The 113,743-nt window shown below is 61.2% G+C and carries 104 protein-coding genes and 2 tRNA genes (1 of these 106 running past the window's edge); 68 read left to right on the top strand and 38 right to left on the bottom strand.

The features are described 5' to 3' along the window. Window positions 1–48 precede the first annotated feature (48 nt). The 14 genes from O6760_RS29160 (at window position 49) to dgoD (ending at window position 18,924) form a co-directional block, all read left to right on the top strand. The gene (locus O6760_RS29160; RefSeq protein WP_269583160.1) at window positions 49–1,065 is read left to right on the top strand and encodes a fumarylacetoacetate hydrolase family protein; all 1,017 of its coding nucleotides are present in this window, start codon (window positions 49–51) and stop codon (window positions 1,063–1,065) included. 298 nt (window positions 1,066–1,363) lie between these two features. Continuing rightward, on the top strand, window positions 1,364–2,323 hold the full coding sequence (locus tag O6760_RS29155; RefSeq protein ID WP_269583159.1) for an MBL fold metallo-hydrolase: 960 nt from the start codon (window positions 1,364–1,366) through the stop codon (window positions 2,321–2,323). A 3-nt stretch (window positions 2,324–2,326) separates the two neighbouring features. Further along, on the top strand, window positions 2,327–2,851 hold the full coding sequence (locus tag O6760_RS29150) for a DinB family protein (protein WP_269583158.1): 525 nt from the start codon (window positions 2,327–2,329) through the stop codon (window positions 2,849–2,851). Window positions 2,852–2,874: 23 nt separating this feature from the next. Then, entirely contained in the window at window positions 2,875–4,494 is a 1,620-nt protein-coding gene (locus tag O6760_RS29145; RefSeq protein WP_269583157.1) for an FAD-dependent oxidoreductase, read from the top strand. Next, entirely contained in the window at window positions 4,491–4,682 is a 192-nt protein-coding gene (locus O6760_RS29140; RefSeq protein ID WP_269583156.1) for a DUF2783 domain-containing protein, read from the top strand. The genes O6760_RS29145 and O6760_RS29140 overlap by 4 nt, the downstream gene beginning before the upstream one ends. A gap of 302 nt (window positions 4,683–4,984) precedes the next feature. Continuing rightward, window positions 4,985–7,429: a methyl-accepting chemotaxis protein gene (locus O6760_RS29135; protein WP_269583155.1), complete on the top strand. Its 2,445-nt coding sequence runs from the start codon at window positions 4,985–4,987 to the stop codon at window positions 7,427–7,429. Window positions 7,430–7,690: 261 nt separating this feature from the next. Next, on the top strand, window positions 7,691–8,908 hold the full coding sequence (locus O6760_RS29130; RefSeq protein ID WP_269583154.1) for a WD40 repeat domain-containing protein: 1,218 nt from the start codon (window positions 7,691–7,693) through the stop codon (window positions 8,906–8,908). Window positions 8,909–9,195: 287 nt separating this feature from the next. Beyond that, the gene (locus tag O6760_RS29125) at window positions 9,196–10,098 is read left to right on the top strand and encodes a metal ABC transporter substrate-binding protein (protein ID WP_269583153.1); all 903 of its coding nucleotides are present in this window, start codon (window positions 9,196–9,198) and stop codon (window positions 10,096–10,098) included. A gap of 382 nt (window positions 10,099–10,480) precedes the next feature. Next, on the top strand, window positions 10,481–11,395 hold the full coding sequence (locus O6760_RS29120) for a manganese/iron ABC transporter ATP-binding protein (RefSeq protein ID WP_442969945.1): 915 nt from the start codon (window positions 10,481–10,483) through the stop codon (window positions 11,393–11,395). Continuing rightward, window positions 11,395–12,273, top strand: coding sequence for a metal ABC transporter permease (locus O6760_RS29115; protein ID WP_269586375.1), 879 nt, complete (start codon window positions 11,395–11,397; stop codon window positions 12,271–12,273). The genes O6760_RS29120 and O6760_RS29115 overlap by 1 nt, the downstream gene beginning before the upstream one ends. Next, complete coding sequence (locus O6760_RS29110; RefSeq protein ID WP_269583151.1) at window positions 12,273–13,136, top strand: metal ABC transporter permease; 864 nt, start codon at window positions 12,273–12,275, stop codon at window positions 13,134–13,136. Before O6760_RS29115 ends, O6760_RS29110 begins: the two co-directional genes overlap by 1 nt. Before the next feature lie 170 nt (window positions 13,137–13,306). Further along, window positions 13,307–14,482, top strand: coding sequence for an efflux RND transporter periplasmic adaptor subunit (locus tag O6760_RS29105; RefSeq protein ID WP_269583150.1), 1,176 nt, complete (start codon window positions 13,307–13,309; stop codon window positions 14,480–14,482). A 16-nt stretch (window positions 14,483–14,498) separates the two neighbouring features. Continuing rightward, window positions 14,499–17,639 (top strand): efflux RND transporter permease subunit, encoded by a 3,141-nt coding sequence (locus O6760_RS29100; protein WP_269583149.1) that lies wholly within the window; start codon window positions 14,499–14,501, stop codon window positions 17,637–17,639. 136 nt (window positions 17,640–17,775) lie between these two features. Beyond that, complete coding sequence (dgoD, locus tag O6760_RS29095) at window positions 17,776–18,924, top strand: galactonate dehydratase (RefSeq protein ID WP_269583148.1); 1,149 nt, start codon at window positions 17,776–17,778, stop codon at window positions 18,922–18,924. A gap of 132 nt (window positions 18,925–19,056) precedes the next feature. On the opposite strand, the gene O6760_RS29090 is transcribed toward dgoD, so the two are convergent. From O6760_RS29090 to O6760_RS29075, 4 genes are all read right to left on the bottom strand, one after another. Further along, the gene (locus tag O6760_RS29090; RefSeq protein WP_269586374.1) at window positions 19,057–20,319 is read right to left on the bottom strand and encodes a TRAP transporter large permease; all 1,263 of its coding nucleotides are present in this window, start codon (window positions 20,317–20,319) and stop codon (window positions 19,057–19,059) included. Window positions 20,320–20,372: 53 nt separating this feature from the next. After that, window positions 20,373–20,924: a TRAP transporter small permease subunit gene (locus O6760_RS29085; RefSeq protein ID WP_269583147.1), complete on the bottom strand. Its 552-nt coding sequence runs from the start codon at window positions 20,922–20,924 to the stop codon at window positions 20,373–20,375. A 72-nt stretch (window positions 20,925–20,996) separates the two neighbouring features. After that, complete coding sequence (locus O6760_RS29080) at window positions 20,997–22,019, bottom strand: TRAP transporter substrate-binding protein (RefSeq protein ID WP_269583146.1); 1,023 nt, start codon at window positions 22,017–22,019, stop codon at window positions 20,997–20,999. Between the two features lie 33 nt (window positions 22,020–22,052). Beyond that, entirely contained in the window at window positions 22,053–22,610 is a 558-nt protein-coding gene (locus tag O6760_RS29075; protein WP_269583145.1) for a gluconokinase, read from the bottom strand. Window positions 22,611–22,789: 179 nt separating this feature from the next. Here O6760_RS29075 and O6760_RS29070 point away from each other — a divergent pair, with 179 nt between their 5' ends. Next, entirely contained in the window at window positions 22,790–23,746 is a 957-nt protein-coding gene (locus tag O6760_RS29070) for a LacI family DNA-binding transcriptional regulator (protein ID WP_269583144.1), read from the top strand. A gap of 21 nt (window positions 23,747–23,767) precedes the next feature. On the opposite strand, the gene O6760_RS29065 is transcribed toward O6760_RS29070, so the two are convergent. Further along, window positions 23,768–24,583, bottom strand: a complete 816-nt coding sequence (locus O6760_RS29065) for a hypothetical protein (protein WP_269583143.1) — start codon at window positions 24,581–24,583, stop codon at window positions 23,768–23,770. Between the two features lie 312 nt (window positions 24,584–24,895). On the opposite strand from O6760_RS29065, the gene O6760_RS29060 reads away from it, so the two are divergent. Next, on the top strand, window positions 24,896–26,074 hold the full coding sequence (locus O6760_RS29060) for an IS481 family transposase (RefSeq protein ID WP_269583142.1): 1,179 nt from the start codon (window positions 24,896–24,898) through the stop codon (window positions 26,072–26,074). Window positions 26,075–26,130: 56 nt separating this feature from the next. On the opposite strand, the gene O6760_RS29055 is transcribed toward O6760_RS29060, so the two are convergent. After that, window positions 26,131–26,207, bottom strand: a tRNA-Pro gene (locus O6760_RS29055). 363 nt (window positions 26,208–26,570) lie between these two features. On the opposite strand from O6760_RS29055, the gene O6760_RS29050 reads away from it, so the two are divergent. From O6760_RS29050 to O6760_RS29035, 4 genes are all read left to right on the top strand, one after another. Beyond that, a tRNA-Gln gene (locus O6760_RS29050) sits at window positions 26,571–26,645 on the top strand. Window positions 26,646–27,606: 961 nt separating this feature from the next. Continuing rightward, entirely contained in the window at window positions 27,607–28,701 is a 1,095-nt protein-coding gene (locus tag O6760_RS29045) for a hypothetical protein (protein ID WP_269583141.1), read from the top strand. 161 nt (window positions 28,702–28,862) lie between these two features. Then, complete coding sequence (locus O6760_RS29040) at window positions 28,863–29,756, top strand: DUF4238 domain-containing protein (RefSeq protein ID WP_269583140.1); 894 nt, start codon at window positions 28,863–28,865, stop codon at window positions 29,754–29,756. A 176-nt stretch (window positions 29,757–29,932) separates the two neighbouring features. Next, on the top strand, window positions 29,933–30,400 hold the full coding sequence (locus tag O6760_RS29035; RefSeq protein WP_269583139.1) for a GNAT family N-acetyltransferase: 468 nt from the start codon (window positions 29,933–29,935) through the stop codon (window positions 30,398–30,400). A 179-nt stretch (window positions 30,401–30,579) separates the two neighbouring features. On the opposite strand, the gene O6760_RS29030 is transcribed toward O6760_RS29035, so the two are convergent. The 3 genes from O6760_RS29030 to O6760_RS29020 all read right to left on the bottom strand — a co-directional run bounded on the left by O6760_RS29030 (window position 30,580) and on the right by O6760_RS29020 (window position 32,745). Continuing rightward, complete coding sequence (locus O6760_RS29030) at window positions 30,580–31,200, bottom strand: class I SAM-dependent methyltransferase (protein ID WP_269583138.1); 621 nt, start codon at window positions 31,198–31,200, stop codon at window positions 30,580–30,582. Window positions 31,201–31,402: 202 nt separating this feature from the next. Then, window positions 31,403–31,873 (bottom strand): MerR family transcriptional regulator, encoded by a 471-nt coding sequence (locus O6760_RS29025; RefSeq protein WP_269583137.1) that lies wholly within the window; start codon window positions 31,871–31,873, stop codon window positions 31,403–31,405. Window positions 31,874–31,980: 107 nt separating this feature from the next. Next, window positions 31,981–32,745: an SDR family NAD(P)-dependent oxidoreductase gene (locus O6760_RS29020; protein ID WP_269583136.1), complete on the bottom strand. Its 765-nt coding sequence runs from the start codon at window positions 32,743–32,745 to the stop codon at window positions 31,981–31,983. A 210-nt stretch (window positions 32,746–32,955) separates the two neighbouring features. Between O6760_RS29020 and O6760_RS29015 the strand changes: the two genes are divergently transcribed. Beyond that, on the top strand, window positions 32,956–33,357 hold the full coding sequence (locus tag O6760_RS29015; RefSeq protein ID WP_269583135.1) for an SRPBCC family protein: 402 nt from the start codon (window positions 32,956–32,958) through the stop codon (window positions 33,355–33,357). Window positions 33,358–34,110: 753 nt separating this feature from the next. On the opposite strand, the gene O6760_RS29010 is transcribed toward O6760_RS29015, so the two are convergent. Then, window positions 34,111–34,680, bottom strand: coding sequence for a TetR family transcriptional regulator (locus tag O6760_RS29010; protein ID WP_269583134.1), 570 nt, complete (start codon window positions 34,678–34,680; stop codon window positions 34,111–34,113). Window positions 34,681–34,729: 49 nt separating this feature from the next. On the opposite strand from O6760_RS29010, the gene O6760_RS29005 reads away from it, so the two are divergent. After that, window positions 34,730–35,272 (top strand): dihydrofolate reductase family protein, encoded by a 543-nt coding sequence (locus O6760_RS29005; protein ID WP_269583133.1) that lies wholly within the window; start codon window positions 34,730–34,732, stop codon window positions 35,270–35,272. A 48-nt stretch (window positions 35,273–35,320) separates the two neighbouring features. On the opposite strand, the gene O6760_RS29000 is transcribed toward O6760_RS29005, so the two are convergent. Next, window positions 35,321–36,001: a hypothetical protein gene (locus O6760_RS29000; protein ID WP_269583132.1), complete on the bottom strand. Its 681-nt coding sequence runs from the start codon at window positions 35,999–36,001 to the stop codon at window positions 35,321–35,323. 166 nt (window positions 36,002–36,167) lie between these two features. Continuing rightward, window positions 36,168–37,574 (bottom strand): phosphatidylserine decarboxylase, encoded by a 1,407-nt coding sequence (locus O6760_RS28995; protein ID WP_269583131.1) that lies wholly within the window; start codon window positions 37,572–37,574, stop codon window positions 36,168–36,170. A 284-nt stretch (window positions 37,575–37,858) separates the two neighbouring features. Between O6760_RS28995 and O6760_RS28990 the strand changes: the two genes are divergently transcribed. Beyond that, window positions 37,859–39,781: an acyl CoA:acetate/3-ketoacid CoA transferase gene (locus O6760_RS28990; RefSeq protein ID WP_269583130.1), complete on the top strand. Its 1,923-nt coding sequence runs from the start codon at window positions 37,859–37,861 to the stop codon at window positions 39,779–39,781. Window positions 39,782–39,862: 81 nt separating this feature from the next. Here the strand turns inward: O6760_RS28990 and O6760_RS28985 are convergent, their stop codons facing one another. After that, window positions 39,863–40,573 carry a helix-turn-helix transcriptional regulator gene (locus tag O6760_RS28985; RefSeq protein ID WP_269583129.1) on the bottom strand — a complete coding sequence of 237 codons (711 nt, stop codon included), beginning with the start codon at window positions 40,571–40,573 and terminating at the stop codon, window positions 39,863–39,865. A gap of 80 nt (window positions 40,574–40,653) precedes the next feature. Between O6760_RS28985 and O6760_RS28980 the strand changes: the two genes are divergently transcribed. Continuing rightward, on the top strand, window positions 40,654–41,250 hold the full coding sequence (locus O6760_RS28980) for a glutathione S-transferase family protein (RefSeq protein ID WP_269583128.1): 597 nt from the start codon (window positions 40,654–40,656) through the stop codon (window positions 41,248–41,250). Between the two features lie 89 nt (window positions 41,251–41,339). Here O6760_RS28980 and O6760_RS28975 read toward each other — a convergent pair whose 3' ends face one another. Then, window positions 41,340–41,840, bottom strand: coding sequence for a PilZ domain-containing protein (locus O6760_RS28975; RefSeq protein ID WP_269583127.1), 501 nt, complete (start codon window positions 41,838–41,840; stop codon window positions 41,340–41,342). A 274-nt stretch (window positions 41,841–42,114) separates the two neighbouring features. Here O6760_RS28975 and cysQ point away from each other — a divergent pair, with 274 nt between their 5' ends. The 3 genes from cysQ to cysN are packed head-to-tail and all read left to right on the top strand — an operon-like array spanning window position 42,115 to window position 45,907. Next, complete coding sequence (gene cysQ / locus O6760_RS28970) at window positions 42,115–42,984, top strand: 3'(2'),5'-bisphosphate nucleotidase CysQ (RefSeq protein WP_269583126.1); 870 nt, start codon at window positions 42,115–42,117, stop codon at window positions 42,982–42,984. Window positions 42,985–43,041: 57 nt separating this feature from the next. Further along, entirely contained in the window at window positions 43,042–43,971 is a 930-nt protein-coding gene (gene cysD, locus O6760_RS28965; protein WP_269583125.1) for a sulfate adenylyltransferase subunit CysD, read from the top strand. Between the two features lies 1 nt (window position 43,972). Continuing rightward, the gene (cysN, locus tag O6760_RS28960) at window positions 43,973–45,907 is read left to right on the top strand and encodes a sulfate adenylyltransferase subunit CysN (RefSeq protein ID WP_269583124.1); all 1,935 of its coding nucleotides are present in this window, start codon (window positions 43,973–43,975) and stop codon (window positions 45,905–45,907) included. 21 nt (window positions 45,908–45,928) lie between these two features. Here cysN and galE read toward each other — a convergent pair whose 3' ends face one another. Next, window positions 45,929–46,918: a UDP-glucose 4-epimerase GalE gene (galE, locus tag O6760_RS28955; RefSeq protein ID WP_269583123.1), complete on the bottom strand. Its 990-nt coding sequence runs from the start codon at window positions 46,916–46,918 to the stop codon at window positions 45,929–45,931. Between the two features lie 179 nt (window positions 46,919–47,097). Here galE and O6760_RS28950 point away from each other — a divergent pair, with 179 nt between their 5' ends. Further along, complete coding sequence (locus tag O6760_RS28950; RefSeq protein ID WP_269583122.1) at window positions 47,098–48,105, top strand: NAD-dependent epimerase/dehydratase family protein; 1,008 nt, start codon at window positions 47,098–47,100, stop codon at window positions 48,103–48,105. 15 nt (window positions 48,106–48,120) lie between these two features. Here O6760_RS28950 and O6760_RS28945 read toward each other — a convergent pair whose 3' ends face one another. Both O6760_RS28945 and O6760_RS28940 read right to left on the bottom strand, forming a co-directional pair. Beyond that, entirely contained in the window at window positions 48,121–48,597 is a 477-nt protein-coding gene (locus tag O6760_RS28945; RefSeq protein WP_269583121.1) for a YbaK/EbsC family protein, read from the bottom strand. Window positions 48,598–49,137: 540 nt separating this feature from the next. Beyond that, window positions 49,138–50,298, bottom strand: a complete 1,161-nt coding sequence (locus tag O6760_RS28940) for an NAD(P)/FAD-dependent oxidoreductase (protein ID WP_269583120.1) — start codon at window positions 50,296–50,298, stop codon at window positions 49,138–49,140. 122 nt (window positions 50,299–50,420) lie between these two features. Here O6760_RS28940 and mnmD point away from each other — a divergent pair, with 122 nt between their 5' ends. After that, the gene (mnmD, locus tag O6760_RS28935; RefSeq protein ID WP_269583119.1) at window positions 50,421–51,143 is read left to right on the top strand and encodes a tRNA (5-methylaminomethyl-2-thiouridine)(34)-methyltransferase MnmD; all 723 of its coding nucleotides are present in this window, start codon (window positions 50,421–50,423) and stop codon (window positions 51,141–51,143) included. Window positions 51,144–51,163: 20 nt separating this feature from the next. Here mnmD and O6760_RS28930 read toward each other — a convergent pair whose 3' ends face one another. Beyond that, a complete protein-coding gene (locus O6760_RS28930) occupies window positions 51,164–52,054 on the bottom strand; it encodes a LysR family transcriptional regulator (protein ID WP_269583118.1) in 891 nt (296 codons plus the stop codon). Between the two features lie 156 nt (window positions 52,055–52,210). On the opposite strand from O6760_RS28930, the gene bla reads away from it, so the two are divergent. The 3 genes from bla (at window position 52,211) to O6760_RS28915 (ending at window position 55,061) form a co-directional block, all read left to right on the top strand. Continuing rightward, complete coding sequence (bla, locus tag O6760_RS28925; protein WP_269583117.1) at window positions 52,211–53,098, top strand: class A beta-lactamase; 888 nt, start codon at window positions 52,211–52,213, stop codon at window positions 53,096–53,098. 167 nt (window positions 53,099–53,265) lie between these two features. Next, a complete protein-coding gene (locus tag O6760_RS28920) occupies window positions 53,266–54,591 on the top strand; it encodes an amidohydrolase family protein (protein ID WP_269583116.1) in 1,326 nt (441 codons plus the stop codon). A 161-nt stretch (window positions 54,592–54,752) separates the two neighbouring features. Further along, entirely contained in the window at window positions 54,753–55,061 is a 309-nt protein-coding gene (locus O6760_RS28915) for an EthD family reductase (RefSeq protein WP_269583115.1), read from the top strand. Between the two features lie 109 nt (window positions 55,062–55,170). Here the strand turns inward: O6760_RS28915 and O6760_RS28910 are convergent, their stop codons facing one another. The 4 genes from O6760_RS28910 to O6760_RS28895 all read right to left on the bottom strand — a co-directional run bounded on the left by O6760_RS28910 (window position 55,171) and on the right by O6760_RS28895 (window position 60,284). Continuing rightward, window positions 55,171–55,716 (bottom strand): fasciclin domain-containing protein, encoded by a 546-nt coding sequence (locus O6760_RS28910; protein ID WP_269583114.1) that lies wholly within the window; start codon window positions 55,714–55,716, stop codon window positions 55,171–55,173. Between the two features lie 647 nt (window positions 55,717–56,363). Beyond that, the gene (locus O6760_RS28905) at window positions 56,364–57,314 is read right to left on the bottom strand and encodes a 2-hydroxyacid dehydrogenase (protein ID WP_269583113.1); all 951 of its coding nucleotides are present in this window, start codon (window positions 57,312–57,314) and stop codon (window positions 56,364–56,366) included. A 348-nt stretch (window positions 57,315–57,662) separates the two neighbouring features. Continuing rightward, window positions 57,663–59,669: a sensor histidine kinase gene (locus tag O6760_RS28900; RefSeq protein WP_269583112.1), complete on the bottom strand. Its 2,007-nt coding sequence runs from the start codon at window positions 59,667–59,669 to the stop codon at window positions 57,663–57,665. Window positions 59,670–59,918: 249 nt separating this feature from the next. Next, on the bottom strand, window positions 59,919–60,284 hold the full coding sequence (locus O6760_RS28895) for a metalloregulator ArsR/SmtB family transcription factor (protein ID WP_269583111.1): 366 nt from the start codon (window positions 60,282–60,284) through the stop codon (window positions 59,919–59,921). 222 nt (window positions 60,285–60,506) lie between these two features. Here O6760_RS28895 and O6760_RS28890 point away from each other — a divergent pair, with 222 nt between their 5' ends. Together O6760_RS28890 and ettA are read left to right on the top strand one after the other, a co-directional pair. Next, window positions 60,507–61,484: a fatty acid desaturase gene (locus O6760_RS28890; protein ID WP_269583110.1), complete on the top strand. Its 978-nt coding sequence runs from the start codon at window positions 60,507–60,509 to the stop codon at window positions 61,482–61,484. A 117-nt stretch (window positions 61,485–61,601) separates the two neighbouring features. Next, entirely contained in the window at window positions 61,602–63,251 is a 1,650-nt protein-coding gene (ettA, locus tag O6760_RS28885; protein ID WP_269583109.1) for an energy-dependent translational throttle protein EttA, read from the top strand. Between the two features lie 158 nt (window positions 63,252–63,409). Here ettA and O6760_RS28880 read toward each other — a convergent pair whose 3' ends face one another. Further along, window positions 63,410–63,721 carry a DUF2834 domain-containing protein gene (locus O6760_RS28880; protein ID WP_269583108.1) on the bottom strand — a complete coding sequence of 104 codons (312 nt, stop codon included), beginning with the start codon at window positions 63,719–63,721 and terminating at the stop codon, window positions 63,410–63,412. Window positions 63,722–63,909: 188 nt separating this feature from the next. Between O6760_RS28880 and O6760_RS28875 the strand changes: the two genes are divergently transcribed. Further along, window positions 63,910–66,000: an FUSC family protein gene (locus O6760_RS28875; protein WP_269583107.1), complete on the top strand. Its 2,091-nt coding sequence runs from the start codon at window positions 63,910–63,912 to the stop codon at window positions 65,998–66,000. Between the two features lie 2 nt (window positions 66,001–66,002). Here O6760_RS28875 and O6760_RS28870 read toward each other — a convergent pair whose 3' ends face one another. Then, a complete protein-coding gene (locus tag O6760_RS28870; protein ID WP_269583106.1) occupies window positions 66,003–66,692 on the bottom strand; it encodes a type IV pili methyl-accepting chemotaxis transducer N-terminal domain-containing protein in 690 nt (229 codons plus the stop codon). A 253-nt stretch (window positions 66,693–66,945) separates the two neighbouring features. Here O6760_RS28870 and O6760_RS28865 point away from each other — a divergent pair, with 253 nt between their 5' ends. Both O6760_RS28865 and O6760_RS28860 read left to right on the top strand, forming a co-directional pair. Further along, window positions 66,946–67,560: an MOSC domain-containing protein gene (locus O6760_RS28865; RefSeq protein ID WP_269583105.1), complete on the top strand. Its 615-nt coding sequence runs from the start codon at window positions 66,946–66,948 to the stop codon at window positions 67,558–67,560. 43 nt (window positions 67,561–67,603) lie between these two features. Further along, the gene (locus tag O6760_RS28860; protein WP_269583104.1) at window positions 67,604–67,996 is read left to right on the top strand and encodes a RidA family protein; all 393 of its coding nucleotides are present in this window, start codon (window positions 67,604–67,606) and stop codon (window positions 67,994–67,996) included. A 56-nt stretch (window positions 67,997–68,052) separates the two neighbouring features. Here the strand turns inward: O6760_RS28860 and O6760_RS28855 are convergent, their stop codons facing one another. Both O6760_RS28855 and O6760_RS28850 read right to left on the bottom strand, forming a co-directional pair. Further along, window positions 68,053–68,364, bottom strand: coding sequence for a DUF2293 domain-containing protein (locus tag O6760_RS28855; RefSeq protein WP_269583103.1), 312 nt, complete (start codon window positions 68,362–68,364; stop codon window positions 68,053–68,055). A gap of 113 nt (window positions 68,365–68,477) precedes the next feature. Then, the gene (locus tag O6760_RS28850) at window positions 68,478–70,484 is read right to left on the bottom strand and encodes a putative bifunctional diguanylate cyclase/phosphodiesterase (RefSeq protein WP_269583102.1); all 2,007 of its coding nucleotides are present in this window, start codon (window positions 70,482–70,484) and stop codon (window positions 68,478–68,480) included. 509 nt (window positions 70,485–70,993) lie between these two features. Here O6760_RS28850 and O6760_RS28845 point away from each other — a divergent pair. From O6760_RS28845 to O6760_RS28810, 8 genes are all read left to right on the top strand, one after another. Continuing rightward, window positions 70,994–71,620 (top strand): helix-turn-helix transcriptional regulator, encoded by a 627-nt coding sequence (locus O6760_RS28845; protein WP_269583101.1) that lies wholly within the window; start codon window positions 70,994–70,996, stop codon window positions 71,618–71,620. Window positions 71,621–71,652: 32 nt separating this feature from the next. Beyond that, entirely contained in the window at window positions 71,653–73,536 is a 1,884-nt protein-coding gene (locus O6760_RS28840; RefSeq protein WP_269583100.1) for an ABC transporter ATP-binding protein, read from the top strand. A gap of 71 nt (window positions 73,537–73,607) precedes the next feature. Next, window positions 73,608–74,456: a helix-turn-helix domain-containing protein gene (locus tag O6760_RS28835; protein ID WP_269583099.1), complete on the top strand. Its 849-nt coding sequence runs from the start codon at window positions 73,608–73,610 to the stop codon at window positions 74,454–74,456. Between the two features lie 329 nt (window positions 74,457–74,785). Then, window positions 74,786–75,292: a hypothetical protein gene (locus tag O6760_RS28830; protein ID WP_269583098.1), complete on the top strand. Its 507-nt coding sequence runs from the start codon at window positions 74,786–74,788 to the stop codon at window positions 75,290–75,292. A gap of 83 nt (window positions 75,293–75,375) precedes the next feature. Then, window positions 75,376–76,059: a PspA/IM30 family protein gene (locus tag O6760_RS28825; RefSeq protein ID WP_269583097.1), complete on the top strand. Its 684-nt coding sequence runs from the start codon at window positions 75,376–75,378 to the stop codon at window positions 76,057–76,059. A 2-nt stretch (window positions 76,060–76,061) separates the two neighbouring features. Further along, window positions 76,062–76,787 (top strand): YqiJ family protein, encoded by a 726-nt coding sequence (locus tag O6760_RS28820; RefSeq protein WP_269583096.1) that lies wholly within the window; start codon window positions 76,062–76,064, stop codon window positions 76,785–76,787. Between the two features lie 68 nt (window positions 76,788–76,855). Next, window positions 76,856–78,730 carry a flotillin family protein gene (locus tag O6760_RS28815; protein WP_269583095.1) on the top strand — a complete coding sequence of 625 codons (1,875 nt, stop codon included), beginning with the start codon at window positions 76,856–76,858 and terminating at the stop codon, window positions 78,728–78,730. A 113-nt stretch (window positions 78,731–78,843) separates the two neighbouring features. Then, window positions 78,844–80,139: a hypothetical protein gene (locus O6760_RS28810; protein ID WP_269583094.1), complete on the top strand. Its 1,296-nt coding sequence runs from the start codon at window positions 78,844–78,846 to the stop codon at window positions 80,137–80,139. A gap of 251 nt (window positions 80,140–80,390) precedes the next feature. Here the strand turns inward: O6760_RS28810 and O6760_RS28805 are convergent, their stop codons facing one another. Beyond that, window positions 80,391–80,528 carry a hypothetical protein gene (locus O6760_RS28805; protein ID WP_269583093.1) on the bottom strand — a complete coding sequence of 46 codons (138 nt, stop codon included), beginning with the start codon at window positions 80,526–80,528 and terminating at the stop codon, window positions 80,391–80,393. Window positions 80,529–80,697: 169 nt separating this feature from the next. Here O6760_RS28805 and O6760_RS28800 point away from each other — a divergent pair, with 169 nt between their 5' ends. Both O6760_RS28800 and O6760_RS28795 read left to right on the top strand, forming a co-directional pair. Further along, a complete protein-coding gene (locus O6760_RS28800) occupies window positions 80,698–80,997 on the top strand; it encodes a hypothetical protein (protein WP_269583092.1) in 300 nt (99 codons plus the stop codon). A gap of 2 nt (window positions 80,998–80,999) precedes the next feature. Then, window positions 81,000–81,458, top strand: a complete 459-nt coding sequence (locus tag O6760_RS28795) for a hypothetical protein (RefSeq protein ID WP_269583091.1) — start codon at window positions 81,000–81,002, stop codon at window positions 81,456–81,458. A 188-nt stretch (window positions 81,459–81,646) separates the two neighbouring features. On the opposite strand, the gene O6760_RS28790 is transcribed toward O6760_RS28795, so the two are convergent. Together O6760_RS28790 and O6760_RS28785 are read right to left on the bottom strand one after the other, a co-directional pair. Continuing rightward, entirely contained in the window at window positions 81,647–83,296 is a 1,650-nt protein-coding gene (locus tag O6760_RS28790; RefSeq protein ID WP_269583090.1) for an FMN-binding glutamate synthase family protein, read from the bottom strand. A gap of 111 nt (window positions 83,297–83,407) precedes the next feature. Then, window positions 83,408–83,779 carry a VOC family protein gene (locus tag O6760_RS28785; protein WP_269583089.1) on the bottom strand — a complete coding sequence of 124 codons (372 nt, stop codon included), beginning with the start codon at window positions 83,777–83,779 and terminating at the stop codon, window positions 83,408–83,410. Window positions 83,780–83,889: 110 nt separating this feature from the next. Here O6760_RS28785 and O6760_RS28780 point away from each other — a divergent pair, with 110 nt between their 5' ends. Continuing rightward, window positions 83,890–84,768, top strand: coding sequence for a LysR family transcriptional regulator (locus O6760_RS28780; RefSeq protein ID WP_269583088.1), 879 nt, complete (start codon window positions 83,890–83,892; stop codon window positions 84,766–84,768). 2 nt (window positions 84,769–84,770) lie between these two features. On the opposite strand, the gene O6760_RS28775 is transcribed toward O6760_RS28780, so the two are convergent. Next, window positions 84,771–86,063 (bottom strand): glycosyltransferase, encoded by a 1,293-nt coding sequence (locus O6760_RS28775; RefSeq protein ID WP_269583087.1) that lies wholly within the window; start codon window positions 86,061–86,063, stop codon window positions 84,771–84,773. A 179-nt stretch (window positions 86,064–86,242) separates the two neighbouring features. On the opposite strand from O6760_RS28775, the gene O6760_RS28770 reads away from it, so the two are divergent. After that, window positions 86,243–86,662 carry a secondary thiamine-phosphate synthase enzyme YjbQ gene (locus O6760_RS28770; protein ID WP_269583086.1) on the top strand — a complete coding sequence of 140 codons (420 nt, stop codon included), beginning with the start codon at window positions 86,243–86,245 and terminating at the stop codon, window positions 86,660–86,662. Window positions 86,663–86,819: 157 nt separating this feature from the next. Further along, window positions 86,820–87,116 carry a hypothetical protein gene (locus O6760_RS28765; RefSeq protein WP_269583085.1) on the top strand — a complete coding sequence of 99 codons (297 nt, stop codon included), beginning with the start codon at window positions 86,820–86,822 and terminating at the stop codon, window positions 87,114–87,116. A gap of 326 nt (window positions 87,117–87,442) precedes the next feature. Here O6760_RS28765 and O6760_RS28760 read toward each other — a convergent pair whose 3' ends face one another. The 4 genes from O6760_RS28760 to O6760_RS28745 form a co-directional block, all read right to left on the bottom strand. Beyond that, a complete protein-coding gene (locus O6760_RS28760; protein WP_269583084.1) occupies window positions 87,443–88,195 on the bottom strand; it encodes an SDR family NAD(P)-dependent oxidoreductase in 753 nt (250 codons plus the stop codon). Window positions 88,196–88,254: 59 nt separating this feature from the next. Beyond that, on the bottom strand, window positions 88,255–88,695 hold the full coding sequence (locus O6760_RS28755; RefSeq protein WP_269583083.1) for a hypothetical protein: 441 nt from the start codon (window positions 88,693–88,695) through the stop codon (window positions 88,255–88,257). A 387-nt stretch (window positions 88,696–89,082) separates the two neighbouring features. Next, entirely contained in the window at window positions 89,083–89,337 is a 255-nt protein-coding gene (locus tag O6760_RS28750; protein WP_269583082.1) for a YdcH family protein, read from the bottom strand. A 135-nt stretch (window positions 89,338–89,472) separates the two neighbouring features. Continuing rightward, window positions 89,473–91,035, bottom strand: a complete 1,563-nt coding sequence (locus tag O6760_RS28745; RefSeq protein ID WP_269583081.1) for an EAL domain-containing protein — start codon at window positions 91,033–91,035, stop codon at window positions 89,473–89,475. 367 nt (window positions 91,036–91,402) lie between these two features. On the opposite strand from O6760_RS28745, the gene O6760_RS28740 reads away from it, so the two are divergent. Further along, on the top strand, window positions 91,403–91,777 hold the full coding sequence (locus O6760_RS28740; protein WP_269583080.1) for a VOC family protein: 375 nt from the start codon (window positions 91,403–91,405) through the stop codon (window positions 91,775–91,777). Between the two features lie 278 nt (window positions 91,778–92,055). Beyond that, the gene (locus O6760_RS28735) at window positions 92,056–92,757 is read left to right on the top strand and encodes a helix-turn-helix transcriptional regulator (protein ID WP_269583079.1); all 702 of its coding nucleotides are present in this window, start codon (window positions 92,056–92,058) and stop codon (window positions 92,755–92,757) included. Here the strand turns inward: O6760_RS28735 and O6760_RS28730 are convergent. Then, window positions 92,702–93,436 (bottom strand): DUF1194 domain-containing protein, encoded by a 735-nt coding sequence (locus tag O6760_RS28730; RefSeq protein WP_269583078.1) that lies wholly within the window; start codon window positions 93,434–93,436, stop codon window positions 92,702–92,704. The two genes, O6760_RS28735 and O6760_RS28730, sit on opposite strands and share 56 nt — an antisense overlap. 259 nt (window positions 93,437–93,695) lie before the next feature. Here O6760_RS28730 and O6760_RS28725 point away from each other — a divergent pair, with 259 nt between their 5' ends. The 14 genes from O6760_RS28725 to O6760_RS28660 all read left to right on the top strand — a co-directional run bounded on the left by O6760_RS28725 (window position 93,696) and on the right by O6760_RS28660 (window position 108,523). Then, a complete protein-coding gene (locus tag O6760_RS28725) occupies window positions 93,696–95,234 on the top strand; it encodes a glycosyl hydrolase (protein ID WP_269583077.1) in 1,539 nt (512 codons plus the stop codon). Continuing rightward, a complete protein-coding gene (locus tag O6760_RS28720) occupies window positions 95,231–95,974 on the top strand; it encodes an HAD-IIB family hydrolase (protein WP_269583076.1) in 744 nt (247 codons plus the stop codon). The genes O6760_RS28725 and O6760_RS28720 overlap by 4 nt, the downstream gene beginning before the upstream one ends. Window positions 95,975–96,073: 99 nt before the next feature. Further along, window positions 96,074–97,369 (top strand): glycosyltransferase, encoded by a 1,296-nt coding sequence (locus O6760_RS28715; protein WP_269583075.1) that lies wholly within the window; start codon window positions 96,074–96,076, stop codon window positions 97,367–97,369. A gap of 113 nt (window positions 97,370–97,482) precedes the next feature. Next, entirely contained in the window at window positions 97,483–97,737 is a 255-nt protein-coding gene (locus O6760_RS28710) for a PepSY domain-containing protein (RefSeq protein WP_269583074.1), read from the top strand. A gap of 75 nt (window positions 97,738–97,812) precedes the next feature. After that, window positions 97,813–98,481: a response regulator gene (locus O6760_RS28705; protein WP_269583073.1), complete on the top strand. Its 669-nt coding sequence runs from the start codon at window positions 97,813–97,815 to the stop codon at window positions 98,479–98,481. Then, window positions 98,471–99,901, top strand: a complete 1,431-nt coding sequence (locus tag O6760_RS28700) for an ATP-binding protein (RefSeq protein ID WP_269583072.1) — start codon at window positions 98,471–98,473, stop codon at window positions 99,899–99,901. The genes O6760_RS28705 and O6760_RS28700 overlap by 11 nt, the downstream gene beginning before the upstream one ends. Window positions 99,902–100,071: 170 nt before the next feature. Further along, window positions 100,072–100,509, top strand: coding sequence for an RT0821/Lpp0805 family surface protein (locus O6760_RS28695; RefSeq protein WP_269583071.1), 438 nt, complete (start codon window positions 100,072–100,074; stop codon window positions 100,507–100,509). A 103-nt stretch (window positions 100,510–100,612) separates the two neighbouring features. Continuing rightward, the gene (locus O6760_RS28690) at window positions 100,613–102,085 is read left to right on the top strand and encodes a hypothetical protein (protein ID WP_269583070.1); all 1,473 of its coding nucleotides are present in this window, start codon (window positions 100,613–100,615) and stop codon (window positions 102,083–102,085) included. 113 nt (window positions 102,086–102,198) lie between these two features. Next, on the top strand, window positions 102,199–103,332 hold the full coding sequence (gene ccmI, locus O6760_RS28685) for a c-type cytochrome biogenesis protein CcmI (RefSeq protein ID WP_269583069.1): 1,134 nt from the start codon (window positions 102,199–102,201) through the stop codon (window positions 103,330–103,332). A 62-nt stretch (window positions 103,333–103,394) separates the two neighbouring features. Continuing rightward, entirely contained in the window at window positions 103,395–103,844 is a 450-nt protein-coding gene (gene ccmE, locus O6760_RS28680; protein WP_269583068.1) for a cytochrome c maturation protein CcmE, read from the top strand. Window positions 103,845–103,882: 38 nt separating this feature from the next. Then, window positions 103,883–105,868, top strand: a complete 1,986-nt coding sequence (locus tag O6760_RS28675; RefSeq protein ID WP_269583067.1) for a heme lyase CcmF/NrfE family subunit — start codon at window positions 103,883–103,885, stop codon at window positions 105,866–105,868. Between the two features lie 2 nt (window positions 105,869–105,870). After that, window positions 105,871–106,356 carry a cytochrome c-type biogenesis protein gene (locus tag O6760_RS28670; protein WP_269583066.1) on the top strand — a complete coding sequence of 162 codons (486 nt, stop codon included), beginning with the start codon at window positions 105,871–105,873 and terminating at the stop codon, window positions 106,354–106,356. A 95-nt stretch (window positions 106,357–106,451) separates the two neighbouring features. Beyond that, window positions 106,452–107,135, top strand: coding sequence for a hypothetical protein (locus O6760_RS28665; RefSeq protein ID WP_269583065.1), 684 nt, complete (start codon window positions 106,452–106,454; stop codon window positions 107,133–107,135). A gap of 146 nt (window positions 107,136–107,281) precedes the next feature. Then, window positions 107,282–108,523 (top strand): bifunctional alpha/beta hydrolase/OsmC family protein, encoded by a 1,242-nt coding sequence (locus tag O6760_RS28660; RefSeq protein WP_269583064.1) that lies wholly within the window; start codon window positions 107,282–107,284, stop codon window positions 108,521–108,523. 13 nt (window positions 108,524–108,536) lie between these two features. On the opposite strand, the gene O6760_RS28655 is transcribed toward O6760_RS28660, so the two are convergent. From O6760_RS28655 to O6760_RS28645, 3 genes are all read right to left on the bottom strand, one after another. Beyond that, complete coding sequence (locus O6760_RS28655; RefSeq protein WP_269583063.1) at window positions 108,537–109,616, bottom strand: DUF2336 domain-containing protein; 1,080 nt, start codon at window positions 109,614–109,616, stop codon at window positions 108,537–108,539. Window positions 109,617–109,863: 247 nt separating this feature from the next. Continuing rightward, complete coding sequence (locus O6760_RS28650) at window positions 109,864–110,511, bottom strand: 5-formyltetrahydrofolate cyclo-ligase (RefSeq protein ID WP_269583062.1); 648 nt, start codon at window positions 110,509–110,511, stop codon at window positions 109,864–109,866. 24 nt (window positions 110,512–110,535) lie between these two features. Next, complete coding sequence (locus O6760_RS28645) at window positions 110,536–111,534, bottom strand: DUF2336 domain-containing protein (protein ID WP_269583061.1); 999 nt, start codon at window positions 111,532–111,534, stop codon at window positions 110,536–110,538. A 129-nt stretch (window positions 111,535–111,663) separates the two neighbouring features. Here O6760_RS28645 and O6760_RS28640 point away from each other — a divergent pair, with 129 nt between their 5' ends. Together O6760_RS28640 and O6760_RS28635 are read left to right on the top strand one after the other, a co-directional pair. Further along, a complete protein-coding gene (locus tag O6760_RS28640; RefSeq protein WP_269583060.1) occupies window positions 111,664–112,314 on the top strand; it encodes a glutathione S-transferase in 651 nt (216 codons plus the stop codon). 177 nt (window positions 112,315–112,491) lie between these two features. Then, a protein-coding gene (locus O6760_RS28635) for a Do family serine endopeptidase (protein WP_269583059.1) crosses the window boundary here: on the top strand, window positions 112,492–113,743 show its 5' portion. Its footprint extends 275 nt past the window's final position; only the first 1,252 of its 1,527 coding nucleotides appear in the window; the start codon lies at window positions 112,492–112,494; the stop codon falls past the right edge of the window.

Below are 113,743 nucleotides of genomic sequence, written 5' to 3'. Positions count from 1 at the left end.
CCATCGCCAGCCATGACGGTCTGGCGATCACAAGGAGCTGAGAACCCGATGAAACTGGCAACGCTCAAGGATGGCAGCCGCGATGGCAAGCTGGTGGTGGTCAACGACCGTCTGACCTATTGCACCGACGCGAGTCATATCGCGCCGACGCTGCAGGCCGCGCTCGACGACTGGGACCAATTGGCGCCGAAGTTGGAGCTCTTGGCTGAAAGTCTCTCCCATGAGGCGGTTCCGACGATACGTTTCCACGAACATGATGCCCTGTCGCCGCTGCCGCGTGCCTATCAGTGGGCCGACGGCTCGGCTTACGTCAATCACGTCGAACTGGTGCGCAAGGCCCGTGGCGCCAAGATGCCGGAAAGCTTCTGGACCGACCCGCTGATGTACCAGGGCGGCTCCGACACGTTCCTGGCACCACGCGATCCGATCACCATGCGCGACGAGGCCTGGGGCGTCGACATGGAAGGCGAGATTGCAGTCGTGACCGGCGATGTCCCGATGGGTGTCAGCGCCGAGGACGCGCGCGGCGCCATCCGGCTGGTGCTCCTGGTCAACGACGTCTCCCTGCGTGGTCTGATCCCGGCCGAACTCGGCAAGGGCTTCGGTTTCTTCCAGTCGAAGCCGTCCTCGGCCTTTTCGCCGGTGGCGGTCACACCGGCAGCGCTCGGTGATGCCTGGAAGGACGGCAAGCTGCATCTGCCGCTTCATGTCGACCTCAATGGTGACGCCTTCGGCCGTGCCGATGCCGGCATCGACATGACCTTCGACTTCGGCCAGCTGATCGCCCATGCGGCCAAGACGCGTCCGCTCGGCGCCGGCACCATCATCGGCTCGGGCACGGTCTCCAACAAACTGGACGGCGGCCCGGGCAAGCCGGTTTCCGAAGGCGGTGTCGGTTATTCCTGCATCGCCGAGATCCGCATGATCGAGACCATCAATTCCGGCGAGGCCAGGACCCCGTTCCTGAAATTCGGCGACACGGTCCGCATCGAGATGCTGGACGGCGAGGGCCATTCCATCTTCGGCGCCATCGAGCAGACGGTGGAGAAATACGAGGGCGCTTAAGGGTCGTTGTTTGGGGTCATCTTTGTTGGTTACCCCACCCCTCAAGGGGAAGGGGAAGGGGAAACAGGCAGTGCCACGATGAAGCGCCTTTGCCAGCTCCAACGCATCTTAAGGCCACGGGGCGAGAGACAAAATTCAGACCAGTCCCCCTCCCCCTTGTGGGGAGGGGTTAGGGGTGGGGGTACCACCCGACAGAGCGCAAGGGTGGGAGCACCACCCAACAGAACATAGGGTTGGTGACCAGCCCGGACATCGAACACATCAGTTTCAAGGGACCCTGCTTGGGCGGGGAGGCAGCATGAGCAAGCAATTCGCATCCGCCGGAGACATGAGCGAAAAGAAGATCTCCTTCACCGAGATCGGCAAGGACCTGTGGGCCTTTACCGCCGAGGGCGATCCGAACACCGGCGTCATCATCGGCGACGACAGTGTCATGATCGTCGAGGCGCAGGCGACACCCGAACTCGCCAACAAGGTGATCGAGAAGGTCCGTTCCGTCACCGACAAGCCGATCAGCCATCTCGTGCTGACCCACTATCATGCCGTGCGCGTGCTGGGGGCTGCCGCCTACAAGGCGCCGACCGTGATCATGAGCCAGAAGGCCCGTTCCATGGTCGTGGAACGCGGCGCGGAAGACCGGGAATCCGAATTCATGCGCTTCCCCCGTCTGTTCATGGGCTATGACAACGTCAACGACATTCCGCCGCTGACCTGGCCGACGACCACCTTCAACGACCGCATGACCGTCTATCTCGGCAAGCGCCGCGTGGACCTGCGCTTCCTCGGCCGCGCCCATACCGCCGGGGACATCGTCATCCACGTGCCGGACGAGAACGTCATGTTCACCGGCGACATCGTCGAATACCACTCGGCCTGTTATTGCGGCGACGGTCATTTCAACGACTGGCCGGCAACGCTCGAGGCGATCCGGTCCTTCGATGTGGAAGCCATCGCGCCGGGCCGCGGCGATGCTCTGGTCGGCAAGGACATGGTGGGCAAGGCGCTGACCAACACGGCCGATTTCGTGTCCTCGACCTACCGGCCGGTGGCCCGGGTGGCCCAGGGTGGCGGATCGCTGAAGGAAGCCTGGGACGCCTGCCGTGCCGAATGCGATCCGAAATTCAAGGACTACGCGATCTACGAACATTGCCTGCCGTTCAATGTCGGCCGGGCCTATGACGAGGCGCTCGGTATCGACACGCCGCGCATCTGGACCGCCGAACGCGACGCCGCCCTGTGGGCGGATCTGCAAGGCTGAACGATGAGCACCGCTCTCGACCATCTCCGCCTGATGGCCCGCAACAACGCCTATGCCAACGAACGTCTCTTTGATGTCTGCTGCGGGCTCTCGCAGGAGGCGTTCGCGGCGGAGCGGACCAACTTCTTTCCCTCGATCCGGGAAACCCTCAACCACAATTGCGAGGTCGACCGGTACTATCTCGATGCCTTGCGGGAGGAAGGCAGAGGCCTGTCGGTTTATGAGACGCCACACCTCAAGACAGCTGATGAGCTGCAGGCGGCTCAGCAGGGCCTGGACCGGATGCTGATTGCGTTCTGTGACGGGCTCACAACGGCAGACCTGGACCGCAAGGTGATCCAGGACCGGGGCGTGAAAGGCCGGTTCGAGGAAACCATCGCCAACACGCTGCTGCACCTGTTCCAGCACCAGGTCCATCACCGGGGGCAGGTGCATGCGATGCTGGCGGGAACGGATGTCGCCCCGCCGCAGCTCGACGAATTCTTTCTCGATTTCGACCGCCATCCGGCGGCCGAAAAGTTTCTTTGACGCAGGAGCCGGGAGGAGACCCTGTGACCAAACTCTTCGAAGCGCCGCTTTATCCCTACAAGTGGTCGCCCGATCAGGACGCGCCGTCGCCGGTGCGCCACCCCGTGGTGATCATCGGCGCCGGGCCCGTGGGGCTCGCCATGGCCATCGACCTGGCCCAGGCCGACGTGCCGGTGGTGGTGCTGGACGACAATGACAAGGTCAGCGTCGGCTCGCGGGCGATCTGTTTCTCCAAGCGGTCGCTGGAAATCTTCGACCGGCTCGGCTGCGGCGACGAGATGGAGGACAAGGGTGTCGTCTGGAATGTCGGCAAGGTCTTTTTCGGCGATCGCCAGGTCTACGACTTCAACCTGCTGCCCGAGGAAGGCCACAAGCGTCCGGCCTTCATCAATCTCCAGCAATATTACTGCGAGCTGTTCCTGGTCGAGCGTATCCGCGCCCTGCAGGCAAAGGGCAAGCCGGTGGAGATTCGCGGCGGCAACAAGGTCGCCAATCTCCATGCCTATGATGACCACACGCTGGTCACTGTGGAAACGCCGGAAGGCGCCTACAATCTGGAAGCCGACTGGCTGATTGCCTGCGACGGTGCCGGCTCGCCGACCCGCAAGATGCTGGATCTCGACTTTGTCGGACGGGTGTTTGAGGACAATTTCCTGATTGCCGACGTGATCATGAAGGCGGATTTCCCGACCGAGCGCTGGTTCTGGTTCGATCCGCCCTTCAACAAGGACCAGTCGGCGCTGCTTCACAAGCAGCCGGACGGCGTCTGGCGCATCGACCTGCAGCTTGGCTGGGACATCGACAAGGAAAAGGAAAAGAAGCCGGAAAACGTCATTCCGCGGCTCAAGGACATGCTCGGGCCCGATGTCGAATTCGACCTGGAATGGGTGTCGATCTACACCTTCCAGTGCCGGCGCATGGAAAAATTCCGTCACGGCCGGGTGATCTTTGCCGGCGACAGCGCCCACCAGGTGTCGCCCTTCGGCGCGCGGGGGGCCAATTCCGGCTTCCAGGATACCGACAATCTCGGCTGGAAACTGAAGCTTGTGCTCGACGGCAAGGCGCCGGACAGTCTGCTCGACAGCTATGCCTTCGAACGGGAAATGGCGGCCGACGAGAACATCCTGCAGAGCTCGCGTTCAACAGACTTCATCACCCCGAAATCGGAAATCAGCCGGATCTTCCGCGATGCGGTGTTGGATCTCTCCGAGCATTATGCCTTTGCCCGCCCCTTGGTGAATTCCGGTCGCTTGTCCGTGCCCTGCATCTATGACGGCTCACCGCTGAATGGCCCGGACACCGATGGACTTCCGGCGCGCACGCGGCCCGGCAGTCCGGTGGTCGATGCGCCATTGGCCGAAGGCTGGCTTTTGGATCAGGTTGGTGGTGACTTCCTGCTTCTCGGGATAGGGGCAAAGGTTCCTGACCAGAGCGAGATCGAGGGCATCCAGCTGAAAGGCCTGAATATTCCCGCGGATCGGATCAGCCGTGACCTCCGGCACCGCTATCTCGATGAGGCCGATGCGGCCGTCTACCTGATCCGGCCCGATCAGCATGTGGCCGCCCGTTGGACGGGATATGACGCGGCCGGCATCAAGGCGGCACTGAAGGTGGTGCTCGGCAAGAAGGAACAGGCAACATGACCGACAGCGTCCTCACACCCGGACTTGACAAGCCCGATGAATTCTATGCCCGGCTGCTGGCGGCCCACGAGGGTCTGTCCAAGGCGGAAAGCGATGCCTTCAACGCTCGGCTGATCCTGTTGTTGGCCAACCGGATCGGTAATCTGGCGGAGCTGGACGCGCTTCTCGAGGCGGCAAAACGCAAATGACACGTCTCGCCGGCGATCCCGAATGGGGTGATCCTGTCGGGAATCGACAAACGTTCAGGCAAGCGTGAGAGGGAATCGGCAAGCCTTTTTCGAGGAGAATTTGCCTCTGCCTACAACTTTGGCAGCGTGCCTGATTTTTTTCGGGCAAAAAAACCTCGGTAAAAATCAGGAAGTATCTATTTGCTGGTAAACACGAAAACGTCTTGGATTTATTTCGTGAATTAAAACAGCAAGCCGGCGCCGAAGTCTTCATCATTTCATTAACCCCCTGCACCTTCAATAAGAGAAAGTGCGGGGGAAACATGTCCAAGTTACTTACACCTTTGAAAAATGCGCGCTTTTCCGCGAAGGTCGGCGGCGGGTTCGTCACGATGATCCTGGTGGCCGCCGCGGTTGGCGCGGTCGGCACGGTTGCAATCCTGGGGCTCCGGTCCCAGTCGGATGTCAGCGCCAAGGCCACGACCGCCATGGCCAACCTGCAGCAGGTGTCCCAGGCCCAGGAAGCCTATCTTTCTGGCCGCAGTGCGGAACTGGCCGAGGCCGCAGAAGCGCAAATCGGCCAATTGGAACAATCGCTGGTCACGCTCGACGAAGTCTCGGGAACCGGTTCCGGCCATGACGTGACCGCTGAGGCAATTGACCTTGTCGGCAAGCTGAACACCGAATTCGAAGCTGTGGCACAGGCGATTGCCGAACAACAGTCCCAGGCGGACAAGTTGCTGCGTTCGGCGAACGGGCTCGAAGCGATTGCCGCCCAGATCAACGACAAGATGATCAAGATCCATCGCGACGCCGGCAAGGCCGCGCAATCGGCGTCCGGAACCCGGAACCGTGCCGACAAACTGGCCCGCCTGCTTTTGGGGATGGAAGAGGTTTCAGCGGATCTGGAGGGGCGCATTGAGGCGGCGGGCGAGGGCAACGACCTCACCCCGGAAATCGCCCTGGAATTGACTGAAGGTGCTCAAGACCTTGCAAGGTCCGCCAAGAAAGCGGGCAAGCTGAAGGTCGACGGACTGGAGGCCGACAAGGTCAAGGCGCTCGGAGACATTGCCGGGGCCCTGAAGGAAAAACTTCCGAAGCCTGACGGCGAGAACGCCGAGGCCAGCCAGGTTCCGGCAGCAGTCGCCGCGGCGATCTCTTCCGACCTGATGAATCTTCATGGCCAGACCGCAGCGTTGAGGAAGGTCGTCTATGCCGCGGCCGACGAGGCCAAGTCCGTTGCCGGCAAGGCTGAATCCAGGCTCGGTATCGTCGGTCTGGTAAATGTCAACGTGAACAAGTACCAGATGGCGTCCCTGGACATCCGCTCGGCCACAATGGAATTCTTTGCCGGGTTCGGGACCATGGAAGCCGATGCGGTCATTACCCGCATCGGGATCCTGAGGGATATCGCGAACAAGCTCAAAGCCGACAGCGCGGCGTTTCCGGAAATCACCGATGCGGTTGCCGCCATCGAAGCCGAAGTCGGAACCTTCGAAGCCGAATTCGCGGGCATGGTTGCGGCCAGGGACGTTTTCGATGCCAAGCGCGCGGAACTGGTCGCGATTTCAACGCAGGTACGCAGCGTGATCACCAACCTGACGGAGGCCCAGTCCAAAAGCGCATCGTCACGTGCCGACACGGCACTCGGCCTGATTGCCGCCGCTCTCGTGGCAGCGGTCGTGGTTGGCGCGCTTTTGGCCTTTGTCCTGTCACTGGTGATCACCAAGCCGACCCGGGCGCTGACCGAAGCCATGGGGCGTCTGGCGGAGGGCGATATCGATGTGACCGTCCCGTCCACAGACCAGCGTGACGAGATCGGCGACATGAGCCGCACGGTCCAGGTGTTCCAGGAGAACGCGCGCGAGCGTGTGCGTCTGGAAGGCGAAGCCAATGCGCATCGCGAGGCCCAGAATGCCCGCCAGGAAGAAATCGAGCGGCTGATCTTCGGCTTCCGCGAAGAGGTTCAGGGGCTCCTGGGCGCGCTCGACGAAACTGCGGCCAGCATGTCGCGCACCTCGTCGGCGCTGGGCGGTATTGCCGAAAGCAGCGCGGCCCAGGCGGGCGACACCGCCCGGGTCAGTGAAGACGCCAGCATGAGCGTTGAAAACGTCGCCGGCGCCGCGGAGGAACTGTCCGCTTCCATCGCCGAGATCGGCGACCAGGTGCAGCGGTCCTCCGACATCGTGACCTCGGCCACCAGCGCCGTGCACGAGACCAACGGCAAGGTCCAGGGGCTCGCGGAAGCCGCTTCCAAGATCGGCGAAGTCGTTACCCTGATCCAGGCGATTGCCGAACAGACCAACCTCTTGGCGCTGAACGCCACCATCGAGGCGGCGCGCGCCGGGGAAGCCGGCAAGGGCTTTGCGGTGGTCGCCGCCGAGGTCAAGGAACTGGCCACCCAGACGTCGAAGGCGACGGAAGAAATCTCCTCGCAGATCCAGACCATCCAGAACTCCACCAGCGAGGCTGTGGCGGCAATCGGGGCGATTTCCGACACGATGGAAGAGGTCAATGGCTACACCCAGGCGATCTCGGCCGCCGTCAGCCAGCAGGGCTCGGCCACCAACGAGATCTCCGGCAACGTCCAGCGGGCCGCGCAAAGCACCCAGGCGGTCCAGTCGAACATGACCCGCCTTGCGCAGGCTGTCGATGAGACCAAGGAAGCGTCAGGCGACGTGCTGAGCGCCTCCGGTGATCTCAGCAATCGCAGCGGAGCCCTGAAGCAGGGCATCGAGACGTTCCTCAACCGCGTTGCCGCTGCCTGATTACGCCAGGCGATAGAAACAAACAAAAAGCCTCCCGCGGCGACGCGGGAGGTTTTTTTGTTTTTTCTTCGCGGGCGTGCAGCTGACGGATTGATTGATTGTTTTGTCGAAAAATTAAAACTTATGATTGAAAATTGCCGCCGTGGCGATGCTTTCACCGGGAGTAGAGACAGGTGGCAATCGCCGATGGGGTCGAACCACCGGGGCAGGGGCCGCGGCTTAGCGAATGCGCGTTGGTTCACCCGCAGAGGAGAAAGAATCATGAGCATTTCGGAACGTCAGGATGCGCAAGACAAGACATCGGGTTACCCGGTCTTTGCGCCCTATGCACAGCTCGGCTCCAAGTGGATCGGCTCCGGCGCGGTAGGATCCAGCAACCAGGGGACTGTCGCGATCTCCGCGGACGGGTCGACGGCCGTCGTTGGAGGCAGCAACGACAGCGAGGGAACCGGTGCGATCTGGATTTTTGTCAGGAGCGGCGACAGCTGGACGCAGCAGGGCGCTAAGCTGACTGGAACCGATTGCATCGGCGCTACAGGCCTAGGGACCTCGGTTGCCATTTCGGAGGACGGCAACACGGTGATTGCGGGCGGCAGCGGTGACAACGGCCTTGTTGGCGCGGCCTGGGTCTTCACCCGGACCAGCGGGATCTGGACGCAGCAGGGCAACAAACTGGTCGGGTCGGGCTATTCCGACGGTCCGATGCAGGGCGCCGCCGTCGGCATTTCGGCCGATGGCAACACGGTCGCGATCGGCGGTGACGGCGATGGTGGTGCTGTCGGCGCAGTCTGGATCTTTATCCGGTCAGCCGGGGTGTGGTCTCAAGCCGGCAGCAAGCTCGTTGGATCCGGCTATGACGGCAACGTGAGCCAGGGCTCCGCGCTGGCCTTGTCGGGGGATGGGCAGACACTCGTCATCGGCAGTGCGCTGGAAGTACTGGGCACAGCGCCGGTCTGGGTCTTTGTAAATTCCGGGGGCTGGCAGCAGCAGGGCAACTACCTGACAGGCTCCGGCGGCGTACCGGACCCGTATGGACAGAACACATCGCTCGCCGTTTCCCATGACGGCAACACGTTTGTCCTTGGCGAGAACCAGGACAATGACCAGACCGGCGCGGTCTGGATCTTCACGCGTACCAGCGGGATCTGGTCCCAGGACGGCAGCAAGTTCGTTGGCAGCGGAGCGACCGGCAAGGCCGGGCAGGGCGGCGCGGTCGCCATATCCAAGGATGGCGGTACGATTGCCGTTGGCGGCGACGATGACAATTCGGACCAGGGTGCCGTCTGGGTCTTCCGGAACAATTCCGGCAACTGGCTGCAGGTCGGGGAAAAGCTGGTTGGAACCGGCGCCTCCGGCAGCGCCATTCAGGGAACGAGCGTTGCCCTGTCCGGCGACGGCCGCACGATCCTCTCCGGCGGTCCCGGCGACAACGGAATGAACGGCGCGACCTGGGTCTTCGCGGCGCAGTTCATCGACTGACGGGATCGCACGATCGACTTTGTGTCCGGCCTTCTTTCAGAGCGTGAAGGAAGGTCGGCCCCTGTAAGCCGGTACCGGGTACACCGTTTGATGCCTTCACCGACTGCATCTGCCGCAGGTCTTGCGGTGCCCGGGTTAGGAAGAACCGTCCGGCGGCGGTCGCCGGACGATGCAGCCGCCGGGCCGCAGATCGTTTTGTAACTGCAACTCATTCGCAACTGGCTTGACAGTTGCAAATGATTTGCAATATCACTTGCAGAAAGGTCTCCTCCAGCCGGGAAACGGTGATGCTCAAAAATCTGGTTCTGACAGCTTCTTTCGCCACGCTTGTCGCGGGGGTTTCCTGCACGGTGCAGGCCGAGGACAAGATGAAGGTGGTCACCACCTTCACTGTTCTGGCCGACATTGCCCGGAATGTGGCCGGTGAGGCGGCCGAAGTTGTTTCCATCACCAAGCCGGGCGCGGAGATCCACGGCTATCAGCCGACGCCGCAGGACATTGTCCGGGCCTCGGACGCGGATTTGATCCTGTGGAACGGCATGAACCTGGAACTCTGGTTCGAACAGTTCCTGTCGAACCTGGGCGACGTGCCTTCCGCAACATTGTCCGACGGCATCGACCCGATTCCGATCGCGTACGGTTCCTATGAAGGCAAGCCAAACCCGCATGCCTGGATGGGACTCGACAACGCCCTGATCTATATCGACAACATCGAAAAGGCTTTTGCCGGAAACGACCCGGACAATGCGGCCGTCTATGCGCGCAATGCCGAGGCCTACAAGGACAGGCTTCGCGAAACCATCGAGCCGCTGCGCCAGGCTGTGGCCGAAATTCCCGAGGACAGGCGCTGGCTGGTCACCTGTGAAGGCGCCTTCAGCTACCTGGCGCGCGATTTCGGCATGAAGGAACTGTACCTCTGGCCGATGAATGCCGACCAGGTCGGCACGCCTCAACAGGTCCGTTCCGTGATCGACGGCGTAAGAGAAAACGAGATCCCGGTGGTGTTCTGTGAAAGCACGGTCAACACGGCACCGGCCAAACAGGTCGCGCGGGAAACCGGCTCCAGCTACGGCGGCGAGCTCTATGTGGATTCCCTGAGCGAAGCCGGCGGCCCTGTTCCGACCTACCTGGATCTCCTGAAGGTGACCTCCGGAACGGTTGTGGAAGGTCTGAAGGCTAGGCTGGAGTGACAAATTAACGATTGGCAGCGCCGCCCGAGAATCGGGTCATTTCAAGGAGCATGGAGGACGGACATGCGGGACATATTCGACGACATGCGACGCAGAAATGACCCGATTTTCGGACGGCCCCTTCGGGGTTGGTCCAGGATCGCCCCTGAAGGCGTTGGAAATGCTCGAAAGTGCGCTGCACTTCCTTGCGCTTTCCGCCTGTTCAGGAACGATCCTGACCACAACGAGCCCAGTCGTAAATTTGTCACTACAGCCTGGCAACTGATTGAAGGCCGCGAATGGCCGGTGCGCAGGCGCTCGCACCACTTGGCCGCATTGTGAACGCGCGGATTGTGCATATTAATAGGCAAAACCCATGTTGCAGATTGTCAGGGACGCGGAAATGGACATGACCGCTCAGGCGGATGACGGCGGACTGTCTGCCGAAGACGTTACCGTGACCTATCGCAACGGTCACACGGCGCTGTGGAATGCCAGTTTTCACATTCCGCGTGGCACCGTGACGGCCCTGGTTGGCGTGAACGGGGCGGGCAAGTCCACCCTGTTCAAGGCGATCATGGGCTTTCTGCCGGCCGCGAAAGGCAGGATCAGGATCCTCGGTCTGCCGGTAGCCGAGGCCCTGCGCAGGAACCTGGTTGCCTATGTGCCCCAGTCGGAAGAGGTCGACTGGTCCTTTCCGGTCCTGGTGGAAGATGTCGTGATGATGGGCCGTTATGGCCACATGGGGTTCCTGCGTCGGCCGAAAAAGGCGGACCACGAAGCTGTCGAACTGGCGCTTCGGCGCGTCAACATGCAGGATTTCCGCCACAGGCAGATCGGAGAACTGTCCGGCGGCCAGCGCAAGCGCGTCTTCCTGGCAAGGTCATTGGCCCAGGACGGCCAGGTGATCCTGCTGGATGAACCCTTCACCGGCGTGGACGTCAAGACGGAAGAGCAGATCGTTGCGCTTTTGAAGGAACTCAGGGACGAGGGCCGCGTCATGCTGGTCTCGACCCACAATCTCGGCTCCGTGCCGGAATTCTGCGACCGGACCGTTCTGGTCAAGGGGACGGTGCTCGATTACGGGCCCACGGAGACCACCTTCACCAGGGACAATCTGGAAAAAGCCTTCGGCGGTGTCCTGCGCCATTTCACCATTTCCGATCAGACGCTGCACACCGACGGGGACCAGCGCACGGTCACGATCCTGACCGACGACGAGCGGCCCTTCGTGCAATATGGCGACCAGGTCCAGACCAGCAAGGCGGCACCCGGTGACAGCCGGGAGGAGAGCGACACCGGAGAGGCGTCCCGGTGATGGACCTGCTTCTGGAGCCGTTCGGCTACAACTACATGACCAACGCCATGTGGGTCTCCGCCCTGGTCGGCGGTGTCTGTGCCTTTCTGTCGGCCTACCTGATGCTGAAGGGCTGGTCGCTGATCGGCGATGCCCTGTCCCATTCGGTCGTGCCCGGAGTGGCAGGGGCCTATATTCTCGGCCTTCCGTTCGCGCTCGGGGCTTTCATTGCCGGCGGGCTGGCCGCCGGTGCCATGCTGTTCCTGTCGGAACGCTCGGGCCTGAAGGTGGATGTGATCATCGGCCTGATCTTCACCTCGTTTTTCGGTCTCGGCCTGTTCATCGTGTCCGTCAATCCGATGTCGGTTTCCATCCAGACGATCACCATGGGCAACATCCTGGCGATCACGCCCGAAGACACTCTGCAGCTCGCCATCATCGGTTTTGTCTCGCTGGCGATCCTGCTGGCCAAGTGGAAGGACCTGATGGTCACCTTTTTCGACGAGAACCATGCCCGTACCATCGGATTGAAGCCGGGCCTGCTGAAGGCGGTGTTTTTCGTGCTCCTGTCCGCGTCCGTGGTGGCCGCGATGCAGACGGTCGGCGCTTTCCTGGTGATCGCCATGGTGGTGACGCCAGGCGCGACGGCCTATCTCCTGTGCGACCGCTTTCCCAGGCTGATCGCGCTTTCCGTCGCCATCGGCACCCTGACGAGTTTCTTCGGTGCCTATGCCAGCTATTTTCTCGACGGGGCGACCGGCGGGATCATCGTCACGCTGCAGACACTGATTTTCCTGGTGACGTTCCTGCTGGCGCCGAAGCACGGGCTTCTGGCCGCCCGGCGCAAGGCGGCCGAGGCGCTGCGCAAGGGGCCCTCGGCTCAAGGGGAGGCGCGCTGATGGATCTCGAGACGCTTCTCCTGCCGTTCCGCTTTCCCTTCATGCAGAACGCCTTCCTGATCTGCATCATCGTTGCGGTGCCGACTGCGCTCTTGTCTTGCTTCCTGGTGATGAAGGGCTGGGCCCTGATGGGGGACGCGGTCAGCCATGCCATCCTGCCGGGGATCGTCCTGGCCTATATCTTCGGCATTCCCCTGCTGATCGGTGCCTTTGCCGCCGGCATGGTCTGCTCCCTCGCGACCGGATACCTGTCCGGCAACAGCCGGGTGAAACAGGACACGGTCATGGGCGTGGTCTTCTCCGGCATGTTCGGCCTCGGCATCGTGCTGTACGTCTCGATCGAGACCAACGCCCACCTGGACCACATTCTTTTCGGCAACATGCTTGGTGTGGAATGGCATGAACTGGTGACGGCCGGCATCAGCGCCCTGGTTGTCGGCGGTCTGCTGGTCCTGAAATGGAAGGACCTGGTGCTGCACAGCTTCGATCCCGCCCAGGCAAAAGCTTCCGGCCTGCCGATCAATGCGATGCATTACGGTCTTCTGGCGGCCCTGTCGCTGACCATCGTTGCGACTCTGTCTGCTGCCGGGCTCATTCTCGCCATCGGCCTGCTGATTGCGCCGGGGGCGATCGCGTTCCTGCTTGTGCGGACCTTCGGCACCATGCTCTGGGTGTCTGTTCTGGTGTGCATGATATCGATGCTGGCCGGCACCTATGCGAGCTTCTTCCTTGACAGTGCTCCCGCGCCGACCATCATCCTGATCCTCACGGGCCTTTTCCTGCTGGCCTTTGGCCGCAGGCAAATTCTCAACCGCCAGGCCTCCCGGCTCCGGATCGCAGGCGTGGAACCGGCAGGCGAGTGACTGCGACCCGATACAGCCACGGCTGCTGCCCCGAGCGCGGAAACCGCCACTCTCGCCAATACAATTTGCTACACTAATTAGATTGTTGGCCTAAGGGATTTGCCTTACAGCATGGATCACGGGAGGAAATCCTGAGCGGATCCGTGTCCGGTCGAATGGTGGAGCAGTCATTGGCAATTTGGAAGCAGCTCTTGCTGGCCCTCGTGGTTCTGGCCGTCGCGGCCGGTCTCTGGGTCCGGTACTACCCGGGGGCAGAGACCCGGCTTTCGGCCTGGGGAATCGACTGGCTCGACTTCGCCGTGGTCGATGCCGCCCCGGCCGAAGCGAACAAGCCACGCCGGCGCGGCGGTCCACAGGGCGCGGTTGTCACGACGCCCGTCGTCGAGATCACGATCAACGACCGACTGTCCGCCATCGGCACCAGCACCGCACTGCAGTCCGTAGCCGTAACGCCCTATACCAGCGGCACCCTGACAGAGGTTCTTGTCAGGTCCGGCGCCACCGTGAAGGCAGACGATATCGTTGCCAAACTGGATTCCGAAGCCGAACAGATCGCGGTCGAGCGTGCCGCCAACGCCCTGAAGGACGCCGAGGCACGGCTGCAGCGCATGGAACAGTTGCGCAAGACCAACACGGCGACCGCGGTTCAGGTCACCGACGCCGAGCTGTCGGTGGACAATGCGCGCCTGCAACTCAGGGAGGCGCAGCTGGCGCTGTCCCGGCGCTCCATCGAGACTCCCATAGGCGGCGTCGTCGGCATTTTGCCGATCACCGCCGGAAACTACGTGACCTCGCAATCGGTCATTGCCACCATTGACGACCGCAGCGAGATCCTGGTCGATTTCTGGGTGCCGGAGCGCTATGCCTCCGCAATTCAAGTCGGCTCGCCGATCACGGCGACCTCGGTCGCCCGGCCCGGCGAGACCTTCGACGGGGTCATCAGCGCGGTCGACAACCGCATCGACATCGACAGCCGCACGCTGCAGGTGCGGGCCCGGTTCCCGAACGAGGCCGACAAGCTTCGGGCGGGCATGTCCTTCCAGGTCTCGATGAGGTTTCCGGGCGATGAATATCCGGCCGTCGATCCGCTTGCAGTGCAATGGGGCGCGGATGGGGCCTTTGTCTGGGCCGTGCGTGACGGCAAGGGCGCGCGTGTTCCCATCAATATCATCCAGCGCAACACCGACAGCGTGCTTGTCGATGCGGCTCTCGACACGACGGACGAGGTCGTGACCGAGGGCATTCACCTGGTGCGGCAGGGAGCGGACGTGACGATCGCCGACCGCAAGCAGGCCCCGGCCGCCGACACACCGCCGGAACCGGTTTCCACCAAGAGCGGCTCCTGAGCTGCGTGAGGTTGCCATGAAGATGGACCGTCTGAAGGATCTCGGCTTTACCGGACTGTTTGTCCGCCGGCCCGTCTTGGCCTTCGTGATCAACATGCTGATCGTGGTCGCCGGCGTCGCGGCCATATTCGGGGTTGAAGTGCGCGAACTGCCGGATGTGGACCGTCCCGTCATTACGGTGAGCACGGACTACCGTTCCGCGTCCGCGGAGACCATTGACCGTGAGGTCACCGGCCTCATCGAGGGGGCCGTGGCGCGGGTATCCGGCGTCAAGGCGATCTCCTCGTCGTCCTCGTTCGGGCGCAGCCGCGTGGTGGTCGAATTCTCCGACGACGTTGATCTGGACGTGGCCGCGTCGGACATGCGCGACGCCCTCGGGCGCATCCTCAACGACATGCCGGAGGACGCGGACCCCTCGCGGATCATCAAGGCGGACGCCAATGCGCAGCCGGTCGTCCGGCTGGCTCTGACCTCGGATCGCATGACGGTCGAGGACATGACCGTGCTGGTGGAGGAACAGGTCACGGACAGCCTTGCCGCGGTGCCGGGCGTCGCTGATGTCCAGGTCTATGGCGACCGGGAGAAGATCTTCCGGATCGATATCGACCAGGCCAAGATGGCCAGCCTGAACCTGACCATCGCCGACGTGGCCAATGCGCTGTCTTCCATGGCCTTCGACACGCCGGCCGGCTCGCTGACCAGCCAGACCCAGGACCTGATCGTGCGGGCGACGGCTGCCGTCAACTCTCCCGAAGCCTTCGAGAACATCATCATCAACCGCCGGGCCCGGCTGAGGGACTTCGTGACCGTCACGCTCGGCCCGGATCTCGGCCAGACCCAGCTGCGGGCAAACGGCAAGTCGGGCATCGGCCTCGGCGTCATCCGCTCGGCCCAGTCGAACACGCTCGAGATTTCCCAGGGCGTGCGGGCGGCGGCGGAACGCATTCAGGAAACCTTGCCCGCCGGCACGACCATCGAGGTGACCAGCGACGACGCCATCTTCATCAACGGCGCCATCCACGAAGTTGAAATTGCGCTCGGCATCGCGGTCAGCATCGTGCTGCTGATCATCTACATCTTCCTGTGGGACTGGCGCGCGACCATCATTCCCGGCGTGTCGCTGCCTGTTGCCCTGATCGGCACTTTGGCGGCGATCTATCTCGCCGGCTTCTCGATCAACATCCTGACCCTGCTGGCGCTGGTGCTGGCGACGGGGCTTGTGGTCGATGACGCCATCGTGGTTCTGGAGAACATCGTCCGCCGCCGCAACGAGGGCATCGGCCCGCGCGCGGCCGCCGTGCTCGGCACGGAGGAAGTGTTCTTCGCGGTTCTGGCGACGACCGCCACCTTGATCGCGGTGTTCGTGCCCCTGTCCTTCCTGCCGGGGCAGACCGGTGGCCTGTTCCGGGAATTCGGCTTCGTCCTGGCGATTGCCGTGTTCCTGTCCTCGATCGTCGCCCTGTCGCTATGCCCGATGCTGGCCTCCCGTATCCTGAAATCAGGCAATGGGTCAGACAAGGGAAGTGGCACCAACGGCCACAGCGGACCCGTCGGCAGCCTGGGACGGCTGCTTGGCGGCCTCTACGGGCGCTGTCTTCACTGGTGCCTCGACGCGCCCATCGTTGTGGTGGTGATTTCGGTTCTCTTCGCCGCGACGGCCGGTGTCCTGTTCGGGACGCTGAAATCCGAACTCACACCGTCCGAGGACCGCTCGCTCGCGTTCCTCCGGATTTCCGCGCCGCAGGGCGTCAGCCTGGACTATCTGTCCCAGCAGATGCGGGGGATCGAGGGATTGCTGGAGCCCTACCGGGAGTCCGGTGAAGTCACCAGCATCTTTTCCATCGCGGGCGCGCGTGGTTCCAAGAACACCGGCTTCATGGTGATGCGCCTGGCGCCCTGGGAAGAGCGCACACGCTCGCAGCAGACGATCCTGGCCGAAGTGAACGGACTGGTGCGGGGCGTTCCCGGCGTGCGGGCCTTTGCCTTCCAGCCCAACAGTCTCGGCATTCGCGGCGCGGGCTCGGGGCTCCAATTCGCCGTGGCCGGCAGCAACGCCTACGCGGACCTTGGGGACGCGGCCGAGAAGATCATCGCGGAAATGGAAAAGGATCCGCGTTTCCGTCAGGTGCGGCTGTCGAGCGAGGCGACCCAGCCACAGCTGTCGGTTTCCGTCGATCGCGAGCGGGCCTCGGATCTCGGCATCGACATCAACGGTCTGGGAAGCGCGATGCAGGCCATGCTGGACGGGCGCAAGATCGGCCAGGTCTTCATCAACGACCAGGCTTATGATGTGAAATTCGTGTCGACCACCAACCCCATCAACGACCCCACGGACATGGAGAATATCTTCATCAAGACCGGGGACGGGCGCTTCGTGCCGGTGTCGACCATTGCCAGCCTGAAGGAAATCGCCGTTCCGCCGGCACTCGAGCGTGAACACCAGATGCGTGCGGTTGCCGTGACCTCCGCGCTTGCCCCGGATTTCGCGCTCGGCAGTGCCTATGCCGAGGCCCAGAGAATTGCCGAGCCGCTGCTGCCGCCGGGCGCGCGGATCGTCCCGCTTGCGGAAACGGCGACGCTGGGCGAGCAATCCTCATCCATGGCACGGACCTTCGGGTTTGCCATCGTCATCATCCTGCTGGTTCTGGCGGCCCAGTTCGAGAGCTTCGTCAGCGCCGTCATCATCATGGCGACTGTCCCGCTTGGACTGGCCTGCGCCGTGTTCGCCATGCTTCTGACGGGCACGACCCTCAACGTCTATTCCCAGATCGGACTGGTGCTGCTGGTCGGCATCATGGCCAAGAACGGCATCCTGATCGTCGAGTTTGCCAACCAGTTGCGGGACCGCGGCCAGGGTGTGCGCGAGGCGATCGAGAACGCCGCCAATATCCGGCTCAGGCCCGTGATGATGACCATGATCTGCACCATCGTCGGCGGCGTGCCGCTGATCATGGCCAGCGGTGCCGGCGCGGAAGCCCGCATCGCGCTCGGCTATGTCATTGTCGGCGGCCTGGGCCTGGCAACCCTGTCGACCCTGTTCCTGACCCCGGTGGCCTATCTGCTGCTCGGCCGGTTCATCACGCCGGCGGCCAGGGAAGAGGAACGGCTCCACAATGAGATGGACGCCGCCCGTTCGCTGGAGCAGCCCGGGGAATAGGGCTGCCGGCGCGGCTAGCCTTGGCATTCGCGCCCGGCGATGGCCCGGAAAGGCGGTGGGCAAACAGCTGCGGGGATGTCAGGATCCCGGCGGCTATTCCGTCATGGCCGCTGTTGTCTTCCTGGAAGGTCTATCGATGAAAATAACCAAATTCACCACCTACATCGTGCCGCCGCGCTGGCTGTTTCTGAAAATCGAAACGGACGAGGGGCTCTGCGGCTGGGGGGAGCCGGTGGTCGAAGGCCGGGCGCATACGACCGAGGCAGCGGTCCATGAAATGTCTGATTACCTGATCGGAAAGGACCCTTTTCTGATCGAGGACCACTGGACGGTGCTTTACCGGGGCGGGTTTTATCGCGGCGGCGCCATCCACATGAGCGCGATTGCCGGGATCGATCAGGCACTGTGGGACATCAAGGGAAAGGCGCTCGGCCAACCCGTCCATGCGCTGCTTGGCGGCCAGCTGCGGGACAGGATCAAGGTCTATTCCTGGGTCGGAGGAGACCGGCCCTCGGAAACGGCCGAAAAAGCGCGCGCCCTGGTCGCAAGCGGTTTCAAGGCGCTCAAGATGAACGGCTGCGAGGAAATGCAGTTTCTGGACAGCAACGCCAAGATAGACAAAGCGGTTGCCGCTGTCGCCGCCGTTCGGGAAGCTGTCGGGCCGGATATCGGCATCGGGGTGGATTTTCACGGCCGGGTGCACAAGCCGATGGCCAAGGTTCTTGCCAGGGAACTCGAGCCCTACAGGTTGATGTTTCTGGAAGAACCGGTCCTGTCGGAAAACCACGAAGCCCTGAGGGAGATCTCCGGGCATTGCTCGACACCAATTGCGCTCGGAGAACGGCTTTATTCGCGTTGGGACTACAAGGACATCCTGGCCGGTGGCTGCGTCGACATTATCCAGCCCGACCTGTCACATGCCGGCGGCATCACCGAATGCCGGAAGATCGCGGCGATGGCGGAAGCCTATGATGTCGGTCTGGCGCCTCACTGTCCTCTCGGTCCCATCGCGCTTGCGGCCTGCCTGCAGCTGGATGCGGTTGCCTACAACGCGGTCATCCAGGAGCAAAGTCTGGGAATTCATTACAACAAGACGAACGATCTCCTGGATTACCTTCAAAACCCCGAGGTGTTCTCCTTTGACGACGGCTATGTTGCCATTCCGCAAGGAGCCGGCCTCGGTATGGAAATCAACGAGGACTACGTGAAGGCACGGGCACGTGAAGGGCATCGCTGGCGCAATCCTGTCTGGCGTCACGAAGACGGCAGCGTCGCCGAATGGTGAGGGCCGGACCGTCTAACATTCTTCAGACGTCATGCAGGTTTTGAGCGCGCTTGGCCGGAGCGACTGCTGAAAGGCTGTTGAAAAAACCGCCCGTGTCGCCACGGGCGGTTATGCTTTTTGCTGTTTCTCTCCTTACCGGCCCGTGATGCCTGGAAAGAACAGAAGGATTCCGACCGCCAGTATCTGCAGCGCAATGAAGGGCAGAAGCGAGCGGAAGATCGTCGCCAGGGTAATGTCCGGTGGGGCTACGCTTTTCAGGTAAAACGCGGCTGGGCCAAACGGCGGCGACAGGAACGACACCTGCATGTTCATGCAGAACAGCACGCCGAACCAGACCGGGTCATAGCCCAGATCCCTGATGATCGGCACGAAGATCGGCATCGTCAGAAGCGCGATCCCGACCCAGTCCAGGAACATGCCGAGCACGAACAGGATCAGCATCATGAACAGCAGGATGATGGTCGGATTGTCCGAGATGCCTGAGATCAGCGTGGAGACGAACTTGATGCCGCCCATCAGGTTGAAGACGCCGACCAGCGCGCTGGCGCCGATGCCGATCCAGACGATCATGCCGACGGTCTGAAGTGTTTGCAGGGCGGCGCCCTTGAGCAGGCCGAGCGAGAATTCGCCGCGCACCACGGTCGACAGCAGCACGCCGGCCACACCGACGGCGGAGGCCTCGGTCACGCTGGCAACGCCGCCATAGATCGAGCCAAGCACGCCCGCGACCACCATGAGCGGCAGGACCAGGCCCTTGAGCAGGCGGAGCTTTTCCTCCAGCGGCACCGGGTCGCCCTCCGGCACCGGAGCGATCCTGGGGTTGAGATAGGCCCGGATCAGCACATAGGCGACATAGAAGCCGGCCAGCATCAGGCCCGGCACGAAGGCTGCGGTGAAGAGATCGCCGACCGAGACATTGGCGGTCAGGCCGTAGATGATCAGCACGATCGACGGTGGCACCATGGTGCCGAGCGCGCCACCGGCGCAGACGACGCCGATTGCCAGGTGCTTGTCGTAGCCGAGCCGCAGCATCTGCGGCAGGGCCACCAGTCCGAGCAGGACGACCTCGCCGCCGATGATGCCGCTCATGGCGGCCAGGATGACGGCCACGACGATGGTCTGGATGGCGACACCGCCGCGCAGGCGGCCACCGACCAGCTTCATGGCGTCGAACAGGTCCCGGGCGATGCCGGACCGGTCGAGGATCGCCGCCATCAGCACGAACATGGGCACGGAGACGAAGACGAAGGAGCCAACGAAGGAGTAGACCCGGCTGGTGATCAGCGGCACGACCATGGGGCCGAACCAGCCGAGGGCGAAGATCAGCGCAACCAGCAGCGTGACGAAGGCGAGCGGGATGCCGGAGACCAGCAGGGCCAGCAGCATCGCGAACATGAGCAGGGTGCCGCCCTCGATGCCGAGGGACTGCAGCGAGCCGAAGAAATCTATCACTTGCGCCCCCTGGCGTAGTTATAGGCGAGGATCAGGAACTGCACGGCCATGACGGCCATGACGACCAGCAGGAAGACCTTGATCAGGCCCGGATAGACGGGATCCCAGGCGCTGCCGGAGCGTTCCAGGCGGAAACTGCCGTCGGGCCGGAAGGCGGCCTTTTGCACCATCAGCCAGGACGCCCAGGCAAAGAATGCGCTGGCGGCCATGCAGATGAGCGAGATTGCGACATCGAAGATCCGCCGCAGGGAGGGCGGAAGGTTGTCGTAGATCAGCACGACCCGGATATGCCGGTCGCGCGCGGTGCAATAGAGCCCGCCATAGAGAAACGCCATGCCGCACAGGAAGATCGTGGTCTCGTGTGCCCAGATGGTCGGCGCGTTGAAGGCGTAGCGCAGCACCACCTCGTTGAGCAGGATCACCATCGACAGGACGATGCCCCCGGCAAACAGCAATCCGCCCCTGTTGATCCAGCGCCCGAGCACGCCCGCTTCGGCGATGGCGCCGGGATCCGTCTTTTCCTCTGGTCCGTCTTCTCGTTCCGCCACGGTGTCCTCCCGTTCGTTCCTCAAAAAACGGGCGCCCGCAGGCGCCCGTTGAATCGCTGCCTTTGGGGCAGCTTACTTCATCAGGCCGTTTTCTTTGAGGTAGCCGGTCAGGACGTCGTAGACCTTCTGGGCATTGTCGGACCGTTCGGCGACCTTGGCCCATTCGCCGGTGGCGATGGTGCGGAACTTGGCGCGCTCGTCCGCGGACCAGTCGGTCACGGTGATCTCACCGCCGGCCTTGGCTTCCTCGACGGCTTGCATGTCGCGCTCCGCAAGCGCGGCCACCTGGGCCTTGGCAAATGTTGCGACGCTCTCTTCAAGCGCGGTCTGCAGGTCTGCCGGCAGTTCGTCCCACTTGGCCTTGTTCATGGAAATTTCCACGAGCGGCATGGAATGGAAGCCCGGATAGACCGGGTTCGGCGCGACCTTGTGCATGCCCTGGGCATGGTTGGTCGAGAACACCGTGTAGTCGGCGGCATCGATCACGCCCTTGTCCAGCGCGGTGAAGACTTCCGAGCCCGGCAGGTTCACCGGTGCGGCGCCGGCCGCGGCGAACACCTGCTGCACGAGGCCTTCCGGCGCGCGCATCTTCAGGCCCTTCAGGTCATCGACGCCGTTGAGCGGCACCTTCGAGACGAAGGCTTCCAGGCCCGGCGTGGTGGCGCCGATGAAATGCAGGCCATAGGGCTCGACCAGTTCGTTCATCAGTTCCTTGCCGCCGCCATCGGCCATGAAGGCGAACATCTCGTCCGGGGACGACCAGGCGCCGACCGGGTTTGCGATCAGGCCGAAGGCCGGATCCTTGCCCGCGAAATAGGACGTGTCCGTGATGTGGCCGTCGAGAATGCCGGACGCGATCGCGTCCTGGGTCTCGTTATGGGCAACGATGGATTCCACCGGCAGCAGCTCGATCTCGATCCGGCCGCCGGTCTTTTCCTTGACGGCTTCCGTCCAGCCCTGCTGGAGTTCGAAGTTCGGGTTGCCCGCCGGGTCCGAAGACTGGAAGCGGAACGAATAGTCCGCGGCCATGGCCGTTGTGGCGAGCATGCCCGCAGCGAGGGCGGCGAGGGTGGTCCTGGTCAGATGTTTAAGCATTCTTTCCTCCCGTTTGGTGTGGCATCGCGGGTTTCAGGACGCGATGGTTTCAATCTGCGGCGGGGCTTGCCGCAGTTCTTCCAGGGCGCGGTCGACCAGTTCGTCGACAGGGCTGGAAATCTCGAGGGTGAAGCCGGGTTCGCCGGCTTCGAGCGGTTCCAGGGTCGCCAGCTGGCTGTCGAGCAGGGTCTCGCCCACAAAATGGCCCTGGCGGTTGGCGAGCCGCTCCGCGATCAGCGCGCGCGGGCCGGACAGATGAATGAAGCGGCACGCTGGCAGCGACGCCCGCAGCCGGTCCCGGTAGATGCGTTTCAGGCTGGAGCAGGCAACGACGGCGCCTCCGGTGCAATAGAGCTGAAGCCGGGCCGCCATGGCGACCGCGTCCAGCCAGGGCATGCGGTCGGCATCGTTGAGCGCTTCGCCGGCCGCCATCTTGCGCTTGTTTTCCGGGCTGTGAAAGTCGTCAGCCTCGACCATGCCCACGCCGAGACGGTCGGAGAGGTTCCTTGCCAAACGGCTTTTGCCGGCTCCGCACACGCCCATGACGATGATCGCGGTTTCACTCACGGCTTGTGGCAATTCACCCTGCATGTCGCTCCCCGATTGGTGTCTTTGTTGTCGTTATAAAAATGGTAGCGCTAACATTTGTCAAACATTTTTTTCTGGTCTATCATTCTGGAAATGGATAGAATCTATATAAATTACTGTAATGGTTGGATAATTTGAAGACGACAATTTCCGATGTGGCACGAGAGGCCGGTGTTAGCGCTATGACTGTTTCGCGGGCGCTGCGCGATCCGGACAAGGTGTCTGCAAAGACGCTGGTGAAAATCCGTGCGGTGGTCGACCGGCTCGGCTACGTGCCGGACCCTGCCGCAAGCGCGCTGGCGACGGGCAAGACGAATGTCATCGGCGTGATCGTTCCATCGGTCACCAACAACGTCTTTTCCGACGTCATGCGCGGCATCTACGAGGTGGCGGAAGGCTCGAAATGGCAGATCCAGCTCGGCAATTCACGCTATTCTCCGCTGGAGGAGGAAGGTCTAGTCCGGACGTTCCTGAGCCAGCGCCCGGCCGGTCTGATCCTGTCCGGCATCGACCAGTCGGACGAAACCTCCAGACTGTTGATGGGAGCGGATTGCCGCATCGTCCAGATCATGGAATGCGGACCGGATCCGTTCGACATGATGGTCGGCTTTTCCCATGGGGACGCCTCCGCGGCGGCAACGCGCCATCTCCTGGCGGCGGGGTATGAGCGTCCGGGTTATATCGCGGCCCGGCTCGACCCGCGCAGCCAGCGGCGGCTGGCCGGGTTCAGGGCCGAGGCGGAACGAGCCGGCGTTTACGATCCACTGCGCATCGTGACCACGCCGCGGGCCTCCACCGTCACGCTCGGCTGCGAGCTCGTTGCCGATCTTTTGTCGAAGGCGCCGGAGACCGACGCCATCCTGTGCAACAATGACGACCTGGCGCTTGGTGCCCTGTTCGAATGCCAGCGCCGGGGTCTTCAGATCCCCCGGGACATCGGCATCTGCGGCTTCAACGATCTGGAGATGATGGCCGCGGCAAACCCGCCGGTCACCTCCGTGCGCACCTTCCGCCTCGACATGGGCCGCGACGCCTTGCGCATGCTGACGGGCGCGCTGGCCGGGATCGAGCCGGAAGAGGCAGTGGTCGATCTTGGCTACGAGGTGATCGCACGGGGGAGCACGGCGCGGGCCGGGTAGGCGGGGGCGGGCGACCGGATGTCAGTCCGCCTTCGGCGGTGGTGTGAACAGGATCCTGGACGAGACAAACCATTTTCCCGGGCGCAAGTCGTAGACGGTCGAGATCCGGCACCAGGCGCCGTTGCAAGGGACTGCCATCTCGATGACTTCGGAGGGGGCGAGTGGCGACATGCCGGCAAAGCGCGGTTCGGTGAGGATGGCGGAGAAAAGCTGCGGTACGCCGATATAAAGGAGCTGGATCGCCTCTGCCCGGTGATCCGTGCCAGAGGGGGCTGTTTCCGGGTCCTGTCTGAGTTCAACAGTGACCCCGCAGGAGGTCAGGCGCCCGCTTTCGTCGTAATTGACTTCCCAGAACGGGTGCCCTCCTGCCGCGTCCGTTTCGCTGTCGCCGGTCACGGAGAGTGCGTAGCGGTCCTGGTGCCAGTTTTTCCCGGCAAAGCCGAGCGCGTGCACGTCGCTGCGCGCAATGAAGAACCCTTTCGGTGTGACCTCAAGGAGCGTGTTCCTGCCCTGGTAAAGGGAATTGCAGATCAGCCGGGTCATCCGGAAGACGGTCCAGAGCCCGCCGGTGTCCTGTTCCGGCTTCACGATGGAAAGCCGGCCGAGAAACATGGCGTAGTCGCCGATGCCTTCGGTGCCTGGCGCGGACCTGTCGCTCTCCGCCCGCTTGCCGGCAATTCCAAAACCGGTCGTATCGGTTGTCGCTCCCGGTGTGTCGCTCCCGAACAGGTAGCCATCCTGCGCGGATCCGCATTGGGACGACGCAAGCAGCATTGCCGCGGCACATACCGGGATTGTCAGGTAGCGGGGCTTTGGTGTGTTCCGGCGGTTGTTCATCGAGGCTCCCATTTCTGACGAGTGCCGTGCTTCAAGAACCCCATGCCCGGTCAGCGAGCCTACCACGATATGCAAAACCGAAGGAAACCGTGTTGACGTAAGGGGAAAGGCTGCCCGGGCACAATAAAAGAGCCCCCTCATTCCGGTCCGGCAGGACTTGGAAGCTGCCGAAACAGGGGTGAGGATTTTGTCCCGGGAAACACCATCCCGGCGACATCGACGGCTTATGAGAGCTGAATGCCCGACCTGAGACATAGGTGACAAAACGTTCCGGACACATAGGTAACACTTTCCGTTTTTCGGGAGGTGTCGATGCCGTGGCAAGAGGTGTCCAAAGTGGAGGAACGTCTTCGTTTCATCGCCCGTCTGTTGGATGGCGAGGGCATGAGTGCGGTTTGCCGTGAGTTCGGCATCTCGCGCAAGACTGGTTACAAGATCTGGAACCGTTATCGACGCGATGGGATGGAAGCGTTGTGCGACCGGTCGCGCCGGCCGGTTCGCTACGCCAACCAGCTTCCCGAGCAGGTTGAGCGCCTGATTGTCTCGACACGGCAGGAGAAGCCGCACTGGGGCGCGCGCAAGATCCGGGAGGTGCTGGTCAGGAAGCTGGCCGGCGATGTGCGTATCCCGGCACAAAGCACGGTGCATGCGGTTCTTGACCGGCACGGCCTTGTCAGCAGAGCCCGCAAGAGGCGGCGCGCCAACAAGGCCGCAGGCACGCCTCTTTCGGCTGGTCTTGCCCCCAACGATCTCTGGGCAGCGGATTTCAAGGGAGAGTTCAAGCTGGGCAACCGGCACTACTGTTACCCTTTGACGGTCACCGACCACGCGTCCCGTTTTCTGCTGAGCTGCGAGGCCTTTGACTCAACGAAGGAAACGCCGGTCATGGACGCCTTCCTCGCCCTGTTCAAAGAGCGCGGCTTGCCGTCGGCGATCCGCACGGACAACGGCTTGCCGTTCGCATCGCCAAACGGGCTCTACAACTTGTCAAAGCTGTCGGTGTGGTGGCTGCGTCTGGGGATCGGCATCGAGCGTATCAAGCCAGGCCACCCGCAGCAAAACGGCCGGCACGAACGCATGCATCTGACCTTGAAGAAGGAGGCCACCCGACCGCCAGGCATGAACAGCCTTCAGCAGCAGGCCAAGTTCGATGCCTTCATGAAGGAATTCAACGAGGAACGACCTCATGAAGCGCTCAGAATGAAGACACCGGCGGAAGTCTACACAGCCTCATCAAGGCAATATCAGGGCCTGCCGGACCTGGACTACCCCTTCCATGACAGGGACGCCCTGGTCACCGCATGCGGACGAATCTGCATGCATCGCAAGAAGATCAACGTCTCGACCGTTCTGGCCGGTCAGAAACTCGGGATCAAGGAAGTGGAAGAGGGAATTTGGCTGATCAGCTTCATGAGCTATGATCTGGGATACATCGACCTGGAGCAGAGAACACTACAGACAATCGACAACCCGTTCGGCGCGAGGTTGTAACCCATGTCTCCGGTACAAACTGTTACCTATGTCTCCGGATCGGACAGAAGAAAAAATGGTCGGAGTGAGAGGATTCGAACCTCCGACCCCCTCGTCCCGAACGAGGTGCGCTACCAGGCTGCGCTACACTCCGACACTTTGTTGGACCTTCAAGAAGAGATCCATCGGGAACAGCGGGGCATGCCCGCGCTGCGTGGAGGCTCATTTAGCAAAGCTCACCTGTTCCCGCAAGCGATTTGGCGCGCCGAACGGTTTTTTTTTGAAACTGTGAACATCCTCAGGAAGATAGGCCGGAATCCCGGCAAATCAGCGAGGTTGATGAGGGCCGCATCGGCCGGACCGCGAGCCGGCGCGATCCGGAAAGCGTGGCGGGTGACTGGCGGCCGGGGACCGCCCGACGTCTTGCTGGGGAAAACCTGTCCAGGCGGCGAAGAGATTGCCCGTGGAGGCTCTTGCGCTTGCCGAACTGTCTCGCTATACAGCGTCTCCACGGCCTTGGGGTGTAGCCAAGCGGTAAGGCAGCGGTTTTTGGTACCGCCATGCGCAGGTTCGAATCCTGCCACCCCAGCCAGTGTTTCCTTTCCTATTCTTTTTTAAAATCTCTTTTGGCGTCCAGCCGCTGGACTCGCATAATGTGGTATATGGAATGATCTGAACAACACGGTTTCTGCCGTTCGTTTCAATTGCGGCAAAGGTCTGCTCCGAGCCCACTTTGACCGGTGCTGCGCTGAAAACGAACGTCCTCTTTGGTGCAAAAGTTATGACTTATGCAACGCGCCTTTGGGTGACGCAAAATCAAGGACTTGTACTGGTGCGAAAGTCAGTTGCCCAATTCCGTCATTGTGAGTTGGGGTTTTGCGACGTGGCAGACAGCGTGCCCGCGTCGGTAGTTTAAAGGGTCCTATGAGCGTTTGAAACAATTGAAGCACCGATTCGAAAGCGGCCATTGGCGCAAGCGCAGCCAAATCTCACTTTGTCCGCACTGCTGCCGTTCCTGCGAGGAAACTCGAAAGTCCGCTTTGAAGCCTTTTGAAACAGCCCGTCATGCCATCTTGAAAGTTGCTACCTCGGCAAACGCCAAATTCAGGACCTTTCCTCGTTTTGCCCCTAGTTTCTGCTGATTTTCCCAAGGTAGCAACTCGCGGCCAAAAGCCGGAAAAAGTTGCTACCTCGAAATTGCGCGATGGTTGAATTCATTGCTCTTTTTCAAATGGCACAGATCGCGAGACGGGTTTTCGTGGTTCGGTGCGCCAAGTGAAGTTGCGCAGCCCGTTTCGCTTTTCCATGCCTAAATCCTTAGAAAACCGCCAAGAACCGCTTATTCCCACCTAATCCCGGAAACGTCCTTTAAGCCATGTGTTCTTACGCGTTACACGTTCGCATAATGCCTCATTTTACCAAGCCGATGTGGAAGTGCACTAATGAAGCCCTAGAAACCGGCGCTTCCTATTCGACACGTTAGCAGAGCATACCTTGCGGGATGCAATCTTTTTGTAGCACTGTCACCTTCGATCGATTGTAGGGGGCGCGGTGTGAGTACGGTGGTAGACAATTCAGTGAATGTAGCCGGCGTTGCATCAGTTGCAGGGCTATGGGTCTCTCCGCGAGTCGTTTCCACCCTTTTGGCCCTTTCGGGAGTGATAGTTGGCCTAGTTGCGCGCGACGTAGTAATGGCGATATATTTAGCAAGGAGAAAACGTTTTGAAGAACTTGCAGACAAGAAAAATAGTGCGAGAGAAGCGCATTTAGATCTAGTGCGTCTGTACTCAGATCCGCTCAAGGACGCCGTGACTAGCCTAAAATACCGTCTCCAGGAAATTGTTGAGAAGAAGCAAGCTAGTTATCTTCTGGCGAGCGCTCCTGAAATTCCTTTTCTTGAATACAAACGGATAAGTACACTATATCGGATCGCTTGCGTTCTTGGTTGGATCAGAGCAATACGACGCGAGCGCAGCTACCTCGATCCGCAGCAAGCAGCGGCCTCTATCGAAATGCAGGCGATAACTGAGTTTGAGGGGGCACTTGCAGATGGCGCTCATGTTGAGCTTCAACGTCTTGAAGAGCTCACAGTGCTATGGCACGTGTCATCCATCGATGGCGAAGCAAAGACTCGTATTGCAAGTTTGATTGACAGCAAGCGAGCAGCTTATCTGGCGGCCAAGGAAGTGCTTAGTCCACGGGATCTGTCAGAAAATGATCAATGCGAACTAGCTGAGCAATGCGCCGAAATTATCCGGAGCAAGGCAAGTGTTGATATTCCTGAAAGTCTCGTGTCCGCCACCGCAAAGCAGGCAGCGGTAATTTTCGGAATAAAGGAAGCCTATATTTATAGGGATTGGCAGGCTGCGATCGGTGACATGATGATTGCGCAAGAAATAGGTGGCAAGCGCCATTTTTCAGTGCACGGTTTCGGCACCTTCGAGGACATGTTCCTTGATGCCCGAAAAGACAAAGGGTCAAGTACTGCCCGATGGCTAAATCGACTTGAAGGACTCATCCACGATTTGGATATGGTACATGAGGGTTTATTTGATGCACGGCGCGAGCAGATTCACAAGCTGTATCAGTGCTGCATCAAGTTAGAGGCCGGGCTTCAGAAGCGCATAATAGCTCATCAGGCGGAATAGCGAATTGCCTTAAACTTCTTGAACTTCCAATTATCGAATGTAGAGGCAGGATTTGAACAATCTGCGCAATGAACGGTCGAGTTCGATTGGCGAAAAAGACTATTTACTAGTCATCTCTTGAGGCGTTCAGAATTTTTCCGTCTACGCGGAGACAATTTCTTATGCCAAAGCAGAAAAAGAACCATTTTGTTGGGCGGGGTATCATCCAGTTTTGGGGAAATCACAATGGACAAGTGATCTATTGGGAAAAAAATGATCAAGGAATACTAGAGCCCAGGAATCCAAAATCTGTGCATAATGTCGAATATTTGTACGCGAATTGGGATGTCAATGGAAATCGCGATATGCACGCGGAAGAAGCGCTCGCAGCCGAAATTGACAATGAGGCACCAGTTCAGGTTCGGAAAATCCTGAGGGCCTATCCCGATATTGTCCCAATACCTGATAGTCAGCGAGCGTTCCTGGCACGGTTAGTGGTGCGAACGGTACTAAGAAATCCGGTGATCTTGGATCGTCTCACAAATGCACCGATATCTAGGTTCATTAGGGGCCTCTTCAGAATAAAACGTTGGCTCAATCGGAAACGATTGCCGGACGCTGCCTATGAGAAACTGGGAAGAGACCGAGTGCTCATTGGGGAGATGGTTTCAAAATTCGTGACAATAGATATTGAAGAGCGTGTTCGTGAATTTTCTGCAAAACGCTTTGCGTTTCTGGTTCCAAGCAATGAAGCCTCAAATTTCATTCTTGGGGCTCAACCGTTTTTCATGAATCCTAGCATGCTGAGCAATACAAAAGGCAAGGAGCGAATGAGTGATGCATTTTGCGGAGTTGTCATACATCCGCGTATGCTAGTAGCAATATTTGATGATCATGAAGAAGATGAGATCATAATTGCGAGCCAAGAAGATATGAATCGGATCAATGGTCTATTTGTTAAATATTCGTCATCTGTGGTTATGGTTACTCCGAATGATTTGGAGGGGGCGTGGTACAAGCCCCATGGCCTGGAGGAGGGGGAAGAAATATATAATTTAACTGTGAAAGATCTTTAGATCTTAGTGCGCAGTAAGATTCGCATAACGTAGAACAAGGCACCCATTGATCTTTCCGGCCGGGCCGGATTGCATAGGGGCGGACAAGCGGAGCTCAATGCCGGCAATAGACAAAAACCGGGTCGCAATTGAATAGCCGGATTGGAACCGCACCTGGACGGCAGTAATCTCTAAAAATGAACATTCCAAGCCTTCAACCCGATCTGATATTTCCCAGGCTGAAATACACGTCCGCTGACAGTGATTTTGCTTTCGAAGCGAAGCGCGCGGCGATGGGGCCGTACATAACCAGGAAGTGGGGTTGGGACGAGGAGTTCCAGCGAAACCTGCATTCCCGCCGCTACCAGGAAAAACCATACTTTGAGATCAAGAACGCGCAAAATCGTCTTGGTACTGTGTCCTTTCAAGTCTTCTATGAGCATGTCCGGTTTGGCGAGTTTTACTTGTTTCCCGAATATCAGGGGCAGGGAACAGGTTCGAGAGTACTTCAGCACTGTCTGCGGCTTGCTGACAGCCTCACCCTGCCAGTGAGGCTGGAACACTTGCACTGGAACCCGGTGGGGGCACTCTATCGCCGGTACGGTTTCATTGAGATTGGGAAATCGGACATTCATTGCTTCATGGAACGTCCTTGCCCAAGTTGAATTCTCACAGACACGACGGGATCGAAGCGTGGGTGGCTCGAAGTTTGTTGGGTTCCATCGTGCCAAACTCAAGGGCTGGTTTCGCCTAAACTGGACCTTGAATGTTCTTAAAACAGGTCATTGCCATTCAACGCAACGATGGCAAAAGTCCACCTTCGATTCCACACCTTGAGTAGCCCTCAGTTCCGCCGTTCAAACAGACTGAACTGGAACGGCTGAGGGCTGTCCCAGGGCGTGCGGTGCACGTCAAGGCGGGATTGAATGAGTTTGAATTCTTCTCCCAATGTCTCGCCGAGGGTCTGAGGGGAATATCTCACAACGGGCAGGCCGCTGCACTTGTCGGGCCCGTCGAGGGCAAAGGTAGCGATGATCGCGTGTCCGCCTGGGCGGAGCGCGCGGTGAAGCCGCGCGATGTAGGCGGCGCGGTCGCCTTGGTCGACGAGGAAATGGAAAACGGCCCGGTCGTGCCAGAGATCGAACGTCCGGCTGGGCGTCCAGGTGGTGATGTCGGCGACGATCCATGTGATCGCTTCACCCGCTTCTCCGCTCTCCCGGCGGGCTCTCTCGATTGCGAATTCCGAGATGTCCAGCACCGTCACATCATGAATTCCGCGCTGGATGAGCCGCGCGCCAAAACGAGATGTCCCGGCGCCAACGTCGATCACGGACGAAGCCCCGGTAATGCCGGCGGTTTCACTGAGCTCAAGGGAGATCCCGGGATCAGCCTGGGTCCAGCTCAACTCGGCCTCGGCCTTTTCTTCGTAGACCTTCTCCCAGTGTGTCCGACGATCCTGCGTCATGAAACATCTCCTGCCTTGCAGAGTGTCGAGGTGCAATCCGCACGGAATTCGGTCACCGCTATGCGTTCATAGCCTGTTGCTCTTGTGCGTTACATGCACCGTGCGCACGCCGTGACGCCATGAGCCAGGACAAAAACGGCCCTGACGAATGTACCTGGAGTCCGGGTGCCAGGTGCCCCGGGCCCCGGGCAGACCCGTGACCTCAGCGCCGGTCGGCGCCGAGAGCGGCACCGGCGGGAACCCGACCGCGGCCCTGCAGAGGATGAGCGGGACGGGAGATCTCATGCGAGAGGGGCTCGGGCCGGCCGGTGCGGTCCGGTTTTGACAGCGCTTCCCGCAGGACGGCAATGCGCTCCAGGACGGCCTCGCGGCGGGCATCGAGATCGGCGCGCAGGCGGTCGATATGCTCCAGTTTCTTCAGCATCATGGGGATGCCGTCTTCACAGGGACCGTCGCCCTCGTCGGCAAGGCAGGCCGCCATCGCGCGCACTTCCCGGGTGGAAAAGCCGGTGGCGATGAGATCGCGGATGCGACCGGCGCGGCGCAGGTCGGCCTCGCTGTACCGGCGGTAGCCGTTTTCAAGACGGCGGGTCTCCATGAGGCCCGCCGTCTCGTAGTGCCGCAACATGCGTTCGGTGATCCCGAGCCTGTCGGCCGCTTCCTTGATCTGCATTCCGGTCCCTTTCCGCATCGACTGGGTGCGCAGCATGGCACCTTGACACTAGTGGTAAGGTCAAGACCGGAATTCAAGGGACGGGCCGAAATGTGGTCCGGGCCCGGTCAGGATCTTTGCGACCAGCCGCCGTCCACGGTGATGATCTGTCCGGTGAGCCATTCATTGGCGGGGCTGCCGAGGCGCAGGATCCAGGGGACAAGGTCGTCGGTGACACCGCGCCGTCCAAGCGGCACCTGGGCCGCCTCGGTGTCTTCGACCGCCTGGGCCATTTCCCGGGAAAGCCCCATCATGCCCGTCAGGGCCCCGCTCTTGACCGGACCGGGAGAAACCGCATTCACCCGGATGCCGTCGCCGGCAAGTTCGATCGCCCAGGAGCGCGTCAGGTGCTCGAGCGCTGCCTTGGTGGCGGCATAATGCGCCAGGGCAGGGGCCGCGTTCCGGCTGACGGCCGTGCCGATATTGACGATGCTGCCCTTTGTCTTGCGCAAGGCCGGCAGGGCTTCCTTCACCAGGAGTGACGGCGCAACGATGTTGACCGCGCAGACATCTGCAATCGCCTGCGCGTCATAGGCTTCGATGGGCGCGGGCCTGCCCGCACCGGCATTGTTGACAAGCAGGTCCAACCCGCCCCAGCGGCCGACGGCTGCCCCGACCGTGGCGGCAGCTTGGGCGGGGTCGGCGCTGTCCGCCTGAACCGTTTCAATGGCGTCGGACCCCTTTGCCGTTTCATCGAGCCTTGCCCGGTCGCGACCGGTAATGACAACCTTTGCCCCGCACGCCACGAGCGCCAGGGCGATTGCCTTGCCGATGCCGGAACTTCCTCCGGTGACAAGCGCCACCCTGCCTTGCCACGCATTTGCCTGTGTCATCCTTCACCTTGCTTTTCTGCTGTTGAAATACCGCGCAAATCTGCGCGCAAGAACAGCGTTAGCGGCTTGCCGCTAGTGTCAGGGTCAAGACGAAATTTTCCGGAAGTGGCACCGGCTGGAAAGAAACTTGGTCACACCTTGCGGGCGTACCGCCTCCAACCTGATATGCGGCCGGGATGGACCGGGCCGCGTCCAGAAAAGGAGTTTCAAATGAAAACGCATGACGTACAGTCGGTGTCCATCGCGCAGCCTGCAAGAATTGTGTTCGACTATGTCGCCAAGCCGGAGAACCTGCCGAAATGGACGAACGCCTTCCGCCGGGCCGACGGCAAATCGGCGGACCTTGTGACGGGCGGCGGGGCGGTCCAGATCGGTCTCGAGACGAGGACACAGGCCGAGACCGGAACGGTCGACTGGAAGTTGACATTCCCGGACGGTTCCGTCGGCACGGCCTGGTCACGTGTCACGCCCGATGGCGAGGACAGGGCGATCTACTCCTTCGTGCTGATGGCGCCGCCGGTGCCGCTTGAAATGCTCGAAGGTGCGTTGACGGAGCAGATGGGAATCCTTGCAGGCGAACTTGCCGAGCTGAAGACGTTGCTGGAGGCCTGATCCGTCCCCGGTCAGGGCGGCACGCCCGGGGGAGCGTGCCGCCTGTCCTTGCCTGAAGATCGTGCCGATTTCATGTAGCAGTTTCGCTCCGGGCGACGCTGATGGCATTTCGGGCAGGCAATTGCAGGTGTTCAACAGGTTCGGACATTCTTCCGTTCTGGAAACAATTGCGTTGAAATCTAACAACTTGTTGAATTTGAACATGGAAAAATTGGGGTCTGGAAAGTGTTCACATGTTTTCAACAGGGTGGCTTCCGAAGATGTTGAAAAGCAGACGGTGAAGTAGACATCAAGTAGTTGGAGGAGCATTATCTTAATAACTACTGAGCCAGATCGGTTCCGCCATGGTAAGCGGGTCGCCAAGCTGGGGCCTCGGTAGCCCATGCCCGGGCCGTTCTTTTGGGTTTGCCCAAGGGTAAGTCTGAATGTTCGGTTTTCGGGGAACCGCATGGGATGCGCTTTCTGGCGGCTGCGCACCGCAGATGGCGCCCCGGTATTCCGGTAACGGCGGGTTATCCGTGGCACCGGCGTGAGATCGAGATCCGCCAGATTTCGTGATCACGGGTCGAAGGCTCCCGGAGGGAGGCGAGGCCACCGGAGATCAGGATCGCTTTGGCTGCCTGCCTGAAAGGGTTGAGACGTCAAAACAAGTGTCCTGCTCCAAACAGGGGGGTGCTGGTGCAAGCCGGCACCCTTTTGTTTTTCGCTCCCTGTTGTTTTTCGCCCCCTTTTTTTCGCCCAGGCCTTTCTGCGTCAGGAAGCGGGCACCCCCGCCACCGCGCACCACTCTTCCAGCAAGTGCCGTACCGATTGCCCGGGCGTGCCGTCCCGGGTAAATCCCCACCACAGCAATGCGCCCTGCCAGAGGCTGGCCATCTGCCAGCCGAGGCGGGTGGCTTCCGCTTCGGATACCGACAGGCGGCGGCCAAGTGCTCCGGCCAGGAAATGCCCCCAGTCGGCGCCGCGGGCGCGCAGGACTGGATTGCGGAAGTCCTCACGCAGCAGGAGCAGACCGTCTGCAAAGCCGTTCCCGCTCGTATCCGCCGGCGTCAACTGAAGCAGCAGGGATATTGCGCCACCAGGTGTTGCCGGCAGATGCGCGTCCGCCATGCGTGTCTCGGCCTCCAGCCTGTCCCAGGCAAGCAGAAGCGCAGCCTCGATCATGTTCTCACGGCTGCCGAAGCGCTGAACGAGCGTTGCCGCCGACAGGCCGGCAGCGGCCGAGGCGCGCTGAAAGGTCAGCGCGTCCGCACCGGTTTCCACCAGCGTTTGCAACAGCCTCTCAAGGACCATTTCGTCGGAAATGCGCTTCGGTCTTGCCATGATTTATTTATAAACGTATGTTTGTTTATATTCAATCGGAGTATCTCGTATGGCCAAGATAGTCGGCTACATCGCCGCCAGCCTGGACGGTTTCATCGCCGGCGAGGGCGACGATCTCGCCTGGCTGTCCGTCTATGACGGCATGGATCTTGGCGAACATGATTATGCCCGTTTTCTGGGCCGGATAGGCACGATCGTCATGGGCCGGGCGACCTATGATTTCGTGGCTGAACTGGACCAGCCATGGCCCTATTCCGGTCAGCGCGTGTTCGTGGTCACCTCCCGCCCGATCGAGGAGCCGAAAGGGGAGCTCCAGACGCGCCGGCACATTGACGGGCTGATTGCTGAACTGCGGGACCTTGAAGACGGCGATGTCTGGATGGTCGGCGGCGGCCGGCTGCAGATGGCGTTTCTGGAACGCGGTGCGCTGGATGAAATCGAGATCTATCTCATGCCGGAGCTGATCGGTGGCGGCGCGCCGCTGTTCCCGCCGACCGGGTTCAGGGCCGGTGCCAGGCTGCTTGGCGCCGAGCCGATGGATCGCGGCTGTGTCCGCCTGCACTATGCTTTCGACCGGCCCGTGGCGGCCTGAGGCTCGTTTGAAGTCCAGGCGGGAGCGCCGCACTGGGCGGTCCGTGCGTCACCGCTGGCATTCCAGAACCGCGCCGCTGTGGATCCTGTCAACACAGACCCGGTAGCTCTGTTCCTCGTCCCAGCTTCCGCATGTCGGCAGATTGGCCCTGGCCTGATAGCCGCATTGGTTGGCGCAGGCGTTGGGCAGGCCCTGGGTGCAATTGTCGTATTTCGAGATCACCTCGTTGACATAATCGCGCAACCCCGCGGAGCGTCCAAGACCGGCTGAAAGGTCGTTAAGAAGTGCAACACCGCATTCGTTGCAGGTGGCGCGCCCGGTGTTGCTGGTAGTGGTGCTGGTCGCGCGGTGCAGGGTGCCGGAGGCATAGTAGGAAACGCCGTCCTGGCTTCCCGACCATTCCCAGAAGGCATTGTCGCCCTGGACGACGAACCGGATCCGGCCATTGTCGACGCAGTTTTCGCGATAGGCTGTGATGGTTTCCGTGAAGGTATAGACCCCGCCGCTGCCGCCGCCGCTGAGACTGCCCGAACATGGTATGCCCGGATAGTCGCTCGTGCCGCCGCTTGCCGAATCCAGCACCATGACGACGCTGTAGGACCCCCAGCCCGGCTGATCCACTGTACCGGTCCATGTCCCCGCGGGATCCTGGGCGACAGCAATTCCACCCAGGAAAATGACGGCGATGCTTGCAAGAGCCGAAGCCAGGAGACGCATCAGGAGACGCATGGAGGCATCCTTACGTGGACCGGCCGCCCGGCAAGGAACAGCTTTCGCGGCCCAGCACCCGAAGCATGCCGGTATACCGGCCGAGGATCAAGTGAGGGGCCACCCTTACATGTCGCGCAAGACGGGAAGCGTCAGCCGGCGGCCGCACGAGGCCGCCGGGGAACCCTTACTGGTCCGCAGGCGGGGCCGGCGGGGTCTCCGGCGTGGCGCCGCAGGTGGTGACGCCGCCGAAGCAGCCGTATTTCTGGCCCTGCACGGACGATGCGTAGTTGACGCCCGCGCCGGGGGCCGGTTCGGCAAGCGTGTCGACCGTGAGCGTGAAATCCGCCTGTTCCTCGAAGATCACGACAAAGTCGGAGCCGCCAAACGCGAAGTTGGCGAATTCCCAACCCTTGTCGGCCATGGCGCCTTCCTTGACCCAGTCCCGTTTGACGATGGACGATACCTGCGCCATGCCCATCGGCGAGATGACAACGATGCCATGATCCTCCGTTTCGATGCCGATCACCATGCGTGTCTGGCCGAACTGCCAGTCCGCAGTGTCCTGCGGGTCGTAGTGGCTGACTTCACCTTCCTCACGCGCTTCGGCCCAGCCGGACTTCATCCGCACGCCGGCCTGCAGGTGCTTGAAATAGATGATCTTGCCGGCGACCGGCACATGCAGCCGGTGATAGTTGTTCACGTTGAGGAACTGGTGGGTCCAGGTGCCGTTCCTGAACAGGCTCGAGTCGATTGAGCCGAAGGTCTCGAGGACCTTCTCGCCGTCCTTGCCGTCAATGAATTCAAAGACATCGCTGTAGAGCTGACCCTTGATCACTTCACCCGCCTGGGAAACACCGTCATAGGTGGTCACCAGCTTGCCGGTGCTGCTGATCGGCCACCAGCCGGCAGACGTGCTGTCGCCGATGGCAACGACGGTCGCCGGGTCATTGTAACCTTCCACCGGGCGCGAGCCTGTCGGGAAGGTGGCGGCACACAGTTCGCGCACGAAGAAGTCCTGGAAGGTCGTGTAGCCGCCTTCCGGCGGGCAGTACCAGTCGCCGAAATTCGGGTCGCTTGTGAAGTCGGGAACATGCACCGCCGAGGGAGGGGTTTCCAGGTATTTGCCCCATTCAACCGCGATATCGCGCATCCAGTTCGAGAAGGCGTCGTTCTCGAACTGGATCTGGCCGCGCGGATCGGTGGTCAGTTGCCGGTCGACCAGGAAATAGCTGTAGGAGAGGATGTCGAGGATGTTCCAGTTGCAATAGTTCTTGCCATCCATGCCCACGCGGATCTTGCCGTCGAAAATGCCGGTGTCGATGTTCTGCGGCGGATAGGTCAACAGTGCATCGACGAAGTCGTAATAGTCATCGAGGCTGGCGACCGGATTTGTCTTTGGATCCGAATTGATGATCTGACCGAGTTCGATCGATCTGGTGAGCTGGTCCGCCAGGGCAGGGTCGCTCTTCACCAGGTCTATCAACGTGTTGGTCGCCGGCTGCCGGCCGGGATCCGGACAGTCCTGGGCCTGGGCACCGGTTCCGGTGAGAAGAAGCGTGGCGACGAAAGCGGAGGCGAAGCGGACATGCATCGGAGGAACTCCCTTGGCTCGAAGAGGTGTGCGGTCGGTCCGGTCGCTTGACATGAGGAACCGGCAGCAGACGCCGGCCGGGTGCCCCCCATTCAGACGCCTTTCGCGAGTATAGGTGTTGGTGTGGAAATTATGCAATCTTAGGTAGTTTTTACGGGTATTGCCCCGAAAGCCCCTTGAGATTTTTCCGGAAGGCAGCCTGGAGGCATAAGCCGAACGGCTATTGCTCTGGACGATCCAATCGCTTCCGGTCAAAACTGGCAGGCAAAAATCGGGAGGACTTCATGCGTCGGAAAGTTGTTTCGGCGGCGGACGCGGCCGCGCTGGTCAAGGACGGCGACACCATCACCACATCCGGATTTGTCGGCATCGGCGTGCCCGACGAGCTCCTGGCCGCGATCGAGGCCCGGTTCCTGAGCCAGGGGCATCCGCGTGACCTGTCCCTTGTCTTCGCGGCAGGCCAGGGGGACGGCAAGGACAGGGGCCTCAACCGCCTTGGCCATGACGGCTTGCTGAAACAGGTGGTTGGCGGTCATTGGGGCCTGATCCCGAAAGTGGCCAGGCTCGCTGTCGACGGCAGGATCAAGGGCTGGAACCTGCCGCAAGGCTGCATCAGCCAGCTCTACCGGGATGCGGCTGCCGGCAAGCCCGGCATGCTTTCCAAGGTGGGCCTGGAGACCTTTGTCGATCCGCGCCAGGGCGGGGGAGCGGTCAACGACCTATCGACGGAGCCCCAGGTGGAGCTGATGGAGGTCGGCGGCGAGGAAGTGCTTTATTATCCGGCGCCGAAACTGACGGTGGCGCTGCTGCGCGGCACCACGGCGGACGAGGCCGGCAACGTCACCATGGAGCGCGAAGCACTGCTGATCGACAATCTCGCACAGGCGATGGCGGTGAAGAACGCCGGTGGTGTGGTCATTGTCCAGGTGGAGCGGCTGGCGCGGGGGCGCAGCCTGCCGGCGCGCGAGGTTCACATCCCCGGCATTCTGGTGGACGCCGTTGTGGTGGCCGATCCGGCGAACCACATGCAGACCTACAAGACCTCCTTTTCCCACGCTTTCACCAACCGGGTCCGCCCTCCGGAGGGTGAAATCCCGGCAATGGAACTGGGCCCGCGCAAGATCATCGCCCGGCGATGCGCCTTCGAATTGCCCGTCAACGGTGTCATCAATCTGGGTATCGGCATGCCGGAAGGCGTGGCGGCGGTGGCGGCCGAGGAGGGGCTTTTGAACCATGTCACGCTGACGGCGGAGCCGGGGGTCGTCGGTGGCCAGCCGGCCTCGGGACTGGATTTTGGCGCGGCGGTGGACGTTGACGCGGTCATCCCGCAAAACTCCCAGTTCGACTTCTATGACGGCGGCGGCCTCGACATGGCCTGCCTCGGCCTCGCCCAGGCGGACGCGGCCGGAAATGTCAACGTCTCACGCTTCGGTCCGCGCCTCGCCGGGGCCGGCGGTTTCATCAACATCAGCCAGAACGCCAAGGCGCTGGTCTTCGCAGGCACCTTTACCGCCAAGGGGCTGCACATTCATCTTAGCGACGGCCGGATGAATATCCGCGACGAGGGCAGCGCGCGGAAATTCATGACCGAGGTCGAGCAGGTGACCTTCTCCGGCCGCCGCGCGGCACGTCTCGGCCAGCCGGTGCTTTATGTGACCGAGCGTTGTGTGTTCGAATTGAGCGAAAACGGCCTGGTGCTCAAGGAAATCGCGCCTGGCATCGATCTGGAGCGGGACATTCTGGCGCAAATGGCCTTCCGCCCGGTCATCGGCGAGGTCGAGGAGATGGATGCGCGCCTGTTCCGGGAGGGCCCGATGGACCTCAGGCGCGAGCTGCTCCATCTCGACTTGCCCGAACGCATCGCCCTCGATGCGCCGAGCGGGCGTCTCTTCATCAATTTTGAGAAGATGCGCATCCGCACCGGAGAGGAAGTCGCTCAGGTCCGCGACCAGGTGGAACGGGTCTGCGGCCCGTTCGGCAGGCGCGTTGACGTCATCGTCAATTACGATGGCTTTCACCTGGATGACGACATTTCCAATGATTACGCCGACATGGTCGCCGATCTGGAGAGCCGGTTCTACGGCACCGTGACCCGTTATTCGGGCTCTGCCTTCCTGCGCCTGAAACTTGGTGAGACGCTGAAGGGGCCGGCGCATATCTACGAGACCCGGGAGGCGGCTCAGTCGTTTCTGGACGGGAGGGGATAATACGGACCGCAATGAACCGGAACCAGTCGGATGACCTGTTTATTGCGGGTTGCACAAGCCGTTGCGGCACGGTGTCCTGTCTCAGCACCCGGTTGCGGGAACGGGCCGGTTTCGCCGCCGCCCGGCCACATACTCCCGCAGCAGGCTGACGCGTTTCGGGCGAAAGCTCTCGCCGCCGCGATCCATCGCCTCGATGCGGCTGACATGGAAGTGGCGATAGTCCATGCGCAGGCGGCAATGGGCGAGCAAGAGCAGCGTGTCCTCGCCATAGGACATGCCGAGCGGCCAGATCTCGCGGGTGGATACCCGGTCCTGCAGGTCGCGATAGGTGATCACCAGGCTGAACTCCTCCCAGCAGGCCTCGCGCAACAGATCCAGGTCGACCGAGATCGGCGGACGCGTGTCGGTCCGGCGCCAGGACCGCAGCACCGTGTGCATGGCCTGGCGGGCCTGGCGGTCGGGCAGGGTTGCGATAATCCGGGCCATGGCATTGCGCCCGGACTCGATCAGCGTTGCATCTCCTATCTGCTCCAGACCGCTCTGGGCCAGCATCAGCGCCTCGATCTCCAGGCGCGAAAAGCTCTGCGGCGGCAGCGCCGTGTCCTCGACCAGCGTGTAGCCGACCCCGGCGGCGCCGTCGATAAGCGCCCCTCCGGCGCGCAGGGTGGCAATATCGCGGTAAAGCTGGCGCAAGGAGACGCCGCTCTCTTCGGCAAGCCGGGCCGCGGTCACCGGTTGCGGCAGGCGCCGGAAGATATCCATCAGACGCATCAGTCTGTCTGTACGGGCCATCGGGAAATGCATGCTCCTGCCGGAAAGTGTCAGCAGGGGGACGCTATAGCTTTTGCATCCAAACCGAAAGGAGCTTTTCCATGGCCACGCTTTACCACGCCCCCAACAGCCGGTCTTCTTCCATCGTCACACTGATCGAGGAACTTGGCGCCGACGTCGATATCCAGGAAGTGACCATCCCGCGGCAGGACGGCGGCGGCGCGCCTGATCCGCGCAATCCGCATCCGGAAAAGAAAGTTCCCTATCTTGTCGACGGAGCGGAAAAGATCCGCGAGCGCGGGGCCATCATTCTGTATCTCACGGACAAATTCCCGGAAGCCGGGCTCGGACCGATCGAGGGCCAGCCGGGCCGCGGCGACTACCTGTCCTGGCTGTTTTATTATCAGGGCATCATGGAGCCGGTGATCCTGCTGCAGTTTGCGCAGTTGAACCATCCGGTGCTGACGGCAAGCCTGCGGGATTATGACACCATGACGGAACGGCTGGCCGAGACGCTGGAAACCCAGCCTTATCTGCTTGGCGAACGCTATTCCGCCGCCGATCTGCTCTGCAGCAGTCCGTTCCTGTGGGTGCCCGATCTCATGCCCGACAACAAGGCGGTCCGCGACTGGGTGGCGCGCTGCGCCGAACGGCCGGCGGTCAAGCGCACCGTGGAGCGGGAGAAGGCTGCGGCCTGACGCCGGCCGTCTTCAAACGTAAAAAGGCCTCCTCAACTCATGCTGAAGGGGCCTTGTCCCATACAATGATAGTCCGGCAACGCCCGCCGTCAGCGCCGCTTTCCGAACGAAGGCTTGCCGCCCGTTGCGGGGCGGGGTCTGGCGTCCGCTTCGTGCGAGCCGACTTGCGGATCATCGAAATGCTTGCGCTGGAAAAAATTGTCCGGGCTGTCGCGGCGATTGTCGACCTCGCCCTTCAGCGCTTCCTCGGATGTCTTGAGAACCTGGGCGCGCTGCGCTGAGGTTGGCCGCTTCTCGGAGATGAATTGGACACCGCAGCGCAGGCCTTCTTCCCAGCGCCGTTCACAGGTGACTTCATAGGCTTCCAGGTCGATATGCAGGTCGAATTCCTTCGGCAGCATGTAGGCCTGCTCGAATTCAAGCAGTGCACCGCCATCGGAAATGTTGCGCACGATGCAGGGAATGGATCTCAGGCCGTGCTGGAAGACCATTTTGCCCTTCTTGAAGACACGAGCACGCCGTGCGCGCGGAAACTGTTCGCTTGCGCTTTCATCGACAGGATGCTGCGGTTCTGGCTTGGCGTCCGACATGATCAACTCGCATTTGCTCACATTCGAGGGTTTTCTTCCCCCGGGCTCAAGTGAGTTTAACAACAAGGCCTTGCCAATCCGTGAATCTCCGTATTTCCGGGGCTCAGAGGCATTCGGCTCGCTTGCGATACGCAACAAAACCCCCTAAGCGGTGGGCAGAGAAACCTGAGCGTTTTCATTTCGTGCGCATTCGTGGAACACCATTCCTTGAATTGATACAGGTTCTTTCATTATTTACGGGCATGCCAAACGAGCAGAGGACACGGAAATTCTAATGGTTTCCGTGCAAATTGAGGCGTTGATGACGGAAGACCAGGTATCCTTTTTGAGCCAGCTGGCGATCAGCGCCGGGGAAGAAATCCTGAAAATCTATGCTGAACCGTTTGAGGTCGAGAGCAAGATTGACGGGTCTCCGGTGACCAAAGCGGATGCGGCGGCTGAAAAGATTATCCTGGCCGGACTTGCCGAACGCTTCGCGGACATTCCCGTTGTCGCCGAGGAAAGCGTCGAGGCTGGCAACCTGCCGGATGTCCGCGATCGCTACTTTCTGGTCGATCCACTGGACGGCACCAAGGAGTTCTTGAAGAAAAACGGCGAGTTCACGGTCAATATCGCGCTGATCGAGGCGGGCAAGCCGGTTTTTGGGGTGGTGTCGGCACCGGCCCTCGGCGAAATCTATTGGGGCGGACATCTGGAAATGGACGGCACGCAGCGCGATGCGGCGTTCAAGGGCAGGATCGAGGCCGGACGTGTGACCGGCATTGAACCTGTCAGTGTCCGCACTCCGCCGGCGGAAGGCCTGAGCGTTCTGGCGAGCCGTTCGCACATGTCCGGTGAAACGGCAGCCTTTATCGGCCGTTTCAAGGTCGCGGAACAGCTCTCCGTCGGCTCGTCGCTGAAACTGTGCTGGGTGGCGGCCGGTGCGGCCGACCTCTACCCGCGCCTCGCGCCGACGATGCAGTGGGACATTGCCGCGGGAGATGCGGTCGTGCGGGCCGCAGGCGGCGCTGTGGTGCTTGCTGAAACGGGAGACGACTTTGTCTACCGGGTACCGGACAACGCGACAAAGGACGACCTGCGCAATCCGCATTTTCTTGCCGTCAGCAGCAAGGCGCTGCTTCAGGGGCTAGCTCCGGCGGCCTGAGGCGAGACCACGAACACAAGATCACGGCCGGTCCGCCGGCCCAACGGAAAAGCGAATATGAACATGCAATCTCAGGGGATCACGCCCGAGCGCCTCAGCAACCTGAAGCGTCTGGAGGCGGAAAGCATCCACATCATTCGTGAAGTGGCCGCAGAATTCTCCAATCCGGTGATGCTCTATTCCATCGGCAAGGACAGCGGCGTCATGCTGCACCTGGCGATGAAGGCGTTCTATCCGTCGAAACCGCCATTCCCGCTGCTGCATGTGGACACGACCTGGAAATTCCGGGACATGATCACCTTTCGGGACGAGACCGCCGCGCGTCTCGGCATGGACCTGATCGTCCATACCAACCCGGAAGGGCTCCAGAAGAATATCGGCCCGTTCTCTCACGGTTCCTCGGTTCACACGCATGTCATGAAGACGGAGGCGCTGAAACAGGCGCTCGACAAATACGGTTTCGACGCCGCCTTCGGCGGTGCCCGCCGGGACGAGGAAAAGTCCCGCGCCAAGGAACGTGTGTTCTCGTTCCGCAATGCCAGCCACGGCTGGGACCCGAAGAACCAGCGGCCGGAGCTGTGGAGCCTCTACAACGCCCGGGTGGCCAAGGGCGAAAGCATCCGCGCCTTTCCATTGTCCAACTGGACCGAACTCGATATCTGGCAGTACATCCTGACGGAAAACATTCCGATGGTGCCGCTCTATTTTGCCGCCAGGCGCCCGGTCGTGAACCGGGACGGCATGCTGATCATGGTCGACGACGACCGCATGAAGCTCAAGGCGGGCGAAGTGGTCGAAGAGAAGATGGTCCGTTTCCGGACCCTCGGCTGTTACCCGCTGACCGGTGCCATTGAATCGGATGCCGACACATTACCCGCCATTGTCCGTGAAATGCTGATTGCCCGCACTTCGGAGCGTCAGGGGCGCCTGATCGACAAGGACGAAAGCGCCTCCATGGAAAAGAAGAAGCGCGAAGGATATTTCTAAGATGACGATCGAAAACGTCCAGGAAACCGCCGAAACGGCCGTCACCGACTATATCCTTGCCCAGGAAAGCAAGGACCAGTTGCGCTTTCTGACCTGCGGCTCGGTCGATGACGGCAAGTCAACGCTGATCGGCCGTCTGCTCTACGACACCAAGCTGATCTTCGAGGACCAGCTTGCGGCACTCGAACGCGATTCGAAAAAGCACGGCACGGTCGGCGAGGAAATCGACCTGGCCCTTCTGGTCGACGGCCTGGAAGCCGAGCGGGAGCAGGGCATCACCATCGACGTTGCCTACCGTTTCTTCGCCACGGAAAAACGCAAGTTCATTGTCGCCGATACGCCGGGCCACGAACAATATACGCGCAACATGGCGACAGGCGCCTCGACGGCAGATCTCGCGGTTCTGCTGGTTGATGCCCGCAACGGCCTGATGGTCCAGACCCGCCGGCATGCCTTCATCGCTTCCCTGCTTGGCATCAGGCACGTTGTGCTGGCGATCAACAAGATCGATCTTGTCGGTTATTCGCAGGAGCGGTTCGAGGAGATCCGGCAGGAATTCGCGACCTTTGCCAACGGTTTCGACTTCGAAAGCCTGCAGGCGATCCCGATGTCCGCACGTTACGGCGACAATGTCACCGGCCGCAGCGACAAGATGGACTGGTATTCCGGGCCGACCCTGCTGGAGCATCTGGAAACGATCGAGGTCGGCGAGCATGTGCTCGAGGCCCCGTTCCGCTTCCCGGTCCAGTGGGTCAACCGGCCGAACCTCGATTTCCGCGGCTATTCCGGCACCGTCGCCAGTGGCAGCGTGACCGTCGGCGAAGAGCTTGTTGTTGCCGGGCCCGCGAAGACCTCCAGGGTGAAGTCCATTATCGGTACCGACGGCGAGACCTCTGCGGCGCGCGCCGGGGAAGCCGTGACCATCACGCTGGAAGACGAGATCGACATCTCCCGCGGTGACCTCCTGTCGTCAACGGCGCATCGCCCTGAAGTCGCCGACCAGTTCGCGGCTCATGTTATCTGGATGTCCGACGAGCCGCTGCTGCCGGGCCGGCCCTATCTCCTGAAAATCGGCACGCGCACCGTCACCGCGACGGTTTCGGAGATCAAGCACAAGATCAACGTCAACACGTTCGAGCATGTCGCCGGCAAGACGCTGGAACTCAACGAGATTGCCTTCTGCAATTTCGCACTGTCCTCCTCGGTGCCATTCGATCCCTATGAAGCCAACCACACGACCGGGTCCTTTATCCTGATCGACCGGATGTCGAATGCCACCGTCGGGGCCGGCATGATCTGGTTCGCGCTGCGGCGCGCCAGCAACATCCACTGGCAGGCGCTCGATGTCGACAAGGCGGCGCGCTCGGAAAAACTCGGCCAGAAACCGGCGGTTCTGTGGTTTACCGGCCTGTCCGGTTCCGGCAAGTCGACGATCGCCTCGATCGTGGAAAAGAAACTCCATATCGACGGGCGGCACACCTACACGCTCGACGGCGACAATGTCCGCCACGGTCTCAACAAGGACCTCGGGTTCACCGATGCCGACCGGGTGGAAAACATCCGGCGTGTCGGCGAAGTCGCCAAGTTGTTCGCCGATGCCGGCCTGATCACGCTTGTGTCCTTCATCTCGCCGTTCCGTTCCGAGCGCCGGCTGGCGCGGGATCTCCTGGGCGAGGGCGAGTTCATCGAGGTCTTTGTCGACACGCCGATCGAGGAATGCCGCAAGCGTGACCCGAAAGGCCTCTATGCCAAGGCGGACCGGGGAGAAATCAAGAACTTCACCGGCATCGACAGCCCCTATGAAGCGCCGGAAAATCCGGAAATTCATATCAGGAATGTCGACCGTCAGCCGGAAGAGGTGGCCGAGGAGATCGTGAACTACCTGCGTGAGAAGGGTTACCTGAGCAGCTTCGGTGAACACGGCGAGGGGATCTGAGCCACCCTTGGTCGGCGAACGCTACAAGCGGTTGCGCCTGCCGAGGGTTTCTTCCCACCGGTAGGCGTCGCCCACGATCCGGTCGATATCGTCCAGCTCGGGCTGCCAGTTGAGTTCAGCCCGGGCAAGACGGCTGTCGGCGACGACTTCCGGGCAGTCGCCCGGCCTGCGCGGGCCCATCTCGACCTTGAAGTCCGATCCCGAGGCTGCCTTGACGGCCTTGATCACCTCCAGAACAGAAAATCCGCGGCCATATCCGCAATTGGCAATCAGGTTGCCGCCGCCCGAACGCATGCGTTCGACCGCGAGCCGGTGGGCCACGGCAAGGTCGGTGACATGGATATAGTCTCGGATCGCCGTGCCGTCGGGCGTGTCGTAGTCCCGGCCGAAGACCGTCAAGGACGGCCGCTGGCCGGTCGCGGCCTCGCAGGCCACCTTGATGAGATTGGTTGCATCCCGTGTCGCCTGGCCGGCACGGCCGTGCGGATCGGCGCCGGCAACGTTGAAATACCGCAGCGCCGTGACGGTGAGCTCATGGGCCTTGGCCACGTCCAGGAGCATCTGTTCCGTCATCAGCTTGGAGGTGCCGTAGGGCGCCTGGGGCCGGAGCGGGGCGCTCTCGCGCACCGGCACGCTGTCCGGCAAGCCGTAAACCGCGGCGGTCGAGGAAAACACGAAGTGCTTCACCCCGCACGTGACCGCGGCTTCCATCAGCCCGAGCGAATTGACCGTGTTGTTCCGATAGTATTTGAGCGGATTCTCGATCGATTCCGGCAGGACGATCGAACCGGCAAAATGCACGATCGTCTCGATGCCGTGCCGTCGCAGAAGCGTTTCCATTGCCGCGCGGTCCGCGATGTCCTGCCAGTAAAACGGCACCCCTTCAGGCACGAGCCAGTCGAAACCGGTGCTCAGATTGTCGACCACCACCGGTGGCTCACCCGCATCGAGAAAGGCCAGGACAGCGTGGCTGCCGATATAGCCGGCGCCGCCGGTGATCAGAACGGTCATGGAAACGGCCACCTTCCCTGTCAGATTTTCCAGTGATACCCGATTCCGCGGTACTCAGCCAAATGTGATGCGGCGTTCGCGGGACTTTCCGATTGCCCGTTTCCCCGAAGCCTTTTAAGACCACGCTATTGACCTGACCTGATCAGCTCCGTTGTTCTTTGAAAGGCGTTGCACCCATTATGAAAACCGTTCTGGTGACCGGCTCCGCGGGATTTATCGGCTACTACTTGTGCACACGATTGCTGCAGGACGGGTTTCGGGTCATCGGCCTTGACGCCATGACCGACTATTACGATGTCCGGCTCAAGGAGCGGCGCCAGCAGATGCTCCTGCAGCACGAGCATTTCAAGGCGGTGAACGACCGGGTTGAAGCACCGGAACTGCTGATGTCCCTGTTCCGCTCGGAGACACCGGACTTCGTCATTCACCTGGCCGCCCAGGCGGGCGTACGCTACTCGATCGAGAACCCGCGCTCCTACCTGGAAAGCAACATTGTGGGGACCTTCGAGCTGCTGGAAGCCGCCAGGGCCTTTCCGCCCGAGCACATGCTGCTGGCCTCGACCTCCTCGGCCTACGGCGCCAACACGCAGATGCCGTATACGGAGACGGACAAGGCCGATCACCAGATGTCGTTCTACGCAGCCACCAAGAAAGCGACGGAATCGATGGCGCATTCCTATGCCCATCTTTTCGGCCTGCCGGTGACCATGTTCCGCTTCTTCACCGTCTACGGTCCCTGGGGGCGTCCGGACATGGCCCTTTTCAAGTTCACCAAGGCCATTCTCGAAGGCCGTCCGATCGACGTCTACAATTACGGCGACATGAAACGCGACTTCACGTACGTGGAGGACCTGGTCAACGGCATCCGCCTGCTGATGGACGCGGTCCCGGTGCGCCCGGAAGAGGCCGTGCCCGAGGGCGACAGCCTGTCCCCGGTGGCGCCCTGGCGCGTCGTCAATATCGGCAATTCCACCTCGGTTCAGCTCACCGAATTCATCGAGGCCATCGAGGCCGCCACCGGCAGGAAGGCCGAACGCAACCTGATGCCGATGCAGGCCGGTGACGTGCCGGCGACCTGGGCGAATGCCGATCTGCTGCAGCGCCTGACCGGATACCGGCCGGGAACCACGGTTCAGGAAGGCGTTGCCAAATTCGTGGCGTGGTACCGGGAGTATTACCAGGTCTGACCTGCACAGGCCGGGTCAGGCGCCTGCCTGCGGCGGCTGGCAGACATCCACCCATTGCGCGCCGGTGATTTCGGCAAGGCGGTCCGGCGCAATCCGGACCGCGGCGTTGGTTGCACCCGCGGCCGGAATGACGACATCGAAATCCTTCAGCGAGATGTCGCAATAGACCGGCAGCGGCTGTGCCAGTCCGAACGGACAGACACCGCCGACGGGATGGCCGGTCAGGCTTTCAACCTCTTCCAGCCCGAGCATCTTCACCTTGCCGCCAAATGCCGCTTTCGCCTTCTTGTTGTCCATCCGGGCGTCGCCGCGTGCAACCACGAGGAAGATCCTGTCCTTGAGCTGGAAGGACAGGGTCTTGGCGATCTGCCCCGGAGCGACCCCGTGCGCCTTTGCCGCCAGGTCCACGGTGGCGCTGCTGTCATCCGTCACGATGACCTCGAGATCGGGGGCAACATCGGCTAGGTGGTCGCGGACGCTTTCAAGGCTCATGCTGAAATTCTCTCGTCAAATCGTTGCCAGGTCGAAGCGGATGCATAGCCGCCAGAAGCGCGCATTGGCAAGTCTGCCAATAATTTGTGCATATCTAAAAGTGCAATCTGCCTTATTTTAACAATGTATTCATTATAGTCTTAAATCGTTTTTAACCATTAGGAGCTTAGACGGTACATTGACGGAGTAGAAGATTCATCCTTTGAACTCCGTGGATCGTGTCTTTTAAGGAATGCCTTTATGGCCAGGGCCATGACAGCCGCAAGGGACGTTAGTCCTCCCAGGCAGGAGGAAGACGATCGGACTGACCGCGCGGTAAAACGGGGTGGGACCATGAACATGCCGCTTTTGGTGGCGAAGAATCTCCTGTTCTGGGGATCGATATCGCTCAGCCTCTACGGGCTCTACGCGGTGGTTGCCGCGCTCTGAGCGCTGCCTGCGGCTCCAAGCTCCCGAGAATGCGCAGGCCGACTGGCCCTGCAAATCCGTATCTTCCAAATTTCCCGAAAAGTTTCAAACCGCCGCGGCGGATCTGAAAGGTCAGTTGTCCGCGTCGAGCCTGTTTGACCCGAAATGGTGGTCCGGCCGGAAGGTTGCAGGCAGGGGATGGACCGGGGCGTGCCCGGTCAGGTCCGCGATCAGGGCGTCGGCTACCAGATGGGCTATGCCGAAGGAAATCTTGAAGCCGCCGGTTGCGGCGAACACCTGTTCGTAGCCGGGCAATCGGCCGATCAACGGATCGCGCTTGTGGCAGCGCGGCCGGATGCCCGCCCAATCCGACAGAACCTCCCGGCCCGCGAGTTGCGGGCAGAAGGCGGTGGCCCGTTCCAGAAGCTCTCTCGAGCGCTCCGGTGAGGAGCGGGTGTCCTGAAAGTCCCGGTCCGACGTGCTGCCGATGGCAACGGTGCCATCGTCATGGGGCACGACATAGAGGCCGTCGCAGTAGATCGCCGGCCTGTCTTCCAGGCCGTGGCCCTCCAGCAGCAGGGCCTGTCCTTTTTCACCGCGGCCGATCCGCTCGCCGGTCAGGGTCTCGATGAGCTCGAAGGCCGCAAATCCGCCGGAGACCACAAGCGTCCGGACCCCGACCGGGTCTCTGCCGCCGGCAAGCTGCACGACGCCCGATACTGTGTCGAACCCGATCACCTCCGCGTTCTCAACGAGAGCGCCGTGTCCGCGGACAAAGGCTTCGAGCGCGGACAGGTACCGGCGCGGGGAAATCCGGGCCGCCAGGGTTTCATAGACAAGTCCATGGGGAGCGGCGGCGGCGTCAAGCCAGTCGGACCGGCTGCCCTTGGGCTCGACCGTGTAGGAAAATCCGGTCCGCTCGGGATGCCAGCGCAGCTCGCTCTCCTGCGCCCGCTCCAGGTGATGCTCGAGCTTGTCCGTTGTGGTCAGGGGTAGGATGCGGCCGCAACGGGCATAGCCGCACTCCAGTCCGGTTTCGGCCTCCAGCTGCCGGATCCGGTCTTCCAGGCAGGACAGCGCCTGGAACTGGAATTCCTTCTTCGGGTTCCAGCGCGCCGGCATGTGCGGCATCAGGGCGCCGAGCACACCCCCGCTCGAACCCGCACCGACATGAGCTTTTTCGAAAACGATGACGCTCAAACCGGCCTTGATCGCGGCATGGGCAACGGACAGGCCGAATATTCCGGCGCCCGCAACGGCAACATCAAAGGGACGTGTTTCGGCTTGCGCCATGGCGGGTTTGGTTCCGGTGATTGATTGATCGGTCAGGCTCTTCTATGAGAACGCTGTGATCGGGCAACGGGCTGTGCGGGGCCGTGTCCTGAACGGCTCCTTCTATGGCAGAATTCGAGACAATGTCCACCAATGCACCGGATCTGGAATGGCTTGACGGCGATGTGCCGCGGGCGGAAGGGTTCGGAGACACCTATTTTTCGAGGGCGGGCGGACTTGCCGAAACCCGACACGTGTTTCTGGCCGGCAATCGCCTGCCGGAGCGTTTTGTGGACCGGCGGCAGTTTGTCATTGCCGAATTCGGCTTCGGCACCGGGCTCAATTTCCTGACAACGCTGGACGCCCTGCAGCGGATTGAAAATCCGCCGGAGCTGACATTTGTCTCCTTCGAGCTTTATCCGATGACAGCCGATCAGCTTGTGAGAGCGCTCGGAGCCTTTCCCGACCTTCAAGACCTGGCAGTGGAGCTTGTCGGGTCATGGGCACCGCGGCCGGGCTGGAACCGGCTCGAGGTGGCCGGCGCCACGTTGCGGCTCGGGATCGGCGACGCCAGAGAGTTGATCGGGGATCTCGCCGCGTCCGCCGGGGGCAGGAGCGCGAATGGACCGTCAATCGCACCGGTGGATGCCTGGTTTCTCGACGGGTTCAGTCCCGCCAGGAACCCGGAACTCTGGGACGCGGACCTTTTGACGGCGGCGGCAAGCCTGACGGCAGCCGACGGCACGCTCGCAACCTATACGGCGGCCGGCTGGGTACGGCGCAATCTTCAGGCCGCCGGTTTTGATATTGAAAAGGTCCCCGGGTTCGCCGGAAAGCGTGAAATGGTCATTGGCCGCAAGGCTTGAAGCAACGCTGTCCACATGCGTCAGGCCGGAGCCCGTCCCGTCTCTTCCCCCAGTGTCTCCAGGAGCCAGAGCCGGAATTTTTCCATGGAGGCGTTTTCCTCGCGCGACTTGAGCCATGTCAGCCAGTAGCTGCCGGTCTGAACGGACCTGTCGAACGGCTGGACAAGGCGGCCGGTGAGCAGGTCTTTCTCGAACATCGATATCGGCAGTAGCGCAATACCGGCCCCTTGCGCAGCGGCTTCGGCCATGGTCAGGGAACTGTCGAACATCCAGCCACGGGCCCGCGGCGGCGTCAGCGAAACGCTCTGGAACCACCTGGCCCACTCATCCACGCGGTAGGAGCGCAGCAATGGCTGGTGGAGAAGATCTTCAGGCGCCGTCAGGCCCTGTGCGATTTCAGGTGTACAGGCCGGCGCGAGTGGAGCGTCCATCAGATGAACGGCGTTTGTCCCGTGCCAGGCGCCATCCCCGAAGCGGATGAAACAGTCGAGGCCGTCGGCCATCATGTCCGCCCGGTTGTTGTTGGTCTTCAGCCGCAGGTCGATATGGGGATGCCGGCCGGAAAAGCCGTCGAGCCGGGACAGCAGCCACCCGGTTGCGAAGGTGCCGACAACGCCGATCGTCAGCACATCACGGAAATTGCCGTCCTCGAACCGGCTGAGCGCCGCACTCATGCGCTGAAACGCATCGGTCAGGACGGGCAGAAGCGCCTGGCCTTCATCGGTCAGCGCAACGCCCCGGGGCAGGCGTTCGAACAGGGTGAGGTCCAGCAGGTCTTCAAGGGCCTTGACCTGGTGGCTGATCGCCGTCTGCGAAACGCGCAGCTCCAGGCCGGCACGGGTGAAGCTGCACAGCCTGGCGGAGGCTTCAAAAGCCCTGAGCGCATTCAGTGGCAACTGGGAAACGTCCAAGCGCCTTCCTTTTCGGCCAAGTTTTTCTCATGGCTAACCTCACTAATCATCATTTGCGTAATATCTGTGGCAGAGGCAGGTTCCCCGTGTTTTCTGCTGCAGGTCCGGGGGGCAAACGGCCGCGGCAGATCGGACCCTTGCTGGAGACCTGAAGAAATGATCCGATCGACCCTTAAATTTGCCCGCACGGGCGCTGTTCTTGCTGCGATGACGGCCATGTCGGCAACCGTGATGTCCGCGTGGGCGGGGGACTTTTCAAGCACTGCCCTGGAACGTGCTGTCCTGGATGCCGAAACGCGGCTGTCCGCCCGTATCGGCGTTGCCGTGATCGACACGGAAACCGGCGACACGTGGCAGCACAGGGGAGACGAGCGCTTTCCGACCAACAGCACCTTCAAGGCCTTCCTGTGTGCAGCGCTGCTGGACGCGGGTGCAAAAGGTCTGGTGGATCCGGACCGTAAGGTGATGATCCGGGACAGCGATCTGGTGTCTTATTCGCCCGTGACGGAAAAACATGTTGGCGGCGCCCCGCTCAGCCTGCGCGATCTGTGCGAAATCACCGTCACCATCAGCGACAATGCCGCTGCCAATCTGGTGATGAAGGAAATCGGCGGGCCCGAAGCCCTGACCGCCTATCTGCGTGCCATCGGCGACGACGTGACCCGCTCGGACCGTTGGGAACCGGAATTGAACAGCGGTATTCCCGGCGACGAGCGGGACACGACCAGCCCGGATGCGGCCGCCCGGACCCTGAAGAAACTGGTCCTGGAAGAAACCCTTCCGGACGCCGGGCGCAAGCAGCTCACGGACTGGCTTGTCGGCAACAAGGTCGGCAATGCCACCTTGCGCGCGGGCCTGCCGGACGGCTGGCGCATCGCCGACAAGACCGGAGCCGGCGCCAACAACATCGCGGTGATCTGGCCCGATGGCCGCAAACCGGTGGTGATCGCCATCTACATCACCCAGACGGCGGCCTCCTTCGAGGCCCGTAACAATGCCATCGCGGGGATCGGCAGGGCGCTGGCGGCAAGTCTGGTGCCTTGACGATCCGACGTCGGACCCCTTCCGAACCGGGCCATGTGTTCGGCTTTTCAAGCAGGATTGAGAAAATGACGCCGCATTTGATTATGAAGGCTCTGATTTGCCTTGTTGCCACCCTCTGTCTATCCACGAGCAACGTCCTTGGCCAGTCGGGCTCCAAGGGACGAACGGTGCTGCTGAATGTAGACGTCCTCGACGTCAGCAACGGCATGGTTGTCCGGAACAAGGCCGTCATCGTTGAGGGGCAGGTTATTTCCGCGATCGTCGACGCCTCCGGCTTCGTGCCGGAACCGGGGGATGACATCGTTGCCGAGGGAGGCTTCGCCATGCCCGGTCTTGTCGAAAGCCATGCGCATCTCCTGAACCATCCCTGGACATCCGATGGCACGCTGGCAAGCCAGTACGATTGGCAGGCCACGCAGGAAATGCTCGCGGACCTTGTCGCATATGGCGTCACGACCGTTCGTGACGCCGGCGGGCCCACGGAGGCGGCGGTGCAGTTGCGCCGCCTCGCCGCCGACGGTTCGTTCGTCGCGCCTGAGATCAAGACCGCGGGCCGGAGCCTGATACAATCGTCCTTCACCTCGCCCTACTTTGCGCCCGTTTTCACGCCTGAAGAGGTTGCGCGCGAAATCGAGTGGCAGGCGCTCAACGGCGTGGACCATATCAAGATCTATTCCAGCTTTACGCCCGAGATGGTATCGGTCGCGGTCGAGGAGGCCGCGAAGCACGGAATGCCCGTCTTCCACCATGCCGGGAGGACATCCTGGACCGAAGCCGCCAGACGCGGCGTGGCCGGTGTCAGCCATGCCGCACCCTGGAGCAACGACTACATCGCCGAAGCGGATCTCAAGGACATGCGGCGCTTCAGCCTGATGCAGCGGGTCGACTGGCTGGATCGTATCGACATCGGTTCCGATGCCGTCAGGGAAATGATCGCCGAAATGGCGGACCGCAAGGTGGTCAACGACGTCACTCTGATCGCCATGCACACGAAGTTCTTCGGTGACGATCTGCGTTGGATTGAGCACCCGGATCTTGCGGAGGCGCCGGCCGCCTTCGTGACAGGCTGGAAAGCGTTTTCCTTCACTGCCAACTGGACGCCGGACATGTATGGCGAGGCCAGGGCCGTCTGGCCGAAACTGCAGGCCTGGGTGCGTGCGCTGCACGAAGGCGGCGTCCTTCAGACAGTCGGGACGGATACGCCCACGCCGTGGATTATTCCGGGTGTCAGCATGCACGACGAAATGGCGCTTCTCGCCGAAGCCGGACTGCCGCCCGTGGACATCTTGCGCATGGCGACCTTGAACGGCGCAATCGGCCTCGGGATCGACGACAGGACGGGAACGCTGGAGCCGGGCAAGGAGGCGGATATCTTGTTGCTCGGATCCGACCCGACCGTCCAGATCGGGGCTACCCGGGACATCCGCCTTGTCATGATGAACGGCAGGATCATGGTGCCCCGGGAACCGCTTCCGGCAGTCACGGCGCGGTGACCTTCACACCGTTCGGGGGTCCGGCCGATCCTCGCGTTAACCGGTTTGCCTGCACGGGCTGGCCGCTCGCGCATTGCGTGTTACCCTCGCAGTCCCCGAAGCCTCCGCCAGGAGGCGGCGGCTTCAGCCCCGGCCTCCAGCCGGGTAAATGGGAGGACACGATGGCGATTACCCTGCAGGTGCTGTATCCGATCACACCCGACACGACCTTTGATCACGACTACTACAAATCCACCCACATGCCGCTGGTCAGCGAGCACATGGGACCGTTCCTGCTGATGGTGCAGGCCTCCAGGGGATTGGCGGGTGGCCCGGACGCGCCGCCCGACTATTACGCGATCGCCACGATGGTCTTCGAAAGCCAGGAGAAACTGTCCCTCGCCCTGGAAGCCGCCGGACCGGTGCTGGCCGACATCCCGAACTACACAAACACCAGGCCGCAGATGCTGGTCGGCGAAGTCATCAGCTGAACTTCCATATCCGGTCCTGAAAAAAGGAAACGCTCCCGAGGGGGCATCGCGGGAGCATTTCCATGCGGGGACCGGTTTGGCAGGAACCGGCCCCGATTTCGGCGTCAGGTCACTTCGGCAGGAGCACGTCGTTGACCACGTGAATGACGCCGTTCGACTGGTTGACGTCCGAGATCGTCACCTTCGCGGCGCCGCCGGCCTCATCGAATATGTAAAGGCTGGAGCCCTTGACGACGGCGGTCAGGGCATCGCCGGAGACCGTCTGCATGTTGTAGCGGCCGCCCCGGGACTTGGCCCAGGCCATCAGGTCCGCACCCGAAATGTCGCCGGACACAACATGGGCGGTCAGCACCTTGGTGAGCTGATCCTTGTTTTCCGGCTTCAGCAGGGCGTCGACGGTGCCGTCGGGCAGTTTGGCGAAGGCGTCGTTGGTCGGCGCGAACACCGTGAACGGGCCCGGGGTCTGCAGCGTGTCGACAAGCCCGGCCGCCTTCACCGCCGCGACCAGGGTGGTGTGGTCCTTCGAATTGACGGCATTCTCGACAATGGTCCTGGTCTCGTACATCGGTGCGCCGCCGACTTGCGGATTGGCAAGGGCGGGGCCGGCGGCAAGGCTGGCGGCAACAAGGGCAGTCAGGGCAAGTGTTTTGGTCATCTCGTAAACATCCTCCGGTTGGACTTCCCGGCGCGGCTTTTTCAGCCGATGAGGTTTCCCGCGCCATGAAGCGGGTACACCGCAGCAACGGATCCGGATGCAGGCAGGGAATTATTTTTTTGCGCGTCTTGGCGCAAGACTCGCCAAAAACGCCTCCGCGGGGCAGGCAGAGGCGCTTTCAGGACAGGCTACGGGAGGTTGGGTCCCGGTATTCCGAAGGATTGCCGGAGGTTGCCGCGGCAATGTTCGGTGAATGTCATGCGATACGCTGACCGCACTCGACACCCGTCTGACCCCGTTTGGGCGCGAGGCCTATACCAACCGCAATTAATAGGAACCGATCTGATGTCGTTGTTCCGGTTTGCCGGCAAGGCGCGTTGCGCAGGACGGCCTGGTTGGCCGTTCAAGCGGCGCAACGCCGTCCGGCGGGCCGGAACAGGCCACCGAAGGCCGCGTTTGGAGGCTGTTCTGCCGCGTCGCAGATTTTGGACGATACCCCGTATCGCCCTGCAATCTGCTCCTTGCCGAACAGTCTCCAAACGCGGTCAGATGGGTTCCTATTAAGTGCGGTTGGTATTACCTGATAAACGCGCCAGAAACGGTTTGGATCCATCCGGCAGGCGTGGATTGCGGCAAGACTGGACGGCTCAACCCATTTCCGGCACCGGCGAGACGGCCTTGCCGGTGTCGAACCAGCTCTTTAGGTTGTCGACCACCAGCTGGCCCATGGCATTGCGGGTGGCCTGCGAAGCCGAGCCGACATGGGGCAGGACGGTGACCCGGGGCAGCGCGAGCAGCTTTTCCGGAACCTTCGGCTCCTGTTCGAACACGTCCAGACCGGCGCCAAAGATCGTGCCGTTTTCCAGCGCGGCAATCAGCGCGGCCTCGTCAATGACCGTGCCCCGTCCGATGTTGATGACGATGCCGTTCGGCCCGAGCGCCTCGAGAACCTCCGCGTTGACCGCATGCTGTGTTTCGGCGCCGCCCGGGGCGACCACCATCAGCGTGTCGCAGGCGGCGGCGAGGTCCTTCAGCGTGGCGTGATAGGGATAGGCTACGCCATCCTGCTTGCGGCGGCCGTGATAGTGGATCTCCATGCCGAAGGCCTCGGCGCGCTTCGCGATGGCCTTGCCGATCCGCCCGAGCCCGAAAATGCCGAGCGTGCGGCCCTGCAGCGTTGCCTGTGTCAGCGGGTAGGGGCCCTTGGCTTCCCAGTTGCCCTGGCGCAGCCATTGTTCCGCCTGGCCGAATTCGCGCACCGTCATCAGCATCAGCCCGAGAGCCGTGTCGGCAACTTCCTCCGTCAGCACGTCCGGCGTGTGCGTGACCGTCACCTTCGCCGCGAGGCAATCATCGGTGTTGATGTGGTCGTAACCGACCCCGAAACTGGCGACGATCTCCGCATTGGGGATCTTCGAGAGAAACGCCTTGTCGACCGGCCCGAACGCCATGGCAACACCACGGATCTTCTCACCGACCTCCGCCAGCAGTGTCTCGGGATCGTCCGCCTCGTAGAGCCGGTGCACGGTGAAATTGGCATCGAGCTGCTCCTGAACAATCGGCAGCATCGGGCGGGGCATCAGGATGTCGATGGTCATGGGAAGGTCCGGTGGGAAATCGTGAACGAAGAATTCGGGAGACCTTACGGGGAAGGCGAGGGGGAGAAAAGGTAGAATTGCTCTCGAGCGGTACTCACTGGCCAACATGCTTGGATATGACCGGTCCTTGCGTGCCCGATGATCGGTTCATCTGGAGTGCGGTCCATGCTGGCGACGCACCTTATTCGGCCGACATTGCAGTCATGTCTGCGCGGGGGCATGGGACACCGACAACCGGGGTTATCGCAATGCGGCAGTGTGTACCAATCGTCGGTCAGTATGCTCGGCAAGGATGGATCGAAGGAAGCCTTGATGCCGTGGTCCTGTGGTCAAGGACCATTCGGCTTTTCAATTCGAGACGGGCATTCGAATAGGGCCTTGCTCAATCTGCGCGCCATTCTTCGCAAGGAAGCTTTCAAGCTGGGTATCGGCAACGACCAAGGGTTCGCTTTGCGCTGTGGCTCCATGCCGATCGAAAATGTCACTCAAAGTCGGGTCCACGACAAACCGCTGGGAGACGATGACGGCGTCATAGCTCTGTTCCTTGAGCAGGATCTCGAGGCCGGAAAGACTGGTGGTCAGGTCCACAACCCAGCCTTTGTCGGTGGCAAGGGCCATGCTTTCAGATACATTGTCCTGACCGATCGCCAGGAATACGAGCCTCTTGTCGAGATCAGCGTGCTCCGGAGGCATTGCCGTCGGCAGATCGATGAAAAACTCGGTGCCCACCTTCTTGTTTCTGCGGAACCCGATTGTTCCATCCATGAGTTCGATGAGAGCTTTGGTGATGCTCAGACCGAGCCCCGTTCCGGTTACCTTCCGCGTACTCCCCTTCTCAGCCTGCTCGAATTTCTGGAAGACCTTGTCAGCAAAATCGTCCGGAATGCCTGGGCCCTGGTCTTTGACGCTAATTCTGATGGTGTTGTCGGATCCCGGCATGGTGCACAGTTCGACTGCGGACTGGGCCGGTGAAAATTTTATCGCGTTCGAAATCAGGTTCAAAATGGCCTGCTTGAAGCGATCTTCGTCAATTTTGACTTCGCAATTCGGTGTTCTGTCGATGAGGGAAAGCGATATTTCCTTGTCCGGCATGTAAATCGAACTCAAGAGAACAGCGTCTTCGAGAGATTTCCGGATTTTTGTTTTCTTGGTGTCGGCGGTGTATTTTCCAGACTCGATCTTCTCGATCTCAAGAATGTCATTTACGAGAATAAGCAGGCGTTCGCAGTTTAGCTTCGATATTTTCAGCAGGTTTTGGGCTTTTTCCGGAAGCGAGCCTCCGGCACCTCCGGCCAGAAGTCCGATGGCGCCACGAATGGACGTCAGGGGTGTCCGCAGTTCATGGTTCACAGTCGACAGGAATTCGCTCTTGGCAGCGTTCGCCTGTTGAGCGACTTCCGTGAGCCGGATCAATTCCGCCTGGAGACGGCGTTGCTGGGTGACAACGGCGGCTGTGCACAATCCGAACAGAACGCAGGACACAAGGAAGATCTGCAACGTTATGACTTTGACACTCAAATCGGCCTGCATGAGAGCGAAGGGGCCGGTTCCGTGGATCGTGAAGCCGATTGACAGGGCGGCGATGGACAAGGTTGCAAGTGCGGTCGCCGATACGCCCGTGGTGAAGGCAGTGAGCGCGAGAGGCAACATCACGACAAAGAGAAACGGGTAGGAAGACTGCACGAACACGGCGCTTGTGATCCCGACGCAGAGCAAAAGGCTTCCAAGCGACTGCAGCGATAGCAGGCTATCCCGTTCGGCCTTCTTCTGGTCGAGAGGAATTCCAACCAGAAGAAAAGGGGCCACGATCAGCATCCCGAGCGCATCCGCCCCGTACCAGTTGATAAACACGGGCCAGAATTCCGTTCCGACCGTTTGTTGAAGATAGAGCGATGCAATGGAGCCCACAGTCGCTGTTGCCAGGCCTCCGGTCACCAGCGCGAAGATCAACAGATCGATGGGTCTGCTCAGATCGATCCTCGGGCAAAGGCGCTTCAAAACCAGAACGCAAATCGAGACCTCGAGCGTGTTCAGAGCAGACAGGACAAGAGCATTGGACAGTGTGTCGCCGACGAAAAGGTTTGCCGCCAGGTTCCCGGCATAGGCCGCGATCATCAACTGAATAATCCGCGACGGTGGTGCAGTCAGAACGATGGCCAAAAGAGCCGCATTCGGGAGCCAGATCCAGGCGACACGTCCCGTTTCTCTCGTGAGAATGATTCCAGCAACGGCGAGCGCAAAAAAGACGACGGTCACCAAGGCCAGTTGAGCCGAAGGCCGAACGCGACCGAATTGAGAGGCGATGTTGAACGTTTTTTTAGCGGGTGCACTCAACTTCCATTCGGATGGTATCATTTTCCGCGTCCAAAACGAGAGGTTCGGTGGTTCAGCGCAGCGGGCACTGGTGCGAGCACAAATCAAATCAACAGCGGATTTAGAATTTGTAAAATTCAGAGTTCCGCTGCGTAAAATGGAGTCTTGGTTCGCGGAGCGACTTGTTTCTCCATGCGGGTCAACATGTTTCTGACAGTGTTCGCGTGTCTAGACGCATGGTCAGAATTGTTACGCATTAGATCCTTGTTGCAAAGGGGAGGAAATGAGAACTCAATCGCCTCCTGTGTCGCTCTTGCCCTTCAGCTTTGCGCTTTCCTTTTTCAGCGGTCGGGAGACCGGACAGACTTCTTGGACATAGCTGTTCAGGGTGTTGGTCAAGCTTTCCTTGATGATGGAATAGTGAACAAACTGGCCACGCTTTTCCTTGCGCACGAGTCCGGCGCCTTCCAGCACGCCAAGATGCTGTGAGATTGATGGCTTGGACATGTCGAAACGCTCGGCAATCTCTCCGGCCGTCAACGAGCTGTGTGAAAGATAAGCGAGGATCTTTCGCCGTGGTGCGGAGGCAAGCGCTTCAAAGATTTTCTGTATGCCGCCGGTCTCCGCAGCGGTGACTACGCCGGTTCGATCTGTCATGGGCCAAGAATCCTTGAAAAGTGCCTGATTTTATCAATTAGGTTGTTGCCTAACTAACTAATGAATGGTAATTAGCTTATCGCCTAAATAATAGACGTCCCTTCCGAAGGCAAGTGCCCGCCTGTCACGGCGGCTTATTCGTCAAGTCACTGATTGCGCTTCCGGGTGTTATTGCCGGGAGACAGGATCGTTCGCCTGGATGACCGGGAAGGCAGGAAAAATATGTCCTTTGTCACCGAAGCAAAAGCGCAGCCCGTATCAACCGAACGGGTCTTCTCCGAAAACGGCGCCAATCCTGTGGAAGGAGAAGTGGTCTTCAAACCGGTGAAGGCAGCCTGGATCGCCGGGATGACAGCGGTTGCGCTCGTCGCCGGACCCTTGAGCGTCACGCCCGGGTCGATCGCTGTTTTCATCGTGCTGACCGCGATCACCATTTGCGGCGGTCATTCCGTCGGTATGCATCGCCTGCTGATACACCGGTCCTTCAGAACCATTCCGGTAATCGAAAAAGTTCTGGTGTATCTTGGCGTGTTGGTTGGCATGGCTGGCCCATTCGGGATGATCCGCCTGCACGACTTTCGAGACTGGGGACAACGCCAGTCCGACTGCCACGATTTTTTCTCCCACCGTTCCGGTTTCTGGAAGGATGCCTATTGGCAGCTCAGCTGTGGAATCAACCTGAAAAATGAGCCGGTCTTTGTGATCGAGGACGAGGTGGTGCGGGACGGGTTCTACCGAATGATTGAGAAAACCTGGATGGCCCAGCAGCTCGTTGTTGCCGTGCCGCTTTTTCTTATGGGTGGTCTTCCTTTCGTCGTTTGGGGCGTCTGCTGCCGGGTGTCCGTGTCGCTGATTGGACACTGGCTGGTTGGCTATTATGCCCATCAGCCGAGGGATCATCTGCTGTATATAAAAGGCGCTTGTGTTCAGGGATACAATCTGCCGCGGCTCGGTCTTGTAACTTTCGGCGAGGCATTTCATGAGAATCATCATGCCTTCCCAAAGTCGGCAAACCTCGGCTTTCTGCCTGGGCAGACTGATCCGGGTTGGTGGCTTGTTGCTGGACTGGGACGACTGGGGCTGGTCTGGGAGGTCGAGACGCCGGAGACTTTGAAAACCCGTCCGGGATTATCGGTGAACGGAGAAACTTCTTTGCCTGACGGCGCGCAAGGATGGTTACGGACATTGGCAAGCAAGTAGCGGGTCAGGCAAACACTAGTATGTTCGTCCCCCATTGCCCCCGCCGTCCATTTCCCCTAAAAGACCCCGCAGAATCCTTAAAGATCCCGTCAGCTTTCAGTGGAGAAGCGGAGCCCCATGGCGCGCCAGTTCATCTATCACATGCATGGCCTCTCCAAGGCCTATAACGACAAGAAAGTCCTCGACAACATCAACCTCAGTTTCTACCCGGACGCCAAGATCGGCATCCTGGGTCCGAACGGGGCCGGTAAGTCGACGCTTCTGAAGATCATGGCCGGCCTCGACAAGGAGTATACCGGCGAGGCCTGGGCCGCCGAGGGCGCCAAGGTCGGCTACCTGCCGCAGGAGCCGCAGCTCGACAGCTCCAAGACCGTGATGGAAAACGTCATGGAAGGCGTTGCCCACAAGCAGGCCAAGCTCGACCGCTACAACGAGCTGATGATGAACTACTCGGACGAGACCGCCGAGGAAGGCGCCCAGCTCCAGGACGAGATCGACGCACAGGACCTGTGGAACCTGGAAAGCCAGGTGGAAATGGCGATGGAGGCCCTGCGCTGCCCGCCCTCCGACGCCGCCGTCGACAACCTGTCCGGCGGTGAGCGCCGCCGCGTTGCGCTCTGCAAGCTGTTGCTCTCCGAGCCGGACCTCTTGCTGCTCGACGAACCGACCAACCACCTGGACGCCGAAACCGTCCACTGGCTGGAGCGGCACCTGCGCGAGTTCAAGGGCTCCGTCCTGATCATCACCCACGACCGCTACTTCCTGGACAACGTCACCGGCTGGATCCTGGAGCTCGACCGCGGTCAGGGCATCCCCTACGAGGGCAACTACTCGGTCTATCTGGAGAAGAAGACCAAGCGCATGGAGCAGGAAGGCCGCGAGAACATGGCCCGCTCCAAGGCGATTGCCCGCGAGCGCGAGTGGATGGGCATGAGCCCGAAAGGCCGCCAGACCAAGTCCAAGGCCCGTATCCGCGCCTACCAGGACCTGGTTTCCGCTCAGGAAGAGCGGCAGCCGACCATCGAGCAGATCCTCATCCCGGTGGGAGAGCGTCTCGGCGCCAACGTCATCGATCTCGAAGGCGTTTCCAAGGGCTTCGAGGATCGCCTGCTGATCGACAATCTGTCCTTCAAGCTGCCACGCGGCGGCATTGTCGGTGTCATCGGCCCGAACGGCGCCGGTAAATCCACCCTCTTCAAGATGCTCACCGGCCAGGAAAAGCCGGACAGCGGCACCATCACCATCGGTGACAGCGTGCATCTTGGCTATGTCGACCAGTCCCGCGACGCGCTTGATCCGAACAAGACGGTCTGGGAAGAGATTTCCGGCGGCGCCGAGGTGATCTATCTCGACGACAAGGAAATCAACTCGCGCGCCTATTGCTCGTCCTTCAACTTCAAGGGCCCGGCCCAGCAGGCCAAGGTCGGCGACCTGTCCGGCGGTCAGCGCAACCGCGTGCACCTCGCCAAGGTCCTGAAAAAGGGCGCCAACGTACTGCTGCTCGATGAGCCGACCAACGACCTCGACACCGAGACGCTCGCGGCCCTGGAAGATGCGCTGGAAAACTACGCCGGCTGCGCCGTGGTGATCTCGCACGATCGTATGTTCCTCGACCGCCTGGCCACGCACATGCTCGCCTTCGAGGGCGACAGCCACGTGGAATGGTTCGAAGGCAACTTCGAGGACTATGAAAAGGACAAGGTCCGCCGCCTAGGTGCCCACGCAGCCGACCCGCGCCGGATCAAGTACAAGCCGCTGACCCGCTGATCAGTCGGTGCAAAAAGACATGCGAAAGGCGGTCCCCCGGGGCCGCCTTTTTCTGTTCTCAGGATGACGCTTTGGAAGTCGATGGTCTTGGGCTTCGGTCCCGGATCGCGCTGCGCCTCTCCGGGATGAAGATGGGGAGGGACGAGAGTGGTTTTTTCCTATTGCTCCCGCGCCTTTTCCCGGAGCCACAGATAGAGCGGCAGTCCGAGCGACAGGCCGACGAACCAGATCGCGGGGATGGTCAACCACCAGCCGGAGACGCGGTGGTCCCGCGCATCGTGCCAGGACCAGATCCAGAAGACGGCACAGGAGATCAGCAGATCCGCCGTGAAACCAGCGCTCGGACCGCTGGCGAACAGCAGCGAGACGAACAGCGGGATGTTGGTGCCGTTTGCGGCAATGAAGCCGGCGAAGAAGGTCCAGGGGACAAGTGTGCCGGCCAGCGCGGCAACGAGATAGGCGGTTCTCATGGTTTCCTGCTTCCTTGAATGTTCAGCGGGAAGGATGCGCCGCGCATTCGGCCCGCCTCAATTCCCTTGAAGGGAATGGGGCACCGCCGGGCCGCGGTTCTGGCCTCGGCAGCGTTTTCGTGCTCTGGTCGGTTCTGTCGGAAATTCGAAAAATCAGACCTTTAGCCGCAGCTACTCAAGTTCAACCGATGCTTCAATACGCCTCGAGAATCGGAAAAAGACTGACCGCCTACGATCCCGGCGCGCTGCGCTTCGTACGCGGTGTGCATCTGATGCTGACCGTTCTGGCGGGCGCCACGCTGGGCAATCTCATTGCCGACCTGTTTCCCGGTGTCTCCGGGTTCAAGCTGGCGGTCCTGGTGGCTGCCAGCGGGGCCCATTGCCTGATCTTCACGCCGGTCGCGACCCGCAAGCAGGAAATCCGGTCGATCGTGTCCCTGGGGGCAATCCTGACGACACTCTTCGGCTTCGGTGCGCTGGCCGGAACATTGGCGGGACAGTCGGCGCCGTCCGTTTTGCAGGGGCTTTGGGTGGCCGTCATCGCGCTGGGATTTTCCCTCGACGGCCTTGGCGGCATCTGGCAACGCGCCGGGCGCATGATGTCGATCAGCTGGCTGTTCGTGATCATGGGCAGCCTGCCGGAATCTCCAGGGCTCTGGCTGCCGGCCATGGCCGTTGCCGGGTCCATGACGGCATTCGTCGTCCGGATTGTCCTGTGGCGGCCCTCGACGGAAGCAACCTACCGGAGGATCGAATCCGCCAACCGCAAGGCGATGGCGGCCTATCTGGAGCGCACGGACCAGGGAGGAATCTCCGACAGGCAAACCGCGTCGGAGGCGATGAAGGAGCTGTCCGGCCTGCGCGGGGAACTGAGCACCTGCGCGCAGCTGCTCGGCCCGCATGCGTCGCTGAAGGGGCTTTCACCGGAAGCGGCCACCATGATCGAACTGGCGCTGGATGTCGTGCGCGACGCCGCCACCAACCTTTCGGCAGTCGGCAGGACCCGGCTTCTGGAGAACCCGGCTTATCGCGGCTCGCTTCGCGCGCTGCAATCAAGGCTCGAGGCCGGCGGGAGCTTGCAGCAGCCGGAGCCCGAAACCGCCTGGGCAGAGCCTGACACGGAGCTCGCGGCCGGGGACCGGTTCCAGATTCTGAGAATTGCCCAGGCCTTCCGGCGATTGTGGCTTCTTGCAGGGGAGGCGGATCTGGAACCGCTGCCGCAAGTGGGGGCATCCGCCGGTGAACAGAAACCCTGGTGGCGGCAGCTCGCCTGGCGGCTGGCTCTCCAGGCCGGGGTCGCGGCCGCGGTCGGAACCGGTATCGGTGTCGCCCTGGACCTGAGCCACGCCTATTGGGTGACACTGACTGTGATTATCGTCTTGACCAACAGTCTCGGAACGACGCTGCACAAGACGGTGCAGCGCAGCGTCGGAACGGCTGTCGGCGTTCTTGTTGCCATGGCGGTGGATCCGCTGCTGAGCGCTTTCCCGGACATACGCGTGATGCTCGTTGTCGCCGCGATCCCGCCCGTGATCGTCTTCATGGACCGGAACTACGCGATCGCTTCCGGCGTCATCAGCTTTCTCGTGGTGATGGGCCTGCAGACCCTGGAAGACCTGCCGCTGGTTCAACTCTGGGCCCGCCTCTATGACACGCTCATCGGCGCCGGTGTCGGTCTTGGCGTTGCCTGGCTGCTGCTTCCGAAGCGTTCCGGCGAGAGCATCCGTTCGCTGATGAACGGGTATCTGACCGCCTGCGCCGATGTTCTGGACGGTCAGGACGGCAAGAGCGACGACCTGCATGAGTTTGCCCGTTTGCGCGCGGCAGCCGTACAACTGGTCGCGACCGCAGATGCCTACCGCGCCGAGCAGGCACCCTGGTCGTCTTTTTCCGGCGCCGGCAACAAGCTGGACATTCTGGTCATCGTGCTGGCGAATTACGTCGTCCTCTACCGCCAGGCGCGGACGGCTGTCCGGGCGGAAGCGGCAACGAACCCGGACGCGGTGGCCGGGGTCGAGGTGCTTGTCGATCGCCTGGACAAACGGGTGCGCGGCGCTCTCGAAGCCGTGCGCCAGGGACGGCCGCAGCAGAAATCTCCGGGGTTGGCGGAAGACTGGATGGAGGTGGTTTCCAGGTTCTCCTGCGCAAACGCGCAGCTCATGACCGACTGGGTGGCGATGCTCTACCACGCCCGCAAGTTCATCTGCTGTCTCGATGGGCTGAGGGAAGACAGGCTCTGGTCGGAGGCGTTCGAGCCGCAGGGGGCAACAGTGTCCTGACCCTAGATTCTCTCCAGGTGCTTCAGAATGTCTTCTGAACTGTCGGTGATCGCGGTCGAGATGTTTTTCAGTTCTTCCGTCAGCGCGCCGAATTCCTTGCCGTAGGGGCCCGCGCGGTCGGCGGATATCTTGGCGTTGAGGGCAATCATCCGGGAAAATTTCGAGGCCTTCTGGATTTCCTGCAAGGCGACCATGACACGTTGCGCTTCTTCCTCGCGCTGGTGCCGCCGCCGCCGCATTTCCTCGGCAAAGTCCTCCTCGAGCGCCACGACGATTGCCTGCAGCGTCTGCAGGAGGTCCTCCAGTATGAAACCGGAAAAACCTTCAAAGGCCGCCCGGTCGGGAATGCTGTTGCCGGCAAGCGCCTGCATGTAATGCTGCGCTTCGCTCAGGAAGCGTTCGATTGTTTCCCGGCCACCGTGTCCGTTGCCATCTTCAAGAACGGTCCGGATCCGCGCCGAGGCAAGCCGAGGCAGCCCCGCGTCCTCGTCGCCATGCAACAGGAGGTCGTATCCCTGCCGGAAATCCTGCAGCGCCTTTTCAAGCATTTTCCATAAGTTTTCGGGGATAGCGTGGCCGTTCTCCACCTGCCCGGAAAGTGTCAGGAACAGGAATCCGATCCTCTGGGACAGCATACGCTGCCGTCCTGCAATGTTGATCAGTCTGCCATAGATGTCTTCGCTGACGGTCATTTGTGGAACTTTGAGAAAACTTGCACGAATCATTTCCTTCAACTTGAAGGATGCGGTGGCTTCGGCTTGGGCAAAAGCGGAAAACTTGAGCATGCTGCCCAAATTTTGGCGATCATGAAACCAAAGTCGAAAGCCTGGACGCGGCCGGTCCGGACCGATTTACGGTTGTGATGACACCCATAAGAGAGATTTGATGGTTTCGATTGCCACCTGTGCCTAGAAAAGGGTGAGGACAAGGACAGGAGTTTCTGCAATGGACCAGCTCGCGCTTTTACCGGACGAACTCCGGGTTACGCGGAAGTTCAAGATATCCGGCAGGGTGGAAGGCGTCTTTCAGACCGCGGCCCCCGACGACTTTCAGACCACTGCGACCGGGACGCTCGAGCTTGGCTTTGAGGGGATCGCCGGTGACCGGCACGCGGGGTTCACGCGGCGGTCCGGAGGCCGGGAACCGTGGTACCCGCGCGGAACGGAAATGTGCAACGAACGGCAGCTGTCGCTCCTGTCGGTCGAGGAACTTGGCCTCGTCGCCAAACGCATGGATATTCCCGAGCTGAAGCCGGAATGGATCGGCGGCAACATCAGTGTCGCCGGCATTCCGAGGTTCTCCCTGCTGCCGGCGCGTACCAGGCTGGTCTTCGAGGGGGGCGCGGTTATCCGGGTGGACGGTGACAACATGCCCTGCCGCTTCGCGGGGGCCGCGATTGCGGAACACAATCCGGGACGCGAGGGACTGGATCTCCTGTTTCCGCAAAAGGCCAGACGCCTGCGGGGGCTGGTCGGCTACGTCGAAAAGCCGGGGACGGTTGCCCCCGGCGAGACCGTCACGGCCCATATTCCGGAACAGTGGATTTACGAAAACGTCTGAGTGGCTACTCTGGCGGCATTGCCCGTTTCCAGAGGAGTTAGAGATGCTGCCGATCCACCACATGATCGACGCCGCGCCGCAGCCGGTCGCGCCGTTCTCCCATGCCGTCGAAGCCGACGGCTGGGTGTTCGTCACCGGCCAGATGCCGACCTTACCGGATGATCCGGACGCACCGTTGCCGGAGGGGATCGAGGCGCAGACCGTCCGGGTCATGGACAACCTCAAACTGGTGCTGGGCGGCGTGGGGCTCGGTCTGGAAAACGTGACTTTTGTCAGGGTCTACCTGACCGAATTCAAGCGGGACTACCGGGCCATGAACGACACGTACCGGTCCTTCTTCGAAGCCGGCAGGCTGCCGGGCAGGACGTGCGTCGGTGTCTCGGGACTGGCCGTGGATGCGTTGGTGGAAATCGACCTGATCGCACGCCGGCCCTGAGGTTCGAGGCTGGAGACAGTCGAAGACTTGGGACCTGGCCGGGGCTTCCGGGCAGGTCAGGGGCCTGCGTCGTCCGAGACTTCCTTGTTGCAGCCCCAGTCCTTCAGCACCGCGTTCATGTCTCCAACCACGAAATAGCGCGCGGCATCGCGATCATAGCCGTCCTCCAGCAAGGTGTCGTAGTCGGTCATCTCGTGACGGACGTGGCTCGTGGTCGCCTGCCATAACGCAATGGACGGCGGCAGGTGGCGCAGGTGACCGGCAAGAGCAAGGGCGAGGATGGCCTCGGCGTCGCGCATGGGCACCCTGGGAAGCAGGGTGCGCAAGGCCTTGCGCATGTCCTTTTGCCGTTTGGTTCCGCCGGACATTTACCCTTCCTAGGCTGTCGTGACCAATTAACGATTGGCAGCGCCGCCCGAAAATCGGGTCTTTTCAAGGAGCATGGAGGACGGACATGCGGGTGCCTTCGCTGCGCGGCGCTCTAAAGGGGCTTGGTGTTTGACAGCCGGGCCTTTCCGGGAGCGTCCGAGCTGACAAGCGGGTAACCGGCAAGCGACGTGTCGCTCTGCAGCGCGGTTCTGACTTTTTCGAAAGGCATTGGGGCGCAGAAGAAATAGCCCTGTACCAGGCGGCATTGCATGGTTTCCAGGACCGCAAGCTGGTCGCGCTCTTCGACACCTTCCACCACGCACTTGATCTGCATGGAGCGGCACAGGTTGAGGATCGACGTGATGACACCACTGGCGACCGGCTCGCTGAGCGCGGCGACGAAACTTCTGTCGATCTTGACACAATCGATGGGCAGGCGGTGGAGGTAGCCGAGGCTCGAATAGCCCGTTCCGAAATCGTCCAGTGCCAGTTTTACACCGGCGGCCCGCAGTGTCCGCAGGCAGTTCTCCGCGGCTTCGTAGCTGTCGATAACGGAGGTTTCGGTGATTTCGAAGGTGACCAGGCGCGAGTCCATGCCATTGTCGCGAATGATCTCGAGGAGTGCCTCCACGGTCTCCGCGTTGGTGATGTCCTGGGCTGACAGGTTGAACGACAGGTAAAGGTCCCGCGGCAGGGCCTTGATCTGCGCAATGGCCTTCCTGAACAGGGTGATGGTCAACCGGTTGATCAGGCCGGTGCGTTCCGCGATCGGGATGAACTTGTCCGGGGCCACCGGCCCCAGGGCCGGATTGTCCCACCTGGCCAGGGCCTCGAAACCGACGACAACCCGTTCCGGAAGCTGGATGACCGGCTGGAAATAGACACAGAACTCCTGATCGTGATCGGCGTTTTGCAGGGCACCCTCGATCGCCCGCTCGGACCGGATCCTGGCCTCGTGTTCCTGTGAATAGACGGTGGTTCCGCCGCGAGACGTTGATTTCGAATGGTAGAGCGCATAGTCGGACCGGTCGAACAGCGCATGGGCTGTCCGGCCGCTCTCGGGATAAAAGGCAATGCCGCACGAGGCTCCGACCGACAGGTGCAGGTCGCCTATCTTGAAGGGGGCCTTGATGCTGGTGCAGATCATCTCGCCGAACTTCGAGGCGTCGTCCTGGTTGCCGCGATAGAAAAATCCGAATTCGTCCCCGCCGAGCCGGCAGATTTCGGTGTTGTCCAGCCCGACCGACTTGAGGCGCTGGCCGACCTTCATCAGCAACTGGTCGCCTATCTGGTGGCCATAGGTATCGTTTATCGGCTTGAACCTGTCCAGGTCGACAATACCGACGGCGAACGTGTCTTCGTCCTGACCGATTTCCTCGATCAGTGTTTCCAGCCGGTTGAAGAAATAGCGCCGGTTGGGAAGGCCGGTCAGGACATCGGTCTGCGCAAGGCGTGCATTCTCCGCGTTCAGCCGTGCCGTTTCCTTCTGCTTGGCCGCCAGTTCCGATTGTGACTGTATCAGTTTGCAGAAGCCGTTATAGCCGTTGAACAGCACCTGCAGGATGACAAGGCAGACCAGGAAGATGTTCAGGGCAATGGCCGCATAGACATCGTTTCCCTGCCCCAGGTAGTGGATGAGATACGGCACCGTGACGATGAGCATGACCATCAGGGCGGCCTGCGGCAGGTGCATCAGGCAGAAAATGCAGCCGATGACGGTGATCGCGATGAACAGGGCGACATGTCCGCGTTCGGCCGGACCGCCATAGGCATCGAGACTGAGTGACCAGGTTATGTAGATTGCTGCAATCAAACTGCCGAGAACCACGGTCTGGCGCATTTTCCGGATGGCTTCCTGCGGACCGAGTTCTGTCTTGCGCGCACGTATCCACGCCACGAGCCTGAGGCAGGTCAGGATCAGGATGGGACCGAGCGTGCCGACGGTGAGGTAGACCGGAGCCAGATGGAAATGGGTGTAGGAAACCGCGATCGCATTGACCATCAACAGCGCATAGAGGGAAGGCACCTGGGTCTTCAGCTCATTGTACTGGGCCTGGGCAATATCCGGTCGGCGTGGATCGATCATCATCCATCTTATGAATGCCCGGATTTTTTCCATCACGCCCTCCGCAGTCTTTCTTTTATACCGGAAAGAATGTAAATATTTGTTTTAGAAACGACTTTCGCTGACGGATGCTGTTTCTGTGGTCAAGGAAGTTCCATAATTGGAGCAGTTGCGTCATTTTGCCGAAGCGGAGGCATGGTGCAAATCTTCAGAATTGTTTCACAAATTTCCGTATCTGAACGAGGCAGATGCGCCGGCGTGGTGCGATATTACTCAATATTACTGGTTGGAGGTCTGTATCCTTCGAACCGAGTCCATGTACCTTAGCAAATTTACGCAGCGGGAGCATCTCATATGTCCGGGCGCGCTTTCAGTGGCCTCGCGCGCGGTCACGGCATGAGAGGCGAGGCCCGCCTGTCCGCAAGCGGGAGCCCGAGGCGGATTGCGGGCCGACAGCTGCGACCGGCCGGTTGGTGCGGACCAGACCGGAAAGTGAATGAGAAACGCCGGAATAAGAAAAGCTGACTATTTTTTTATCGGCCGAATGCGTTATATATGTGCTCATGGCAGATAGAACGAGAACCCGTCTTCTGAACGCACTGAAGTCTTCCGGACCGCAAACAGCGGCGGATCTGGCCGCCGGGCTGGACGTGACCACGGTCGCTGTGCGGCAGCATCTCGATGGTCTGAACCGGGAAAATCTGGTTGATTTCGAGGACTTGAAGGGAGCCGTCGGCCGTCCCAAGCGGGTCTGGGCGTTGACTGCGGCCGGCCACCAGCAGTTTCCGGACAATCACTCCAACCTGATCCTCGGGCTCCTCAACGGCATGAGCGAGATCTTCGGGGACGAGGGCCTGGACAAACTGATTGCCCACCGGGAGGCACAGAGCAGGAAGTCCTATCAGAAGGCACTGAGCGCGGTCCAGGATCTGCCCGGCAAGCTGGACGTGCTGGCCGACTTGCGCAACCAGGAAGGCTATATGGCCGATGTGGTTGATGAAGGGGACGCCTACCTGCTGATCGAAAACCATTGTTCGATCTGCGCGGCCGCAACTGCCTGTCAGGGATTTTGCCGCTCCGAGCTGAACCTTTTCAAGGAGGTTCTCGGTCCCGAGGTCTCCGTGGAGCGCACGGAACACCAGTTGTCCGGCGGCCGGCGTTGTGTCTACAGGATCGAGCCGCGGGCCTGAGCCTGCGCCGAGATCAATCAGGGAGCTCCCGGGTGTTCATCGCAAAGCCGGTTCTGGCCGGTCTCATCGAGCGGTATTTTCGCCCCTTCGAAACCCATATCCGACCGCTCGACCTGCCGGTGACACCGTTGCCGGACGAGGGGCCGCTGCATCTCGTCTGGCACTTCGCCAAGATGTTTCGCAAGCAGCTGGTGATCGTCTCGCTGCTGGCCATGATTTCGTCGGCCCTCGGTCTCGCCGGGATCTGGGCGATCGCCTATGTCGTCGACGGTGTTACCGGCGACGGAGCCGGCCCGTTCCTGCATGGCAATGCCTGGGTCCTCGCCGGGTTCTTCGTTGTCTTTGTCCTGATCGATCCGCTGGCGTTTCTGCTGCGCCAGTCCTTTGCCTTCCAGACCGTGCGCATCCTTTTGCCCGCGGCCATGCGCTGGCAGGCGCACAAGGCGGTCGAATCGCAGGACATGGCATTTTTCGAGGACACGTTCGCCGGTCAGGTCGCGACCCGGATCGCCCAGGTGACCATGTCGGTCCATCGCCAGATGATGCTGGCGATCGAGACCATTCCCTTCCTGGTGATCCAGTTCGGCGGTTCCTTCCTGCTCCTGCTGGCGCTGGCCTGGCCGCTGGCTGTCCCGGTTTTCTTCTGGATCGCCGCCAACTGCCTGATCGCCTGGGCGGCGATCCCGTCCTATCTGCAGCGTGCCCAGAGGGTGGCAGCCGCCAATTCGCGCGCCACCGGTGCCATGACCGATGTCTATTCCAACATCGCCATGGTCAAGCTGTTTGCCGCGGAGGATTCGGAGGCGGGCGCCATTCGAAAGGTCATCGGCGAAACGATCGACACCCGCCACAGCGAGAACCGCACCTATATCCTGACAGACAGCAGCGTCTATTTCCTGAACGTGCTGCTGATCCTGGCGGTGGTCTCCATCGGCTTCTGGGGCATGACCGGTGGTTGGGTCTCCATAGGCGACTTTGTCGCCGGGCTGACCGTGACCCGGTCGCTGTCCCATGCCTCGTCGAGTTTCATCGGCGTCGGCCAGTCGATCACCTCGACGCTCGGCACCATCCGCGACGCCATGCCGATCATGACCAGCCGGCCGGACATCACCGACAGGCCCGGTGCGAAGGAACTGGCCGTGGACAAGGGAGAAATCCGCTTCGACAGGGTCGCCTTCGCCTATCAGAAGGACAGAAACCCCGTCCTTGAAGACTTTTCCCTGACAATCGGGGCCGGTGAACGTGTGGGCCTTGTCGGCCTGTCCGGCGCGGGCAAGTCAACGGTGATCTCGCTGCTGATGCGCCTGCGCGATGTCTCTGACGGCGCGATCATGATCGACGGTCAGGACATCCGGGATGTCACCCAGGCATCGCTGCGCAGCTGCATCGGTGTCGTCACGCAGGATATTTCCCTGCTCAACCGGTCCATTCGGGACAATATCCGCTACGGCAAACCTGAGGCCTCCGACGACGAGATCCGCGAGATTGCCCGGGCCGCCGAGGCGCTCGGCTTCATCGGGGAGCAGACCGACAGCAAGGGCCGCACCGGACTGGACGCCCATGTCGGCGACCGGGGCGTGAAACTGTCCGGTGGCCAGCGCCAGCGCATCACCATCGCCCGGGTCCTTCTGAAAGATGCGCCGATCCTGATCCTGGACGAAGCCACCTCCGCGCTCGACAGCGAGGCGGAACTCGCTATCCAGCAGAACCTCGCCCGCATGATGGACGGCCGCACGACCCTGGCCGTTGCCCACCGCCTCTCGACCATCGCCGCCATGGACCGGCTGGTGGTCATGGACGAGGGCCGTATCATCGAGGAAGGGTCTCACCGGGAGTTGCTTGCGAAGGGTGGATTGTATGCCGCGCTGTGGGAGCGCCAGTCCGGCGGCTTCCTGGCACTCAGTCCCGCGGAATAGTCGGTCCGTTTCAGGATTCAGGATCCGGGCGGCCTGTTGATTTTCCTAAATTCGGATGACAATACTCCCGCATGGACAAGAGAGACCGTGCAGACATGTTCCGCGAGCGCCTGTCGGACGCGCTGCGCAGCCGCGAGATGAACCGCAGCGATCTGGCCCGGGGGGCCGGTCTGGACCGGTCGACCGTGTCGCAACTGCTGTCTGAAGACGCGCCCCGCCTGCCCAACGGCCAGGCGCTTGCAGCCATCGCCACGGCGCTCAGCGTCTCGGCGGACTGGCTGCTCGGCCTGTCGACCCATCGCGGAGCGGCCGCGGAAATTCTCGACCAGGCGGTCCAGGTGGCCGAAACCGACCGGCATCCGGTGGACGAGCATCTGCTGGCGTGGTTCCGGGACGCGGTCGGGGCAAAGATCCGGCATGTGCCGGCAAATCTGCCCGATGTCCTCAAAACGGAAGCCGTGCTGGCCTTCGAATATGCCGGAGAAACCCTGAGAACCGCCGATCAGGCAATCACCGGAACGCGCGACCAGCTGGCGCTGCTTCACCGTGCCGAATCCGACATGGAAATCGCGCTTTCAAAGGAGGCACTGGAGGGGTTCGCGCGCGGCGAGGGGCTTTGGGCCGGATTGACGCTGGAGGCGCGCCGGCAGCAGCTGGAGGTCATGGGCCAGACCCTGGAAGATCTCTATCCCTCGCTCCGGCTGCATCTGTTCGGCGCAACGGACCGGTTTTCCGCGCCCTTCACCGTCTTCGGACAGAAATGGGCCGCGCTCTATCTTGGACAACGCTACCTGGCCTTTTCCAACACGCGCCACGTGCAGCTTTTCGCCCAACATTTCGACGACCTCGTCCGGCATGCGATCATTCGTTCGCACGAGGCGGGACAATTCGCCAGCGATCTGGCCGCAACTCTGAAGTGACCGGCATATCCGCGACTTGTCCGACTGGTGCGCAGGCGGACCACATCTTCCGCGGGTGGTGTCTCTGACGCGCGCCGGACAATGCCTGCCTGATGGCATTGCCGCATCCATGTTCCCTGCCAGATGCCAAAGCTTGCCCCGGAACATCTGTCTCTGTCTGACAGATCCGGAAAACGGCGGAAAAATAGGAAAATTCAGCTCGGTCGAGTACACTCGTCCGGGCTTTTCTTTCGCTTGATACGCTCTTTGATTGAAAAATCTTGACAAAAAATGACAAATGAATACATATGTAAACGTATCGATACAAGCGTTGACGGTCAGGTGCGTTTATGCCCAAGAGCATTCCGATCAGTGTTCGGCTGAGTGATGACGATGTGGAGTTTCTGGCAAGCTACGAGGTGCAGGGTGCCCGTACGCCAAGCGACAAGTTGCGCGAGATCCTGCGGGCCGCGCGTGAACGGGAGGAAGGCGTCCAGGACGTCGCCGCCTGTGAGGACCTGCTGCGCTCAATGGTGCGTCCCGCTGAGCGCGGCCTGAGGCAGTTGCAAAGGGAAACCGGCAATCGCTCGGACTTCGTCATCAAGCTGTATGAGCGCTTGCCAGAGATGTTTGCGGAGCTGATTGCAGCGGCCCCGGGGCCGGAAGGAGGGCCGGAACAGCTGTTGCGGTTCGAGAAGACCCTGTCGGCCGAATTGTTTTCGCTGATCGAGGAGATTTTCGATCTCGGGCTGACGACGCAGAGCCGGACCTACGATCCGGACCTGATGGACCGGCACCTGGAGCCGATCCTGGAGATAGCAAGGCTGCTGGACAAACAGCGAGGGAATGGCGGCTGATTTGGAGTTGGGAATGTTGTCCCCGGGGCTGTGCCGGGACAGAAGGTAATCTGGGATAACCACGCAACAGAAAGGTTGAATAAATGGCAGAGGGTCTTGTTGCACGCGTGAAGCGTCTCGTGTCCGGCGGTGTCAACCAGCTTGTCGATTCCATTGAGAACGTGGCGCCGGACACGGTCATGGAAGAAGCCATCCGCGAGGTCGACCGCGCTGTCGACCAGGTGCGTGAGGAACTGGCGGGCGTGCTTGCCAACAAGCATCTGGCAAACACGCGTCTCGGCGAAACGACAACACGCCACGAGGAACTGCAGGAACAGATTGCCCTGGCTGTGAAAGAGGGGCGCGACGACCTGGCGGAAGCCGCAATTGCCCGCCAGCTTGACCTGGAAGTGCAGATCCCGGTTCTGGAATCCGCGGTGTCCGATGCCGGTCGCGAGGAAAAGGAACTGGAAGGTTACATTGATGCGCTCCAGGCGCGTAAGCGCGAGATGGAAACGGAACTGTCCAATTTTCGCGCCGCCATGCGGCAAAGCGCTACGGACGGTGCCGCGGCGGGAGCAGCCGCTCGCAAGGACAGTGCCGAAGGCAAGACCCGCAAGGCGGAAGAAGCCTTTGACCGGGTCATGAAGACCGCCTCCGGGCTTCCGGGCGGAGTTGCCACCGACAAGGCCAGCGCGACCAAGCTTGCCGAACTCGAGGAGCTTGCCCGCAAGAACCGTGTTTCAGAACGTCTGGCAGCCCTGAAGGCTTCTGCGAGAGACGGTTGAACATGGTCGGTTTCATTCTAGCGGAGCAAAACACACCCTTTGCGGTAGCCCTTGGTCTGATGATCGCGATCGCGCTTGCAGAAGGCGTCGGGACCCTCATGGGGCTGGGCCTGTCGAGCATGATCGACAGTCTGCTGCCGGAAGTGGACGTGCCGGACGTCGACGTTCCCGATTTCGATACGGATGTATCGGGCGGGGCATTGCCGGGCGACATCGAAGCTGTCGGCGCAAGTGCGGATCCGTCCGCGGCGGGCCAGGGCCTCTTCAGCCAGATACTCGGCTGGCTTTGCTTCGGCCGGGTGCCGGCGCTGATCATCCTGGTGCTTTTCCTGACCGGCTTCGGACTGGCGGGCTACGTGCTTCAGAGCCTGGTGCAGTCGGTCAGCGGCTGGCTGCTTCCGGGGGTTGTCGCATCGGCTGCCGCCTTTGCCGGTGCGCTGCCGTTCACGCGGGTGACGGCGCTCGGGCTCTCGAAGATCATGCCCAGGGATGAGAGCGATGCCGTGTCACGGCAGACGTTTGTCGGCAAACCGGCCCTGGTGGTCCAGGGCAACGCCAGACAGGGGCTGCCGGCCCAGGCCCGCCTGCGCGATGCGGTCGGCCAGAACCACTATTTGCTGGTGGAGCCGGATGTCGACGGCGAGGAACTGGAGCAGGGCACGGAAATCATCATCGTGCGCCAGGTAGGCGCCCGCTTCACCGCAATCAGGAACACGCACGCAAGTTAGGCCTGCGCTGGCGGCTAAGGTCTGCGCAGACAAAGAAATTTCAATAAAACTAAAAGGAGAAAATGGTTATGGAACAGATTGTTGGCATAGTCATTCTCGTCGGCGTGGGCTTCATTGCTCTTCTCGCCATTGGTTTGATCATTTCACGGCTCTATCGCCGGTCTTCAAAGGAAGTGTCGTTTGTCAGGACCGGCTTTGGCGGTCAGCGCGTCGTCATGAATGGCGGAACGCTGGTCCTGCCGGTGCTTCATGACATTATTCCCGTCAACATGAACACGCTGCGCCTGGAGGTGCGGCGCGCAAACGAGCAGGCCCTGATCACCAAGGACCGCATGCGTGTCGACGTGCTTGCGGAATTCTACGTCCGCGTGCAGCCGACCATCGAGTCGATCGCCAATGCCGCGCAGACGCTTGGCCAGCGCACCATGAAACCGGAAGCCCTGCGTGAGCTGGTGGAAGGCAAGTTCGTCGATGCCCTGCGCGCCGTCGCGGCTGAAATGGCCATGGAGGAGCTGCACGAACAGCGGGTCAACTTCGTCCAGAAGGTGCAGGCGGCGGTGTCCGAGGACATCCTGAAAAACGGTCTGGAGCTGGAATCGGTCTCGTTGACCGGGCTCGACCAGACCAACCGGGAATATTTCAATCCGGAAAACGCCTTTGACGCCGAAGGTCTGACCAAGCTCACCCAGGCCATCGAGGAGCGCCGCAAGAAGCGCAATGACATCGAGCAGGAAACGGAAGTCCTGATCCGCCGGAAGAACCTGGAAGCGGAACAGGAAAGCCTGCAGATTCGGCGTGACGAGGAATTCGCCAAGCTCGAGCAGCAGCGCGAAGTCGAGATCCGCCGGGCAGAACAGGCCTCCCTGATTGCCAAGCAGCAGGCCGAACGTGAGCGCGAGGCCGAAGAGGCCAAGATCATCGCGCACCAGAAGGTCCGCCATGCCGGCATTGAATCGGACCAGGCGGTCACCGAACGTCAGATCGCCATGGACCAGCAGGTGCGCGAGCGCGAGATCGGCAAGGAACGCAGCGTCGAGGCCGCCAATGTGGAGAAGCAGAAGCTGATCGAGCTGGCCGAACAGGACCGCGACATCGCGGTTGCCGCCAAGTCGCGCGAGAAGTCCGAGGCGGAAGCCCAGGCGGACGAGGCCCGTGCCGTTGCTGCCAGGGCGGCCGAGCAGGTCGCGACCGCAAGGGAGACCGAAATTGCCGAACGTGACAAGCAGATCGAGCTGATCGAGGCACGCAAGGCCGCGGAAATGGATGCTGTCGCCATCACCGTTGGTGCCGAAGCCCAGAAACAGGCGGCGGTCGACCAGGCCGAGGCCGTCCGCATCGCCGCGGAAGCGGAAGCCGCCAAGTCGCGCATCGAGGCGCAGGGCGCCGCAGAGGCCGACAAGCTGCGCGCGGAAGCGCAACGGGCCGTCTACGAGGTCGAGGCAGCCGGTCAGCGGGCCATCAACGAGGCCGCCAACCTGTTGTCCGCGGATCAGATCGCGATGCAGGTGCGCATCAAGCTTCTGGAACAGCTGCCGCAGATCATCGCGGAAAGCGTCCGGCCTCTGGAGCAGATCGACGGCATCAAGATCATTCAGGTCGATGGCATGACCGGCGGTGCCGGGGGAACGGCCAACGGTGCGGGCGGCAACGGCGCCGGCGGCGGCAACCTTGCCGACCAGATGGTGTCCTCCGCCCTGAAGTACCGTTCCCAGGCGCCTCTGCTCGACGCCATGATGAAGGAGGTCGGCCTCGACGGGTCCGGTCTGTCCGGCCTGACGGCAGGTCTGGACGCGGCGCCGGGCGATAGTGACGAGAGTGCACCGGCAGCCACGGAAGCAAATGCGTCAGTGCCCGCCGAGACTTCGGCGCCGAAGACAGAAGGTACCAAGGTTGCCGCCAAGCCTTCCAAGGCGAATCCTGACGAAGGTTCTCTCCCGGCTTGACGGAAAAGGCGTAGACGCCCAGCCGGTCCGCGACGGGCCGGTTGGGCTCGAGTGCGATCGGTGTCTGAGCCGTTGTTTTGTGCCGCTTTCCTTCCTGAACAGTGAAAACAAGTATGAGCTATGACAACAACTGGAGCGGTGGGAGAACCAGCGACAGGGGTCTGACGGAAATCGCGATCCTTATTGTTCTGCTGGTGTTTGTCCTGTTCGGCCTCCTGTTTTACTTCTTCTATCAACAGGTGAACGAACTCGGCGAAAAGACAACGGTGCTGACGGAGCGCATCGCCGCGCTTGAAAGCCGCCTGGAACGGTCCCTTCCGCAAGGGCCGGCCTATACCGAAAATTGGGCGCCGCCTGATGCACAGGAGACGCCGGACGCTGAAGCCGGGGTAAGCCAAGTCCCGGAACAGGAGCCATTTCAAGAATTGTCCGCGGTGAAGCCGAAAGCGGTGGATACGCTCGTTGTCCGGCCGGACGGCACGATGATCGATCGGCCCAAGCCCCGCGGGGAGGAGGTCGCCGGCAAACCCTCGGACACCCAGGCGGCTCGTGTGAAGTCGGTGAAGGTCAAAAAGGGCTCTCCGGGAGACACGATGAAGCCGGAGAGGGACGGCGGTGTGGCGAGGACGGGCAATACCGACGTGGACGTCAAACAATGCTCCTGGGAAGAACAGGTCGTCTATTGCGATCTGATTGTTTCGACGCTGAGCGATGACAACCGAAAGATCCTGATCTCCAACAGAGACTCATTTGCCACCGACTACAAGCACGCGACCTACCGCATTTCGTCATTTCAGATCGGCGTGCTCGGCGACAGGCAGCGTTTCAGGTCAACGGCCTTTTTCAGCAGAAACATGCCGTTGCCGGTTAACTTCCAGTTTTATGGTGTCCCGTCCGACACAGCCGTGTTCAAGAGGATTCAATTCAACATCGACAGCACGACCTTCGCTTTCGAGGATATCAAGATCAGCGGGACGGGATCAAACGGTCGGCGATCTGCCAAGACATCCGACGGCAGCAAAGAGATCGACGCCAAGGCTGTCCATCACAAAAAAACAGTGGGGGATGTTTCTGTGAAACTGCGGTATTGCTTTGCCCGAAAGAAGAAGATCTTTTGTGATCTGACGCTGACCAACCTGGGTTTCTCAACGAAGGAAGTGGTCATTTCCAAGGACAAGTCCTTCGCCCGCTCCAGGCAAAACATTGTAAGACGGTTTACCTCGTTCTCGCTCCTGTCGACGGACGAAAGGCATCATTACCACACCAGGGCCTACCTCAAGAAAGGAAGGCCCCAGGTGGTTCGCTACCATCTCTTTGATCCCCTGCCGGGCATTACCGGCTACAAGTCCATGCAGTTCAACATCAATGGCCGGACAGTTCTGTTTGAGAACATTGCGGTGGGCAGTTGAACCAGCCTCGAACATCGTCTGACCGGATGTTTCAATGATGCAAGCGACGGCGTGCTGCTCTTCCTTGGTGTCCGCAACGGATTGCATCGCCTGGAAGCTCTCTGCCTCGGCCATGGCCCATTAGGTGGAGTAAACCCTAAATGTCACGGTCCTCTTCGAGAAGGGCGCCATTCTTGAGCCGCTTGAGAGTGGCACTTGCGGGCAGGGTCTCCCTGAGACCCCCGTGCAGATAGAAAAGCTTGGGCTTGAAGTCATTCTGGGTGATCGTGGCCCGGCACTGCGGAAAAGTCCTTCAGGGACTTGATGGTATAGGTGTGGAAATTGGAGATACTTCGGGCCTTGTCGGGCATGACCAGTGCCGTCTGGCGCAGCGGATCCTGTGTCGCCATGCCAGTCGGACACCTGTTGACAATGGCGCCAGCGCGGCCAATCCGGCCAACAAGGTTGAGAGCGGAACGGAACCGTCATCGACTGCCCCTGAACAGTGCACGGCCCGGCATCCGCTGGGCCGGTTATCCACTCAATCCATCGCTGCTATTTGGAAAATGGAGTTTCCAATTGACCTCCGGTATGTCTTTTAAAATCCTCGTTTTTTTATCGATCGCAGCGCTCGCGGGTTGCCAGTCGACCGCAGCACCGACAAGCGAAAGCGGCAGCCCGAACAGCAGCAAGAGCCTTTGTGAGAAAGCCAAGCAACAGGGCGATTACAACACAGCCACTGGACGGACTGCCGCGAACGCAACCTGTGCCGGAATTTATACAAAACTGAGCACCAAGGACTCAACGCTTTGGTTTCACCGTGAGCATACCCGTCAGAGAGGATGTCTTGCCGCAACCGGCAAGCTTTGCGAGGACTGATTGTGTCGAAACTGAAAAAACGAAATCCGTTCACAACGATCGACCGAAAGGGTCAGACATTGCGCCGCTTTTTTTTCATCAGTTCCGCTCTTCTGGCGACTTTCCTGGTTTCAGCATGCCAAACGAATGAAGGTTCGGGTGAAGTCACTTACAGCGACTTGAAAGCCAAGGGGTATAAAACCGGCAAACTGGGGGCCTCACGGGAAAACCCAAGGGGTGGTGTTGGCTGGTACGTATCGGGAAATGGTGAACGTTACTGGTGTGTTCCGAGTGTGACCACGGTTCGCATTGGGGCTGATCGCTTTGGTGTTTTTAGGCTTGCCAATGGTCAGGTTTATGAGGTGGATGAGCAGCAATTTGCAAAAAGCCTCAGACGAGACACCTCCGATTCACCGCAGCTCAGTGACATCAAGGCGGGCCGGCCTCGGTCCCAGGATATAAGTTTCTGCCACAAGGTGTAATCGGAACGCTGGATGAGGATGAACCGGAAAAAACGGGGCCGACGGAGATTGCCATGCTGACACGGGATTGACTGCTCCCACTTTTTCTATTGGTAAAAGCGGGAGCAGTCTGTGCCATCAGAAAAGAAACTTCGAAGACATTGCTGTGAGCGATTGAAAGTTCTGAAAAGCCAATCTCTTGTCTTCCCTCAATGATGCAGCTGTTCGGGATGCTGCTGTTCCTTTGTGTCCGCAACGGATTTCACCGCCTGGAAGCTCTCCGCTTCGGCCATGGCCCAGTAGGTGGAATAGCCCGCGATGTCGTGGTCCTCTTCGAGCAGGGAGCCTTTCTTGAGCCACTTGAGAGCGGCACTTGCGGGCAGGATCTCCCTGAGGCCCTCATGCAGGTAGAAATGCTCGGGCTTGAATTCCCTTGGATGTTCGAGGCCCGCGGCGGCGGAGAAGTCCTTCAGGGACTTGATGGTGTTGGTGTGGAAATTGGTGACACGCTGGGCCTTGTCGGGCACGACCAGCGCCTTCTGGCGCAGCGGATCCTGCGTTGCCACGCCGGTCGGACACCTGTTGGTGTGACAGCTTTGCGACTGGATGCAGCCGACCGCGAACATGAACCCGCGGGCCGCGTTGACCCAGTCAGCGCCAAGCGCCATGGCGCCGGCGATGTCGAAGGCGCTGATCAGCTTGCCGCTGGCGCCGATCCTGATGTCCTCGCGAAGGCCCGTGCCGACAAGGCAATTGTGGACGAAGGTCAGGCCCTGGCGCAACGGCGTACCCAGCCGGTTCGCGAATTCTATCGGGGCTGCCCCGGTTCCGCCCTCGGCGCCGTCGACCACGATGAAATCCGGCTTGATCCCGGTCTGCAGCATCGCCTTGACGATGGCCATGAATTCCCATCGATGTCCGATGCACAGCTTGAAGCCGACGGGCTTGCCGCCTGACAGGTCGCGCAGCCGGGCGATGAAATCCAGCAATTCGAGCGGTGTCGAGAAGGCGGAATGCGAGGCCGGTGAAATACAGTCCGTGCCGACGGGAACACCACGGGCTTCCGCGATCTCCTCGGTGACCTTGGGTCCGGGCAGGACGCCGCCATGACCCGGTTTCGCGCCCTGGCTCATCTTGATCTCGATCATCTTGATCTGGGGATCGGCGGCCTGCTGGCGGAACTTTTCCGGGTCGAAGGAACCGTCGGGCGCCCGGCACCCGAAATAGCCGCTGCCCAGTTCCCAGACCAGATCGCCACCGCCCTGACGATGATAGCGCGAAACGCTGCCCTCGCCGGTGTCGTGATAGAAGTTGCCGGCCTTGGCACCCTTGTTGAGCGCCAGGATCGCATTGCCGGACAGCGATCCGAAACTCATCGCTGAAATGTTGTAGAGCGAGGCGGAGTAGGGATGTTTGCAGTCCGGTCCGCCGATCGTCACCCTAAGGTCGTCTTCGGAATGGGGTTTTGGGCAAACCGAATGGTTCACCCAGCCATGGGAGACATCATAGACATCGAGCTCGGTGCCGAAGGGCAGGACATCCTCGATGTTTTTCGCCCGGTCATAGACCATGGAGCGCCGCTCACGTGAAAACGGTCGCCCGTCCTGGTTGCTTTCAAAGAAATACTGGCGCAGTTCCGGCCGGATCGCCTCGAACAGGAACCGGAAATGGCCGGAGACCGGATAATTGCGCAACACGGCATGCCGTGTCTGGTGCATGTCGAGATAGCCGATCGCCGACAGGACGGCGAACACCAGGAATGGCCAGACGAAATAGCCGCTCCAGGCGAATATCAGGACAAAGGAAAGGAAGGTGAGGGCTAGGCAGAGGGCGAAAACGATATAGCGGGCAGGGAACACGGGTCCGATGTCTCCTCTATCAGCGGATCCATAAGTTGTGTCAGGCTCGCGGACAAAAGGAAAGGGCGAACAGCACGGCTGCCCGCCCTTGCAGCTGGTGCCCGGCCGGTGTCAGCCCATGTGATGGACATTCAGCTTGTTGCCGTCCGGATCCCGGAAATAGGCGGCATAGAAGCCGTTCTCGGCGCGTTGTCCCGGCTTTCCTTCGTCCGCGGCGCCCAGTGAAACGGCCTTCCGGTGGACCGCATCGACTTCCGCCCGGCTGCTGGCGGACAAGGCGACCATCACGCCATTGCCGACACTGGCGGGCTGGCCGTCGAAGGGAATGTGAATGGAGAAGGCAGGGGACCCGGTCTGCGTGGCCCAGACGATGAAGTCGTCGAATTCCATGACCCTTCCGGCCTTCAGCTCCGCCAGAAGGGCGTCGTAAAACGCGGCGGATGTCTTGAGGTCATTTGTTCCAAGGGAGGTGTAACCGATCATGTTCTGCTCCAGTCTGAATTGGGGTGGTGCCGGCAGACAAGATCTAGTGATTTGCAAAAATGAACGGAATGCGCATTGTTTAGTATTGAGTTTGCAAAAGTGAAAAAGATATGGACTGGAATTACCTGCGCACGTTTCAGGCTGTGGCCGATACCGGAAGTCTTGCCGCTGCTGCCGCGAAATTGTCGATCAGCCACGCGACGGCCTTCCGCCACATCAAGGCCTTTGAAAGTGAACTCGGCGCGCGCCTTTTCGAGAAGGTGCAGGGCAAATACAGCCTGACAGACGCAGGAGCGGACATTCTCGATCTCTCCAGCACGGTGGCCGTCGCCATGGAAGACATCGACAGGCGGGTTTCCGGAACGGATGTGCAGCTCAAGGGCCGCATCCGCCTGACTGCCCCTGCCAGCTTTTCCGGTCATTTTCTGCCCGGCTGTCTTGCCGGGTTCCGGCAGGACTATCCTGATATTACGGTCGAGCTGCTCTGCTCCAACGAGGAACTCAACATGAGCAACCGGGCGGCGGAAATTGCTCTCAGGGTGACACACACGCCTCCGGACCATCTTATCGGCCGCAAGGTGGCCGACATCCCCTGGGGTCTCTATGCCAGTCCGGACTATCTGGCGCAGAAGGGAACGCCGCGTTCCGCCGGCGATCTTGCACAGCACGACCTGATCGGAGGAGCCGGCGCGCTGACCCGCCGCGACGGCTTTGCCCGCATTGACAGGGAGCTGCGTGACCGCGTGGTTGTCCGGTCCGACGATCTCATGACCATGGCGGCATTTGCATGCCGGGGGCTGGGACTGGCGCTGCTGCCCGCCGACGTCGCCCGCGGCGGCCTGAAACGCGTGATGTGTTTTGACGCCATGCCGGACAATCAGCTCTGGCTCCTGACCCATCCGGACCTGCGCAATGTCGCGCGTGTGCGCTGCATGATGCAGTTCCTGGACCGGGCGTTCCGAAAGGATCCGGAATTCACCTCACCTTGAGCTCAGGCGCGCCGCTCTGACAGCAGCGACATCAGGCGCTCGGCGGTTCCGTGCGCACCGGGTTCCTGCGCCATGATCTCTGCAGTATGTCTGGCGCCGGCTTCAAAGGCGGGAGTTTCCAGAGCCTTGAGCGCCAGCGCCAGGGTGTCAGGGGCAAGTTTTTTCTGGGGGATCGGGGCAGGTCCGGCTCCGGCCGCATATACGCGTGCGCCCCAGAAGGGCTGGTCACCGAACACGGGGCAGACCAGAGACGGCTTGCCCCAGCGAACAGCCTCGTGAGTGGTCCCGGCGCCCCCGTGGTGCACGATGGCGGCGCATTGCGGGAACAGCCAGCTGTGAGGGGCCTTTTCCAGGAGGAAGACCCGATCCGACAGTCCGTCGGGAAGGTGTTCCTTCGCGAGCCCGCCCCATCCTGTCGCCAGTATCGCCCGTTGTCCGGTCTGCTCAAGGGCGGCGAGAACCGTTCGCGTCAAGTGTTGCGGATCCTTGCTCGGCATCGAGCCGAAGCCGAGATAGACCGGCGGGGAGCCCTTCTGGAGGAAACCGGCAAGATCCGGATGGGGGTGGAAGTCTGTATCGGGTTTCGTGAACCAGTAACCGCAGGGCCAGGCTTCAGGTGGCCAATCTGCGGGCACCGGCACGAGTGCACGCGAGAACGCCTGGAGCGACAGGGCCTTGCCGCCGCCGGGCATGTGCCCGTCGATATGGTTGCCCGGCATGGCGCATTCCGCTTCTGCCTCGGCCTTGACCGGCTTGATCAGGGGGGCAAGTCCCGCTTTCATCAACAGACGGCCCGCGGCAAAGCTCTTGCGATTGAGAAAGCGGCCAAGATCCGGAAGACCGAACAAGGGCAGGGGGAAATCACCGGTCGGGGCCGTCACCGGCTGCAGCGCCGTCGGCAGGGCCGGAACGTTCAGCCTGCGTCCCACAAGGGTCATCACCGTGGCCTTCAGGTTGAACAGAAGCAGGTCCGGCCGTTCTTCCAGTCCCGTATCCCAGAGGTTTTTTGCGATGTCTTTCTGAAGGTCGAGATTCTGCCGGGCGGCCTTGAACTTGCCTTTCAGTGTGAACAGGGCCGCCTGGACGTCCCTGTCCTGCAACAGGGTCTGAAAGTTCACCGGTACAGGCCGTGCCCGTGCCCCGGCAGCCTCGATCATGTCGTCGAAGCCTTCGCCCGTCGTGACAACGACTTCGGCGCCCTGCTGGACGAGCTCCCGGGCAAGGGCGACGTAGGGCTGGACATCGCCGCGGGTACCGAGCGAGGCGATCAGGATCTTCTTGCGGGAAATGTCCATCGGGAACTCGATACTTGTCGGCGGGTTCCTTTCACATGGCTGTCCGGGGGGACTTTCGCAACCGGAAAATGCAATCCGTGGCGGTGAGCAGCGAGTCCATCGGACACCTTCTTGCGCTTTCGGCGCCGTCGGGTGTTAAACGGTGGTTCTTTGAAACGTGCACTCGACGAGGCATCCAGATGCAGACGACGTTTTCGCTCACGACCCGTGGAGCCGGCCTTTACGAATTCACCGGCGACGTTGCCCGCTGGCTCGGCGAAATGGCGGTGGCGGACGGCCTGCTGACCCTGTTTGTGCGCCACACCTCGTGTTCGCTGCTGATTCAGGAAAACGCCGATCCTGACGTTCAGCGCGACCTTCAGGCCTTTTTCAACCGCCTCGTGCCGCCGGCCGACGATCCGTCCATGTCCTATCTTGTCCATACGCTTGAAGGTCCGGACGACATGCCGGCCCACATCAAGGCGGCAATGATGCCGGTGTCGCTGTCGGTTCCGGTGACGGGCGGACGCATGGCTTTGGGCACCTGGCAGGGCATCTACCTTTTCGAGCACCGCAGCCGCCCGCACCAACGCCAGATCGCCGCGCATTTTTCAAGCTGACGGGAATTGTCGAAAACGGCGCTTTTCGTTGAACGAAAAGGGGAATTCGGAAATTTTGTGACGATTATCACACGTTGGGTTCTGTCCAGGTCTATCTTCGAGACCACCCGACAGACGGATGTTCTTGTCGGGTGGTGTCGAACCTGGAGACAATGAGATGCGGTCCTATTTCCTTCTCGCTGCCGTGCTGCTGGCCCAGCCTGCATTCGCGGACAATGATCCAAACCGGCCGACGGACTTGATCGCCGCCGATCTGGACATCTCCCAAGCCGAGTTCATCGAGTGTTTCAAGCCGGTCAACCCGGAGCCCGGCAAATATCCGACCGGCGCACAGCAAAGAGCCAACAAGGCGATCCTGCTGCCTTGCCTGCAAAAGGCCAATCCGGCGATCACAAATGACCGCCTCGACGCGGTCATGGACAAATACAGGCCGGAAGGGGCGTTCCGGAAGTAGAGCGTTTTCCGATCAATTAGGATCATTTGACGAGACTATCCGGTTCACTCGGCGAGACGCGTTGCGAAGCGCGATGTGGTGCATCGTGCGAGCGGCGCAACGCTGCCGATGGGCCGGATAGTCTCACCCGCCACAGGACCGGAGCCCAGTAAAACAAATGAGAATGGGCCGGACGGTTTGGCACGCCGGCGTCGTTGGCCCACCCTTATGGTGGGCAACACCACCGCGGCTGGCCCGCCTCGCCGGCGCGCCAAACCATCTCGGTCAAATGACCCGAATTGATCGGAAAGCGCTCTAGGCGCTCAGCCCCGTGAAACCGTCTCTCGCTAACTCCGCAGGGCCGGAAGGCCGACACCGGTGCTTTCGAAGCCGCCGTCGGAGGCGATGATCTGGCCGGTGACATAGCTGGCCTGCTCGGAACACAGGAAGGCGATCACCTCGGCGATCTCCGTCTCGCTGCCGTAGCGGTTCAGCGGGATGGCATCGTGATAGGCATCGATGATCTCCTGGCTGTGGACCGCCATGGCAAGCTTGGTGCGCACCGGGCCGGGACAGACGCAATTGGCGCGGATACCGTATTCCCCGAGTTCGGCCGCCTGCTGCTTGGTCAGCTGGATGACAGCGGCTTTCGAGGTGCCGTAGGCGACCCGCAATGTCGAGGCACGCAAGCCCGAAATGGACGCGATGTTGACGATCGCGCCGCCCGTTTCCTTCAGGGCGGGCAGGGCCGCCTGAGAAACCAGGAAGACACCGTCGAGGTTGGTTTCCATCACCCTGCGCCACATGGCAAAATCCGTCTGCTCGATCGGTCCGAACTCCGCGACACCGGCGTTGTTGACCAGTGCATCCAGCCGGCCGAATCTTTCAATGATGGCGGGAATGGCTGTATTGACCTCGGAGGAAATCGAGACGTCGCAGACGAACGGTGCGGCACCGGCCAGGTCCTTCGAGGCAAGGGCAAGCTCCTCGGCATCCCGGTCGAGCATGGCCACCTGCCAGCCTCTGCCAAGCATCAGTTTCGTTGTCGCGAGACCGATGCCTCTCGCGGCGCCCGTGACGAGTGCGGTCTTGTTGGTCATGTTCCGGCTTTCCGTTGGTGTGTCGCGGCGGCGGCAAGGCAGTGAGGGAAACAGGCAGGTCAGTGCACGGATATGCAGACCCTGATCGCCCCGGCATTGTCCCAGAGCGCGATGTCCTTGTCATTGATCCTGAACGCGTAGACACCGGCCGTGTCGGGAGCATTGACCGCCAAGGCCGCGAATTCGGCAAACGGCACGACCCGTCCGGCCTGATCGCGTACCAGCATTTCGCCGAAGGCATAGGACTGGTCCAGCTTGTACCCATAGAGCGGCCCGAGTTTCTGCGCGTCCTGTCCGGAGTAGCCGCGCGGTCCAACCGCCCTGTACATGCCCGAGATGACGCTCCAGCCGCCTGAAAAGCTCACCCTGCTGATCTTTCCGGCCGGGAGCGACAGCTGTTGCCAGCCTTTTTTGGCCTGAACGTCAACACAATAGTCCGCAGCGGAGACGGCAGACGGAAAAATCAGGAACAAAATCAGTATGAAACGCGTGAATGCCATGGTCGGATCCGATGAGTGCCTCAACGGAAATAAGCAGCTCCGGGCGATCTGCGTCAAGCGGTTCGGGATCCGGTCGCCTGCGCGGGCGCAAGCTTCACGCAGGTTTGCCTTGTAACCTTTGCCGGACGATCCCACATCTTCATGTGAACGATGAGGGTCGTTCCTCCCCAGACTGGCGCCCGGCTTCTTGCAAGCTGCGGCGCCTTCTTTTTTGGCGCGCGCAGGTGTTGTAGGCTTTCACGCGAGGACGGCTTCAGCTTTTTGAAATCCGCACTCCACTACACAACTCGAACGGCAGGGGCTTATGTCGGAGGGAAGTGGAAGTGGTGGCCCGCGCCGTCGGACGGGGACGGCGCGGGCTCTAACACCGGCCTGAAAAGGAGGGGCTCAGGACGCGGTGTTAGCCGCAGCCGCCAGCTGGGCAGCAATCTGGTCTTTCAGATGAAGCCGTTTCTTTTTCAGGTCTTCCAGTACTTCGTCGGAAGCGGGTTCGACATCGGTCTCGATGCGGTGCACCTGGCGGTTGACGGTGTGATAGTCATCGGCCAGCCGCGCAAAATGGGCGTCGTTGGTTTTCAACGTGTGCAGGGCATCTGCGGCTTCCGGGAATTCTTCGTGAAGTTCGTGTGGCACGTGGCTCATTCTTGCCTCCTTTTGAGATCCACAAAGTGCCGCCAAGCGAACGGGCGTACCTTGAGACAGATCAATCGGAGGCGTATTCACCGGAGAGATTTTGGAGCCCTCAGGGGCCGGGAAGGACCTGTTTGCAGAGGCGCATCAGCTGCCGGCAACCGGAGACATCTTCGGCAGGCGTCCCCCGGTAGGCATTTTTTCCTTCAGCGACTGCTCGAGCAGATAGAGCGAGAAATTGCGGATCGGCATCGGCTTTGCGAAATAATAGCCTTGCGCATAATCGACGTTCCGGTTTCTCAGGGAGTCCAGCTGTTCGAGGGACTCGACGCCTTCTGCGCAGACCTTCATGGCATGGGCGTCGGCAATGCCGAGGATCGCGTGGAAAAACGCGCCACGCGCGCTTTCGGAATGCGCGCCGAGGTCGTCTATGAACATCTTGTCGATCTTGACGACGTCGGGGTTCAGCGCCTTGATCTGCGCGAGGTTGGAATAGCCCGTGCCGAAATCGTCGATCGCGATCTGGCACCCGATGCTGCGCAGATATTCCAGGGACTTGACGATGCTCGTACCGGTTCCGATGCCGGTTTCGAGAATTTCACAGTTGAGCGAGATCCGTGCGTCGGTGGCGGTCTTGAAGACAGGCGACTGAATGACGGTCTGTATCTGCTTGTCGTCGAGGTCTGCCTGGAAGAAATTGACCCCGACCTTGAAGCCCGGGCGGCCCGAGAGCAGGGGAATCAGGTCTTTCAGGGCTTTCGCGATGATGATCTCGGTGAATTCCCAGGTCAGGTTCTGGTCCTGGATGATGGCGATGAATTCGTCCGGAAACAGCTTTCCGTGGCTGTCCTCGAACCGCGCCAGCACTTCACAGCCTTCGCATTTCATGGTCTCAAGCGTCAAAATCGGCTGGAAATGCGGCTCGAACCCCTTGCCGCCATTCAGGATGGCGCGCCGGATGCGGCCGGTGGGGCTGTTGCGCAGGCGGACGGTTCGGCGCACCTTCTGGCAGACGAGGAAACCGGTCACCAGGCCGAAGGCCGCAAAGATCACGAGCAGCAGGACATTATCCCTGAACACCCTGCTCGCCGGGATCATGGTCAGGTAGCACAGCCTGGTTTGGCCGGGGCCACAGGCAAGCGCGTAAACAGGGCCGAAAACCGGCCCGAAGCTGTCCCGGTACCGCACAAGCAAATCGGAATTGCCCTGAGCATGAAACAGCTCCTTGTAAGGAGCGTCGGCACTCGAAACAAACAGCAGGCCATCCGCAGCCGTTGCCAGCCGGCCGGTACGGAAAAAGGAAACGCCATAACGCCCCTTTTTCACCACTGTGACCTTCTTCACGTTTTCTGCCTTGTCGAAGGGGACCTCATACCAGGTATCGCGCCCGTCTTCGAAAAGGTTTGCCTTCTGGGGAGGCCCGAAATCATGCGCGGGCGCAAAGCGGCCGAAACTCGAGGAGCAGGCGGCCTTGGTGTCTCCATCGGGAAAGAACCAGATGTTGGTGATATGGTTTTCGGCGTAAACGAGCGTGTCGAGTTTGGTCAGGTGCTCATCGCTGCAATCCGGATCCGGCAGTTTCTCAAGCCGGTCGTAGAGCTGGTTGCCGCGGTCGATATTGGCAAGCCAGACATCGAGCAGAGCAGTCGTTTCCTTGTCAAGGTCCCGCTGCGCCTCGAAGGTCAGGCCCGCCCAGGCCATTAGCATCATCGCGGCAAGTGTCGTCAGGCCTGCAATAGTGCCTGTTAATACTGGTCGGTTCGAGAGCGATATTCCGGATCGTGCCATGTATCTGCCAAATTAATCTGCAGATCCATAGCGCATGCAAGATTAAGAACAGGTCAATTGATAGCATTAACGACGCTTAACCTGCAGGTCCTGATGTGGAAGATCCAACGGCAGACGCCGCGGACAAATGACCTGCTTTTTCTCAGAGTTCCGCGCCGGTCGGTTGGAACCGGGAGCAGCCGTTGCAAGTGACACCGGGAAAGTCGGGTCTCCTGAACTCTCCTGACAGAAGGCTGTCAGCAGGGGGCTGCTAGGGTGATCGCCATCACAGCACCAATGGAGACTTTGCATGACTTTCACACCCGATAACTTCAACGTCTGGATGGAGATCCCGGTTTCCGACCTGGACAGGGCGGTCGGCTTTTACAATGACGTTTTCAAGACGGAGCTTCGACGTGTCACGGATATGGGGCCAAACGAATTTGCAATCTTTCCCGCGAAAGAGCAGGGTGGCGTTGCAGGGCATCTTTATCCGGGAAAGCCCGCGCAGAAAGGGACCGGACCGACCATCCATCTGGCCTGCCCTGACAGCCTAGAGGAAACCATGGAACGATTTGCGAATGCTGGCGGTGAAGTCATTTCCGACCCGGTGGCAATCCCTGCCGGCCGCTTTGCCTACGGCATCGACCCCGACGGCAACTCGATCGGCATGTTCGCTGCCTAGGTGACGGACTCATAAATGAAGATGAAATGGTTTGAGGCGAATTGGTCTTCATCAAGGAGCGAAAGCGCAGGAAATGTGGTTCATTTTCAAGCCTTTCGCGACGCTGAGGAAGCCCAATTCGGTCAAATCCGAAGGACATGGAAATGGCTTCACTCCGCGTCGTCAGCGCGCTTGACCGGGCAAATAGCCCGCTCCACGCACCCTTCCTGGCGGCGTTTCGCCATTTTCCATGCCATCTCGTCTTCATTTATGAGTCCGTCACCTAGGAACCATCTGTCATGAGACGCGCCGACCGCCTTTTTCAGATCGTGCAGTACCTGCGCGGCGGCCGTCTCGTCCGGGCACGTCAGTTGTCCGAATGGCTGGAAGTATCCGAACGCACCATCTATCGCGATGTCGCCGACCTTCAGGCTTCCGGTGTGCCCATCGAGGGCGCCGCCGGTGTCGGCTACATCATGCGGGATGGCTACGAACTGCCTCCTCTCATGTTCACCCGCGACGAAATCGTGGCCCTGCTGGCCGGAGCCCGCCTCATCCGGGCATGGGGGGGTGTCGCCATGGCCCGGGCCGCCGAAGAGGCGATGATCAAGATCGACGCCGTGATGCCGGAAAGGATGAGGGTCCGGCAGAATGAGGTCGAGATCCATGCCTTTGCGCCGGAAATGACCCCTCAGGTGCGCGCGCATATCGATTTTCTCGAGGCTGCGGCCGATGCGCGCAAACGATTGTCGATCGCCTATTGCGACGGCAAGGGCGACCCCACCAGCCGAACGATCCGGCCGCTCGGGCTTTGGTTTTGGGGCAAGGTCTGGACCCTGGTCGCCTGGTGCGAGCTGCGCCGGGACTTCCGAATGTTCCGCCTGGACAGGATCTCGGAACTGCGCGATCTGGGGGACAGGTTCAACGTTGAACCCGGCAAGACGCTCAAGGATTTCTATCGGACTCTGGAACGGGACGGGTACGACCGGCAGGGCGGCTGAACGCATGAGCCGGGCCTGACAGGGCAAGACGCTGTTGCCCGAGCGAGGCGTAGCCGCTGCCGAAAATTTCGCGCAGCAGCTTGCGTTTCATGGCCTCGGCATAGTCGTCGTAACTCGCCGCGACCTCGACGAAGGCGCCCGGACCACGGATGACATTGGTCCGATAATACCGGACGGGAGGGTCTTCCTCTCCGGAGATGACCAGCCCGTTGACCGTGATACCATCGAAATCAAACGCCCTGTAGGCGCTCGCCGGGGAAAACCCGTCATTGTTGATGCCGTCGCCGGCAACATCAATGACCTTGCGGGCACAGGGTTGCGGCGCCTTCCGCATCCTGACCGCGGCATGGCCGAGCGCGTAGCCGATCGCGGTTGGAAACTCGGTATAGCCGCGTGGGGACCTGCGCAGTATCTCGGCGGCTTCCACGGCGCTGGGCAGGTCGGTGAGGTTTTTCCAGGCGAGCTGCAGAAGCTGCTGGTGCCGGCCACTCCACTCGAAACTTGTCACCCAGATGCCGCCGACGGCTTCGATCGCCTGGACCACATCCGGATCGCGCAACGCGTCCGCGAGCCCGTTCAGCTGCAACGCATGCTCGCGCGCATCCACGCTGGCGGAACCGTCCATGGCCAGGACGAGCGACAGCGAACAGGCGCTGGCCGGCTGGGCCGCCGTCATCATCAAGAGTGCGCATGAACAGGCGAGCCGAAACAGGCCCGCCGTATTAACGAAGGCGGGACGGCGGAGAAATGGAACAGTCTGGAAGCTCCGGTTGCGCATGGAACCATCTTAGAGGCTTTGCAGGTATTGGCAATTCTCAATCCGGAACGGATGCCGCGGAAACGCTGTTCCCCGGTGCGCCGAACCGGATTATGCTGCACTGCAAATTTTTTCCGCTTAGCACTTGAACCCGTTGAAAGATTTGGGGCAGGGTTAGAACATGTACGCATCACATGGATTCCTGCGGTCTGACATTGGCGACGTTGATGTCGTCTATCATGACGGCCTCTATCATCTGTTCCATCTGGTGCTGCCCAATCATGACTTTATCGCCCATGCGGTCAGCTCCGACGGCATGAGCTGGCGCCGGGTCAAGAATGCTCTGTTTGTCGGCGAACCGGGCGAATGGGACGACGACATGCTCTGGACGATGCATGTCACGCTCGACCCCGACAGGCCGGGCGAATGGCGCATGTTCTACACGGGCCTTGCCCGATCCGAATATGGCCGCGTGCAGCGTGTCGGGCTTGCGCGTTCGAAGGATCTCTACCATTGGGAACGCTGTAACCACGGCCACTATCCCCTTTCCATTCCCGCGCCGCACTATGAAAGCTCGGTGGACGAGGGGCGCAAATGGGTCAGTTTTCGCGATCCGTTTTTCTATCACGATACGGAGACGGACGACCGGCTGCTGCTCAGCACGGCACGGATCAAAGACGGTCCGATCATCCGGCGCGGCTGCGTCGGACTGGCGCGCGAGGTGTCTCCGGACAATTTTGTCTTCGAGCCGCCGCTCTACCGGCCGGGCCTGTATGATGACGTCGAGGTGCCCAACCTCTTCAAGCTGGACGGGCGGTTCTACCTGATGGGGTCGATCCGGGAGGACACCAAGATCCATTACTGGTATGCCGACAGTCTGGAAGGGCCGTATCACAACTTTTTTGACAACGTCGTTTTGCCGACCGGAAACTACGCCGGCCGGATATGCCGGGCCAACGGACGCCTGTTGCTGTTCAATTTCTTTTCCAAGACCGAGCATGTCTACGGACGCGACGTTGTGAAAAAGCTGCTGCCGCCACCCAAGGAACTGGTGACGGACAAGGCCGGGCGCTTGAAACTGAAATCCAACAGGGATTTCGACCATCTGGTCACCGGTCGGGAAATCGTGACCGCGACCTATCAGGTCAAGGTCCTTTACGACAATCCGCATGCCTCCGCCGTCGATCGGCCGGACGGGCTGCATCTGTCCTGCCAAAGCGGCTACGAAGCATTCATCCTGCCGGGCCGGCACGAAGATTTCCGGCTGAGATCCATGTTGATGCTTGAGGGGCTCGGCAAGACCGGTCTGGTGCTGCGCATGAACGACGAGGGGGACGGCTACTACCTGTCCCTGGACCTGGTCAACGGCATTGCCCAGATCCGCGCCTGGGGAGCCAACCCGACCCCGGAATTCGAGCACGCCTTCCGCTACGAGCCGTTGCAGGAAGCCCAGTTCCGTGGCAGCGATCACGGACCATGGCAGATCGAAGTCGTTGCCCACGGCATGTATCTGGAATTTTCCATTGACGGGATTGTCGTTCTGTCGCTGGTCGACGACAGCTTTTCCGACGGCGGTATCGGATTTTACACCGAAAGCGCCGCGGTCTGCCTGAAGGACCTGCATGTCGAGACCTTGACGAGGCCTGTCAGCGAAAACGCGGGCGAACCGGTCTATACCGCCACGCAAAGGTCCCCGGACGCGGAGGTGGAGGGCCGGTGAGTGATGACGGCGGCAGGTCCGGGTCGTGGCTTCTTGTCAGTGATATCGACGACACCCTGACCGGAAACCGGGAGGATCTCGACAAGCTGTGGCGGCAGTTGCAGCGTCAGAAAGGCACGCTGTTCGTTGCCCTGAACTCCAGTCGCCCCGCTGCGAGCGTCGACAGGACGCTTGCGGAGTACTTCCCGGCCGATTTCGAAGCCGACGCGGTCATCACCGGTTTGGGAACCGAAATCCGTCTCGGGCGTTCCTACCTGGGGAGCTGGCAGCGTCAATTCATCGACTGGCCCGACAGGCAGGTCCGAAAACTCGTCACGGACATGGGCTACACTGCCCATGACGCCATATTCCAGACGGAAGGCAAGGCAAGCTTTGCCGTTCCCGGCCGGGAGGACGCGGAGCGGGTTTTCGAGCGCCTCAGACTGGAAGGTATCGACTTCAGGTCGATCTATTCCGGGGCCGGCGACCTGGACATACTTGCGCCGCAAGCGGGCAAGGATGCCGCCATGCGCCATCTGGCGGCGCATCTGGGCTGTCCGCTCGAACGGACGGTCGCGGCCGGCGACAGCGGCAACGACCTTGCCCTTTTCGAGGCCGCCGGCAAGGCAATCGCGGTCGGCAATGCCCGAGAGGAGCTTCTGGCGGTCATGCCGCGGCAGAAAACCTACCTCGCAAAGGCGCGTCATGCTGCGGGTGTCGAGGAAGGGCTGGTTGCCCTGGGCCTGTTGCCGACGGCCTGACATCTTCCTGCCGGCAGTCGGCAGGCAAAAAAAGAACACAGAACAAGAAAACCGCCTGGGAAGACGGAGACAAACGCGCACAGGAAAAGGTTGGAAACAATGACCAAACAAACCATCGGATCGCTGCTGATGATCTCGCTGCATGGCTATGTCGCCGGATCGCCCGAGCTGGGCAAACCGGACACCGGCGGACAGGTGGTCTTCGTCCTGGAACTGGCGAAACGGTTCGCCCGCCTGGGCTATCGTGTCGATGTGCTGACGCGTCAGTTCGAGGACCAGCCCGCCGAGGACATCATCAACGAAAACCTGCGTGTCGTGCGCATCCCCTTCGGCGGAAAGGACTTCATCCGCAAGGAGGACATGCACGACTGGTACGGCGACTTTGTCACAAACACGCTGGCCATGATCCGCCACAGGGGTCTGCAATACGACGTCATAAACTCGCACTACTGGGACGCTGGCGTGTCGGGGCAGAAGATCGCGGAGGAACTGCAGATCCCGCACATCCACACCCCGCATTCGCTCGGCTGGTGGAAAGAGCACGACATGGTCGGTGCCGACGAGGCGGAAATGACCGGTTACCGGTTCGAGGAGCGGATCCAGAAGGAATTCGTGCTTTATCGCAACTGCGACCACATCATCGCCACCACCGAACAGCAGACGGACCTGATCGTCGAGCAGTACCAGTTGCCACGCGAACACATCACCATGATTCCGCCGGGCATCGACGAGGGCCGGTTCACACCGGCAACGCCGGACAAGGTGGCGGCGGCGCGCAAGAAGCACGACCTGAGGGAAACCGACGTCTACGTTGTCGGCCGCGCAGCCGAGAACAAGGGCTATGACCTGATCATTGAGGCGCTGCCGAGCCTATTGAAGCTGCAGCCGGAGGCAAGACTTGTGCTGGCGGCGGGCGCGAATTCCGACAGCGACAAGGAATTGCTGGCCCAGTGGAAACAGGTTGCCGCCGACAAGGGGGTCGCGGACGCCATCAGCTGGCGCGGTTATGTCGCCGACGAGGATCTTGCCGATTTCTACCGGGGACCGGGCATCTTCGCCTTGCCCTCGCGCTATGAGCCTTTCGGCATGACCGCGGTGGAAGCCATGGCCTGCGGCACGCCGACGGTCGTGACCATCCATGGCGGCCTGTTCGAGCAGATCGAATTCGGCCGCCACGCCCTGGTCGCGGACCCCAAGCGCCCGGAAGAATTCGCCGCCATGCTGAACATGCCGATGCAATACGGCTGGATGCGCGAGACCCTGTCGGTGGAAGGCGCCCGTTTCGCCCGGCGCGTCTTCGGCTGGACCGGCATCGCCCGGCGGACGCTGCAGGTGTTCGAGCAGTTCAAGGGCCGCTACGACGACCTGAAGACCGACGATCTGGCGCTCGGCTAGGGGCGGGGCGCCACACGGGTTTTCAGGAAACCGAACACCCGGTTCAGCTTGCGTTCAGGTGAAATTGATTACACCTTGGCCCAGACTTCGTGAGCAGAACCGGAATCACCAAAGTGAAACAGATTGTTGCCCTTCTCATTCTGATGCTGGCCGCCATTGTGCCGGCTCAGGCCGCTTGCCTGTCGCAGAGCCAGGCGCGCCAGGTCGTTGCCAGCGGCCAGGCGGCGTCGCTTGGCTCCGTCGCCGGGCGGGTGCAGGGGGAGATCCTGAAGGCGCAGCTTTGCCAGCAGGGCGGCGGCTATGTCTATGTCCTGTCGGTCAAGAACGGCAGCAAGGTGACCACCGTCACAGTCAATGCCAGCCGGTAGCCGGTAGAAGCCCCGGTACTCCGCAAACGGCGGACCGCCCGATTACAGCCGAGATTATTTGAAAAGTCAGACCCGATGCGCATCCTTGTTGTTGAAGACGATACCGATCTGAACCGCCAGCTTGTCACGGCGCTCGAGGAGGCCGGTTACGTGGTCGACAGTGCTACGGATGGCGAGGACGGGCATTTCCTGGGGGACACGGAGCCTTATGACGCCGTTGTCCTGGATCTCGGCCTGCCGACGCTGGACGGCCTGTCGGTTCTGGAAAACTGGCGCCGGGACGGGCGGACCATGCCCGTGCTCATCCTGACCGCGCGCGATCGCTGGTCGGACAAGGTCGCCGGTATCGATGCCGGCGCCGACGATTATGTCGCCAAGCCCTTCCACATGGAGGAGGTGCTCGCGCGCGTCCGTGCTCTGGTGCGCCGCGCGGCCGGACATGCCTCCAACGAACTCACCTGCGGTCCGGTGCGGCTTGACCTGCGGGCCGGACGGGTCACGGTTGACGGCACCCCCGTCAAGCTGACGTCCCATGAATACCGTCTCCTGTCCTACCTGCTGCATCATCAGGGCAAGGTGATTTCCCGGACCGAGCTGACCGAACATCTCTATGATCAGGACTTCGACCGGGATTCCAACACGGTCGAAGTGTTTGTCGGGCGGCTGCGCAAGAAGATCGGTTCCGACCTGATCGAGACGATCCGCGGCCTTGGCTACCGCCTGGGAGTGGCGAGTGACGACTGAGGCGGCACCGACGCCGCCCGGCTCCAGGCCGGCCGGACACAGACAAAGGTCTCTGGCCGCCAGGCTCGTGATCGTCGCCGCTGTCTGGTCGACCATCGCGCTGGCACTTGCCGGCGTCTTCCTGGTGAGCCTTTACCAGCGGGCCAGCGAACGGGCCTTCGACGCCCAGCTCGAAGTGCACATCAAGGCACTGATTTCGGAGATGCTGGACACTGGTGCCGCCGATCCTGCATCCGGGACCCGGGCGACGCTTGCCGCACCGGCCTACCGCGGCGACCCACGCTTCTCACTGCCCCTGTCGGGCTGGTACTGGACCGTGCGGCGCGCGGACAGTCCGTCAATTCTCTATGCCTCCGAGTCCCTTGTCGGCGATCCGCTCAACACACCGCCGATCGGCCAGGAAGACGAGAGCGCGGGCTTCATCGTCGGGCCGACCGGCGACGAGATCCGGGTGCTGCAGCAACGAATCTCGATCGAGGAAATGGACTATGTCATCGCCGTAGGGGCGGCGACTGCGGGGTTCTGGGCAGACATTTCGGAATTCGCGCGCATGGTCACGCTGACCCTGTGCCTTGTCGGTCTGGGCCTGATCCTGGCGATTTTCTTCCAGGTCAAGGTGGGGCTCAGGCCGCTGGCCCGGTTGAGGGCGTCCCTGTCGGCCGTCCGCCAGGGAGATGCCGAGCGCATCGACGAGGCCCTGCCACGGGAGATCGCGCCGCTGGCGGTGGAGCTGAACGCATTGATCGTTTCCAACAGGGAGATCGTCGAGCGGGCGCGGACCCATGTGGGCAATCTCGCCCATGGTCTGAAAACGCCGCTGTCGGTGATTTCCAACGAAGCCCGGTCGGCCGGCGGGCCCCTGGCGGACAAGGTGTCCGAGCAGGCTGCGGTCATGTCGACCCAGATCCAGCACCACCTGGAACGGGCGCGCATGGCCGCGCAGCGCCGCGTCATCGGCGTGTCCTGCGAGACCGAGCCTGTGCTCGGCCGGCTGATTCGCGCCATGGGCAAGATCTATCGCGACAAGGGTGTCGAGCTGCGCTTCAACCATGACGGGGCGATCCGGTTCCGGGGGGAAAGCCAGGATCTGGAGGAGATGAGCGGCAATCTCATCGACAACGCCTGCAAATGGGCGGCGTCGACGGTCAGTGTCGAGGTGGCGCCGCTGAACGATCCGGCCACAAACCGGGACATGTTCACGATCACGGTGGAAGATGACGGTCCGGGGCTGACACCTGAAGAACGGGCCGAGGCCGTCAAACGCGGGCGCAGACTGGATGAAACCGTACCCGGCACCGGATTGGGCCTGTCGATTGTCGCCGACCTGGCCGGCCTCTACGGCGGAACCTTCGAGCTGGACAACTCACGGCACGGGGGGCTCAAGGCACGGCTCGTCCTGCCTGCTCTCGGCACGGAATAGGGGATTTCCGGCGCAAGTGTGCAGCCTCTCCCTACGTGTCTGTGATAGAATGTGACGCAGACCGGGCGAACAAAGACCAGGTTGTGGCCAAGTTCGGCCACAAATTGAAAATATCACTGATTCACTCACCGGTACCTGCCGGTTTCAACACCCTTTGGGAGCTCAAAAGCATGCGTCTGCGCGGTGCCACATGTCTTGCTCTTGCCACGGTTCTGGCCGGGTGCTCGCTGACATCCGGATCCAAGGACCCGGGCGGATGGGGCTCGTTCTTCGGCGATCCGAATGCGAACGTGGCCGGGTCGGAGGCGAGTACCGCAATTTCCGTGCTCGTCAACAACGAGTTCGGCGATGCACTCGACGCATCGGACCGCAGGGCCGCCGAAGACGCCCAGAACCGCGCGCTGCGTGCCCGCGGCGTTGGTGTATCGGTTGCCTGGCAGAACGAACGTACCGGGCGCAGCGGCCAGGTTCGGCCGGGGCCGGTCTATTTCGTCAACGACACCAGCTGCAGGGAGTTCACCCACGAGATGGTGTTGAACGGCCGGGTACTGCAGGCGCGCGGCGCCGCCTGTGAGACGGATCGCGGAAACTGGCAAGTCATCGGCTGAGTTTTCTGAAGGTCTTTCAAATACCTGCATTTTTTCTCAACACTTGTTTAAGTGTTCTGACGTTAATGTTGCTGAGTTCTTAATCGCGATGTTGACGCTGTGAATGACTCATTCGGACCAGCTTGAATTCAAACTGAAGACCTACCTGAGCAGTCTGAGCCCGAAAGCGGTTGAGGCGTTGGTTCGGAATCTGGAGCGGGCAAAAGTCCAGAAGGATGCCGACCCGAATATCCAGTTGATTCTTACGGCGGCCGTCACCCTGTTGCGAAAACCGCAGCCGGTGACGACGGACATGCCGGGCGGTGAACAAAGGCGCGGTCAGATCCAGCGCATGTTCTTCTCTCCGCTGGAAGATTTCCTCATCAACGAAACGCTGCCGAACCGGCAGGAGGGCCGCATTCATCGCGGCATGCTCGATCGTGTCTGGAAATGGCTCGGCCGGGATGTCATGGCGGCCGATGTTCGCATGGTTCTCGAGCAGGCCGGGAACAAGGCCGTCAGCGGCGAGCGCATCGACGCGCTGGTTCAGGCCCTGCGCTCCCGTGCGGTTGAGGCGATCGGTGACAAGCTGTACCGCGGCGAGGTCTCTGAAAAGGAACACCGCCGAATGGCCGCCGAACTCGGCGGCGCACGGGGGATCGCCGAACTCAAGGACATCCAGAAGATTTTTGCCGCCGAACGCTGGCTGGTGCCCTTCCTGCAGAACATACCCGACCGGATCAACGAGCATCGGCTTAAGCAAGATACCGATGTGCTGCGGTTGGTCGACAAGTGCTCCGAGCGCTTTCCGGATCATGTGCCGATTGTTGCCGCCGCTCTGGTGGAGCGCTCCGAGACGCCGTCGGCCTTGTGCGTGTTTGCGGGACGCCTGACCGGCGACAGCGATCCGAAGGCCATCGAAAACTCGCAATTCGCGCCGTTCGTCGATGTGGTCATGAGCGAGGCGGAACGTCTGCAGATCCTGGCTCTTGAACATCGCAACAACAATCCGGATCCGATTGCCTTTTCGCAGGCCCTTTCCGAATACCATTCGCTGGTACGGGGTGTTGAGCGCGACATCGATCTTTCCGTGACCGGGAAATGGCACAAGCAGCTCGCCGAAACCAAGCGCAGCATCTCCAGCGTGGTGACGCGGGAGCTCAACAGTGCGCACAGCAGCGTGCGGCGCGCTTTGCAGGTGCCGAAATTCGACCAGGCCGGTGAGCTGCAGAAGGACACGACCGCGGTCGACGACGCCGTACGGGCGCTCAAGGTCGTGACCATGGTGCGCAATGCATCCGAGACCTTTGCCGTCAACGATATCGGCAAGCGTACCCGGCAGGCGGTCGAACAGACCCTGGAAATTCTGACAAGGTCGCTGATAACGGATCTCGGCAAGACGCGAGGCGCGCAACAGGAGGCGCAGATGGCCGCGGCGGACGTTGCGATCATGCTGTCGGAAATCTATTTCGGCGAGGAATACTCGGCGCAGCTGCGCCGCTCCCGCCAATCCGCGCTTGCCAAGGCCAACAAGGGAAATGTGGACGCTCCCAATCCGGAACGGAAGCTGGTGGCCAATGCCCTCGGGCGGCGTTGATAGCGTCACTTGTCCGTCGAAACAGGATCGTCTCCCCTTTTCCGGCACCGCGACCCCCGGTCACATCAAAGCTGCCTTGCTTTTGTCCTCATTGAACGGTCTATAGTGCGGACATGATATTCTGGATGCTGATCGCCGGTCTGACGGCGCTTGCCGCCTTGTCGGTGCTTGTTCCCCTGTCACGCAAACGACGGTTGCCCGACGTGGCACCCGCACGTGCAGACGAAGCGGTGTACCGCGAACAACTGTCCGCGATCGACACGGAGCTCGAGCGCGGTCTCATCGATTCCGATACCGCCAACGCTGCCCGCACGGAAGTGGCGCGCAGGCTGCTGGCGGCCCACGACCGCGGATCGGATGTCAAGAGCGAGGGCCACAAGAGCCCGCGTTTGAGAATTGCGCAAGGTCTTGCTCTCCTTGCGCTGCCGGCCGCTGCTTTTGGACTCTATCTGCTTCTGGGGTCCCCCGATCAGCCCGACCAGCCGTTGCTTGCCCGTCTCACTGCCCCTGCCGAAGGGCAGTCTGTCGATGTCCTCGTTGCCCGCGTGGAGCGTCACCTGGCTGCCAATCCGGAGGATGGTCAGGGATGGGCCGTCGTCGCGCCGGTCTACCTGTCTCTCGGTCAGCCGAGAGAGTCCGCCAAGGCCTATTCGAATGCCATCCGTATTCTCGGAGCGCGGCCGGATTGGCTCACCGACATGGGGGAGGCCCTGACGATTGCCGAGCAGGGACTTGTGACCGCACAGGCCCGGCAGGCCTTTGAACAGGCCGTTGCTCTTGAACCGGACGCTGTAAAGCCACGGTTCTTCCTGGCAATCGCGCTCGGCCAGGAGGGGAACAAGGAGGCGGCGATCGCCGCATGGGAGTCGCTTCTGAATGGCGCCGACCCGACAGCTGCCTGGGTCCGCGCGGCCCGTCAGGAGCTTGGCCAGCTGACCGGCTCCGAACCGGCCGGAACAGAATTGCCGGGGCCGTCGCAGGAAGACATCGCTGCCGCCCGGGACATGAGTTCGGACGACCAGCAGGCGATGATACGGAACATGGTTTCCGGTCTGGCGGAGCGGCTTGAAACAGAAGGCGGTTCGGTTGAGGAATGGTCTCGCCTGATCCGTGCCTATATGGTTATGGGGGACAAGCAGGAAGCGCAACAGGCGCTCGCGGACGCACAGGCCGCATTTGCCGAAAGCCCGGCGGACTTGTCCCGGATCAAGGACATGGCCAGCCAGCTCGGTCTTTCTGGATCCTGAAGACACGTTGTTCCGGCGGGAAACGCCGGGTGTGACAGACTTGAATTTCGGACGGTGCGCAGATGACACGCAAACAAATACGGTTGACGCTAATCGGATCGGCGGGAGCGGTGCTGGCGCTCGCGCTGGGTCTGATCCTGTTTGCCCTGAATGACCAGATCGTCTTTTTCCAGAGCCCGACGGACATCACCAAACAGGCCATCCCGGCAGGACAGCGGATCCGGCTGGGCGGACTGGTCGAGGACGGTTCGGTTGTCCGCTCCGACAATGCCGAGGTGAGCTTCCGGGTGACCGACATGGAAAACACCGTTGCCGTGACGTACAAGGGGATCTTGCCGGACCTTTTCCGGGAAGGACAAGGGGTTGTGACCGAGGGGATCATCGGCCCGGACGGTGTGTTCGTGGCCGACAGCGTGCTGGCCAAACACGACGAAAACTATATTCCCAAGGAAGTGGCGGACGCACTCAAGGATCAGGGGCACTGGCAGGGCGGCGAAGAAGCCACCAACTGATGGGCGCGGACCGCCCGCTAGGGAGTTGAGGGAAGAGAATGGTAGTCGAATTCGGACACTACGCCTTGGTGCTGGCCTTTGCTTTGACGCTGGTCCAGTCGGTCTTGCCATTGTGGGGGGCTCTGACAAAGGACGACCGGCTCATGGCCGTTGCGCCTCCTGTCTCGGTGACCCTGTTTGTCCTGGTCCTCCTGTCCTTCGTGGTGCTGACAGGCGCCTATCTCAATTCCGACTTCTCGGTCTTGAACGTCGTCGAGAATTCTCACTCGGCCAAGCCGCTCCTCTACAAGTTCACCGGCGTCTGGGGCAATCACGAGGGCTCGATGCTGCTCTGGGTGCTCATTCTCGTGTTTTTCGGCGCCCTGGTCGGCCTGTTCGGCGGCAATCTTCCGGCAGACCTGCGTGCGGTGACGCTCTCGGTCCAGGGGTGGATCTCGGCCGGTTTCATCCTGTTCCTGCTGGCGACGTCGAACCCGTTTGACCGCGTTGTGAACCCGCCACTTGAAGGCGCGGACCTGAACCCGATCCTTCAGGATATCGGTCTCGCGATCCACCCGCCGCTGCTCTATGTCGGCTATGTCGGGTTTTCGATCACCTTTTCCTTCGCCGTGGCGGCACTGATCCTGGGGCGGACCGATGCGGCCTGGGCCAGGTGGGTCCGGCCCTGGACGCTGCTGGCCTGGTGTTTCCTGACGCTCGGCATCGCGATGGGCTCCTACTGGGCCTATTACGAGCTCGGCTGGGGCGGCTGGTGGTTCTGGGACCCGGTCGAAAACGCCAGCTTCATGCCGTGGCTTGCCGGCACGGCGCTGCTGCATTCCGCGATCGTCATGGAAAAGCGCGAGGCGCTCAAGGTCTGGACCGTGTTGCTGGCGATCTTCACCTTCTCGCTGTCCCTGCTCGGTACCTTCCTGGTCCGTTCCGGCGTTCTGACCTCCGTGCATGCCTTTGCGACCGACCCGGCCCGCGGCGTCTTCATTCTCGGGCTGCTCTGTTTCTTCATCGGCGGATCCCTGTCGCTCTATGCCTGGCGGGCTTCCACCCTGAAGCAGGGCGGGCTGTTCTCGCCAATCAGCCGGGAAGGGGGGCTGGTTCTGAACAACCTGTTCCTGACGGCTGCCTGTGCGGCCGTGTTCGTCGGCACCCTCTACCCGCTGGTTCTGGACGCCGTGACCGGCGAGAAGATTTCCGTCGGCGCGCCGTTTTTCAACCTGACATTCGGCCCGCTCATGGTGCCATTGCTGCTGGCCGTGCCCTTCGGGCCTGTTCTGTCCTGGAAGCGCGGCGACCTTGCTGCCGCCAGCCAGCGGCTCTACGCGGCATTCGGGCTCGCGCTCGTGATAACGCTGGTCACCTACTGGGCCTGGGGTATGGACAAGGTTCTGGCGCCTCTCGGGGTCGGGCTCGCTGTCTGGGTCATGGCCGGCGCGGTGTCGGAAATCGTCACGCGCGTCAAGTTCTTCGAGATCGGCCCGAAACGCGGATTTGCCCGCCTGGTCGGCCTGCCCGGGTCGGCCTGGGGCACGGCGACGGCCCATTTCGGGGTGGGGGTCGCGGTTCTTGGCATTGTCACCGCCTCGGCCTTTCAGGAAGAACAGGTCCTGACCATGCGTCCGGGCGACACGATCGAACTGGCCGGCTATCAGGTCACCTTCGACGGCGCGGCACCGCGCCGCGGGCCGAACTACACCGAGGAGGTCGGCCATTTCTCGATCCGCCGCGGTGGCGCTCTGGTGACCGAACTCGATCCGTCGAAACGCATCTACACCGCCAGGCAGATGCCGACCACCGAGGCCGGCATCTATACATCCGGGTTCAACCAGCTTTACCTGTCGCTCGGCGAAGGCCGCGGTGACGGCGGGGTGGATGTCCGGGTATATTTCAAGCCGATGATCACCCTGATCTGGATCGGGAGCGTCATCATGGCACTCGGGGCCCTCTTCTCGATGGTCGACCGGCGTCTCCGGGTTGGGGCCCCCAAGCCCGCGCGCAAGCGCCAGACGGCAACGGCAGCGGCGGAGTAGGCATGATCCGGTACTTTCTCACCAGCCTGCTGCTTTGCCTGTCCCTCCTGACTGCGCCTGCCGTGGCGGTCGCACCGGACGAGATTCTCGATGACCCGGTGCTCGAGGCGCGTGCCCGGGCATTGTCCGCTGGACTGCGTTGCATGGTCTGCCAGAACCAGTCCATCGACGACAGCGATGCGCCGCTGGCCAAGGACCTCAGGGTCCTTGTGCGTGAGCGGCTGGTTGCCGGTGACAGCGACGCCGAAGTGGTCGATTACCTCGTGTCGCGTTACGGCGAATTTGTCTTGCTGAAGCCGCGTTTTGCCTGGCACACGCTTGTGCTTTGGGCGGCAGGGCCTGTGGCGCTGTTGGCCGGCCTGATCGCCATTTTCGCGGCGCTGCGCCGGCGCGCGGCTCGGCAGGACAAGGCCGAAGCACAGGCCGCGTCCAAACTGTCCGAGGAAGAAGAACGTCGTTTGAAGGCGCTTCTTGGGAATGCCGACTAGGCGGTTCATTTCGTTCGCATGCAGATCGGAACAGCTTTCTACTGGTAGGTGGACAGTCTTGCCCAGGCTATGGTTAACTGAAATGGCGGTATCCGTTGATGCCGATATTTTTACGTTACGATAGCCTGATAATTGCGAGGCTCAGTTCAATGTTCTTTTCTATTGTTGGTAGATTGTTTTCATCTTTGATTGCGGTGGCCGTCTCGATCTTGTTTTGCGGGGCCAGCCTGGCTGCATGGACCGGTGACGTTCCTAAAGGTCATGGAACGGAACCGCGGGAAACTCTGGGCCTGCCGCTGGACGACTGGTTGGAAACACCACCCGCGGCCGGCGCGCCGCGCCTTCAGCTTGCATTCGAGGACAGTATCACCGGTGCGGTGGTCAAGCAGTTGCAGCGGGGGGCGGCGGAGTGCAACCGGCTTGAGCCTGTTTACCGGATCGATTGTTTGCGCCGCGTCTACGCCCAGGCAGCCGGCGCAACCGGGAACCGGCGCGATTATGCGGGCGCGAATTCCGCGCTGCGCAGTCTGGCCAGACAGTTGAACGGCATCGTTCGTCAGAACCTGGACCGGAAAGCCGAAAAGGCGAAAATCGGGAGGAATTCCTATCGGGCGGTTACACGCGAGGCACTGCGCAAGGCAAACAGCCTGGCCGCCCAGGCCATTCAGGAGACACGGACGAAACTGCTTCGTTCCGCTGGCAATTCGAGGAAGCGGAAGGTGCACTACACCAGCATCGCCAACGCGGTGAATTCGACCAAGAAAATCCTGAGATCCTGAGGACACCCAGCCTGTCGGGCGGGGCCCGTGCGGGAAACCCGTCCACGCGCCCGGATTGGCGCTTCACAGCGTTCGCACCGAGGCGTGACTTGCATGACAGGCCGCCATGCTTACCTCTCGCCATGTGAAAGCTGGAGGCAGATGCAATGACGAACCGTCCCCTGAAACTGGAGTTTGACGGCGCCCATGGCGCCAGGCTGGCCGCGCGGCTGGACCTGCCGGCGGGAAGGATCCGTGCCTTCGCGCTGTTTGCCCATTGTTTCACCTGTTCCAAGGACATTCCCGCTGCACGCCACATCGCCGGGGCACTCGCGGCGGAAGGCATCGCGGTGCTCCGGTTCGATTTCACCGGGCTCGGCGGCAGTGGCGGCGACTTTTCCTCAACCGGCTTTTCCTCCAATGTCGAGGACCTGAAACGTGCGGCGGATTTCCTGCGGCGGAACTATGAAGCGCCGAAGCTGCTGATCGGCCATTCCCTTGGCGGAGCCGCTGTGCTGGCGGTTGCCGAGGACATTCCCGAGGCACGAGCGGTTGTCACCATCGGTGCGCCGTCGGACGCGGACCACGTGATTCACAATTTCAAGGGGGCGGAAGAGACCATTCGGGAGACCGGCGTCGGCGAGGTCGATCTTGCGGGCCGGACTTTCACGATCCGAAGGGAATTTCTGGAGGACCTCGAGGCGCAGTCCGTTCGGGACAAGGTCGCGCGGCTGGGCAAGGCGCTCCTGGTCATGCACGCGCCTCTGGATGACACGGTCGGCATCGACAACGCCACCGAAATCTTCGTGGCGGCGAAGCATCCCAAGAGTTTCGTTTCGCTGGACAAGGCGGACCACCTCCTGTCCCGGGGGGAAGACGCGGCCTATGCGGCGCGCGTGATCGCGGGCTGGGCCAGTGGTTATCTCGAGAAAGAGCCGGTGGATGCGGGAGCCGAAACCGGAGAAGGCGTCGAGGTGGTGGAAACGGGGCAGGGCAGGTTCCAGGCCATGGTGGCCGGCGGCCGGCACCGGTTGATTGCCGACGAGCCGGTGGACTATGGCGGCCTTGACAGCGGCCTGTCGCCTTACGGGTTCCTGTCCGCGGCGCTGGGAGCCTGCACCGTAATGACCTTGCGCATGTATGCCGATCGCAAGGGCTTGACCGTCGACCGGATCGGGACGCAGGTCCTGCACGGCAAGGTTCATGCGGCCGATTGCGAGGACTGTTCCAGTGAGGTCAGGGAAAAGGGCGGGCGGATCGACCGGTTCGAGCGTCTGATCACCCTTGAAGGGGATCTCGATGCAGAGACACGGGCCCGCATGCTTGAAATTGCCGACAAATGCCCGGTGCACAAAACCCTGGAAGCTGGCGCCGCGGTGGTTACGCGCGCGGCCATGGCTGAAGACTGAGGTCTCCGGGACGTCAGGCCGCTTCCCCCTCCAGGGTCTGCAGGCGAATTTTCATGAAGGACAGCAGGCGGCGCGCGTCGCGGTCCGTCAGCGACTGGTAGTCGGCTGCCCAGTTTTCCGCGGTGGATTGCGGCTGCTTGTTGTGCATCGCCCTTGCCTTGCACAGCGCGGTATAATCGGAATTTTCGACACCCATGGCCCGGCACAGCACCGCGATGCCGGTGGAATCATAGCGGACCATGACATTGGTGACGTATTTCTGTCCGAGCCCGGCCATTTCGGAGAGCAGGAAGCAGATATCGAACAGGTTGTTGGACAGGGCGAGTTGGGTAATGGCCTTGCCGAGGGACCGTTGCCCGGCACGGATTTCCTTCAGCGTTGCCTTGGCATTGATCCGCGTCGCCTTGCGCTCCAGCTTGGAACTGGCCACGACCTTGCTCGCCTTGTGGAACAGGTCGTTGATCAGCGCTTCATTGTCTTCGCGCAGCTTGCGAATCTTGGCCTGCTGCTGCGGCGGCATCTGGCTGATCAGCTTGTCGTAGTCGTTTTCGGTTATGTCGGCACGTTCCATCATGGCGTCGCGGATCTTCTCGTCGCGTTCCGCCAGCTTGATCAGGAGCCGCGACCCCCATTCCGAAAACTCCGCCCCGTCATTGGCGGCGACCGACTGTTTCACCGGGCTCTCGCCGCGTTCCAGGAGAACATCGGTCACATTGGCTTCAAGATGCTTGCGTTTCGAAATCGCCAACAGGTGCCCCTGGCCCATGGTTTTCGCCAGGCGCAGGATGTCGTCGGTATTGAGTGAGTTCGAGGACGTCAGCATCGGCCGGGCGATGTCGATTTCTTCACGCGCCAGCTCGTAGGCCACCTTGTTTGAGGTGTCATCTATGGGAGCCAGCTGTTCGGAAATTGCCTTCTTCTGCTCCGGATCCATGCTCGGAAGCATGCTTTCCAGCACCGTGTTGAACAGCGTGATCTCTTCCGTCTGGTAGCTGTCGGCTCCCCTGACGAACAGATCGGTTACGTGCTCCACAAGCTGATGACGTTTTTCAGGGGTGCTGTCCTGAGCGAGACTGAGAAGGTCGTTGATCATCGTAGGGTTGTCCGTTTCTATAAGCATAGGACTACCTTGCAGACAGTTTACAACTGTCTAAGGCGCAGATGAAAAATTGGGTTAATCTTTTCAAGTATCCGTATTAGTGACAGGTGTGGAGGTGGCGTCGATATACTTTGGGTAGTCTTGAAGCAGTGCGGGAAATTAAGCTTGCGAAACTGCAAAAGACCGTCAGGAATTGGTTTGGCTGAACATGGCGCTGTTTCAGACGGCCATCGGCAGCCCGTCAGTCGCCTGATCCCTGTTCGGTAACGACCTTGTCCATCGGGATGTCCCATGCCATCGGAAAAATCGTTTCGATTCTGCAAAAGTCAAACCCGGCGCCAATGACGAAAGGCGCTGTCCCGAAGCTGACCAGCGTTCGATCGTAATAGCCGCCGCCGTTTCCGAGGCGGTATTTTGCCTTGTCGACGCCAACGAGGGGCGCGATCACGACCTGGGGATCCTTAAGGGTCCCGGCGGCGGGAACCAGGATGTTCCAGATGCCCCGGACCATTTTGCATCCGGGATACCAGGGACGAAAGACAAGGGGAGCGTTCTTTTCCAGAACAACGGGCAGCAACACCGTCTTGCCCGCCGCACACAGCTCGCTCATGAGCGGGCGCAGGTCCGGCTCCCCGCGGATCGGCCAGTAGACGGCGACCGTGTCGAACTGCCGCTCCTTCAGGGCATGCCCCAGATGCTTGATCAACGCGATCGTTGCGGCCTGGCGGGCCTGCTGGTCCATCCGCCTGCGCAGGTCATAGAGACGTTGCCGCTCGGACTTGCGGTACCGGCAGACATCCAGATAGGTCTGTTCGTCCACGATATGACCGCCGATCACCTTGTGTGCTTGGCATGGGGGATCGCCAGGCGGATCATCGTGATCATGCATGAGGGAAATCCGGGAGCTCTTGGGTCAGGCCGCTTGTTCGTGCTTGGCGGCTTCCAGCTTCATCTTCATGAGGGCCAGCAAACGGCGCGCATCCGTGTCGTCCAGCATGTGATAGTTGGTCAGCCACTTGCTACCGGTGCTTTCCGGAAACTTGAGGTGCTTGCAGCGTTCCTTGCAGACGGCCTGGAATTCCATGGCGCCGATGCCTGTGGCCCGGCAGACGGTAGCGATCCCGGTGCTGTCGTAGCGCACCATGAGATTGTGCACGTATTTCATGTCCAGGCCGGAGAAATAGGACAGCAGCCCGACGGCGTCGAGCAAATTGTGCTCGTGCGAAAGCTGGTAAATCGCCTTGTTCAAGTTCGTCTTGCCCAGCTTGATCCCCATCAGCCAGGCTTTCGGGCTGATCTTTGCGGGTTTCTTGACCAGCTCCGACCCCGCGGCGATCTCGCCGTCGTCGCGGAACAGGTCCTCCAGCAGTTCCTCGTTGGACTTGCGCAGATGGCGGATACGGTCGCCCATCTGCTTGGGCATGTCCTTGACCAGTGACTCGAACACCGGCATCGTGATTTCCGCGCCGAGGTTGGCGGCGACGGCATGTTTGACTTCCTTGCTGCCCCGTTTGATCAGGATCGTGCTGAGATCCTTGCTGACGTGATCACGCTTGGCCAGCGCCAGAAGATATCCCTGGTCCTTGGTCTCGGCGATTTTCTTCAGGTCGGCCTCGGCGAGCGACTTGGAGCGTTCCAGGACCGCCTGGGCAATGGGCAGGTCGTCGCTCGCCATGGCGGCGGCGAGTTTCGCGGATGTCGACCGGACGTCCGCGAGTTTCTCGGACATCTTCCGTTTCGCGTCGTGTTCGAGAGCGTCATAGACGCCTTCGAGCATGTTGTTCAGAAGATGGGTTTCCTCGGACCCGGTGTCGTCGGCGCGGGCGGCAAGAAGCCCTGTCACGTGCTCGGCGAGCTCGTGTTTCTTTTCCTTGGAACTGTCCTTGGCAAGCCTGAGAAGCGAGTCGGTCATCGATGTACCCTATCGGGCAAATTTTCTCCAATATTCCTTTACAACTTGTGAAAAGGACCAAGAGCGTCGTGATGGCGCGCCTGTCGTCCCGGTGTTGACCTTGCCTTGTTCCTGAGCCATTGGAGCGGGATGAAAGACGTCCCGATCCTGTACTCCTTCCGCCGTTGCCCCTATGCCATCCGCGCGCGCCTTGCGATTGCGGCAAGCGGGCAAACGGTGGAACTGCGTGAAATCGTGCTGCGCGACAAGGCGCCGGAGTTTCTGGAAGCATCTCCGTCCGCGACGGTGCCCTGCCTCAAGGCCGGGGATGAGGTGCTTGACGAAAGCCTCGACATCATGCGATGGGCCCTCGCAATCGCCGATCCGGACAACTGGCTGGAGCCGGACGGGGAGGGGTTGGATGCGGCGCTCGAGCTCATCGGGACGTGCGACGGCCCCTTCAAGCGTCATCTCGACCGGTATAAATACGATACGCGCTACAAGGATGCCGACAGGGTGGAAGAGCGGGCAGCGGCATCGGAGTTTCTCCGCACGCTTGACCGCCGCCTGTCGGCCCGCCGCTGGTTGTTCGGCAACCGCGCCTGCCTTGCCGACTATGCGATCCTGCCCTTTGTCCGGCAGTTCGCCAACACCGACAGGGACTGGTTCGACCATCAGGACTGGTCCGCGTTGAAGGCCTGGCTGGTCTCGTTCGAGACGTCCGGGAGGCTGCAATCGGTGATGCACAAATGGCCGAAATGGCGGTCCGGCGACGCAAGGGTGCTGTTTCCGGACGCCTGATCGCGCCGGCACTTCAGGCGGCGCTTCGCCTGCCGGCCAATCTTACAAATTCTTAATCTTCCCGACAGGCGCCTGTAAGGCTGGCTCCACTACGTTCTTCCTTGAACATGGAACGCGAGTCCCTGCGTGCGTTCTGCAAGATGGCCTTCAGTTCGAAAGTCGATAGAGGAAGAAAATATGGAAAACCGTCGCTCTGTCTCTCCCCTGCGGTCCCGCCGCGCAAAATTGCTGGCGGGCGTTGTCGCCCTCGGCGCCGCCGGGCTCATGACCGCCCAGACCGTAGTTCCGAGCCAGTTGGCCTTTGCGGATCCGGTGCGCGTCGATGCCGCCGCCCCGGCAGACTTCTCCGATGTCGTTCGCACCGTCAGCCCCGCGGTCGTCAGCGTCCAGGTGAAGCAGGCTGCCGAGCCGCGCATGATGAACTTCGGCGGCAAGGACGGCTTTGAGGACTTTTTCAAGGGCCTGCCGGACGGTCATCCGTTCCAGAAGTTCTTCCGTGATTTCGGTGGCCGTGGTGAAAACGGCCAGGACCAGCGCCGTCAGCCGCGTCAGTATGGCCTGTCCCAGGGGTCCGGCTTCTTCATTTCCGAAGACGGATATGTGGTCACCAACCATCACGTGATCGACAAGGGCACGGAATTCACCGTCATCGACCAGAAGGGTGACGAATATGCCGCCACGCTGATCGGTGCCGACAAACGCACCGACCTGGCGCTGCTCAAGGTCGAGGCCGACAAGGACTTCACCTATGTCGACTTCGCCGACGAGGCGCCGGAAGTTGGCGAATGGACCGTCGCCATCGGCAACCCGTTCGGCCTTGGCGGATCCGTCACGGCGGGTATCGTATCGGCCCGCGGCCGTGACATCGGTGCAGGCCCCTATGACGACTTCATCCAGATCGATGCTCCGGTCAACCGCGGCAACTCCGGTGGTCCGGCCTTCAACATGCATGGTGAAGTCATCGGTGTGAATGCCGCGATCTTCTCGCCGTCCGGCGGAAATGTGGGCATCGCGTTCGCGATCCCGGCTTCCACGGCCCAGGATGTCATCATGGAGCTGAAGGATGGCGGCACCGTCGTCCGCGGTTGGCTGGGCGTTCAGATTCAGAACGTCACCGGCGATATCGCGGAGAGCCTTGGCCTTGAGGAGGCCCGCGGCGCAATCGTCGCGGAAGCGCAGGAAAACAGCCCGGCTCAGAAGGCTGGCCTGCGCTCAGGCGACACCATCCTGTCGGTTGACGGGACCAGTGTGGATGGCCCGCGCGAGCTGTCCAAGATCATTGCCGCCTACGAGCCGGACACAAAGGTCGATATCACGGTCTGGCGTGACGGCAAGGAACAGGACATCACCGTGACCCTCGGCCGACTGCAGGAGACCGAACAGGCCTCGGCGGTGCAGCCGGAGGCCCTGGACAGCAAGACCAGCTTGG

The sequence above is a fragment of the Roseibium sp. Sym1 genome (assembly GCF_027359675.1).
Lineage (GTDB): Bacteria > Pseudomonadota > Alphaproteobacteria > Rhizobiales > Stappiaceae > Roseibium.
The sequence above is the reverse complement of the archived record's forward strand: the minus strand, read 5'-3'. Positions and strand labels throughout refer to the sequence as shown.

What these genes read in the sequence shown, in the direction of transcription:
- O6760_RS28985 (WP_269583129.1), bottom strand. Translation starts at nt 40,573, where the DNA reads ATGGCCCGTACAGACAGACTGATGCGTCTGATGGATATCTTCCGGCGC.
- O6760_RS28755 (WP_269583083.1), bottom strand. Translation starts at nt 88,695, where the DNA reads ATGGCATTCACGCGTTTCATACTGATTTTGTTCCTGATTTTTCCGTCT.
- O6760_RS28860 (WP_269583104.1), top strand. Translation starts at nt 67,604, where the DNA reads ATGCTGCCGATCCACCACATGATCGACGCCGCGCCGCAGCCGGTCGCG.
- O6760_RS28815 (WP_269583095.1), top strand. Translation starts at nt 76,856, where the DNA reads ATGGAACAGATTGTTGGCATAGTCATTCTCGTCGGCGTGGGCTTCATT.
- O6760_RS29035 (WP_269583139.1), top strand. Translation starts at nt 29,933, where the DNA reads ATGAACATTCCAAGCCTTCAACCCGATCTGATATTTCCCAGGCTGAAA.
- O6760_RS28745 (WP_269583081.1), bottom strand. Translation starts at nt 91,035, where the DNA reads ATGATGCTAATGGCCTGGGCGGGCCTGACCTTCGAGGCGCAGCGGGAC.
- O6760_RS28875 (WP_269583107.1), top strand. Translation starts at nt 63,910, where the DNA reads ATGCTTCAATACGCCTCGAGAATCGGAAAAAGACTGACCGCCTACGAT.
- O6760_RS28820 (WP_269583096.1), top strand. Translation starts at nt 76,062, where the DNA reads ATGGTCGGTTTCATTCTAGCGGAGCAAAACACACCCTTTGCGGTAGCC.
- O6760_RS28850 (WP_269583102.1), bottom strand. Translation starts at nt 70,484, where the DNA reads ATGGAAAAAATCCGGGCATTCATAAGATGGATGATGATCGATCCACGC.
- O6760_RS28715 (WP_269583075.1), top strand. Translation starts at nt 96,074, where the DNA reads ATGACCAAACAAACCATCGGATCGCTGCTGATGATCTCGCTGCATGGC.
- O6760_RS28905 (WP_269583113.1), bottom strand. Translation starts at nt 57,314, where the DNA reads ATGACCATCGACATCCTGATGCCCCGCCCGATGCTGCCGATTGTTCAG.
- O6760_RS28675 (WP_269583067.1), top strand. Translation starts at nt 103,883, where the DNA reads ATGGTAGTCGAATTCGGACACTACGCCTTGGTGCTGGCCTTTGCTTTG.
- cysN (WP_269583124.1), top strand. Translation starts at nt 43,973, where the DNA reads ATGACGATCGAAAACGTCCAGGAAACCGCCGAAACGGCCGTCACCGAC.
- bla (WP_269583117.1), top strand. Translation starts at nt 52,211, where the DNA reads ATGATCCGATCGACCCTTAAATTTGCCCGCACGGGCGCTGTTCTTGCT.
- O6760_RS28780 (WP_269583088.1), top strand. Translation starts at nt 83,890, where the DNA reads ATGGACTGGAATTACCTGCGCACGTTTCAGGCTGTGGCCGATACCGGA.
- O6760_RS29150 (WP_269583158.1), top strand. Translation starts at nt 2,327, where the DNA reads ATGAGCACCGCTCTCGACCATCTCCGCCTGATGGCCCGCAACAACGCC.
- O6760_RS29135 (WP_269583155.1), top strand. Translation starts at nt 4,985, where the DNA reads ATGTCCAAGTTACTTACACCTTTGAAAAATGCGCGCTTTTCCGCGAAG.
- O6760_RS28730 (WP_269583078.1), bottom strand. Translation starts at nt 93,436, where the DNA reads ATGATGACGGCGGCCCAGCCGGCCAGCGCCTGTTCGCTGTCGCTCGTC.
- O6760_RS28835 (WP_269583099.1), top strand. Translation starts at nt 73,608, where the DNA reads ATGGACAAGAGAGACCGTGCAGACATGTTCCGCGAGCGCCTGTCGGAC.
- O6760_RS28950 (WP_269583122.1), top strand. Translation starts at nt 47,098, where the DNA reads ATGAAAACCGTTCTGGTGACCGGCTCCGCGGGATTTATCGGCTACTAC.
- O6760_RS29060 (WP_269583142.1), top strand. Translation starts at nt 24,896, where the DNA reads ATGCCGTGGCAAGAGGTGTCCAAAGTGGAGGAACGTCTTCGTTTCATC.
- O6760_RS29160 (WP_269583160.1), top strand. Translation starts at nt 49, where the DNA reads ATGAAACTGGCAACGCTCAAGGATGGCAGCCGCGATGGCAAGCTGGTG.
- O6760_RS28890 (WP_269583110.1), top strand. Translation starts at nt 60,507, where the DNA reads ATGTCCTTTGTCACCGAAGCAAAAGCGCAGCCCGTATCAACCGAACGG.
- O6760_RS28655 (WP_269583063.1), bottom strand. Translation starts at nt 109,616, where the DNA reads ATGATCAACGACCTTCTCAGTCTCGCTCAGGACAGCACCCCTGAAAAA.
- O6760_RS28805 (WP_269583093.1), bottom strand. Translation starts at nt 80,528, where the DNA reads ATGGCGACACAGGATCCGCTGCGCCAGACGGCACTGGTCATGCCCGAC.
- ccmI (WP_269583069.1), top strand. Translation starts at nt 102,199, where the DNA reads ATGATATTCTGGATGCTGATCGCCGGTCTGACGGCGCTTGCCGCCTTG.
- O6760_RS28900 (WP_269583112.1), bottom strand. Translation starts at nt 59,669, where the DNA reads ATGATACCATCCGAATGGAAGTTGAGTGCACCCGCTAAAAAAACGTTC.
- O6760_RS29020 (WP_269583136.1), bottom strand. Translation starts at nt 32,745, where the DNA reads ATGACACAGGCAAATGCGTGGCAAGGCAGGGTGGCGCTTGTCACCGGA.
- O6760_RS28725 (WP_269583077.1), top strand. Translation starts at nt 93,696, where the DNA reads ATGTACGCATCACATGGATTCCTGCGGTCTGACATTGGCGACGTTGAT.
- dgoD (WP_269583148.1), top strand. Translation starts at nt 17,776, where the DNA reads ATGAAAATAACCAAATTCACCACCTACATCGTGCCGCCGCGCTGGCTG.
- O6760_RS29110 (WP_269583151.1), top strand. Translation starts at nt 12,273, where the DNA reads ATGGATCTCGAGACGCTTCTCCTGCCGTTCCGCTTTCCCTTCATGCAG.
- O6760_RS28670 (WP_269583066.1), top strand. Translation starts at nt 105,871, where the DNA reads ATGATCCGGTACTTTCTCACCAGCCTGCTGCTTTGCCTGTCCCTCCTG.
- O6760_RS28775 (WP_269583087.1), bottom strand. Translation starts at nt 86,063, where the DNA reads ATGGACATTTCCCGCAAGAAGATCCTGATCGCCTCGCTCGGTACCCGC.
- O6760_RS28990 (WP_269583130.1), top strand. Translation starts at nt 37,859, where the DNA reads ATGCGTCGGAAAGTTGTTTCGGCGGCGGACGCGGCCGCGCTGGTCAAG.
- O6760_RS29120 (WP_442969945.1), top strand. Translation starts at nt 10,481, where the DNA reads ATGGACATGACCGCTCAGGCGGATGACGGCGGACTGTCTGCCGAAGAC.
- O6760_RS28945 (WP_269583121.1), bottom strand. Translation starts at nt 48,597, where the DNA reads ATGAGCCTTGAAAGCGTCCGCGACCACCTAGCCGATGTTGCCCCCGAT.
- O6760_RS29040 (WP_269583140.1), top strand. Translation starts at nt 28,863, where the DNA reads ATGCCAAAGCAGAAAAAGAACCATTTTGTTGGGCGGGGTATCATCCAG.
- O6760_RS28940 (WP_269583120.1), bottom strand. Translation starts at nt 50,298, where the DNA reads ATGGCGCAAGCCGAAACACGTCCCTTTGATGTTGCCGTTGCGGGCGCC.
- O6760_RS29140 (WP_269583156.1), top strand. Translation starts at nt 4,491, where the DNA reads ATGACCGACAGCGTCCTCACACCCGGACTTGACAAGCCCGATGAATTC.
- O6760_RS29090 (WP_269586374.1), bottom strand. Translation starts at nt 20,319, where the DNA reads ATGTTCGCGATGCTGCTGGCCCTGCTGGTCTCCGGCATCCCGCTCGCC.
- O6760_RS28810 (WP_269583094.1), top strand. Translation starts at nt 78,844, where the DNA reads ATGAGCTATGACAACAACTGGAGCGGTGGGAGAACCAGCGACAGGGGT.
- O6760_RS28705 (WP_269583073.1), top strand. Translation starts at nt 97,813, where the DNA reads ATGCGCATCCTTGTTGTTGAAGACGATACCGATCTGAACCGCCAGCTT.
- O6760_RS28975 (WP_269583127.1), bottom strand. Translation starts at nt 41,840, where the DNA reads ATGTCGGACGCCAAGCCAGAACCGCAGCATCCTGTCGATGAAAGCGCA.
- O6760_RS28760 (WP_269583084.1), bottom strand. Translation starts at nt 88,195, where the DNA reads ATGACCAACAAGACCGCACTCGTCACGGGCGCCGCGAGAGGCATCGGT.
- O6760_RS29080 (WP_269583146.1), bottom strand. Translation starts at nt 22,019, where the DNA reads ATGCTTAAACATCTGACCAGGACCACCCTCGCCGCCCTCGCTGCGGGC.
- O6760_RS28830 (WP_269583098.1), top strand. Translation starts at nt 74,786, where the DNA reads ATGCCCAAGAGCATTCCGATCAGTGTTCGGCTGAGTGATGACGATGTG.
- O6760_RS28915 (WP_269583115.1), top strand. Translation starts at nt 54,753, where the DNA reads ATGGCGATTACCCTGCAGGTGCTGTATCCGATCACACCCGACACGACC.
- O6760_RS28640 (WP_269583060.1), top strand. Translation starts at nt 111,664, where the DNA reads ATGAAAGACGTCCCGATCCTGTACTCCTTCCGCCGTTGCCCCTATGCC.
- mnmD (WP_269583119.1), top strand. Translation starts at nt 50,421, where the DNA reads ATGTCCACCAATGCACCGGATCTGGAATGGCTTGACGGCGATGTGCCG.
- O6760_RS29030 (WP_269583138.1), bottom strand. Translation starts at nt 31,200, where the DNA reads ATGACGCAGGATCGTCGGACACACTGGGAGAAGGTCTACGAAGAAAAG.
- O6760_RS28880 (WP_269583108.1), bottom strand. Translation starts at nt 63,721, where the DNA reads ATGAGAACCGCCTATCTCGTTGCCGCGCTGGCCGGCACACTTGTCCCC.
- O6760_RS29155 (WP_269583159.1), top strand. Translation starts at nt 1,364, where the DNA reads ATGAGCAAGCAATTCGCATCCGCCGGAGACATGAGCGAAAAGAAGATC.
- cysD (WP_269583125.1), top strand. Translation starts at nt 43,042, where the DNA reads ATGAACATGCAATCTCAGGGGATCACGCCCGAGCGCCTCAGCAACCTG.
- O6760_RS29005 (WP_269583133.1), top strand. Translation starts at nt 34,730, where the DNA reads ATGGCCAAGATAGTCGGCTACATCGCCGCCAGCCTGGACGGTTTCATC.
- O6760_RS28825 (WP_269583097.1), top strand. Translation starts at nt 75,376, where the DNA reads ATGGCAGAGGGTCTTGTTGCACGCGTGAAGCGTCTCGTGTCCGGCGGT.
- O6760_RS28855 (WP_269583103.1), bottom strand. Translation starts at nt 68,364, where the DNA reads ATGTCCGGCGGAACCAAACGGCAAAAGGACATGCGCAAGGCCTTGCGC.
- O6760_RS28995 (WP_269583131.1), bottom strand. Translation starts at nt 37,574, where the DNA reads ATGCATGTCCGCTTCGCCTCCGCTTTCGTCGCCACGCTTCTTCTCACC.
- O6760_RS28695 (WP_269583071.1), top strand. Translation starts at nt 100,072, where the DNA reads ATGCGTCTGCGCGGTGCCACATGTCTTGCTCTTGCCACGGTTCTGGCC.
- O6760_RS29010 (WP_269583134.1), bottom strand. Translation starts at nt 34,680, where the DNA reads ATGGCAAGACCGAAGCGCATTTCCGACGAAATGGTCCTTGAGAGGCTG.
- O6760_RS28770 (WP_269583086.1), top strand. Translation starts at nt 86,243, where the DNA reads ATGCAGACGACGTTTTCGCTCACGACCCGTGGAGCCGGCCTTTACGAA.
- O6760_RS28735 (WP_269583079.1), top strand. Translation starts at nt 92,056, where the DNA reads ATGAGACGCGCCGACCGCCTTTTTCAGATCGTGCAGTACCTGCGCGGC.
- O6760_RS28785 (WP_269583089.1), bottom strand. Translation starts at nt 83,779, where the DNA reads ATGATCGGTTACACCTCCCTTGGAACAAATGACCTCAAGACATCCGCC.
- O6760_RS29075 (WP_269583145.1), bottom strand. Translation starts at nt 22,610, where the DNA reads ATGCAGGGTGAATTGCCACAAGCCGTGAGTGAAACCGCGATCATCGTC.
- O6760_RS28750 (WP_269583082.1), bottom strand. Translation starts at nt 89,337, where the DNA reads ATGAGCCACGTGCCACACGAACTTCACGAAGAATTCCCGGAAGCCGCA.
- O6760_RS28650 (WP_269583062.1), bottom strand. Translation starts at nt 110,511, where the DNA reads ATGCATGATCACGATGATCCGCCTGGCGATCCCCCATGCCAAGCACAC.
- O6760_RS28765 (WP_269583085.1), top strand. Translation starts at nt 86,820, where the DNA reads ATGCGGTCCTATTTCCTTCTCGCTGCCGTGCTGCTGGCCCAGCCTGCA.
- O6760_RS28980 (WP_269583128.1), top strand. Translation starts at nt 40,654, where the DNA reads ATGGCCACGCTTTACCACGCCCCCAACAGCCGGTCTTCTTCCATCGTC.
- O6760_RS29070 (WP_269583144.1), top strand. Translation starts at nt 22,790, where the DNA reads ATGACTGTTTCGCGGGCGCTGCGCGATCCGGACAAGGTGTCTGCAAAG.
- O6760_RS29000 (WP_269583132.1), bottom strand. Translation starts at nt 36,001, where the DNA reads ATGCGTCTCCTGATGCGTCTCCTGGCTTCGGCTCTTGCAAGCATCGCC.
- O6760_RS28845 (WP_269583101.1), top strand. Translation starts at nt 70,994, where the DNA reads ATGGCAGATAGAACGAGAACCCGTCTTCTGAACGCACTGAAGTCTTCC.
- O6760_RS29065 (WP_269583143.1), bottom strand. Translation starts at nt 24,583, where the DNA reads ATGAACAACCGCCGGAACACACCAAAGCCCCGCTACCTGACAATCCCG.
- O6760_RS29125 (WP_269583153.1), top strand. Translation starts at nt 9,196, where the DNA reads ATGCTCAAAAATCTGGTTCTGACAGCTTCTTTCGCCACGCTTGTCGCG.
- ccmE (WP_269583068.1), top strand. Translation starts at nt 103,395, where the DNA reads ATGACACGCAAACAAATACGGTTGACGCTAATCGGATCGGCGGGAGCG.
- O6760_RS28690 (WP_269583070.1), top strand. Translation starts at nt 100,613, where the DNA reads ATGACTCATTCGGACCAGCTTGAATTCAAACTGAAGACCTACCTGAGC.
- O6760_RS29025 (WP_269583137.1), bottom strand. Translation starts at nt 31,873, where the DNA reads ATGCAGATCAAGGAAGCGGCCGACAGGCTCGGGATCACCGAACGCATG.
- galE (WP_269583123.1), bottom strand. Translation starts at nt 46,918, where the DNA reads ATGACCGTTCTGATCACCGGCGGCGCCGGCTATATCGGCAGCCACGCT.
- ettA (WP_269583109.1), top strand. Translation starts at nt 61,602, where the DNA reads ATGGCGCGCCAGTTCATCTATCACATGCATGGCCTCTCCAAGGCCTAT.
- O6760_RS29100 (WP_269583149.1), top strand. Translation starts at nt 14,499, where the DNA reads ATGAAGATGGACCGTCTGAAGGATCTCGGCTTTACCGGACTGTTTGTC.
- O6760_RS28870 (WP_269583106.1), bottom strand. Translation starts at nt 66,692, where the DNA reads ATGACCGTCAGCGAAGACATCTATGGCAGACTGATCAACATTGCAGGA.
- O6760_RS29115 (WP_269586375.1), top strand. Translation starts at nt 11,395, where the DNA reads ATGGACCTGCTTCTGGAGCCGTTCGGCTACAACTACATGACCAACGCC.
- O6760_RS29130 (WP_269583154.1), top strand. Translation starts at nt 7,691, where the DNA reads ATGAGCATTTCGGAACGTCAGGATGCGCAAGACAAGACATCGGGTTAC.
- O6760_RS28865 (WP_269583105.1), top strand. Translation starts at nt 66,946, where the DNA reads ATGGACCAGCTCGCGCTTTTACCGGACGAACTCCGGGTTACGCGGAAG.
- O6760_RS28895 (WP_269583111.1), bottom strand. Translation starts at nt 60,284, where the DNA reads ATGACAGATCGAACCGGCGTAGTCACCGCTGCGGAGACCGGCGGCATA.
- cysQ (WP_269583126.1), top strand. Translation starts at nt 42,115, where the DNA reads ATGGTTTCCGTGCAAATTGAGGCGTTGATGACGGAAGACCAGGTATCC.
- O6760_RS28740 (WP_269583080.1), top strand. Translation starts at nt 91,403, where the DNA reads ATGACTTTCACACCCGATAACTTCAACGTCTGGATGGAGATCCCGGTT.
- O6760_RS28910 (WP_269583114.1), bottom strand. Translation starts at nt 55,716, where the DNA reads ATGACCAAAACACTTGCCCTGACTGCCCTTGTTGCCGCCAGCCTTGCC.
- O6760_RS28645 (WP_269583061.1), bottom strand. Translation starts at nt 111,534, where the DNA reads ATGACCGACTCGCTTCTCAGGCTTGCCAAGGACAGTTCCAAGGAAAAG.
- O6760_RS29015 (WP_269583135.1), top strand. Translation starts at nt 32,956, where the DNA reads ATGAAAACGCATGACGTACAGTCGGTGTCCATCGCGCAGCCTGCAAGA.
- O6760_RS28660 (WP_269583064.1), top strand. Translation starts at nt 107,282, where the DNA reads ATGACGAACCGTCCCCTGAAACTGGAGTTTGACGGCGCCCATGGCGCC.